Genomic DNA, 115,343 nt, shown 5'->3' on the forward strand with positions numbered 1-115,343 from the left:
GGTCAGCGGCGCGGTGATGCGCACGTTGCGCGCACCGCCCGCGTTGCCGGTGGTCTGCATGCCCAGGCGACGAGCACTGTAGGCGCTCAGCATGTAACTCTGCACCTTGCCGTCGGCAAAGTAGACATTGTCACGCGTGGCGACACCGTCGTTGTCGAAGGCGGCACTCGACATGCCACCCACCTCACGCGGCTTCTCGCCGAGGGTGAACCAGTCAGGGAACAGCGGCTGACCCAGGCTGTCGCACAGGAAGCTGGACTCACGATACAGCGAACCACCCGCGATCGCGGACAGATAGTGCCCTACCAGGCCTGCCGACATCTGCGGGTCGAACATGACCGGCATGCGCCCCGTCGCCACCTTGCGCGCGTTGAGGCGTGCCAGCGTGCGGCGTGCAGCCTCGCGCCCCACATCCTCCGGGGAGCGCAGGTCGGCCGGGTTGCGCACGCTGGTGTAGTCATAGTCACGCTGCATGCCCTGTTCATCCCTGGCGATCAACATGCAGGACATCGAGTGTCGGCTGCCGCACTGACTGGCCAGGAAACCGTGGCTGTTGCCGTAGACCTGCACACCTTCCCCACTGGAGAAGCTGGCACCTTCGGATTGCGCGATGCCTTCCACTTCCAGTCCGGCACGCTCACACGCCAGCGCCAGATCCGTCGCGTCATCGACGCTGATCGCCCAGGGGTGATGCGCCTGAAGGTCCGGGAAATCGGTGGCCATCAGTTCGGCCGGCGCCAATCCGGCAAAGCTGTCCTCGCCGGTGTAATGAGCGATGGAGACCGCTTTCTCGACCGCGGCACGAATCGAGTCGCTACCGGCGTCGGAAGAGGTCGCGCTGCCCTTGCGATTGCCCAGATACACGGTCACGCCGATCCCCTGATCACGCGACAGTTCGACGGTTTCGACTTCTCCGTCACGCACCGAGATGCTGACGCCCTGATCGACGCTGGCGCCCACCTCACAGGCATCGGCTCCCAGACTGCGGGCCAGCTCGAGCGCTTCGCTGACGCGGCGCTCCAGCAGTTGTTGCTGAGCAACGGCATCAAAGGCCTGGCTCATGTTGTTCTCCTTCTGAGGAGACGGGGCGCTGGCAGTGCTATACTGCCGCAAATTTCCCCGACTCGTTGGAATTGGCATGCGTAAAGAAAGACCTGAGGAGCTCGTCGAGCGTCCCAGCAAATCCCAGATGAAGCGTGAAATGATCGAGCTTCAGGCCCTCGGCAAGAAGATCATCGACATGCCGGCCGGTCAGCGCGCCAAGTTCCCGCTCTCCGATGACATGCTGGCCGCCATCGATGAGTGCGGACGCATTCGCAGTCATGAAGGCCTGCGCCGTCACATGCAGTACGTCGGCAAGCTGATGCGCAAGGAAGACCTCGAGGCCATCAACGCCGTCTTCCAGAGCATGGAGCAGCAGAGCATCCGTCGGGATGCCTCCTTCCAGCGCCTGGAGCGCTGGCGCGATCGCCTGATCGAGGACGACGAAGCCTTCGTGATCTTCGTCGAGGACTACCCGGAGGTGGACCGCCAGGCACTGCGTCAGCTGATCCGCAATTCACGCGCCGAGCGTGATGCCGGCAAGCAGCCCAACAGCGCCAAGAAGCTCTTCAGGCTGCTGCGTGCCGAGCTCGATCTGTAATTCTGACACCTCACGCTTCATCGACGCCGCCGCGGCCCTGCCACGGCGGCGTCGTCATATCGCTTCTCTGCTGATCAAGCGCACCGGTTCATGACTGGGTGCCACCGACCGTCAGCTCATCGAGCTTCAGCGTCGGCTGGCCGACCCCGACCGGCACCGACTGACCGTCCTTGCCACAGACCCCGACCCCGGTATCCAGCTCGAGATCATTGCCGATCATCGAGACGCGACCCATGGCTTCCGGGCCGTTGCCGATCAGGGTCGCACCCTTGACCGGTGTGGTCACCTTGCCGTCCTCGATCAGATAGGCTTCGCTTGCGGAGAACACGAAGCGCCCGGAGGTGATGTCCACCTGGCCACCGCCGAAGCTGACCGCATAGAGGCCGCGCTTGACGCTCTTGATGATCTCCTGCGGGTCACGATCGCCACCCAGCATGTAGGTGTTGGTCATGCGGGGCATCGGCAGGTGCGCAAAGGACTCGCGACGCGCATTGCCCGTCGGCGCCATGCCCATCAGGCGGGCATTCAGCTTGTCCTGCATGTAACCGGTGAGGATGCCATCCTCGATCAGCGGCGTGTACTGACCCGGCGTGCCTTCATCGTCCACCGACAGCGAGCCACGGCGGTCCGCCAGCGTCGCATCGTCGACCACGGTGACGCCGCGCGCCGCGACCTGTTCGCCCATGCGCCCCGCGAAGGCGGAGCTGCCCTTGCGGTTGAAATCCCCTTCCAGACCATGACCGACCGCTTCGTGCAGCAGCACGCCCGGCCAGCCATTGCCCAGCACCACCGGCATCTGCCCGGCGGGCGCATCGACGGCCTCGAGATTGACCAGTGCCTGACGCACGGCTTCCCGCGCGTAGCGCTCGGCGACGTTGTCGTCACGCAGACGGGTCAGCGGGAAGCGTCCGCCGCCACCGGCACTGCCACGCTCACGACGGCCATTGCGCACCGCGATCACGCTGATGTTGAAGCGCACCAGCGGACGCAGGTCCGCGGCCAGGGTGCCATCACTGGCACGCACCATCACCACCTCGTAAAGCGCCGACAGCGAGGCCGAGACCTGACTGATGGAAGGGTCAAGGCCGCGGGCGATGCGGTCCGCTTCCTTGAGCAACGCGACCTTGTCCTCGGCACTCAGGCCATTGAGCGGGTCGATGCCGGAATAGAAGGACGGTGCCTCGGTGATGATCGAACGGGCGACCGTGCCATTGCTGCCACTGCGTGAGATGCCGGCGGCAGTGCGACCGGTGTCGGCAAGCGCGGCGGCATCGATCTGATTGGAATAGGCGAAGCCTGTCTTCTCTCCCGCCAGTGAGCGCACGCCGACGCCACCATCGATGTTATAGCTGGCGTCCTTGACGACACCATCTTCCAGCACCCAGCTCTCCTGCCAGATACGCTGGAAGTAGAGGTCGGCATAGTCGGTACCCGGACCCATGGCATGTGCCAGACCGGCATCCAGATCATCCAGGCTGAGTCCGCCCGGGGTCAGCAACAGGGCCGCGGCATCGTCGAGCACGCGACCGGAACTCGCATTTTGCGTCATTCGGCACTTTCCAGAGTAATGTTCGGGTCGCCCCAGGGGCCTGATACCCGATAGTGAATTTGCGTCACCTTGTCGATGAAGCGACCGAAGATCTTGTCGGCCACGAACAGCGCACCGCCCACGGCGGGGGCGCCGGCCAGCACGGCGGCCAACGGCAGGTTCTGACTGACCGGCACCGTGATGGCCATGTGTTGATCAAGGGTACCGCGAAGCAGGTCAACCTGCCCGTTGAGCGTCACGGTGGTGGACGGCGCCTCGATACGCAAGGGGCCATCGCTTTCCAGACGTCCCGCAAAGAGAGTCGCGGCGCCCCGCACCTTGTCGAAGGCCGTGCCCTTGTCGGTCACATCCGAGAAATCCAGCGACAGACGACGCAGCAGATTGTCGACGTTGACCAATCCCAATAGCCGCGCGGACGCCGAGCCGAGATTCAGGAAACGTCCGTCGTCCAGCTTGACCTCGAGCCGCCCGTTGGAGCGCGACAGCGCAAAGTCCTGCGGCGCCCCCGGCCAGGCCAGCTTGGCCTCGGCGCGTGCGCGCTCGGCCTCGATGCCGCGTGGCTGGGACAACCGCTCCAGCAGCCCGCCCAGATCGCTGCCATCCGCGGAAAGACGAGCGCGCGTCAGACTGTTGGCACCGGCATCCTCCCAGGTGATGTTGCCCTGGGCCGTCATGTCGCCCACGGTAATGGCGAGGGGGGACACCACCAGCCGCTGTTGATCCGACTGCCACTCTGCACTGATGGGCCCCAGCTGCTGCTCGCGCCAGATGAGACGTGCCAGGCGCAGGCTGCCTGCCGGCAGCTCGGCCAGCGCCGCTGGGTAGGGAGTCGGCTCGACCCCGGTGGCCACGGCCTCGGTGAAGTTGCTTGGCGCAGGCTCGGGGATTTCCCGGGTCTGTGGCGGCCACAGCGCGTCGAGATCAAGATGATCGAGATCCAGAATCAACGGCCGCGCGGCCCCGGACTGCCAGACGAGCTCCCCACTGGCGAGCCTGCCCTCCAGAGTGGCCGCCAGCCCCAGCGCTTGCTGTTGAGAGCTCTGACGAGGCGCTGCCTCAAGCGTCATCGGGCCGGTACACCGATCCTGGATCATCAGACAATCGGTGGCAACGCGCAGCCGCGACAGCTCGCTGAGTGCATCGCCACCGCTGCCACTGGCTCCATCATCGCCACTCGCGCCGGATAGCGCCCCGCCCCATGATGACCAGAGCTCAGGTGCCAGCGTCGGCGTCCGCCAGGCGATATCCCACCCCGTACGGGACGGCCATTGCGGGTCGCTCGGCCAACGTTCCAGCCACAGCTGGCCGGTCATCGGCACCTTGCTGCCATCATCACGCGTATTGCCGCCTTGCCAGCGAGCGCGGGCACGATTGGCGAGCACGACATCGCCACCGCCCTCGGCGAGCCCGACCTCTACCGACAACGCCGCGTCTTCGTCACGCGCCTTGCCGAAGGGGGCCGGCAGATTGATGGCCGCGCCCTTGAGATCACTCGACAGCTGCAGGCTGGCTCCCTCCTCAGGCAGCATCAGACGCGCCTGATAATCGAACGTGCCGCCCAGCGCACGCGGGCTATCTCCCTGATTCAGTGCCGCACGGCTATCCTGCGCCGCATCACCGAGCAGCGTCTCGGGAGCCCCCAGCCAGCTCAGCACCGGTGCCAGCGGCGCCTGGCCACTGAAGGTCACCGCCCCCTTGCTGGCCGAATCCGCCTGACCGATAGTGAGTGCCGCCTTGACCGCGCCACCGAACAGCTGCCCTGACAGGTCGCCGGTCAATTGCTCGCGCTGTCCTTCAGGACGCGTGGGGTCATGCACGAATGTCAGCGGGCCGCGAATGCCGGCGATCTCGATGCCCGGCCCGGGGAAGGCCAGGCTTGCCGCCTGTCTCTCCCCGACCTTGCCCGTCACCTCCACCCGCGCCTGCTCGGCATCTTCAAGCGGTACGCGAATCTTCATGGCCGCCGCCACGGAGCCCTTGCCCTGCCACTCGGCCAGCAGCTCCGCGGTGTCCTCGAGCGGTGCATGCGAGAGCAGATCGAACAGCGCCTCGACACTGCCCGTGACATCCCCCTGGATATCCAGGGTGTCATCGTGCATGTCGACCTTGGCCTGATCCACCGACAGACGCTGCGCGCTACCCAGCGCGACCGGCCGTGAGTACGCCGACTCGACGCTGGCCGTGAGATCATTGTCATGCAGCTCGAGATTGCCCTTCACGCCGTCAAGCGCGGGCCAGCCCTCGACATAGCCGAGCCGCCCGTTCTCGATGGCAAGCTCGAGATCCATCGCGTCCCCGGGGCCGTAGCCATTCTCGCCATTGTCCTCATCCCAGACCTGCTCCAGATGCAGAGAACCCTCTGGCACGACACCTGCCACATCACGCGTCAGCCATTCACGCAGGGAGGGGTCCAGTACCTTGAGCGGCAGCCAGTCCGCCAGCGGGATGCTGCGAGCATCCACATCCTGCATGTCCAGATCCAGCTGGAAGCGGTCCGCATCATCCGTGGGGATCTGCAACCCGAAGCGTCCCGTCACCCTGGCGCCATGACGCGAGATATCCAGATCACGCCCGCTGATCTGGCTGCCGGCATCATCCACCTGCCAGTCCACCACCCCCTGCGCGGACTCAAGTGACCAGCTGTCACCGAAGACCTCCGGGAAATGGAATCGCATGCCGGGGGCTCCCTGGAAGGTGACACTGCCCTGCATGCCCCCTTCATCACGACTCCGCGCCGTGACCCACGCCGCCAGCGGCCCGAGCCCCGGAGCGCCCTCCCAGGGTTCCACCTCGGTATCCGTCAGGCCAAGCGCCAGCGTCATGCTCAGCGGGGCTTCAAGGCCGATATTGGCCAGTGACAGGGACAGTCCGGTGGCGGTGCCACGCGGATCGAGTGACTCAAGTATCTCGCCCAGCTCGCCCAGCTCCAGCACGTTGCGCCAGCGCGCCACCCGCGCCAGATCGAAGCGGCCGGTCACAAGCGAGACACTGCCATCGGCGAGATCCCCCGACAGGGAGATACGCTCAGGGAGGCTGGCAAGCGCGGCCTGCAATCGAGCAGGCGGCTCCTGTGAAGCGGAATCTGAATCCGATGGAGCATCTGAGCGCTGGGCCGCCTGTGCCTCACCGTCACTCACGACGGCGTCATCGAGCTGCGAAGCCCCCACCGAGAGCTGATTGAGCCACGCCTGCCAGCGATCCCCGCCCGACAGATCCCGCAGCCACTGTCCCCGCGCATGGATGTCCTTGAGGGCCAGCATGGCGCCATCGTGATCCAGCGTCAGACGATTGAGATCGAGACGCAGGCGAGCATCTTCCAGCCGTGCCTCTCGCCAGCGCGCCCACAGCGTGGCGTTGCCATCAGCGTCACGCAGCATCAGGCTGTCGCGCTCACCGATCAGGCGCCCGACACTGGCCAGTGCACCGGCATCCAGCTCCACCTGCAGCTGCGCGGAATAATCGGCGAGCCCCGCGTCGCCGGGCAGCACCTCCAGCACGGCACTCACGCCGGCCTGGGGCGACTCCCCTACGCGCAGCTGCCCCTCCAGATGAGCACGTTCACCATCACCGGCCAGCAACAACTCGGCCGCGTTCAGATTGAGCGTATCGTTGCGTCCATGCAGCACGAGACGTACATCCTCGAGCCTCACGCGCTGACGCGCCAGCAGTGCCAGGCCCTGCTCGAGCTGTTCCAGGCTCATCTGCCCCTTGGGCTCGAGGGCTTCAGGCGGGCGCGGCGGCCCCGGCCAGCCCCAGCTGCCATCGTCATGCTGATAGAGGTGAACGATGACGCCAGTGGCGGTCGCACGGTCAAACACGGGCGCCAGATGGCGCAGGGAGGACAGCACATCAAGCCGCGATTCGAGATGCTCCACGCTCAACAGCGGGGCCGCCTCCATCTCGTCGGGCCGAAAGAGGTTCAGACCGGAGAGCTTGATGGCCGGGTCGAGATAGTCCATTCGCCCGTCAAGCGATGACATCCCGACATTGGAGTGGGTCTGGGTGGCGATGAAGTCGCTGATCGCGTCACGGCGAGATTCCAGCGTCGTCAGCCACCAGCGCAGGCCACCGATCACGATCGCCAGCACCGCCAGCAGCACCGCCAGCGCCATCAAGAGCCTTCGCCCCCAGCGCCGCCGCCGTGAAGGCGAAGGGATGGGAGACGAGGCTTGATGAGATGACGGAGCATCACCGGCCGTGGCGGCCGACTCCGTCGGTCCATCCCCCGCTGTCAGCCTGTCTGACTCAGCGGGCGGCACTTGCGGCTCATCCGAGGAAGAGGTCACACGCGGATCTCCGAGCAAACATGATGACACGCTACCTCACGCCTACGCAGGAGGGAGGCACCCGACCTCGAGGGCCATGCATCGCCCTGCTGTGCCAGCAGGGGGAACGAGTGTATCAATGCACCGATGGCGAGACTCCACCGGCGGGAACACAGATGGCGGGCACCTTACATGAGAACGATGTCATATTGCTCCTGAGTATAATGCGCCTCGACCTGGAAACGGATGGTCTTGCCGATGAAACTCTCGAGGTCCGCCACCGAGGCCGACTCTTCATCCAGCAGACGGTCCACCACGTTCTGGGAGGCCAGCACCATGTAGGTATCCGGACTGTAGGCACGCTCTTCGCGCATGATCTCACGGAAGATCTCGTAGCAGACCGTCTCCGGCGTCTTGAGGGTGCCGCGCCCCTGGCAGGTCGGACAGGCTTCGCACAGCACCTGCTCCAGACTCTCGCGGGTACGCTTGCGGGTCAGCTGCACCAGCCCCAGTTCGGTCACGCCGGTCATCTTGTTCTTGGCGTGGTCCCGCTCCAGCGACTTCTCGAGCACTCTGAGCACCTGACGCTGATGCTCGGCCTCTTCCATGTCGATGAAGTCGATGATGATGATGCCACCCAGGTTGCGCAGACGCAGCTGGCGGGCTATCGCCGTGGCCGCCTCGAGATTGGTCTTGAAGATGGTCTCTTCAAGATTGCGATGCCCGACGAAGCCACCGGTATTGACGTCGATGGTGGTCATCGCCTCGGTCTGGTCGATCACCAGATAGCCGCCGCTCTTGAGCTGGACCTTGCGCCCCATCGCCTTGTGAAGCTCATCCTCGACGCTGAACAGATCGAAGATCGGCCGCTCGCCGGGGTAATATTCGATGCGCCCTTCCATGTCCGGCATGAATTCGCTGGAGAACTCCTTCAAGCGCAGATAGTTCTCGCGGGAATCGATGCGCACACGCTCGATCTCGTCTCGCATCACGTCACGCAGGGTACGCATGAACAGTGGCAGATCGTCATAGATCACGCTGGGCACGGCGGCAGTCAGACGCCGCTCGCTGACCTTGCGCCACAGCCGCAGCAGGAAATGCATGTCCTGCTTGAGCTCCGCCTCGCTGATGCCCTCGGCGGCCGTGCGCAGGATGAAGCCCCCCGGAGCGTCCGGGTCAAGCTCGGTCAGGCAGCGCTCGGTCATCTCCTTGAGCCGCTCACGCTCGACATCGCTCTCGATACGCTGCGACACCCCGGTGTGGGGAGAGTCGGGCATGTAGACCAGATAGCGGGATGGCACCGACAGATGCGTGGTCAGACGCGCGCCCTTGGTGCCGATGGGGTCCTTGGTTACCTGCACCACCAGCGGCTGACCTTCGCTGAGCAGCTCGCGGATCGACAGCTGCTCATCATGCGGGGTATGCGCGGGCATCACCTCCTGCGCATGGATGAAAGCGGCACGTTCGAGACCGATGTCCACGAAGGCCGCCTGCATGCCGGGCAACACGCGCACCACCTTGCCGCGATAGATATTGCCGACGATACCGCGCCGACCGCTGCGTTCGATGAACGCTTCCTGCAGAACACCGTTCTCGACGACCGCAACGCGGGTCTCCATCGGTGTCAGGTTGATCAATACCTCGCCACTCATAGCGCAAGTCCTTGTAAAGTCGTTGCTTGCGATTATGACATAGCAAGGCAGCCCCCGGCTGTGGTCTATCGACTAACGATGTCACCGGCGGCTGATTTTCCACAATCCCCTCGGCGGCCCCCTGCCCGCCCGCCCACCGTCACGACTGCCAGCAGGCAATGCCCCTGGCCATGAGCAAGCGGGACGTCTCGTGCAATGGCAGCCCGACCACCGCGCTGTAACTGCCTTCAAGATGGCTGACGAAGATGGCGCCCAGCCCTTGGATCGCGTAGCCGCCGGCCTTGTCCGCGGGTTCTCCCGTGGCCCAGTACCGCGCGGCCTCCTCACGATGGATGGCGCGAAATGTCACGCGGCTCTCGACCAGCTCGCTCTCGCAGCACAGGGATGGTGACGGCTCGTTCGAGGCGGACGCCTGCTGACGATGGCAGAGCGTCACCGCGCTCAGGACCTGATGACGACGACCGGAAAGCGCCATCAGCATCTCGCGGGCATCCGCTTCATCGCGAGGCTTGCCCAGAATCCGGCCATCCAGCGCCAGGGCGGTATCGGCTCCGAGCACCACCGCCTCAGCCTTCCCCTTGTCCAATCGCCTGAATCCGGCCTGTGCCTTCTCACGCGCCATGCGCATGACGTAGTGCTCCGGCGACTCATCGGGACGAGGTGTTTCATCGATGTCGACCGGGGCCACCTCACACTTGACACCGATACTGGCCAGCAGCTCACGCCGACGCGGCGAGCCGGACGCCAGGACAAGACGTGGCGAACGTCCGGAAATCTCGGGCGCTGCGGGGGTTGCGACAATGGACGACGACGCTGACATGTCTCCCTCCTGGGCAGGTTTCTTGATCATGAGACAGCAGAAAGCCGCCCGAAGGGGCGGCTCTCATACATACGACATGCCACAGGCTCACGCCGTCAGTCGACGACGCAGCATCTGCAGCAGGGTGTAGAGCCAGGGCCACAGCGCACCACCGATCACCGCCGACAGCAGGAAGGACAGACTCACTGGCCCGGCACCGAAGATACTGCGCAACCACTGGTCCACCAGCTGCGCGATGCCCAGCACCACGATCACCAGCAAGGCCTGCTGCAGCAGTGAGTAGGCGCGGATGCGCTGGTAGAGCAACACGCCCATGAAGGCGGTCAGCGAGAGCACCAGCGCATTGTGACCCAAGGGTGCCCCCTGCAGGACATCCAGCGCCAGGCCGAACAGGAAGCCATGGAAGACACCGACACTCTGCGGCGAGACGATGCACCAGTAGACCAGCATCAGGCCGAGCCACTGTGGACGCCAGATCAACCACACATCCGGCAAGGGCATGACCTGAAGACACAGGGCCAGCAGCAACGAGAACCAGCACAGCAAGGTGGTCTGGGGACGAAAGGCCATCAGTTGTTCTCCCCTGGCGCATTGGCGCTCTGCTGCGCCTCGGCATCCGCCGCGTCCTCCTCATCCGCGTCCGAAGCGGGCGCGGCGAGGTTGTCCTTGGGCAGCTCGTCAAGACTGTCATCCACGTAGAGGCTCTCCACGTCGACGGCGGGTGGCATCTGGATCAGGAAGTTGCGCGAACGCTCAAGCTGGGCAATGGGTTCGGCACTGACGCGAGCGAAGGGCTTGCCGGGGTCATGATAGACCTCGGTGACACGTGCCACCGGCAGGCCACGCGGAAAGCGCAGCGCGAGCCCTGAGGTCACCAGCAGGTCCCCGACACGGATATCCGCGGTGTCCGGCACGTGCAGCACATCCACCTGATCGATCTTGCCGCTGCCCTGGGCAATGAAGCGCAGGCCATTGCGATTGACCTCCACCGGCACGGCATGACTGGCATCACTGATCATCAGCACGCGACTGTTGTAGGCCGACGTGGAGATGACCTGACCGACCAGCCCGTAGGCATCCAGAACCGGCAGGCCGATGCGCACGCCATCCTGCTCACCGCGATCCACCACCATGCGATGGGAGAACGGATCAGCATCAAGCGTCAGCAACTGGGACGTGATGTAGGGGATATCGCTGCGCTGACCGGCATTGAGCAATTCGCGCAGACGGGAATTCTCGGCAGACAGGCTCGCCATGCGTTGCACACGGCTGGACAGATTGAGCAGCTGCTCACGCAGTGCCCGGTTTTCATCGGCGAGCTTCTGCTGGTCGGCAAACACCAGTGCGCCCCAGCTGAGGCCCTCTGTAGGCAGACTGACCACCCATTGCACAGGGGAAACCAGTGTCGCCATGCTGGCACGCACGTCGACCATCCAGCTGAAGCGATCTTCGGCAAACATCAGCGCGAAGGACAGCACCGCACACAACAGCATGCGATAGCCGGGCACGGGGCCACGCGTGAACAGGGGTTTGATAGCACTTCCTCCGACAGGCCGGGACCAGCCGTACAGCACACAGCATGCCCGGCCCCGGACGAGGTCAATCGCTCGACAGCAGCTCGAAGGTGTGCTGATCGATCATTTCCAGCGCCTTGCCACCGCCACGCGCCACGCAGGTCAGCGGGTCTTCGGCGATGATCACCGGCAGGCCCGTCTCTTCCGCGATCAGCTTGTCGATGTCACGCAATAGCGCACCACCACCGGTCAGCACCAGGCCGCGCTCGGCGATGTCGGATGCCAGCTCCGGTGGAGACTGCTCGAGCGCGCTCTTGACCACCGAGACGATGGCCGCCAGCGGCTCCTGCAGCGCATCGAGAATCTCGTGGGAGTTGAGCGTGAAGGAGCGTGGAATGCCTTCGGCCAGATTGCGACCGCGCACGTCGATCTCGCGCAGCTCGCCGCCCGGGTAGGCACAACCGATCTCTTCCTTGATGCGCTCGGCCGTCGCTTCACCGATCAGGCTGCCATAATGGCGACGCACGTAGGAGGTGATGGCTTCGTCGAAGCGGTCGCCGCCGATGCGTACCGACTCGGAGTAGACCACGCCGTTGAGCGAGATGATGGCGATCTCGGTAGTACCACCACCGATGTCGACCACCATGGAGCCCATGGCTTCCTCGACGGGAAGACCAGCACCGATCGCGGCCGCCATGGGCTCCTCGATCAGGTAGACCTCACGCGCACCGGCCCCTTCGGCCGATTCCTTGATGGCGCGGCGTTCGACCTGGGTCGACATGCACGGCACGCACACCAGAACGCGAGGACTGGGCGTCAGGAAGGTGCTCTGATGCACCTTGCGGATGAAATGCTGGAGCATCTGTTCGGTGACGGTGAAGTCGGCGATGACGCCGTCCTTCATCGGGCGGATGGCCGTGATATTGCCGGGGGTACGCCCCAGCATGCGCTTGGCATCGGCACCGACAGCCGCGACGCTGCGGGCATTCCCGGATTGGCGAATGGCAACGACGGAGGGCTCGTCGAGCACGATACCGCGACCGCGCACATAAATGAGCGTGTTGGCGGTACCCAGATCGATCGACAGATCGCTCGAGAACAGCCCACGTAAACGTTTAAACATGGAAGTTGATCACCTAGTCCAGACCGGAACCCTGTGCAGACGCGAACGGTACCATTGCCACCCCATGGCGGCAAGCTGACACGCCTGCCAGCGCGCCGCAGATGTGGTACATTTCACGCCGAATCACACTGTGACAGCGCAACGGGCGAGCAGTTGCCTCACCGCTGGCCAACGCCAGGTCACCGAGCAGACTGCACTCGCCGTTACCTCAAGCCTCACGAAGCCAAGACAGGGAAACTTCCATGGCCCTTGAACATTCAGATGTGCTGCGTGCCGCTCACCTCGCACGCCTGGGTCTTGCCTCGCAGGATGCCGAAGCCTATGTCGCGGATCTTGATCGGATTCTCGCCATGGTCGACCAGCTGCAACAGGTCGACACCGACGGCGTCGCTCCCCTGGCGCACCCGCTGGAAGCCACGCAACGCCTGCGTGCCGACGAAGTCACCGAGTCAAATCAGCGCGAGCGTTTTCAGCAGGTGGCTCCGGCCACAGAACAGGGGCTGTATCTGGTACCGCGCGTCGTCGAGTGATCACGCCTGGCCGATCCCTCACGTGAGGTGAGAGACCGCCAGACCTGATACCACGCCACGCGGCACGCCCCGTCCGCCCCCGGAATTTCCGCGTGCGATGCCCTTTGCATCGTGTGCACAGATGGAATCGAACATGTCATCGTCCATTGCACTACATGACAAGACGCTCAGTGAGCTGGCGCAAGGCCTCGAGGCCGGCGAGTACACCAGTCGCGAGCTGACGGAAGCCTTCCTGGCCCGTATCGAACGCCTCGACGGCGAGCTCAACAGCTACATCACCCTGTGCCGTGAAGAGGCGCTGCGCGAGGCCGATGCCGCGGACGCCAGGCGTGCCGCCGGCAATGCCGCACCGCTGACCGGCGTGCCGATGGCCATCAAGGACATCTTCTGCACCGAGGGTGTGCGCACCAGCTGCGGCTCGAAGATGCTCGACAACTTCATCTCCCCCTACGACGCCACCGTGATCGAGAAGCTCAAGGCGGAAGGCGTGGTGATGCTGGGCAAGACCAACCTCGATGAGTTCGCGATGGGTTCCTCGAACGAGAACAGTTACTACGGTCCGGTCAAGAACCCGTGGGACCTGTCCGCCGTCCCGGGTGGCAGCTCCGGCGGCAGCGCCGCTGCCGTCGCCGCAGGCCTCGCCCCGGCGGCACTGGGCACCGATACCGGTGGCTCCATCCGCCAGCCGGCCGCCTTCTGTGGCATCACCGGCCTCAAGCCGACCTACGGCCGCGTCTCCCGCTACGGCATGATCGCCTACGCCTCCAGTCTCGATCAGGGTGGCCCGATGGCACGCTCCGCCGAGGACTGCGCGCGCCTGATGAACGTGATCGCCGGCGCCGACCCGCGTGACTCCACCAGCGTGGTACGTGGCGTGCCGGACTACGTCGAAGGCCTGGACTATGACCTCAAGGGCCTGAAGATCGGCCTGCCGAAGGAATACTTCGGCGACGGCCTGTCAGCGGAGGTCGAAGCCTCCGTGCGTGCCGCGATCAAGGTCTTCGAGGATGCCGGTGCCAGCGTGCAGGAAATCTCCCTGCCGCATACCCACCTGGCCATCCCGACCTACTACGTGATCGCACCGGCCGAGGCCTCCTCCAACCTGTCGCGTTACGACGGCGTGCGTTTCGGCCACCGCTGCGCGGACCCGCAGGACCTGGAAGACCTCTACAAGCGCACTCGCGAGGAAGGCTTCGGCGACGAGGTGAAGCGCCGCATCCTGATCGGCACGCACACCCTGTCCGAAGGCTTCTTCGATGCCTACTACATCAAGGCCCAGAAGGTGCGTCGCCTGATCCGCCAGGACTTCCTCGATGCCTTCGACCAGGTCGATGTGCTGATGGGGCCGGCGGCACCGACCCCGGCGTTCGATCTCGGCGCGCACAAGGACCCGCTGTCCATGTACCTGCAGGATCTCTACACCATCGCCATCAACCTGGCGGGCATTCCGGGCATCAGCGTGCCGGCCGGTCTGGCTGGCAAGCGCCCGGTGGGTCTGCAGATTCTCGGCCCGCACTTCGGTGAGCAGACCCTGCTGGGCGTCGCGCACCAGTTCCAGCAAATCACCGACTGGCACCGCCAGCGCCCGGAATTCGGACAGGAGCAAGCCTGATGCAATGGGAAGTCGTAATCGGGCTTGAGGTTCACGCTCAGCTCGCCACCCAGTCAAAGATCTTCTCCGGCTCGTCCACCACCTACGGTGCCGAGCCCAACACCCAGGCCAGCGCCGTCGATCTCGGCCTGCCGGGCACCCTGCCGGTGCTCAACGAGCAGGCCGTGGCCATGGCCGTGCGCTTCGGCCTCGCCGTCAATGCCGCCGTGGCCGGCCGTTCGGTGTTCGAGCGCAAGAACTACTTCTACCCGGATCTGCCCAAGGGCTACCAGACCAGCCAGATGGATCAGCCCATCGTCGGGCCGGGTGAACTCGAGATCCTGCTCGAGGATGGCACGCGCAAGTCGATCCGCATCCACCATGCCCATCTCGAGGAAGACGCCGGCAAGTCACTGCACGAAGACTTCCAGGGCATGACCGGCATCGACCTGAACCGTGCCGGCACACCGCTGCTGGAAATCGTCTCCGAGCCGGACATGCGCTCCGCCAAGGAAGCGGTGGCCTACGTGAAGGCGATCCACGCCATCGTGACGTACCTCGGCATCTCCGACGGCAACATGGCCGAAGGTTCCCTGCGTTGCGACGTCAACGTCTCGGTGCGCCCCAAGGGGCAGGAAGCCTTCGGCACTCGCGCGGAGATCAAGAACGTCAACTCCTTCCGCTTCATCGAGCGCGCCATCCACTTCGAGGTGGAGCGTCAGATCGAGCTGATCGAGGACGGCGGCAAGGTCGTGCAGGAAACCCGCCTGTATGATCCGGATGCCGACGAGACGCGCAGCATGCGCACCAAGGAAGAAGCCAACGACTACCGCTACTTCCCGTGCCCGGACCTGCTGCCGGTGGAAGTCGACGACGCCTACATCGAACACCTGCGCCAGACTCTGCCGGAGCTGCCGGCCGAGAAGCGCGCACGCTTCGAGGGCGAACTGGGGCTGTCCGCCTATGATGCCAGCGTGCTGTCCGCCAGCCGTGAGATGGCCGACTTCTTCGAGGAAGTGAAGGATGTCTGCGGCGACGCCAAGCAAGCCGCCAACTGGGTGCAGGGCGAACTGGCCGGGCGTCTCAACAAGGAAAATCTCGACATCACCGTGAGCCCGGTCTCGGCAGCCCAGCTGGGGGGCCTGATCAAGCGTATCGTCGATGAGACCATCAACGGCAAGGCCGCCAAGCAGGTGTTCGCCGCGCTGTGGGATGGCGAAGGCGAGAGCGCCGACGAGATCATCGAGTCACGTGGCCTCAAGCAGGTCACGGACACCGGTGCCATCGAGGCAGTGGTCGACCAGGTGATCGCCGACAATCCGGCTCAGGTGACCCAGTATCAGGAAGCCGAACCGGACAAGCGTGGCAAGATGATCGGCTTCTTCGTCGGTCAGGTGATGAAGGCCTCACGCGGCACCGCCAACCCGCAACAGGTCAACAAGGTGCTCAAGGAAAAGCTGGACAGCCTCAGCTGATCCTGCGCCTCTGAGTCATCCTGTCGCTGCATGCAACGGCCAGTCACGGACATCCCGAGGCTGGCCGTTGTCGCTCAAGGACTCAAGGCATTTCCAGTCAATCGTCGCTTCGCGAAGGAAGTTCTGATGGCAGATGATGTCGGTGCGCGCCTGCGGGCGCTGCGTACGCTGCGGGGCATCTCGCAACGCGAGCTGGCCAAGCGCTGCGGCGTGACCCACTCCAGCCTGTCTCTGATCGAACAGGGCAAGGTCAGCCCGTCGGTAAGCTCACTGTCGAAGATACTCGCCGCCATTCCCATGAGCGTCGGCGACTTCTTCACCATGGAGCTCGAGAACACCGGCAAGGTCTTCTACGACGCGGATGAACTCACCAATGTCGGAAGTGGTGAGGTGATCTTCAAGCTGGTGGGCGCCAAGCGTCGTGACCGCGCCCTGTCCTTCATGATCGAGACCTACCCACCGATCAGTGATACCGGCCGCGAGATGATCACTCACCAGGGTGAAGAGGCCGGAGTGATCATCGAGGGCGAGATCGAGATCACCATCGGCGGCGACACGCGAGTATTGAAAGCAGGCGAAGCCTACTACTTCGATACCAACGTGCCGCATCGCTTCCGCAACATCGGTGATGTCGAGTGTCGTCTGGTCAGCTGCGCGACGCCAGCCCGCATGTTCTAGACCTTGTGGCAAACACTTGCGGCAGATGACAACAGAAAAGAGGCCACGCGATCGCGTGGCCTCTTTTCGTGCTGCACGGTGTTTCCGCCAACGCGTGACAGCCCGGTTCGGCCCGGTTTCAGTACAGCCCAGCCCAGCCCAGCCCAGCCCAGCCCAGTTCAGCCTAGCTCAGTCCAGCGCGATCCAGACACTCTTGAGCTGGGTGTATTCCGCCAGCGAGTGATGGGACTTGTCGCGCCCGTTGCCGGACTGTTTCACGCCGCCGAAGGGCATGCTCTGATCGCCCCCCGCCCAGTTGTTGACGAAGACCTGGCCGGATTCGAGACGATGGGTCATGCGCATGATGCGGCCGATGTCCTGGCTCCAGAGCCCCGCCGCCAGTCCGAAATCACTGTCATTGGCCAGCGCCAGCGCCTCCTCTTCGGTCTCGAAACCGAAGACCGACAGCACCGGCCCGAAGATTTCCTCACGGCCGATCACCATCTCGGGCGTGACGCCATCGAAGACCACCGGACGGATGAACAGCCCCGGCCCGGCAACGTCTTCGCCGCCGGCACGCAGCACCGCCCCCTCCTCGATCCCCTTGCGGATGTAGCCCATCACGCGCTCATGCTGGGTGCTGTCGACCATCGCCCCCATGAAGCTTGTCGGGTCCAGCGGGTCGCCCGGCTGCATGCGCTCGGCAGCCGCCACCACCTTGGCGACGAAGACGTCGCGGATCGAGTTTTCCACCAGCAGGCGGGAACCGGCGATGCAGACCTCGCCCTGGTTGTAGAAGATGGCGGCAGCGGCACTCTCCGCCACGCGATCCAGATCCGCGCAATCGGCGAACACGATGTTGGGGCTCTTGCCACCGCACTCCAGGAAGACGCGCTTCAGGTTCGACTGTCCGGCATACTGCATCAGCTGCTTGCCGACGGCGGTGGAACCGGTGAAGGCCAGACACTCGACGTCCATCGACAGGGCCAGCGCACGCCCGACGGTATGCCCGAAGCCCGGCAACACCTGGAAGACGCCACTCGGGAGACCTGCCTCACGTGCGAGTGCCGCCAGACGCAGCGCTGACAGCGGTGACTTCTCCGACGGCTTGAGGATGACACTGTTGCCCGCGGCCAGCGCCGGCGCGATCTTCCAGGCCGTCATCATCAGCGGGAAGTTCCACGGCACGATGGAGGCCACCACCCCCAGCGGCTCGCGCAGCACCAGCCCCAGCACCTGCTCGCCGGTCGGCGCGACCTCGCCGTACAGCTTGTCGATGGACTCGGCCTGATGGCGCATCGAGCCGATCGCTCCCGCCACATCATCCAGCGCGCTGGTGATCGGCTTGCCCATGTCGAGGGTATCCAGCAGCGCCAGCTCATCCTGGTGTCTCTCCATCAGGTCCGCCAGCCTGAGCAGCACGCCCTTGCGCTCGACAGGCGCCATGCGCGACCAGCCCCCCCTCTTGAAGGCGGCGCGCGCATGCCGGACGGCGATCTCGGCATCGGCGCCGTCACAGCTGGCCACCTTCGCCAATCGTTCCCCAGTGGCCGGATTGAGGCACTCGAAGGTCTCGCCGCTGACCGCCGGCACGAAGTCATCATTGATGAAGGCATTGCCTTGCAGTTGCGGCGTCAGACGGGCGGCGAGCGCCTGCCAATCGGTCAATGTCCGGGGACGGCTCATGATCAGGATTCCGAAGTCAGGTAAGAGGGGGGCAGGTCACACGAGAACGCGGGAGAGGCAGCCAGCGCCGTGTCATCCTGCAGCGTCTGCAGGCGCGCGGGACACGGCTTCGTCGTCATCTTCACGATGGCTGACGAGGTGTCTCCTGAACGGATGATGCTTGCCTGGACCTGTCCCGACAGGCTGCGGCAAATCCTTCCAGAATCGCCTGATACAGCGGATGCTGACGTGGCTTCCATTCGGGATGCCATTGCACCGCCAGCGTGAAGGCTCCCGCTGCGATGATCGAGATCGCCTCCACCAGACCATCCGGAGCGACCGCTTCGACACGCAGCCCCTCGCCCAGCCGCGCGATCCCCTGCTGATGCACGGAATTGACCCGCGCCTCAGGCGCGGCGTACAACTCGGCCAGCCGTCCGCCCGGCAGGATGCTGATGCCGTGGGAGGGGGCGAACTGCACGTCGAGATCGCCCTCGGGCTCACGATGATCCCTCAAGCCGGGCACGTTCTGCACCGCCTGATGCAAGCTGCCACCGAAGGCGACGTTCAGCTCCTGAAAGCCGCGACAGATACCCAGCAACGGCAGTTGCAACTCGAGCGCCAGCGGTACCCAGGCCATGGCTGACGCATCTCGTGCCGTGTCTTCATAGGTATTCTCCGGCGCGATGGCCTCGCCATACCGCGCCGGATGCACGTTGGAATAGCTGCCCGTCAGCAGCAAACCATCCAGTCGCGCCAGCAGCGCTCTGGCCGAGTCAGCCATGACGTCTTCCCATACCGGGATCACCAGTGGCTCCAGTCCGAATTCGCGCAGGGCACTGACGTACTTGTCAGTCACCATGTGCGCCGGATGGCCTTCAATCGTGCGACGGCAGGCGATCACACCCACCAGAGGGCGAGACGTCATGGGTTCTCCTTCAGGGGCCGCTCATGCACCCCGGTCATTTGGTATGTTTTATTCAACATCGATTGAACTGACATCCTTGCCAATCAGGCACGAAGGCAATCTCAAGCAAGGGGAAACCACGGGACAGAGATCGAAAGAAAGCGCCTCAGCTGATGATACTGCCTCGAGGGTGCAGCGGGTAAGCGCTGTGAATTATTTGACAACACGGGATGGCGTGGCGATATATGATGTGCCACCACCCGCTCACAGGACCCCCCATGAACAGCCTTTACGTCGATGAGGCCAGAGAGTTTCTGGACCGCCATCCGGAAATCGAGAGCATCGACCTGCTGATCAGTGATATCAGCGGCATCCAGCGCGGCAAGCGTATCCCGCGCGAGAATCTGGAAAAGGCCTACGAGCAGGGCATCAACCTGCCAGGCTCCGTCTTCGCGATCGATATCGCCGGCAACACCATCGAAGAGACCGGCCTGGGCCTGGAGACCGGGGATGGGGATCAGGTCTGCCGCCCGATCCCCGGCACCTTGATGCCAGCCCCCTGGCTGCGCGGCGGCAAGCAAGGCCAGCTGTTGATGAACATGCGCGATGACAGGGACGGTCCCTTCTTCGCGGACCCCCGCAATCAGCTGCAGAAACAGGTCGATATTCTGGCCGGGATGGGGCTGACCGCCGTCGTCGCGCTGGAACTGGAGTTCTATCTCGTGGATCGTGAGCGCGATGACCTGGGCATGGTGCAGCCACCCTGCTCTCCGCTCACGGGTGAGCGCGCCACGGAAAGCCAGCTCTACTCCATCGGAGAGCTGGATGAATATGCCGACTTTCTGGAAGAGATCCAGAATGCCGCACGCATCCAACAGCTGCCGCTGGATACCGCGCTCAAGGAGTGCGCCCCGGGTCAGTTCGAGATCAACCTGATTCATCTCGACGACGTCATGAAGGCCTGTGACAGCGCCGTCCTGCTCAAACGCCTGATCAAGGGTGTCGCCCTGCGTCATGGCTTCGACGCGACGTTCATGGCCAAGCCGTACGGTGATGAAGCCGGCAATGGCATGCATGCGCACCTGAGCCTGATGGACCGCGATGGACACAATGTCTTCGCAGACCCCGGCGAGAATCCTCTGGGCACCGAGACCCTGCGTCACGCCATCGGTGGCCTGCTGGAACTCATGCCCGCCTCCATGGCGCTGTTTGCCCCCAACCTGAATTCCTACCGCCGTTTCCAGCAGGGCCTGTACGTACCGATGGCGCCCACCTGGGGATTCGACAACCGCTCGGTCGCCATCCGCATTCCCTCCGGCCCCAATGAGGCGCGTCGGCTGGAGCATCGGGTCGCCGGGGCTGACGTCAATCCCTACCTGCTGCTGGCGACGCTGCTGGCCTCCATCATCCATGGCATCACCCATCGGATCTCCCCGGGTGAGCCGGTGACCGGCAATGCCTATGATCAGTTCGAGCCCAGCCTGACCAACAGCTGGCCCGAGGCCCTGACGCTGCTGGAGGAAAGCGCCCCCCTCACGGCCGCTTTCAGCGAGCGCTTCCTGAATGTCTTCATTGCCGGTCGCCGGGCGGAGCGCGAGGCCGCGATGCAGATCATCAGCCGTCTGGAATACGACTGGTACCTGCGCAGCATCTGAGGCGCCTCACCCCGGACACGCTTGCCCAGTGGGCATTCCGGCCGGAGCGCGCCCACTGGCCCTGACCTCCCGCTTCGAGTGCGTCAGAGGCCGAGCCTGTCGCGTGTCTGGTAGTACCAGGCTCCCACGGCAGACAGCGGCACTCGCAACAGTCGTCCCCCGGGGAACGGCAGATGCGGCAGGTTCGCGAAGGCATCGAAGCGACCCTCACGCCCCCTCATCACCTCGCTGATCAGTCGTCCGGCGAGGTGACTGCAGGTCACGCCATGCCCGGAATACCCCTGGGCGTAATAGACATTGTCATTGAGCACGCCGAACTGCGGCAGTCGATTGAGCGTCATCAGGAAGGTTCCGCTCCAGGCATAGTCGATCCTGACGCTGGCCAGCTGCGGGAAGACCTTGAGCAGCTTGGGCCGAATCAGGGCCTTGATATCGGCGGGGTCTTCACCGCCGTAGTTGACACCGCCCCCGAAGAGAAGACGGTTGTCGCGAGTCAGGCGGTAGTAATCCAGCAGATAGTTGCAGTCCTCCACCGCCATGCCATTGGGCAGCAGCCCGTGCGCCACGTCATCCGCCAACGGCTCGGTGGCGATGATCTGCGTGCCGCAGGGCATCGACTTGCCCTCGAGCTCCGGCAGCACGCCGTGAAGATAGGCATTGCCCGCCATCACCACACGCTCGGCCCGGATGGCGCCAGCGGCCGTCCTGAGCACGACCGGACTGCCATGCTCGAGACTCACCAACGGGCTATGTTCGAAGATCACCCCGCCGAGGGACTCGAAGGCCGCGGCCTCGCCCAGCACCAGATTGAGCGGATGAAGATGGCCGCCGGAGTGGTCGACCAGGGCGCCCGTATACCCTTCGGCGCTCACTTCACGCTGGTAGGCATCCCCTTCCAGCAATTCGAGACTGGTATTGCCATAGTGCTCCCAGAGGGCCTTGTGCTCCTTGAGCCCCTTGAGCTGACGCGCGTTGCAGGCGGCAAAGAGATTGCCGTCGCGCAGATCGCAGTCGATGGCATAGTCAGCGATGCGGTCCCGAATGATGCGATTGCCCTCAAAGGCCATGTCGCCCAATGCCTGCGCCGTCCGTGCGCCGAAGCGCGCCTCGATCACGTCCATGTCGCGACTGTAACTGTTGACGATCTGCCCGCCATTGCGACCCGAGGCCCCATATCCCACGCAGGCGGCCTCCAGCACCATCACCTTGAGCCCCTGCTCGGCCAGGTGCAGTGCCGCCGAGATTCCCGTGAAGCCAGCGCCGACCACGCAGACATCGCAGCTGACCTCACCGGACAACGGCGGGCGCTCGGGGGCGACATTGGCGGAAGCGGCATACCAGGAGGCGGCAGGCTCCAGGGGGGTAGTGGCACTCATGACAGCATCCTTGTGGTAGACCAGATCAACCTGCGAACAAGACATCTTGCAGATACACACCATGAGCGCCGGACTGACGCGTCATGCCTCTCACTGACGACAACCCTTCTTCCGCCCGCCTCTTCCCCTGAACCTCGGGAGGCCACGACGGATGTCGTGGCCTCCCGGTATCCGTTGGCGTACCGCAGGGGGTCTAGACACGCAGCAGCAGGTGCTCACGCTCCCAGGAGCTGATGACCTGGAAGTATTCCCCATGCTCGGCACGCTTGACGGCCAGATAACTCTTCACGAAGCGCTCGCCGAGGATGTTGGCCAACGGCGTACAGGCATGCAGAGCATCGAGTGCCGGGCCGATATCGTCCGGCAGGGTATTGCCGCCCTCCCAGGCCGAGCCGACCACCGGAGGGCGCGGCTCGATCCGCTCCATCATTCCCAGATAACCACACGCCAGCGAAGCCGCCATCACCAGATAGGGATTGGCATCGGCGCCCGCCAGACGATTCTCGACCCGCGTACCTGCCGCGTCCGACACCGGCACCCGCAGGCCCACGGTGCGGTTGTCCAGGCCCCACTCGACATTGATGGGTGCGGAGCCGCTGGTGTCATTGCGCATCAGACGCCGATAGGAATTGACGTTGGGGGCGAAGAACGGCATCGCGGCGGGCAGATAGGTCTGCAGGCCCCCGATGAAGTGACGGAACAGCGTGCTCGGCTGACCCGACGCATCGGCAAACAGGTTATTGCCTGACTCGACATCCACCAGGCTCTGGTGAATATGCATCGAACTGCCCGGCTGATAGGCCATCGGCTTGGCCATGAAGGTCCCGTACATGCCATGTCGCAGCGCCGTCTCCCGCAGAGTGCGCTTGAACATCACCACCTGGTCGGCGAGAGAAAGAGCATCCCCATGCTCGAAATTGACCTCCATCTGCCCCGCTCCCTCTTCATGGATCAGGGTGTCGAGATCCAGCCCCATCGCCTCGCAGTAGTCATACATCTCCTCGAACAGCGGATCGAATTCATTGACCGCATCGATGGAGAAGGACTGACGGCTGCTCTCCTGCCGACCGCTGCGGCCGATGGGCGGTTCCAGCGGATAATCGGAGTCGGTATTGGTCTTGACCAGATAGAACTCGGCCTCCGGTGCCACCACCGGCTGCCAGCCCTGTTCGGCATACAATGCCAGTATCCGTTTGAGCACATAGCGTGGCGACAGCTCGACCGGCTCACCATTCAGGTAATAGCAATCGTGGATGACCTGTGCGGTGGGGTCTTCCGCCCACGGCACCAGATAGAGCGCGTTCACGTCCGGAATCAGCTGCATGTCCTGTTCGGCCGGATTCCAGAAGCGGCTGTCTTCATCATCCGGATAGCCTCCCGTGACGGTCTGGATGAACAGCGAATCCGGCAGGCGTGGCCGCCCGCCATTGAGGTACTTGCGCGCAGGCATGATCTTGCCCTTGAGAATGCCGGTCAGATCCGTGACCAGACATTCCACCTCGGTGATACCGTGAGCGGCGAACCATTCCTGCAGGATCGCGTCATCATCTTCATGACCCGGCTGCTCGTGACCCACGTGATTGACACTCATAACACCTTCCTTGAACACCGCAGGCAGCGCCTGCGGTCAATGACGAGATGCCCGCGATCGACGAGACGCCGACTCAACGGGCCTGCACTTCCGACCATAACTGCTGGAAGATCTGCAACTGCTCACCGGAGAGACTCGGCGAGAAATCCAGACGCGCCATGTCGTCCTCGGAGGGCTGGATCGGTGGCTGGGTCAGCACCTCATCCAGATACGGCCTGGCGGCGGCATTGGGGCTGGCGTAGTAGTTGTAGTTGGACAACTGCGCACCGACCTTGGCGTCCAGAAGGAAGTTGATGAAGGCGTGTGCCAGCTCAGGGTGCGGCGCCTTGGCGGGAATCATCATCGAATCGACCCACTTCTCGGCACCTTCATCCGGAATCATGTACTTGATATCGGCGAAGGACTCCGGATTCTCGTCCAGATAGAACAGATAGTCGCCGTTGTAGGACAGCGCACCATGCGTGACCTTGCGTGCCAGCTGTTGCAGGGCCGGCGTGCCATCGGAGAAGCCGCTGAAGTTGTCGCGATGCTTGGTCTCGATCAGCAATCTGGCCGCCTCACGCCAGGCATCCATGCCGGTACAGTCATAGCCATGACCGAGATAGGCACAGGCCGCCCCCATGCTGACCTGGCCATCGCCCATCAGGCTGAACGGATATGAGGCATTGACGGCAGGATCAAACAGCAGTGACCAGCTCTTGGGGGCATCCTTGAACGTGCTGGCGTTGTAGACCAGCCCGGTGACTCCCCACTGATACGGGACGGTGTAGTTGGCTCCCGGGTCAAAGCTCGGGTCCATGAACTGCACATCGACATTGGCCAGGTTGGGCACTTTCGCCTTGTCGATCTTCTGGACCAGGCCGGTGTTGATCAGGCGCGGCACGTAGTAATTGGACGGCACGATGATGTCGTATTGGGACACCCCGCCGGCATTCAGCTTGGCCAGCATTTCCGGCAGGGAGTTGTAATAATTCTCGACCACCTCGACATCGAAAGCCTCTTCAAAGGCGGTGATGATCTCCGGGTCCATGTACTGGGTCCAGTTGAAGAGATACAGCTTCCTGTCTTCAGCCTGGGCGGCGCCTGCCAGCAGCAGACTGCCGATGGCGACCGCGAGACGCAGCGTGTGAGTTGTCATTGTGATGCTCCGTTCAGTCGATGAGAGAGGTGGTGAATGCCCGCCCCGATACCGGCATGCCTGCCTGGTCAGGGGCGGGGTACGACGAGTGACCCTCCAGCGAAATCATGAAGCGCTGCGCCGGCGTGCCAGCGCAAGACTCACGATCGCCGCCAGGGCGACCACCGCCATCATCAGGGTGGCGATGGCATTGATCTCCGGTGTCACACCCTTGCGTATCGCGCTCCAGATGTAGATGGGCAAGGTGGCGCTCTCCGGTCCGGCGGTAAAGAAGCTGATCACGAAGTCATCCAACGACAGCGTGAAGGACAGCAGGAAGCCCGAGATCAACGCCGGCTTAAGGGTCGGCAACATGAAGAACTGCACGCGCTGGCGCGGCGTGGCATAGAGGTCCTTGGCCGCCTCGAACAATGTCGGATCCAGACCGACGAAGCGTGAATAGACGATCAGCGCCACGAAGGGAATCTGGAAGGTGACATGCGCGATGATCATGGTGCCCAGCCCCGGCGACAGCAGACCGGTCAACTCATTGATCTTGACGAAGAAGGTCATTTCCGAGATCCCGAACACGATGTCCGGCAGCACGATGGGCAGATAGATCAGCACGATCAGCCAGCCCAGCTTGCGATGACGGTGGCGATACATGCCATACCCGATCAGCGTGCCGATCATCAGCGCCAGCAATGACGACACCACTGCCAGCAGCAGCGAATTGCCCAGCGCCGACAGAATCGCGTCATTGCCCAGCAGGCGCCGATACCAGCGCAGTGACACGCCGGTGAAGCTGGCGGCACTGTTGGAGGCATTGAAGGAGAACAGCATCACCACGATCAGCGGCAGATACAGAAAACCGAGCGTCAGCCACCAGAAGCCCCGCAAACCCTTGTGAAGTCCGCCGCGCGTCATATCACCACCTCTTCACCGCCACCCAGGCGCCTGCCGATGCGACGCATGGCATAGAGTCCGATGAAGGTCGCGATCAACATCAGGATCGCTCCCGCCGCCCCCAGTGGCCAGTTGGCACTGCCGGAGAACTGATTGGCGACCAGATTGCCCAGCATCATGCCCTTGCCACCGCCGAGCAGTTCCGGAATCACGTACATGCCGAACGCCGGGATCGCCACCAGCACCACCCCCGCCAGCAACCCCGGCAACGTCTGGGGGAATACCGCATGCCAGAAGGCCTTGAGCGGCGAGGCGTAGAGATCCTGCGCCGCTTCCACCAGCGAGAGATTGAGCTTCTCGAAAGCGGCATACAGCGGCAGTACCATGAAGGGCAGGAAGTTGTAGACCAGCCCCAGCGTGACCGCGAAATTGGACGGATAGAGCCCCATGTTGGGCGCGATCATGCCCATGGCCTCGGCCAGCTCCGCCAACGGCGTGCCCGGCGCCAGCAGGTTCATCCAGCCGAAGGTGCGGATGACCTGATTGGTCCAGGACGGCACGACTACCGCCAGCAGCATGATCGGCCGCCAGCGCTGGTCTGCCTGCGAGATGTGATAGGCGATCGGATACGCCACCAGCACCACCAGCACGGTGGAAAGCACGGTCTGCCACAGCGAACGCCCCAGCGTCATGAGGTTGCCCGGGCTCCAGCCGAGAAAGCCCTGACCCGCCAGCTGCGTAAACGAGGTCAGCGACAAGGGCATCTCCGGCAAGCCATAGGGGCCATTGCTCATGAAGGCCACGCTCATCAGATAGAGACTGGGCAGCACCAGGAAGATGATGATCCACAGCGCGCCGGGGGCGACCGTCAACAGCAGGTGGCGTGACTCGGCCACCACCGCGCGACTGCGTGCCGTGGGCAAGCTCCCGTGATAGGCCATCGTCATGCCTCCAGCGTGATCAGGTCTTGCGCGGCCACCACCACATCGACGTGGTCTCCCACGTCCGGCAACTGGCCGCCCCGATTGTTGACCACCACCTGCAAGGTGACACCCGCCACCTCCACGCGATATTCGGCATGGCTACCGCGGTACAGTCGCTCCTGTACTCGGCCCGGCAGATGATTTTCCAGCACGTCGTAGCGTTCGAATTCGCTGGCGGGACGCCGCCGCAGATCCAGCGTCTCGGGGCGCAGCAGCAGCAACCCGCCGCTGCCCGGTGCCTGCGCCGTTAGCATGCCCAGCGGCGTGGTCAGCCGGACGGCGTCATCGCGGCTGTCATCGCGAGCCGTGATCTCGAACAGATTGGCATGCCCCATGAAACGCGCCACGAAGGCATTGACCGGGCATTCATAGATCTCGCGCGGCGTCCCCACCTGCTGGATGCTGCCGCTGTCGAGCACCGCGATGCGGTCCGACATCACCATCGCTTCCTGCTGATCATGGGTGACGAACACGAATGTCATGCCAAGGCGCTTCTGCAGACGCAGCAGCTCGATCTGGATCTGACTGCGCAGCCCGGCATCCAGCGCCGACAGCGGTTCATCCAGCAGCAGCACATCCGGCTCGCAGACCAGCGCCCGCGCCAGCGCGATACGTTGGCGCTGACCACCTGAGAGCTGGTCGACCCGGCGATCGACCAGACTCCCCAGCTTGATGAACTCGGCCATCTCGGCGACCTTTGCCTCGCGCTCGCCACTCGGCATGCCCTGCATGCGCAGACCGAAGGCGAGGTTGTCGCGCACGCTGAGATGCGGGAACAACGCATAGGACTGGAAGACCGTATTGACGCTGCGCTGATGCGGCGGCACGTCGGTGACATCGCGCCCGCCGATCACCACCTGTCCCTCATCCAAGGCCTCCAGTCCCGCCAGAATGCGCAGAAGCGTCGTCTTGCCACACCCGGAGGGCCCCAATAGCGTGAAGAACTCGCCGGGCTGAATGGCGAGATCCACACCATCAAGCGCCGCCACCTCGTTGCCGAAGCGCTTGTGCAGCCCCTTGAGCTGAATGGATGACGCGGCACGGCACTGGAACCGGGGCTGGCCAGCCTCCGACGACTCTCTCGTGTCTCGCTCAGGCGCCATACCCTCGTTGCTGTCCACTGCGCTCATCGCGCCTCCCTTGCGATTACTCACCAGTCGTGTCCCGCTCATGGGCTGTCGGGATGATCAACGATGTCAAATGTGCAGCACCTTCATCATGGCTTCGGCCTAGAGCCGATCACGCAGCGTGTAGAAGCTGGTCGCCAGGACCAGCAGAGGAGTTCGCAACCAGTGTCCACCCGGGAAGGCGCGGTGGGGCATGGCGGCAAAGACATCGAAACGTTCCGCCTGGCCGGCAATCGTCTCGGCGATCAATTTGCCCGCCAGCCCTGCAAGCGACATGCCATGTCCCGAGTACCCCTGGGCGTAATAGACATTCGGGGCAAGACGCCCGAAGTCCGGTGCCCGATTCATGGTGATGGCCACGTCACCGCCCCAGCGGTAATCGATCCCCACCCCGTCAAGCGCCGGAAACAGACGGCGAATCTTGCCGTCCATGCGCGTCTTGAGGTGGCGCGGCTCTCGCCCGGTATAGCTCACCTCCCCCCCGTAGAGCAGGCGCCTGTCAGCAGAGAGACGGTAGTAGTCGAGCACGAAGTTGGCATCGGAAAGGGCGTCATTGCCCGGCAACACCTGCGCAACCTGTGCTTCACTGAGCGGTTCGGTGGCCACGATGTAATTGGCGACGCGCATGATGCGCTCATCCAGCCGCGGGACCAGGCCATCGAGATAGGCGTTGGTCGCCACCACCACGAACTCGGCACTCACGCTGCCCTGCGCGGTATGCACACGCGCACGCCCTGCCTGCCCACCGGAGCCATTGGCGACGATGCCACTGCCACTTCGGCCATGCTCGAGCTTGAGCACAGGACTCTGTTCACAGATCGTGACCCCTGCCCGCTGGGCAGCACGAGCAAGCCCGAGGGTGTAATTCAGCGGATGCAGATGGCCACCCTCTCCATCATGCAGCGCCCCGGGATAGGCATCGGTAACGACTCGCGCTCGCAGGGCATCCCCCTGCAACCACTGCAATGCATGGTAGTCATGATCGCGTGCCATGCGCGCCTGAAATTCCTGCAATTCGCGCACATGTCGCGGCTTGACGGCAGCATGCAGATAGCCGCGGGTATAATCACAGGGGATCCGGTGCTTCTCGATCAGTGCGGTGGTGAGACGAACCGACTCGCGACTCATCTCCCAGATGGCATGCGCCTGCTCACGGCCGAGAGCCTTCTCGACCGTGGCGATGTCGGTACCAAGCCCCGGCAGGATCTGACCGCCACTGCGTCCCGAAGCCCCGAAGCCGATGCCGCGCGCCTCCAGCAGGATGACCGAATAGCCACGCTCAGCGAGATGCAGAGCCGCTGAGCAGCCGGTGATACCGCCGCCGATCACGCAGACATCAGCGCGCCGTTCCCCGGCCAACGGTGGACAGGGTGCAAGCGTCACACGCTGACTGGCCTGGTAGTAGGAGCGGATGTCATCACGCCCACGCTGCGCTTCCTGGCGGTCTCGCCGCGGCTCGTCTGTCGCGCCTGATCTGCAGCCGACCATGCCCCTCCTTACCCGCCACTGTTGAGTTTATTCACCGACCCGGGGAATATTTGCGTTATTTACCACACGTCACCGGCAAATACTGCATATTGATTGCCCCGCGAGGTATAAATTTTCAACACGTACCGCCTTGCCCCCTTTTGACGCCCCACAATGGCGCACGCCCCTGAGGTCATCAGCGTCAGACTTTTGAGATCAGAAAAGCAAAAGCCCCGCAGCCTGAGAGGCTGCGGGGCTTGGTGACAGACCCTCCACGCATTGGCGTGAAGGGGGCTCGGGGAGTGATCCACTCATGTCATGTCGAGCGACGACATACCGGACAGGCGGGGTCACGCTTGAGCCCCATGCGTCGCCACTCACCGGTCAGGCCATCGAAGGTGGCGAGCCCTCGATGCACATGCCCGGCACCACTGATCAGCTTGAGCGCTTCCAGCGCCTGGAAGGCCCCGATGATGCCGACCAACGGCGCGATGACCCCGCTCTCGGCACAGGTCAGCTCTTCATCGCCCTGCTCTTCCGGCGAATACAGGCAGCCGTAACACGGCGCATCTGCCTCACGGCGATCAAATACCGCCAACTGACCGGAGAAACGAATCGCGGCACCCGACACCAGCGGCGTGCCTGCCGCCACGCAGGCGGCGTTGATCGGGAAGCGCGAACTGAAACGGTCAGTACAATCGAGCACCACGTCCGCGGCGGCGACCTGCTCGGCCAGCGCCTCGCCCTGAAGGCGTTCGGACAGGGCGATCACCTCGGTGTCGGGATTGATCGCCGACACCGAGCTGGCGAGCGAGCGCGCCTTGGGCTGGTCGATGTCCGCCTCTCCGTGGGCGATCTGACGTTGCAGATTGGAGAGCTCGACATGGTCATCATCGGCCAGCACCAGCGTGCCGACACCGGCTGCCGCCAGATAGAGCGCCGCCGGGCACCCCAGACCGCCAGCCCCGATCACCAGCACCCGCGCGGCCAGCAATCGTTGCTGACCCGCGATATCGACCTGAGGGAGCAATATCTGACGCGAATAGCGCAGCAGTTGCGAATCTTGCATGGAAGGTGAGCCGTCTGTCTGTGAATGAAGTGAATGCTTTGGCCGGCCGCCGGGCCTGGGCCTGAGCTCTAAACCCTGAGCCCTGCCGCTGGCATCAGGGGCTCGTCACTTGGCGTCGAGATCCTCGATGTCCGGCACATGCAGCGAGAACTGCTCCTTGACCTCTTCCATCACCACATAGCTCTTGGATTCCTTGACCCCGGGCAGCGTCAGCACCACATCCCCGAGCAACTGCCGATAGGCGGACATTTCCGGAATCCGGCACTTGAGGATGTAATCAAACTGCCCCGAGACCAGATGACACTCCTGGATCTGCGGCAGCTTGGAGACGGCACGGCGGAATTCATCGAAGACGGAGGGTGACTGGGTCTCGAGGCTGATCTCGACGAAGACCAGCAGATTGGCCTTGAGCGCCTTGGGGTCCAGCACGGCCTTGTAGCCACGGATGATGCCGGCACGCTCGAGGCGTTTGACTCGCTCCAGACAGGGAGTGGTGGAGAGTCCCACCTCGGAGGCGAGGTCGACATAGGAAATGCGCGCATTTTCTTGCAGGCAGCGCAGGATCTTGAGGTCAATGCGGTCCAGAGAACGTGATTTCGCTTTCATTATAATAGTTTTCCCAGCAGGGTGACTTGCAGCAGGATCATCCTTACTCCTGTCTTTCGTGCAGTCAGGCAACCCGAGAACGCGGGGGTAATCAGGCGACCTTTCCAGTCATGCATCGCTTATTACTACCATACCCGCCCGACAGGAGATACGCCCGCACAGGCAGGCCTGCGACGAGGATTCCACGCAGGCTCCACTGAAAGCAGGGGTTTCCTCTGGCAAGTCCGGGCCGGCCTGCATTCCCGCCCGCCGGGGAGGCGTCAGCCAATGCGCCCCAGCGTGATGCGCTCTCGCCCACCGAGGTCTTCCAGCGTTTCCACTTCCAGAAAACCACCGGCGCGCAGCGCCTCGCGCACTTCCTTGCCCTGGGCCAGGCCATGCTCGAGCATCAGATGACCGCCCGCGGCCAGATGGCGGGGCGCGGCCTCGATCAGATGCAGGAAGTCTGCCAGCCCCTGCTGGCGCGCCACCAGTGCCGAGCGCGGCTCGAAACGCACGTCACCCAGTGCCAGGTGCGGGTCATCATCGGCCAGGTAAGGCGGATTGGCGGTCACCAGCGCAAAGCCGGTCTCGGGAACGGCGGAGAACCAGTCACTGCGCCGGAATTCGACGTTGGGAATCGCGAGATGCTCGGCATTGTCACGCGCAAGCTGCACGGCCTCCTCGATGAGATCGACCCCCAGCACCTGCCACTGCGGACGATGACGAGCGAAGGCCAGCGCGATGGCGCCGGTGCCGGTGCCGAGATCCAGCAGCGTACCTTCGGACGCCTCGGCCAGCTCCAGCGCGCACTCCACCATCACTTCGGTATCCGGGCGCGGAATCAAGGTGGCAGGAGAGCAGCGCAGCATCAGGCCATAGAACTCACGGCGGCCCAGCAGGTGGGCGACGGGGTGTCCTTCGGCTCGGCGTGCCAGAAGCGCCTCGAAGCGAGCCACGCCCTCGGCGCCTGCTTCCGTCTCGAGATCGCGATCCCCCCAGGTATAGAACCAGGTGCGATCGCGCCCCATCACCTCTCCCAGCAGCAGCTCGGCATCCAGACGCGGAGACTCGCTGCCCGACTCACTCAGACGGGCAGCTGCGGCTGCCAACGTGACATCGATTCTCACCTCATTGCTCCTGCAGTGCCGTCAGCTGGTCTGCCTGATATTCGACGACCAGCGGCTCGATCACCTCGTCCAGCTGGCCGGCGATCACTTCATTGAGCTTGTAGAGCGTCAGGTTGATACGGTGATCGGTCAGACGCCCCTGGGGGAAGTTGTAGGTGCGGATGCGCTCGGAGCGATCACCGGAGCCCACCAGCTTGCGACGGGCATCGGAAGTCGCCTGTGCCTGGCTGTCCACCGCGGCCTGCTTGAGTCGCGCTGCCAGCAACGACATGGCGCGCGCACGGTTCTTGTGCTGACTGCGCTCGTCCTGGCACTCCACGACCACACCGGTGGGCAGGTGGGTGATGCGAATCGCCGAATCGGTGGTGTTGACGTGCTGCCCCCCGGCCCCGGAACTGCGGTAGGTATCCACTCGCAGGTCGGCCGGATTGATGTCGATGTCCCCGACCTCATCGGCCTCAGGCATCACCGCCACGGTACAGGCGGACGTATGGATGCGGCCCTGGGATTCCGTGGCAGGCACGCGCTGCACGCGGTGCGCACCGGATTCGAACTTGAGGCGCGAGTAGACCCCCTCGCCCTTGACGCGGGCGATGACTTCCTTGAAGCCACCATGCTCACCGTGGCTTGCGCTGACGGTCTCGACCTTCCAGCCCTTGAGCTCGGCGTAGCGGGAATACATCTTGAACAGGTCCCCCGCGAACAGCGCTGCCTCATCACCGCCGGTGCCGGCACGCACTTCAAGGAAGACGTTGGCCCCATCATCCGGGTCCCGCGGGATCAACAGCTGGGTGATCTCTGCCTCCAGCACGTCAAGCGCCGCATCGCTCTCGCGAACTTCCTCGCGCGCCATCTCGCGCATCTCGGCGTCGCTGTCATCGCACATGCCGAGGGCGGCCTCGCGATCTTCCTTCAAGGCGCGATGGCGCTGCCATGCCTCGATCAATGGCTCAAGCTCGGCATACTCCCGCGACAGGTCACGGAAGCGGGCCTGATCCCCGATCACTTCAGGCTCCGACAGCAAGGCGGAGATCTCCTCGAAGCGGTCATGGAAGGTGTCGAGCTTGGTGATGAGGCTGTCTTTCATGAAGGGTCCTGTGATGAATCAACCGGCGCGAGCAGCAGCTCCTGCGCCGTCTGAAGAATATCCTGTCGATCGTCGCCTGACGCCTGACGCAGCGCCAGGGTCGGGTGATGCATGAAGCGGTTGGCCAACTGACGGGCCAGTTGCGCCACGACTTCCTGCGGGTCACGGCCCTGATCAAGCTCGGCCAGCGCCTGTGCCTCGCACTCTGCACGCAGTTGCTCGCCGTGGCTACGATAACGCTTGATGACTTCTCCGCCACTGCGCACACGCTTGCGGTGCTGCCAGGCACTGACACCCTGCCGGATCAGCTCTTCGGCCTGGGCAGCCGCCAGCTGGCGATGACGACGGTTCTCCTCGATGACTTCCTGCAGATCATCCACGGTATAAAGGAAGACATCATCGAGATCCCCGACCTGCGGTTCGATATCGCGCGGCACGGCGATATCGACCATGAAGACCGGCTTGTAACGGCGTTTCTTGAGCGCACGCTCCACCATGCCCTTGCCGAGGATCGGCAGCTGAGCGGCGGTGGAGGCTATCACGATATCGGCATTCTCGAGGGCATGCGGAATGCCTTCCAAGCCGATGGCGGTCCCGCCCAGCTCATCGGCCAGCGACTGGGCGCGCGACACGGTACGGTTGGCGATGCACAGGTTGGCGATGCCCGCTTCCTTGAGGTGGCGCGCCACCAGCTCGATGGTGTCTCCCGCCCCGATGAGCAGCGCATTGGCTCGCGAGAAGTCATCGAAGATATGACTCGCCATGCTGACCGCGGCATAGGCCACCGAGACGGGGTTCTCACCGATTCCCGTCTCGGTACGCACCTGCTTGGCGACCTGGAAGATATGCTGGAAGAGCTGCTCCAGTTCCCCCCCGAGACCGACGGTACCGCGGGCGAACTGATAGGCATCCTTGAGCTGACCGAGAATCTGCGGCTCGCCCAGCACCATGGAGTCCAGGCCGACCGCCACGCGAATCAGGTGGCGGACCGCCTCCTCACCGAGATGTTGATAGCTGCAGCGCTCAAGCTCTTCAGCCGGCAGGCCATGGTATCGGCTCAACCATGCGAGAACCGAGCGCGCACCGTCCTCGGTCACACAGTAGAGTTCCGTGCGATTGCAGGTCGAGAGCACCGCCGCCTCGGAAACTTCCGGCAGACGCTTCAGCTCGGCCAGCGCAGCCTCGAGCTGTGTCGGCGTGAAGGCAACGCGCTCGCGGACATCGACGGCGGCGGTGCGATGATTGATGCCAAGGGCAAGAAGGGTCATGGAGTCAGTCAGTCGTCAGGGTCTGGCCGGCAGGGCTCGCATCGAGGACAGGCGGCTGTCGCTTGGAAAACCTCCGCAATGAAGGGGCCGGCACCTGGCCACCTGCTTGCAGATCTCGTTTGTCAAAGCGGCTGAAATCGTAAAATTAGCGTGCTCATTCTACCACAGCGCCTACATCACGCGAGCCTGCAGGGCGCGGCCAGCGATGAGGAATTTCCATGGGCTTGGCAGTCTGATGCTATCACCTCCCGTCCGCCATGTTGATTCAGGAAAACGCCGAGCGGACAGGCGCTGCCCTTGCCTCCATGACAGGCACCGCCGATGCTATCCCCGTCCGCCTTCAGCCGTTATGCTGGAGCGATCAATATCCCCAGGGTGTGCTGCTGAGGCCGAGCGCAGGTCGGGCCGGAATTTCCAGCAGGCACACGCTGCCAGGCCACCTTTTACGGGTTTCATGACGGCGTGGGCGCGACTCCGGCCGGAACGTGCCGACTGGCCGAGATCCTTCCACCGCTGACTGCGAGGTTGCATGCACGTATCGACTGCCGCTGAACACTCCCCTCGCGGGGCGGCCCACGCGAGCCCTTCCGAGCGCCTGACGGGCACGGCACGGCTGGCTGACAGCCGCTGGACACGCTGCCTGCTGGCCAGTGTGCTGCTGGGTCTGGCCGGCTGCCAGTCGCCGGCCACGCAGGCTCCCTTCGCCTCTCAGCCGGACCCGCTGGATACCGCCCCGCCCATCACCAGTGGTCTGGATGCCAACAGCCTCAATCAGCTGCTGGGCGCGGAGCTTGCCGGCCAGCGTGGCGACTACCCCAGCGCCGCCGATGGGTACCTGGCCGCCAGCCGCCGTTTCGATGACCCGGAACTGGCCCGACGCGCCGTGCTGGCCGCTCGCTACGCCGACAATCCTGCCCTGCTGGAGCGTGCCGCCCAGCGCTGGCAACAACTGGATGATTCCGCGACCGAGCCGGGCATCATCCGCGCCCGCCTGGCCGTGGAGCGCGGCGACTGGATGACGGCGCTCGAGCAGCGCCTCGCGGTAGAGACCGCCGGCGGCACCGGCAACGTGACCACCTTGGCGGAGCAGTCCATCGATGCCGGCGCGGATCTGGAATCACTGCTGTCACGGCTGCTGGAGCATGTCGCGCAATATCCCGCGCAACCGGGCCCGCGAATTGCCGCCGCGCTCTATGAAGCGGCGCTTGGAAATGAGTCCGACGCTCGCAGGCGCCTGATGGCGATGGAAGGCGAGTTCCCCGAACTGGCCGAAGTGTGGCTGGCACGCAGCGAGATAGAGCGCGACGCAGGCCGCCTGAGCGCCTCACGTCAGGCGGCCGAGCGTGGCCTGGCCATCGCCCCGAATGACAGTCGCTTGATCCTGAGCGCCGCCCAGACCGAGCTTGCCGGTGGTGACATCGAGGCCGCGCGCCTGCGGATTGATGACCTTGTCAGCCGCCATGCCAATGCACCGCGCCTGCGTCTGGCACTGGCCAGCCTCTATCTGGACGCCGACTCTCCCGAGGACGCTCGTCGTCTGCTGCTGCCGTTGCTTGATGACACGCCGGTCCCGGATGCCGCCTATGCCCTGCTCGGGCTGGCGGCAGAGGCCAGCGGTGAGATCGACAACGCCATCCTCTATTACCGACAGGTACCGGATGGGGAGCGCTACGTCTCAAGTCGCGCGCGCGCCGCGCAGCTGCTGGTGGAGCATGATCGCAGCGAGGAGGCACGCCAGTTCCTTGCCGTCGAGCGCCTGCGTCATCCGCGTCACGCCATGACATTGCTCAGCTTCGAGATCGACCTGCTGGATGCCCAGGAACACTACGCCGCCGCCGACGAGCTGCTCGACGGCAGCATCAAGGCTCGCCAGAAGACACTCACCAGGGCACGCAGCGAAGGTGACGGCGAAAGCGCTGCCGTGACGGAGAACGAACTGGCCAGCCTGCTGTTCCTGCGCGGCATTCGTCGTCTCGATGACGGGCGTCTCGAGGAGATGGAGCAGGACCTGCGTCAGGTCATTGCACTGGAGCCCGAGAATGCCAGCGCCTACAACGCTCTGGGCTACACCCTGCTGGTAGAGGATGCGGACCGCCGCGCCGAAGCGCTCGAACTGGTTCAGCGCGCCCATGCGCTGAAGCCGAATGACCCTGCCATCCTCGACAGCCTCGGCTGGGGGTATTTCCTCACCGGGGATGCCGCCCAGGCATTGCCCCCGCTGGAAGCGGCCTGGGCACAGCAACAGGATGCCGAGATAGGCGCACACCTCATCGAGGTGCTGTGGTCACTCGAGCAGCAGGATGAAGCACGCAGCCTGGCCATCGAGCTCAGTGAGCGTTTCGAGGAGGCCAGCGAGCTGGAAGCCCTGTTCCAGCGCATCCCGGCTCTGCGACCGGTCGTGGATGCGCCCTGACAGGACAGCCCGGCACTTTCTGTCCATCGGCGAGTCCATTATCCTGACTCGCCGATGGCGCCATCGGTTGCCCATCGACTCTCATTCCGCCATCCGGAAGGCTTTCGCGTCATGACCTCCTCTTCTTTCCCCCTATCATCATTCTCCTCTCCCCGGACACGCCACCTTTCCCTCGCCATGTTGCGCCGTCTGGTGGGGCCAGTCCTGCTGGCCATGACATTGGGCCTGAGCGGCTGTGCCAGTCAGATGGCCAGCGACAACGCCGGTGACCTGACCCGCAATGAAGGTGACTGGCAGCAGCAGAGCGACAGGATCGATTCGCTCACGCACTGGCAACTGACAGGCAAGGTCGGCATTCGCACGCCGGAGGAAGGTCACAGCGCCAATCTTGACTGGCAGCAGGAGGGCGATGACTACCACATGCTGATCACCGGCCCACTGGGTGCTGGCCGCACGACCCTGGTGCGTGATGCCGAGGGCGTGCGCCTCTCCTCGTCCGACGGCGACTTCCAGGCACCGGACGCCGAAAGCCTGATGCTCTCGCAGCTGGGCTGGTCCTTGCCGCTGGGGGCTCTGGATGACTGGGTCCGCGGAGTGGCAGCCAAGGGCGAGCACGACCTGAAGAGTGACGCCCTCGGCTTCCCCGACACCCTTTATCAGGATGGCTGGGAGGTGGACTATCAGGATTGGACCCGCGCCGAAGGACTGTGGCTGCCGCGCAAGATGAAACTCTACTACGGCGATCTGACCGCCACCCTGATCGTCAACCAGTGGCAGGCACTCTAAGCGTGCCCCCGACGCTCTCTTCTTTCTCCACGGCCAGCATTCCGGCCAGCTCATCCATGACGGACACGATGACCGCGACACTTTCTCTGCCGGCACCGGCCAAGCTCAATCGCATGCTGCATATCACCGGTCAGCGCGCCGATGGCTATCATGAACTGCAGACACTGTTCCAGTTTCTGGATCACGGTGACCGACTGGACTTCACGCTGCGTGATGACGCTGCCATTCACCTCGCCCCGGCCATCGAAGGCGTGCCCGCGGAGTCCAATCTGATCATGCGTGCTGCTCGCCTGCTGAGAGAAGCGGCCGTCGCACGCGGCCAGGTCGCGAGCCCGAATGACTTGCCCGGTGTCGATATCCGACTGAAGAAGGTGCTGCCGATGGGCGGTGGCCTGGGCGGTGGCAGCAGTGATGCGGCCACCACGCTGCTGGCGCTGGACCACCTCTGGAAACTTGAGCTCGACCTGGACACCCTGGCCGAGCTCGGACTGGCTCTGGGGGCCGATGTACCGGTCTTCGTTCGCGGCTTTTCGGCCTGGGCCGAAGGCATCGGTGAGCGACTGGAACCTGCCCCGCTGGACACCCCGTGGTTCGTGGTGATCCACCCGGGCATCGAGGTCGCGACCCCCGCCGTGTTTGGCCACCCGCAATTGACACGTTCCAGTCCCGCGATTAGTATGGCGCGCGCACTGCAGGGGGGCCGCAACGACTGCGAAGTCGTGGTGCGCACTTTGTACCCGGCAGTCGCCGACGCCCTGGACTGGCTGGACCAGTTCGGCACCGCCAGACTGACGGGCACCGGCGCCTGTGTGTTCTGTGCGTTCGATGACGCACGACAGGCCAGCAAGGTGCTGGGCCGACTCGAATCCGAGCGCCCGACGTGGCACGCCTTCATGGCACGTGGTTGCAATCTTTCCCCTCTTCATGCCGCTCTGGCTTCGGCCTGAGCACAGCAACTGGTTGAAGCGAACGTTGCTGGGGTATCGCCAAGTGGTAAGGCACCGGTTTCTGGTACCGACATTCCCAGGTTCGAATCCTGGTACCCCAGCCAATCCTGGCCGTTCCCGGTCAACCCGGAATTCTCCACTCCCGAGATCCCACAAGACTCCAAAGGTGGCTGCGCGTGTCAAAACTGATGGTATTCGCGGGGAATGCCAATCCCGCTCTCGCCCGCAAGGTAGCTGAAGCCCTCGATACCCGCCTGGGCCACGCAACCGTCGGTCAGTTCAGCGATGGCGAGATTGCGGTAGAAATCAACGAAAACGTCCGCGGCAAGGACGTCTTCATCATGCAGTCCACCTGCGCACCGACCAACGACAACCTGATGGAGCTGATCCTGATGGTGGATGCGTTGCGTCGTGCGTCAGCGGCGCGCATCACGGCGGTCGTGCCGTACTTCGGCTATGCCCGTCAGGATCGCCGCGTGCGCTCCGCTCGCGTGCCGATCTCGGCAAAGGTGGTCGCGGACATGATGGTCAAGGCTGGCGTGAATCGCGTCATGACCATGGACCTGCATGCCGACCAGATCCAGGGCTTCTTCGATGTGCCGGTGGACAACGTCTACGGCTCCCCGATCCTGCTCGACGACATCGAACGTCAGAACTATGACAACCTGATCGTCGTCTCCCCGGATGTGGGCGGCGTGGTGCGTGCCCGTGCCATCGCCAAGCAGCTCAACTGCGAGCTGGCCATCATCGACAAGCGTCGTCCCCAGGCCAACCAGGCCCAGGTGATGAACATCATCGGTGATATCAAGGACCGCACCTGCGTGCTGGTCGATGACATGATCGACACCGCCGGCACCCTGTGCAAGGCGGGCGAGGCACTCAAGGATCATGGCGCCAACCGCGTCGTGGCCTATGCATCCCACGCGATCCTGTCCGGCCCGGCGGTCGACAACATCACCAACTCCGTCCTCGACGAAGTGGTGGTGGCCGACACCATCCCGCTGTCCGACACCGCACGTCGTTCCGGCAAGATCCGCCAGCTGACAGTCGCTGGCCTGATCGCCGAGGCGATCCGTCGCGTCAGCAATGAAGAATCCGTCAGCGCCATGTTCCACTGAGTCCTGTCGGCGGGCCCTGCTCGCCGCTGCTCGGGGAAGAGGCACTGACACCGGCAGATGATCCGTCATCTGCCGACAAGCGGCCGGCCCGGAAATCTCCGGGCCGGCCTCATGGATCCGGTAGCGCTCTGGTCGCGGGGGCTGCCGGATTCTCATTAGACCCTTGAGGTATCTGCAAAATGAAACTGTTCAAACTGAATGCTGAAGTTCGTGAAGACCTGGGGAAAGGTGCGAGCCGCCGCCTGCGTCGTACGAACGACTTCGTGCCGGGAATCGTCTACGGCGCCGACAAGGCCCCGACTCCGGTCATGGTCGACAAGCCGAGCCTGTACAAGGCGGTTGACGATGAGGCGTTCTACTCCTCCATCATCACCCTGAATGTTGCTGGCAAGGCCGAGAAAGTCGTCATCCGTGACCTGCAGCGTCACCCGTTCAAGCCGCTGCTGACTCACATCGACTTCCTGCGCATCGACCCGACCCACAAACTGACCATGAACGTGCCGCTGCACATCACTGGTCAGGAAGCCTGTGTCGGCGTCAAGGATCAGGACGGCGTCCTGCACATCCTGGCAACTGACGTCGAAATCAGCTGCCTGCCGGAAGCCCTGCCGGAATACCTGGAGCTGGACGTGTCCAAGCTGGAAGTTGGCCACACCCTGCACCTGTCCGACATCGCTCTGCCGGAAGGCGCCGAGTCCGTTGCCCTGTCTCACGGTGCCGATCACGACACCGCTGTGGTCAACGTCACTCGTCCGAACATCTCTGCTGACGCAGAAGATACTGCTGAAGGCGAAGAAGCCGCTGCAGAATAACGCAGCCTTCTGATCAGGGAGCCAGACACGCATGTCACGAGTGAAAGCGATCATCGGCCTCGGTAATCCGGGGAGCGAATACGAAGACACCCGTCACAACGCCGGCGTCTGGCTCCTTGACGCTCTTGCGCGCCACGGTCACACCACGTTGCGTCCGGAACGCAAGTTCCATGGCCAGTACGCGAAGATCATCTTCGCAGGTCAGGATCTGCATCTGCTGTTCCCATCGACGTTCATGAATCGCAGCGGTCAGGCCGTGGCCGCATTGTGCAACTTCTACAAGCTCGCCCCGGATGAACTGCTCGTCGCCCACGACGAACTGGACATCGACCCCGGCACCGCCCGCTACAAGCAGGGTGGCGGCCACGGGGGGCACAACGGGCTTCGCGACATCATCAGCGCACTGGGCAACGACAAGTCGTTCCATCGTGCCCGCATCGGCATCGGCCACCCCGGCAATGCCAAGCTGGTGACCAACTTCGTGCTCGGGCGTCCCGGCAAGGCTGAACGCCTGGCCATCGATGACGCCATCGACGAAGTGGTCATGACCCTCCCGGATGCCCTCAGCGGCGAATGGGCACGGGCCATGAATCGCCTGCACTCCTTCAAGCACTGAACCTCTGCATCACCCGGCATCACTCCTCTCCGAATTTCGGTGATTCGCTCAGCGCATCACCTCGCTTGCGTGCGCGCGTCTCGCCACGCGATCAGCAGCAAAAGGCATCATTTGTCGCGCGACATGCGCCCAATGGATGACCTCGGCGGCATGAGGCCTTACACTTCCCGCCTGACTTCACACCGTGCCTGTCCCCTCGTCTCCTCGCATGGCCCGTGCCCTCGCACTCCGGGCCTGCCGGTCGAGACGGTCATCAGTGCCACGCCCCATTCGACACGTCACACCAGGATCTAGCGCCATGGGTTTCAATTGCGGCATCGTCGGCCTGCCGAACGTCGGCAAGTCCACTCTCTTCAATGCACTGACCAAGTCGGGCATTGACGCCGAGAACTTCCCCTTCTGCACCATCGAGCCGAATACCGGTATCGTGCCGATGCCTGACCCTCGCCTGAATGCGCTGGCCGAGATCGTCAAGCCGGAGAAGGTGATTCCGACCACCATGGAATTCGTCGACATCGCAGGTCTGGTCGCCGGCGCCTCCAAGGGCGAAGGCCTGGGCAACAAGTTCCTGGCCAACATCCGCGAGACCGATGCCATTGCCCACGTGGTGCGCTGCTTCGAGGATGACAACGTCATCCACGTCGCCAACCACGTTGACCCGGCCGCCGATATCGAGACCATCAACATCGAGCTGGCCCTGGCCGACCTCGACAGCGTCGAGCGCAGCATCCAGCGCCTGGCCCGTGTCGCCAAGGGCGGCGACAAGGAAGCCATCGCCACCAAGGCGGTGCTGGAGCGTATCCAGCCGCACCTGGCCGAAGGCCAGCCGCTGCGCAGCTTCGGTCTCAGCGATGACGACCTCAAGATCCTGCGTGGCTTCGGCTTCCTGACCCTCAAGCCGACCATGTACATCGCCAACGTCAGCGAGGAAGGCTTCGAGAACAACCCCTACCTCGACATCGTGCGCGACATCGCCGCCAATGAAGGTGCCAGCGTGGTGCCGGTGTGCAACAAGATCGAAGCCGAGATCGCCGAGCTGGAGGAAGAGGAGCGCGAGATGTTCCTCGACGAGCTGGGCATGGAAGAGCCGGGCCTGGATCGCGTGATCCGCGCCGGTTATGAACTGCTGGGCCTGCAGACCTACTTCACCGCTGGCGTGAAGGAAGTGCGTGCCTGGACCGTCAAGATCGGCGCTACCGCTCCGGAAGGCGCTGGCGTCATCCACACCGACTTCCAGAAGGGCTTCATCCGCGCCGAAGTCATCTCCTATGACGACTTCATCGCCTACAAGGGCGAGCAAGGCGCCAAGGATGCCGGCAAGTGGCGCCTGGAAGGCAAGGACTACATCCTCAAGGATGGCGACGTGGTGCACTACCGCTTCAATGTCTGAGGCCTCGGGCGCAGTCAGTACCTGGTGAGCCAGCCTGAAAGCGCCTGATGCTGCAGGGAACGCCCCTGATCTCCCACGAGGTCAGGGGCGTTCTGCATCATGGGTCATGCCCCATCATCAAGAGCACAGCCCTGCAGCCATTGTGCCGCCAGCGTCGCCAACTGGTCCGCCAGTGACTGCGCCAGACGCCCCCTCCCCGCCTCTCGACGCCACACGGCACTCAGCATCAGCTCGCCGGCCTGAGGCAATGTCCGCGCGTCCAGGCCACGCTCCCGACAGGCGGTATGCGCCGTCAAGGCATCGACCACGGCCAGCCCCTCCCCTGCCTGCACCAGTGCCGCTGCCAGCGGATAGGTCTGTACGCGCGTCACGATGCGAGGAGATGACGGTGCTTTCGAGTTACCTGATTCAGACGGTGACGGCATCTCGCTCGCCAGCAGGCCATCGAGACGTCGCGCCAGCGGATCATGCGCCCCCAGCGCGATCAGACGCTGACCGGCAAGCTCCGCCACCGTCATCGGTGCCTGCTGACACTCCTGTGCCCAGTACCCTGCTGGCGCCAATACCTTCAGGGGCATGCGGGCAAGTGCGCGAGTCATCAGTGCCGGATGCGTCGGCGCACTCAAGGTGAAGGCGATATCGACTTCATGCAGCAGCAGGGCATCGATGATCTCGCGGGTGTGCTGGGTGGCCAGCTCGCAATTGACTCGAGCATGTCGCCGGCGCCATTGCCCCAGCGCCTGCGGCAACAGCTTCTGGGCGATCGCCGGCGTCGCCACTACCTTGAGAGACTGCGCCTCACCTGAACGCAAGCCTTCTACCAGCCGCTTGACGTCATCCAGCTGCCCCAGCATCCCCTGGCTTGCCGCCTCCAGCTTGCGCGCCTCCTCCGTGGGCACCAGCTGTCCGGCGCTACGGGTGAACAGCGCGATCCCCCACTGCCGCTCCACCTGCTGCAACGCCTTGCTCGCGGCCGGCTGGGAAACATGCAACAGCCGAGCGGCGCCGGTCACGCTGCCGGCCTGCAACACCGCATGAAAGACCTCCAGATCCCTGAGCCGCATGCAAGATCTCCACATTCTGTCGTGTTGTCTCAACGTCCAGCCGACAGCCTACCCCATAACCGAGGGTTATGACGTGGCGAGGATCTTTCATTCGCCGCTCGGCCCCGGGACAGGCATGCTCATCTGCCTCCCCCATACCGTCAGGAGCCTGCCATGCAACGTCATGTGACCATCATCGGAGGCGGCGTGATCGGCCTGAGCAGCGCTCATGCACTGGTCCGAGCGGGACACTGCGTGACCCTGATCGATGCCCATGTCGAGGTCGCCCGCGAGACCAGCCACGCCAATGGCGGCCAGTTGAGCTACCGCTATGTGGCGCCACTGGCTGACAGCGGCGTGCCCCTCCAGGCCATCAAGTGGTTGCTGGCAGGCAATGAGGCACCGCTGCGGCTGCGCCCGCGGCTTGCCCCCTCGCAATGGCGCTGGATGACGCAGTTTCTGGCCGCCTGCAATCAGCGCACGCATCGAGCAAGCGCAGCGCAGATGCTCGCCCTGGCACTGCACAGCCAACAGATCATGACTCAGTGGCGAGTTCAGGATGCACTCGAGGAGTTCGCCTGGCAGCAACGCGGCAAGCTGGTGATCCATCGCGACTCCGCAGCGCTCGACAAGGCCGCCGCCGCACGCGTCGCACCTCAGGACCAACAGGTGCTCGATGCACGTCAATGCATCGCACTGGAGCCCTCACTTATCCACCAGCAGCCTCATCTGTCGGGCGGAATCTTCAGCGCCTCGGACGAGACGGCGGATTGCCATGCCTTCTGTCAGGCGCTGGAGCGCAAGCTGCAGGCCTCTGGTCGCTATACACGCCTCGCCAGCACCCGCGTCGCTCCACTGAGCGCGCACGACGGACGCATCGCGCACCTCGAACTCACCCGCGCCGATGGCCGCCGCGAACGCCACGCCGTCGATACGCTGATCATCGCGGCCGGCAATCACGCCACCGAACTGGTCCGCCCGCTGGGCATCTGCCTGCCTCTGCAACCGCTCAAGGGCTACAGCCTCACGCTGCCACTGCCAGCTGACACCCCAAAGACAGCTGCCCCGCGCATCAGCGTGACGGATGCCGCGCGCAAGGTGGTCTACGCCGATCTGGACACGCGCAAGTCCCGCCAGCTGCGCGTCGCGGCCATGGTGGATATCGGCCGCCGCGAATCTGACAGCTTTCATCCTGCGCTGGACGAGAAGCGCATTGCCGCCCTGCGTCAGCTGGCTAGTGAGACCTTCCCCGACGCCGGCGATTTCTCGCAAGCCACTCCGTGGGCCGGGCTGCGCCCCAGCACGCCGAAGGGCCCTCCGATCCTGGGCCGCCCCCAGCAAGCGGGCAGACCGGACAACCTGTGGCTGAACGTCGGACATGGCAGCCTGGGCTTCACGCTGGCCTGCGCCAGTGGCGACCTCATCGCACGCGCCATCTCGCACGAGACCCGTCCCGGCACGCTCCTCGATACCCTCCCCGACCACCTCGCAGAGCAGCTCGGCTGCTAGCCTGATGAATTCCCTGCCACTTTTTCAGGCTGATGCGTTGACAACATCACGGATAATCCGTAATATTCGCCTCCGTTGGACGGCTACATAGCTCAGCTGGTTAGAGCACATCACTCATAATGATGGGGTCCCCTGTTCAAATCAGGGTGTAGCCACCAACCAAGATTCGAAAGGCCTGACTGCTTGCAGTCAGGCCTTTTTTGTTGCGTCGGATTCACATTCCCTCGCATCGCCTGCGCTCATGCTCGTGACTCCCGCCGACAATCGACACCGGAACCGGAACCGAAACCGAAACCGGAGCCGAAAGAGGCAGCCCGCAGGCCGCCTCTTTCAATGTTTCAATTTTTCAATGTTTCACCGTGCTTGTCAGTTCAACTCTGCTCAGTCCAGACGCTCGCGATTGCAGAATGCCACCAGCACCTTGATCAGCATCGCCACATCGGCACTGCCGGACGTCTCACGAATCGAGTGCATGCCCCACTGCGGCAGCCCGACATCCAAGGTCGGCACCCCCACTTCACTGGCGGTGATCGGCCCGATGGTGCTGCCGCAACCCATGTCGGCACGGCTGACGAACGTCTGAACCGGCACCTCCTGCTCACGGCACAGCTCCCGGAACAGACCCGCCGTGGTGCTGTTGGTGGCATAACGCTGATTGGCGTTGACCTTGATCACCGGCCCTGCATTCAGTTTCGGGCCATGACCCGCATCATGCTTGTCCGGGAAGTTGGGGTGGACGGCATGCGCATTGTCACAGGAGATCATCAAGGAGCGCTGCACGAGGCACTGATAACCTTCTTCGTTGTCCAAGCCCACATAGTGATTGATGCGCTTGAGCACATCCGCCAGGAAAGGCCCCTGGGCACCGCAGGCGCTGGCACTGCCGACTTCCTCGTGATCCGTGGCGACGAACAGCGCGCCCTGGCTGCCATCGGCCCCCAGCAACGCTTCCAGGCCGACGAAGCAGGACAGCAGATTGTCCAGGCGTGCACTGGCGACCAGCTCGCCCTTGAGCCCGGCCTGGGCCGCCGGCTGCAGATCATGCAGCCCGAGTTCGAAGTCGATGACCTCCGCGACACGCACGCCGTGCTGCTCTTCCAGCAGCTCGATCAACAGCGCATGGAAGGCCTCAGCCGGGGTGCCAGCCTCCTCGCCCAGCTGCATGACCACGGCGGACATCTGCGTCTGGGCATTGATGGCGCGCCCATTGTTGACGTCACGATCCAGGTGAATCGCCAGGCTCGGAACACAGGCCACCGGCCGCATCACCGTCAGCAGCAGACTCTCGCGACGGCCATCCTGGTGACGCACCTGAACACGGCCTGCAAGCCCGAGATCGCGATCGAACCAGGTATTCAGCAGCACGCCACCGTAGGTTTCGATCCCCAGGGTCAACCAGCCCTGACTGAGCTGGGCTGGATTGGGCTTCAGGCGCAGGCAAGGAGAATCCGTGTGCGCGCCGATCATCCGTATTGCCTCGAGCTGCGTATTACCCCGAGGAAGCTGAAAGGCGATCAGCGAGGAATCATTGCGCGTCACGAAAGCCCGTTCACCGGGCGACAACTTCCAGCTTTCGGTCTCCTCGAGTCGGCGATAGCCTTCGCGCTCCAGACGAGCCGCCATGGTCGCCGTGGCATGCCAGGGAGTCGGAGAGACATTCAGGAATTCAAGCAGTGCTGGAACGCGGGAATCCGCAATCGCGTAAGTCATGATAGCGTCAAGTCCTCGAAGATGAATGCAAGGCACTGTATAAGAAGAAACATGATGGATAGAGCGAAACGACTCCTCCCTTGCGGTGGTGATCGACCCGCCAGCTCTCGTCAGCCGCGCAGGTCCCGCAGGACCGATCACGCCAGGCAGCGCTGACACGCCATACCGCAAGCCCCGCCGATCAACGACAGGCAACTGTCGCGGACGCGGGAGGCTGCTACAATGCCCGCTCGACCTCTCCGCGGAGAGGTCGCTCAGGGAGCAGAGTGTACATGAATCGGGAGTGCTTCATTGATGAGCCTGTTTGCAAACGTCCGGCGCACGGCATGCCTTGCCTTGTGTCTCGCCATGGCCGGCCCCGCCAGCGCCGCGGTCACCCCTACTGACGCCGATGCACAGGCTGCTCGCGAAGTTGCCGAATCATTGCGTTACGGGCATTACGAAGATGTCACGCTGGATGACCAATGGGCTACCCAGGCATTCACGCAATATCTCAAGACACTCGACCCCCAGAAAGCCTATCTGCTGGACTCGGATATCACCGAGTTCAGTGATCTTCGCCACGCCTTCGATGACGCCATGCTCGACGGTGATCTCGAGCGCCTCTATGCCCTGCATGCCCGCTACCAGCAGCGCCTCACCTCACGCCTCGAATGGCTGGTGAAGACGCTGGACGGCAAGCCGAGCTTCGATTTCACCCGCGATGATCGACTCGCACTCGATCGTGCGGAAAGCCCCTGGGCCGACAGCGAGCAGGAGCTTGATGAGCTGTGGCGCAAGCGACTCAAGAACGCCTGGCTGTCGATGTCACTGTCCGACAAGAGCGACGAGGACATCGCCAAGACGCTCAGCGAGCGCTATGCCAACCAGCTCAAGCGCATCGAGCAGACCAACGACGAAGACATCCTGACCCTGATCATGCACGCCGTCACCGGCAGCATCGATCCGCACAGCGAATACTTCTCCCCACGCCAGGGCGAATCCTTCGATATCCAGATGAAGCTGTCACTCGATGGCATCGGCGCCCTGCTTCAATCCGAAGGCGAGTACGTCAAGGTCTCAAGCCTGGTACCGGGCGGCCCGGCCGAGAAGGACGGGGAGCTCAAGCCGGCGGACCGCATCGTGGCCGTTGGTCAGGGGGATGGCGAATGGACCAACGTGGTCGGCATGCGCCTTGACGATGTCGTGGACCTGATCCGCGGCCCCAAGGGCTCCGTCGTGCGCCTTGAAGTCATCCCGGCCCAGTCCCTGGATGTCACCAAGACACGGGAAGTGGACATCACCCGCGACACCGTCAAGCTGGAAGACCAGGCTGCCAACGCCAAGGTCGTCGACGTCAAGCGCGATGATGGCGTGCACAGGATCGGCGTGATTCACGTCCCTGCCTTCTATGTCGACTTCGATGCCTGGCAGGCCGGCGAAGATGACTATCGCAGCACCACACGTGACGTGGCGCGCCTCATCGATGAGCTGAAGGCCAAGCAGGTGGAAGGCATCATTCTAGATCTGCGCAACAATGGCGGCGGCGCCCTGCAGGAGGCCAATTCGATGATCGGCCTGTTCATCGACCGCGGCCCCACCGTGCAGGTACGTGATGCCCGCGGACGCATCAGCCTGTATGGCGATACCGATGCCGGCACCCACTACGATGGTCCGCTGGCCGTCCTGGTCAACCGCCTTTCGGCCTCGGCCTCCGAGATCTTTGCCGGCGCCATCCAGGATTATGGCCGCGGCCCGGTCATCGGCAGCCAGACCTTCGGCAAGGGCACCGTGCAGACGATCTCCTCGCTGACACAAGGTGAAATCAAGCTGACCCGCGCCAAGTTCTATCGCATCTCCGGTGACTCCACCCAGAACAAGGGCGTCAAGCCGGACATCGCCTTCCCCAGCATCATCGACCCGAAGGAAATCGGCGAATCGAGCCTCGACTACGCCCTGCCATGGGACCAGGTTCGCCCGGTGAAGTATCGTCGCTATGGGGAACCGGCCCGCTACCTGGCGGCCCTGCGTGCCCGCCATGAGAGCCGTGTCGAACAGGAGCCCAACTTCGTCTACCTGCAGAGCGAAGTCGCGCTGTCAAAGGCACTGCGCGCCCAGCAGACCAGCATCAGCCTCAATCGTGAGCAGCGCAAGCGCGAGATGGATGCCCAGGAAGCCGAGCAACTGGCACTGGAAAACAAGCGCCGCCGAGCACTGGGCATGGAGCCGCTGTCGAGCTTCGCCGAACTTGATGCCGCCAGCGATCACATCGCATCGGCAGAAAGTGACCTGCAGCAGGAGATCGAGACGCAGGACAGCACCGACGATCCAGCCGAGGATCCCATCGATCAGGCTCAGCTCCAGGAAAGCGCCGAGATCCTGCTCGATTACGCCCACCTCAATGGCGATCGCTGAACTCTCACGTCGTCGCTGACGCGCCGGCACATCGCGGTTGCAAGGCCCCTGCCCTCATGTCAGATCCGAGTGCAGGGGCTTTTTCATGCCTGATGCAGGCGTCACCGACACGCACCGGCGAATCGACAGCACCGGCGCTCGGCACGCGAGGGCAAGCTGAAACGAATAGCAGAGAGATCGACCAGCAAGGAAGCGGGCGGACACAGGAAAGCAGGCAGACACAGAAAAGCGGCAGCGAAGACTGCAGGAGTGAGACATCATCAGCGCAGAATCACGTCATTCTGACGAGAGGCAGGCGGGATCTCGAACGATCGACTGGCAAGAGGGGGAGATACGGGATGTGATATTGGCTCCTCGAACAGGACTCGAACCTGTGACCCAATGATTAACAGTCATTTGCTCTACCAACTGAGCTATCGAGGAACAACGAAATATCGATCGATATCAGGGCGATATCGAAGCTGACGATGAGATGCTCATCTACCAGCGTCATTTCCGGCATTGGCAGGAAGCCTGGGATTGGCTCCTCGAACAGGACTCGAACCTGTGACCCAATGATTAACAGTCATTTGCTCTACCAACTGAGCTATCGAGGAACGACCGGAAATCCATCTGCCAGCGACATCATCATGGATGCTGTCAGACTGACATTTCAAGCATGCTGCGTGTGCTATTGGCTCCTCGAACAGGACTCGAACCTGTGACCCAATGATTAACAGTCATTTGCTCTACCAACTGAGCTATCGAGGAACAACCTTGAACACGCGACGAATTATACGGAAATACTCAATGGCGTCAACCACCTTCGGGCATTCAACCTGCCGCAGAACTCGCTCGATTCCTTCTGCCGAATCCACCTCCGAAAGCGCACATGGCGACATCCAGATGTGACAAGGCCCGCACGGATGCAGGCCTTGGAATCACTGGTGGCTACACCCTGATTTGAACAGGGGACCCCATCATTATGAGTGATGTGCTCTAACCAGCTGAGCTATGTAGCCACACGACGAGGCGTATATTGCAGGTCAGGCTGCTGAATTGCAAGCACTTTTTTGCAATTGCCCGTCAAAGTGAGTCAGCGGGATGCTCAGATGCCCAGCGAGGCCTTGACGGCAGGCAGGCCAGGTTCTCCCTGGGTGGTCTCGACACCTTCAAGCCATGCCTCCAGCACGCTGGGGTTCTGCTTGAGCCAGTCTGCTGCTGCCTCGTCCGGATCGGCACCCTCATCCATGATCTCGCCCATGATCTGATTTTCCATCTCCAGGCTGAACTCGAGATTGGCCAGCAGCGCACCGACATTGGAACACGCCTCACTATATCCCGCGCGGGTATTGGTGTAGACCGTCGCTCCGCCCAGGTTCGGCCCGAAGTAGTCATCCGCGCCTTCCAGATATCCCATCTCGAAGCGAGTGTTCATGGGGTGCGGCTCCCAGCCGAGGAAGACGACCCACTCCTTGGCCGCGATCTTCGACTTCACTTCCGCCAGCATGCCGGCTTCGGAAGAATCGATCATCTCGAAGGCGCCCAGACCGAAGGCATCGTCATCGATCATGTCGGCGATGATCATGTTGCCATCATTGCCTGCCTCGATGCCGTAGATGCGCCCATCGAACTTCTCGAGGTTGTCGGCAAGATCCGCCACCGAGGTCACGCCGGCATCCAGCACGTACTGGGGCACCGCCAGGGTGTACTTGGCCCCTTGCAGATTCGCACGCGGTCGCTCTACCTGCCCCTTGTCGATATAGGGGTCACTGATGGAAGCCATCGACGGCATCCAGTTCCCCAGGAAGACATCGAAGTCATCGTTCTTCATGCCGGCATAGGCGATTGGCACGGAGATCGTGTCGGAGGTCGTCTCGTACCCCAAACCTTCCAGGACACTGCGCGTCAGCGCCGTGGTGGCAGTGATGTCCGTCCATCCCACCTCAGCGAAGCGCACCGTACTGCACTCCTCTGATACCTCGGCGTGCGCCTGGGGTGCCAGCAGCATCCCCATGGCCAGTCCCAGCGGCAATGCGGCAAAACCTGATGATGATTTCATGCTTGTCCCTTCTCTTTGTTATATGAGCAGTACATGTCCGTCAGTCACACGTGACATTGATCCCCACCCGGCCCGGCGACAAGTGACAGCCCGCGGGAGGCGCCACTCATGACACGCTCTCATCACGACAAGCTCCCATGCTGTCGTTGAGAAGCTGCCAGTCTCTGACGAGCTGCTGGGCCAGACGTACGAGGCACCTCGTGAGCACCTTCACAGCCCTTGCAAGGACGCCTTGTGCCCTCTGGCGTTCTCTATAGTTCTACCAAGCCTGGCTTTCAATAACCACGAATTATGCAACTTGACGCATCACCTTTCTGTCTCTACACTTTTTATTAATTGAACGTTCAATAAAACTCGAGTCACGACAAGATCGAGCCGAATCCCGATTGAACGCCGGATTCAGCAATGCGGTGACAACCGCGTATCCTTGGCGTCTACCAGTACCAAGATTACGCGAGTTTCACCGATACGCCACCTGACGGGAGAGCAAGCTGATGCCGAAAGTGGGAATGGAGCCCATTCGTCGCCGCCAATTGATTCTGGCCACCATGCAAGCCATCGATGAGGCAGGACTGGCCGACGCCACCGTTGCACGGATCGCACGGCATGCGGGCGTCTCCGCCGGCATCATCAGTCACTACTTCGGCGGTAAGGATGGCCTGATGGAGGCCACGATGCGCCAGATCCTCACCGACCTGCGCAGAGCCGTCAGTGAGCGACGCGCCAAGATCGCCTCGAACGACGTCCGCAGTCACCTGCACGCCGTGATCGATGGCAACTTCGATCGCAGCCAGGTCAGTCAGAGCGTCTCCAAGACCTGGTTGGCCTTCTGGGCCTCCAGCATGCATCGCACACCGCTGGAGCGCCTGCAGAAGGTCAATGACCGTCGTCTGGTCTCCAATCTGTCGGCCATCTTCCGTCGCGTGATGCCGCTGGTGGAGGCACGCGATGCGGCGGCAGGGCTCGCCGCCTTGATCGACGGCCTGTGGTTGCGTGGCGCGCTGGACCCCGAGGGACTGGACGTCGAGCGAGCCCGGCGTCTGGCCTATGAATATGTGGAATACCAGCTGGCGCAACACGCCGCTGACGTCTCCACGCCAGCAGCAGATGCACAAGCGTCTGACATGACGCACCCGGTGCCTGCCGAGCATGCCTGAGCGCAACAGCCTCCCCCGCTCGGACGCTTGAACCCACCGGTACTCTCCGACTCTCCCCCTTTTCTGATCCCTGACAGGAGCGCAAGCATGGCCAACAGCAACGCAAGCTTCCCGACCCAGACCCTGTACATCAATGGTCGTCGCGTTGACGCGACCTCTGGCGAAACCTTCGAGACCGTCAACCCGGCCACCGGCGACGTCATCGCCCAGGTACAGCAGGCCAGCGGCGCGGACGTGGATGCCGCCGTCGAAAGCGCCCTGCAGGGCCAGAAGGTGTGGGCCGCGATGAGCGGCATGGAGCGTTCGCGCATCCTGCGTCGCGCCGTCGACCTGCTGCGCGAGCGCAATGACGAGCTGGCACTGCTCGAGACATTGGACACCGGCAAGCCGCTGTCCGAGACCGAAGTGGTCGACATCGTCACCGGTGCCGATGCACTGGAATACTATGCAGGCCTCGCGCCGGCCATCGAAGGCACCCAGGTGCCGCTGCGCCAGGAAGCCTTCGTCTACACCCGCAAGGAACCGCTGGGTGTCATCGGTGCCATCGGTGCCTGGAACTACCCGATCCAGATCGCCTGCTGGAAGTCTGCCCCGGCACTCGCCGCTGGCAACGCCATGGTCTTCAAGCCCAGCGAAGTCACGCCGCTGAGCGCACTGAAGCTTGCCGAGATCTTCACCGAAGCCGGCCTGCCGGACGGCGTGTTCAACGTCGTGCAGGGCGATGCCCGCGTCGGCGTGATGCTCACCGAGCACCCGGATATCGCCAAGATCTCCTTCACCGGCGAAGCCGGCACCGGCAAGAAGGTCATGTCCGCGTCCGCCTCTTCCAGCCTCAAGGAAGTCACCATGGAGCTGGGCGGCAAGTCCCCGCTGCTGGTGTTCGCGGATTCCGACCTCGACCGTGCTGCCGACGGCGCCATGATGGCCAACTTCTACAGCTCCGGTCAGGTGTGCACCAACGGCACCCGCGTCTTCGTCGAAGCCAGCGTCAAGGACGCCTTCGAGGCCAAGATCGTCGAGCGCGTCGCACGCATCAAGGCCGGTGACCCGCAGGATCACGCCACCACCTTCGGTCCGCTGGTCAGCTTCGAGCACCTGGAAAAGGTCGTCTCCTACCTGGAGATCGCCAAGCAGGACGGCGCACGTCTGCTGGTTGGCGGCGAGCGCATGAGCGAAGGCGACTTCGCCAAGGGCGCCTGGGTCGCGCCGACCGTCTACACCGACTGCAGCGATGACATGCGCATCGTGCAGGAAGAGATCTTCGGTCCGGTGATGTCCATCCTGTCCTTCGACAGCGAAGAGGAAGTCATCCGCCGCGCCAACGACACCACCTATGGCCTGGCGGCTGGCCTGTTCACCGAGAACCTGAACCGCGCGCACCGCGTGATCCACCAGCTCGAAGCCGGCATCTGCTGGGTCAACACCTGGGGCGAGTCCCCGTCCGAGATGCCGGTCGGCGGCTACAAGCAGTCAGGCATCGGTCGCGAGAATGGTGTCGAGACGCTGTCCCACTACACTCAGACCAAGTCCGTGCTGATCGAGATGGGGCCGTTCGAGTCCGCCTTCTGAGCCACCTGAGGCCATGAGGCCTGAATCGACGACAGCAGCATCGTCTGGCGCAGGATGCGGGATCAGGTCACTTGATCCACTGATCCGCTGCAGTGAGTTGATGCACTGAAGATAGCGCCAGATGCCCCACCCGCCGGCATGACGACCCCTCGTCGTGCCGGCCAGCACGCCACGCCACTCATGACTTCGGCGCTGGCAGTGCACGAATCCCGACGAGTCGCTGACAGTGATGGCATACCACTTGCCATGCGCTGCCCCGACGGCTCCTCACAGACACATCACCGTATCCATCCGCCCGGCAGTGGCCACCCCTCGTCGTCGACGGGGCGTCCTGCGCCCGCATGTGGCATCTGATACGAAAGGAGATTTCATGAGCCAATTCGAGCGTGAATACGACTACGTCATCATCGGTGCCGGCAGCGCCGGCAACGTGCTGGCCACTCGCCTCAGCGAAGACGCTGACGTCAGTGTCCTGCTGCTGGAAGCGGGCGGCCGTGACCATCGTTTCGATTTCCGTACCCAGATGCCTGCCGCACTGGCGTATCCCCTGCAGGGCCAGCGCTACAACTGGGACTTCAAGACCGACCCCGAGCCGCACATGAACAATCGCCGCATGGAATGTGGCCGCGGCAAGGGACTGGGAGGCTCCTCGTTGATCAATGGCATGTGCTACATCCGTGGCAATGCGCTGGATTACGACAACTGGGCCAAGGATCCCATCCTGGCTGACTGGAACTATCGTGAGTGCCTGCCCTACTTCCGCAAGTGCGAGACGCGCGATATCGGCCCCAACGACTACCACGGCGGCGATGGGCCGGTCTCGGTCACGACTCCCAAGGAAGGCAACAACGAGCTCTATCACGCCTTCATCGCGGCAGGCATCGAGGCGGGCTATCCGGCCACCGAAGACGTCAACGGCTATCAGCAGGAAGGCTTCGGCCCGATGGACCGCTTCGTGACCAAGGAAGGCCGTCGCGCCTCCACCGCCCGCGGCTATCTGGATACCGCCAAGAAGCGCGCCAACGTGACCATCGAGACGCGCGCCACCACCGATGTCATCCTGTTCGAGAGCAAGACAGCGGTCGGCGTGAAATATGAGCGCAAGGGACAGGACCACCGCGTACGCGCACGCAAGGAAGTGTTGCTGTGTGCTGGCGCCATCGCCTCGCCGCAGATCCTTCAGCGCTCCGGCGTCGGCAACCGTGAGCACCTCGAGCCGCTGGGCGTGAAGATGGTGCACCACCTGCCGGGCGTGGGGGAGAACCTGCAGGATCACCTCGAGCTCTACATCCAGTACGAGTGCACCAAGCCGATCTCGCTCTACCCGTCCCTCAAGTGGTACAACCAGCCGCCCATCGGCCTGGAGTGGATGCTCAAGGGGACCGGTGTGGGTGCCAGCAACCAGTTCGAGGCTGCCGGCTTCATTCGCAGCGATGCCAACGAGGCCTGGCCGAACCTGCAGTATCACTTCCTGCCGATCGCGATCAGCTACAACGGCAAGAGTGCGGTGCAGGGCCACGGTTTCCAGGCACACGTCGGTTCCATGCGCTCCCAGAGCAAGGGTCGTGTCCGACTGACCTCACTGGACCCCAAGGCCGCGCCCTCGATCTTCTTCAACTACATGGCCGAGGAGCGTGACTGGGAAGAGTTCCGCGCCGCCATTCGCCTGACTCGCGAGATCATCGCTCAGCCGGCACTGGACGATTACCGTGGCCGCGAACTGGCGCCGGGCGCTGACGTCCAGACGGACGAGCAGCTCGACGAGTACGTACGCAATCATGCCGAGACGGCCTACCACCCGTGCGGCAGCTGTCGCATGGGCAGTGACGAGACCTCCGTGGTCGATGGCGCCGGTCGCGTGCATGGTCTCGACAACCTGCGCGTCGTGGACGCCTCGCTGTTCCCGGTCATCCCCACCGGCAACCTGAACGCACCGACGATCATGCTGGCGGAGAAGATGGCCGACAAGATTCGGGGCCGTGCTCCGCTGCCACCGTCCGACGCCGACTACTTCGTGGTCGAGCCGGGCACACCGGCCAAGCAGCCCGCCAAGCGCCAGATCGATTCCGCGCCGATCAACGGCTGATCCCGCGCGATCAACGTAAGCCTCCGTTATGCTGACGGCAGGCATGGAAGCACCATCGATCGTTCGAGGCCCCGCACTGCGGGGCCTTTTTTATGTCTGGCATGTCTCGCTTCCTGGCCATCACTTCCGTCGTGGCAGCCCACCTCCCCGTTTCTCCCCGCCCGCATCGCTTCATCCCGCCCGCACCGCCTCATCCCGTCTCATGGCATCAGCAGCTCCGATGACGTCCCGACCGGGGCCAGTGCCTCTCCCTGTATCCAAGGCCCCTTTCGCTGCCCATACGCCTTGCACAGCCACCATTGCTTTCCCCGCGACGCCTCTTCCATCGCTTCACCTTTCATACCTTCGACCTTGGGTGGACTGGCGGAGTGAGTCGAGTTGGGATAGGCTGACAATAATTCAAACAACTGTTCTAAACGCATGGCTGCTATGCTGAAGTGGAAGGCCATTCGCTAGAGCTCCCGCAACGCAACCTGGAGATCCTGCCATGACGCAGCTCATCCTCATCCTCGTCGCCCTTGCCGGTCTGCTGACCGTCATGGCACGTGAATCCGGTGCACTGGCCGCCATCGGCGTGCTGGCGGTCACCGGCCTCATCGGCTTGGGCATCGACACCCCGGTGCTTGGTGTCCTGCTGTTGATCGGCGCGGCACTGGTCGCCGTCTGCGGCCTGCCGGCGCTGCGCACCAAGTGGCTCAGCCCGCGGCTGTTCGCGATGTTCAAGAAGGTGTCGCCCAAGGTCTCGGCGACCGAGAAGGTAGCCCTGGAAGCCGGTACCGTGTTCTGGGACGCCGAATTGTTCTCCGGCAAGCCGCAATGGGACACCCTGACCGCACAGCGCAATGAGGGCATCTCCAGCGAGGAGCAGGCCTTCATCGATACGCAGTGCTCCATCGCCTGTGGCATGACCAACAGCTGGGAAATCGCTCGCGAGCGTGCGGATCTTCCCGAGGAACTGTGGGAATTTCTCAAGCGCGAGAAGTTCTTCGGCATGATCATTCCCAAGCAGTACGGCGGCCTCGGCTTCTCGGCCAAGGCGCAGTCACTGGTACTGCAGAAGCTGGCGGTCAACGAGACGCTGATGGTCACCGTCGGCGTGCCCAACTCCCTCGGCCCGGGTGAGCTGCTGCTCAAGTACGGCAGCGAGGAACAGAAGGATTATTACCTGCCGCGCCTGGCGGATGGCCGCGAGATCCCCTGCTTCGGCCTGACCGGCCCGCGTGCCGGCAGTGACGCGACCTCCATTCCGGACACCGGTATCGTGTGTCGCGGCATGCATGACGGCGAGGAAGTCGTCGGTATCCGCCTCAACTTCGAGAAGCGCTGGATCACCCTGGCGCCGGTCGCCACCGTGGTCGGCCTGGCCTTCCGCATGTTCGACCCCGAGCACCTGCTGGGGGACGTGGAAGACATCGGCATCACCTGCGCCCTGATTCCGCGTGATACCGACGGCATGGACATCGGCCGTCGCCATCACCCGATCGGCGCGCCGTTCATGAATGGCCCGATCTTCGGCAAGGACGTCTTCATCCCGCTCAGCTATCTGATCGGTGGCGAGCAGATGGCCGGCCAGGGCTGGAAGATGCTGGTCGAGTGTCTGTCGGTGGGTCGCTGCATCACCCTGCCGTCCGGCTCCGCGGGCATCTCTCGCTACGCACTGGGCTGGAGCGCCGGTTTCGCGCGCATTCGCCGCCAGTTCAACCTGCCGGTGGCCGAGATGGAAGGCGTGCAGGAGCCGCTGGCTCGCATGGCCGCGATGAACTACATCAGCCAGGCCGCCGTACTGCATACCGCCAACATGATCGACAACGGCCACAAGCCGGCCGTGCCCTCCGCCATCCTCAAGAGTCAGCTGACCGAGATGGCCCGCACGCTGCTGACTGATGGCATGGATATCCACGGCGGACGCGGCGTGACGCTCGGCCCGCGCAACTACATCGGCGTGGCATATGCCGGCACCCCGGTCTCGATCACGGTGGAAGGCGCCAACATCATGACCCGCAACCTGATGATCTTCGGTCAGGGGGCCATCCGCTGCCATCCGTACGTGCTGGAAGAGCTGGCCGCCAAGGATGCCGATGACCTGAACGCCTTCGACAAGGCCTTCTTCCGCCATGCAGGCCTCATCTTCGGCAACGCGGCCCGCGCCTTCAGCCAGAGCTTCGGCATCGGCGGCAAGACCACCGGCTTCGACGCCGTCGCCACGCCCTATGCCAACCACATCAACCGCTTCAGCGCCGCCTTCTCGCTGTCCGCCGATGCGGCCATGGCCAGCCTCGGCTCCAGCCTCAAGGCACGCGAGATGCTGTCGGCTCGTCTGGGTGACGTGCTCTCCAACCTCTACCTGGCGTCCCTGACGCTCAAGCAGTGGCACGAATCGGACGCCTGTGAGCACGAGGAAGCGCTGTTCCACTACAGCATGCAATGGTTGCTGCATCGCACCGAGAAGGCACTCGACGAACTGCTCGCCAACCTGCCCAACCGTGCCCTGGCCACGACATTGCGCGTCGTCACGCTGCCGCGTGGTCGTCAGTTCGCCATGCCCAGGGACAGCCTGACCCGCGAGATCGCACGTGCCGTCTCCACCGACAGTGCACTGCGTACCAAGCTGACCGACAACACCTGGGACGCTCAGGACGAAGGCCAGAAGGACAATGCTCTCGCCCGCTACAACGCGCTGCTCAAGGATTACCCGCGTGCGGAGCCGATCTACAAGACGCTGGCCAAGGCCTACCACAAGGGCGAGATCCCGGCCGACGCCCTGTCACCGGAAGCGCGCATCGAAGCGGCGGTCGAGGCCGGTATCCTGTCCGCTGAGGATGGCGACTTCATGCGCGTCTTCGAAGCCGAGGTACTCGACATGCTGACCGTCGACCACTTCGATTTCGACGCCTTCGTGCGCAAGCCGATGGCGAGTGACGGCACAGCCTCCAACCCACAGCAGGACGCCGCCTGATCACCGGCCGACGCCCGCGTGAGCGATGCAAGACCTGATCGCTGATCGCAGAACCAAAAAGGCCCCGCTCAGTGAGCGGGGCCTTTTTATTGGCAGGAGGCGCCATGCTTCGCGTCATCTCGATCTCAGATATGACGCGCGAAGTGCTCGAGATCACGCACGAAGGCATTCTTGTAGGTCTCGAAGTCCTTCGGGCGCGCCTTGAAGGTGCGCTTGATACGCTCGCGATCCAGACGCAGCGGCTCGTCCAGCGCCGCGAGAGTGCCGACACGCGCCGCCGGATTCATGCCGACCAGCTCACGCGGGCGATCGCCTTCGGCCTCGGCCTCCAGCCAGTCGTTGATCCCGGCGCGACGCAGCACGCTGACCAGCGAGCCGTCGGTGAGACGCACCTGCAGACGACCGTGATCCGCCAGCTGTGACACCAGCGCGATGCCGTGGTCATGGCCACGATGGACCGGCGGCGTCGCCCACAGGGCAAGATTCAGCCCGCGCGCATTCTCGTCGAGCACCAACAGGGCGGCGGAGTGGATGCGCTCGGCATCGTCCACCAGCGCGAACAGGCGAGCGGTCTCGTTCTCGAACCAGACACCTCGGACACCGGCATAGCTCACCAGCGCATCCAGCCCCCCCTCGCGGCCATGCACTTCGGCACACAGCATCGCCAGACACGCATCGCGCCGGGCACCGGCACTCACTTCCACCACTTTCATCGCATTCTCCGCCACAGGCATTTTCAGCGCGCAAGACTAGCACACTCGCCGGATGATCGCCTGATCCACCGCGCCCCGTGCAGGGCCGACGGTAGTTACCCGCACATGAACATCCAACCGTCATAAAGTTGTAACGAAAGCCTTCTAGAGTCGTCTACGCTTTTCGGACGATCATCATAAGAACAAAAAAAATGTTCGCTTGATCGTTCGCCATCGATCGACAGCAGTCAGCCTGCGCGACTCCCACAAGGCTGACCAGGGACCCTCTCAGGAGCTCGACCATGCGCCGCCCTACCCATCACGCAATGCTCAACACCCGTGGCACCCGTCATCTTGCCAGCCTCGCGCTGGCAGTCGGTTTCGCGACCGCTTCCGCCAGTGCCCTGGCCGCCACCGAAGTCGAGTGGTGGCACGCCATGGGGGGCGGACTTGGCAAGAAGGTCGACGAGATCGCGGCCGACTTCAATGCAAGTCAGGATGAATTCGTCGTCAAGCCGGTCTTCAAGGGCAACTACTCCGAGACCATGACGTCCGCCATTGCCGCCTTCCGGGCCGGCAAGGGCCCGGACATCGTGCAGATCTTCGAGGTCGGCACCGCCACCATGATGAGCGCCAAGGGTGCCATCATGCCGGTCCATCAGCTGATGGCGGACTATGCACCGTCAGAAGGCGCGAGTTTCGATCCGAAGGCCTACCTGTCTTCCGTCACTGGCTACTACACCGACACCGAAGGCAAGATGCTGTCGATGCCGTTCAACTCCTCCACCCCGGTCACCTATTACAACAAGGACATGCTGGCCAAGGCCGGTGTCGAATCCGTGCCGGCCACCTGGCAGGAGCTGGGTGATGCCCTCAAGAAGGTCGTCGATTCCGGCGCGGGCAGCTGTGGCCTGACGACCACCTGGCCGTCCTGGGTGATGCTGGAGAACTTCTCGGCACGCAATGACGTGCCCTTCGCCAGCCAGGCCAATGGCTTCGCCGGCACCGATACCCGCCTTGAATTCAACAAGACCGCCGTGGTCGACCACATCCAGCGCCTCGATGACTGGCAGGCCGACAAGCGCTTCGTGTTCGGCGGTCGCTTCGATGACGCGGCGCCGAAGTTCTACTCCGGTGAGTGCGCGATGATGATGGGCTCCTCCGCCAGCTATGCCGGCGTCAAGGAAAGCGCCAAGGGCTTCGAGTTCGGCGTGGCACCGCTGCCCTACGACAGCGACGCGATCGAGACGCCGCAGAACTCCATCATCGGCGGCGCGTCACTGTGGGTGCTGTCCGGCCACAGCGATGAGGAATACCAGGGCGTCGCCAAGTTCTTCCAGTACCTCTCCAGGCCCGAAGTCCAGGCCGACTGGCACCAGTTCACCGGCTACCTGCCGATCACCACCGCCGCGGCAGAGCTGACACGTGAGCAGGGCTTCTACGCCGAGAATCCGGGCACTGACGTCGCCATCACCCAGATGACCTCCGTGACCCCGACCGAGAACTCCAAGGGCCTGCGTCTGGGCAACATGGTGCAGATACGTGACGTGATCAACGAAGAGCTCGAGAAGATCTTCGCTGGCAAGGAAAGCGTGCAGGACGGTCTCGATCAGGCTGTCGAGCGCGGCAACAAACTGCTGGAGAAGTTCGAGCGCGCCAACGGCTGAACACCGCCACACCATGGTGGGCCGCCTGGGCGGCCCACCATGCCTGGATGCCAGAGAGCGGAAAGCGCACCCGATACCGGTGCCCTTTCCCTTCTCTCCCGGCTTGATGGCGCATGGTCGGCCGAATCCGCGCCGACCATGCGCACACGACTGACGTGATCAGTCCCTCTTCCTTGCGAGACCTCTGCTGCATGGCCCATTTCAATCGACATCCCTTCACGCCGTGGATCCTGCTGGCCCCCCAGCTGATCATCGTCGGCGTGTTCTTCTTCTGGCCGGCCCTCCAGGCCATCGAACAGGCTTTCTATATCGAGGATGCCTTCGGGCTTTCACGTGAATTTGCCGGACTTGCCAACTTCCTCGCGGTCCTCGGCGAAGCGGAATATCTGGAGACCCTGTGGACGACGGTCTACTTCTCGTTTGCCGTCGCCTTCGGCGCCATGGCACTCGCCCTTGGGCTGGCCGTGCTGGCAGACCGCGTGCTGCGTGGCGCCAGCACCTACAAGACCTTCCTCATCTGGCCCTATGCCGTCGCGCCTGCCGTGGCCGGCGTCCTGTGGCTGTTCCTGTTCGACCCGACGCTCGGCATCCTGCCGGAACTGCTGTCCGCCATCGGCATCGACTGGAATCACAACCTCAACGGCAATCAGGCCATGCTGCTGGTGGTACTGGCCTCGATCTGGAAACAGATGAGCTACAACTTCGTGTTCTTCCTCGCAGGTCTCCAGGCCATCCCCAAGAGCCTGCTGGAAGCGGCCGCCATGGATCGCGCCGGCCCCTGGCGACGTTTCTGGACCATCACCTTCCCGCTGCTCTCCCCGACCAGTTTCTTTCTGCTGGTGATGAACGTGGTCTACGCCTTCTTCGAGACCTTCGGCACCATCGATGCCACCACCTCGGGTGGTCCGGGCGGCTCGACGCGCACCCTGGTCTACAAGGTGTATGAAGACGGTTTCGTCGGTCAGGATCTGGGGTCGAGTGCCGCCCAGTCGGTGTTGTTGATGGTCATCGTCGGCGTGCTGACGCTGATCCAGTTCAAGTATGTCGAGAAGAAGGTGCAGTACTGATGCGCTACAACCGTCCCGGGCTTGATATCGCAAGCCATGCGCTCTTGATCGTCGGCTGCGCGCTGTTCTTCCTGCCGGTGTGGATCGCCTTCAGCGCCAGCACCCACGAGATGGGCGATCTTTACTCCAACGTCGCCCCCGTCTGGATAGGCGAGGCAGGATTCGACAACTACCGCCACCTGCTGGAAGACCCCGTCAGCAGTCTCGGCGCCGACGTGATGACCTTGCTGTTCAATTCGATGCTGATGGCACTGGGCATCGCCATCGGCAAGATCATCATCTCGGTACTGGCGGCCTATGCGATCGTGTTCTTCGAGTTCCGCTTCCGCAAGCTGTGCTTCTGGCTGATCTTCATCACCCTGATGTTGCCGGTGGAGGTGCGCATCCTGCCGACCTTCAAGGTGGTGGCCGACCTCAACATGTTGGACAGCTATGCAGGCCTGATCCTGCCGCTGATCGCCAGCGCTACCGCGACCTTCCTGCTGCGCCAGTTCTATCTGACCATCCCGGCGGAACTGGTCGAGGCGGCACGCATCGATGGCGCCGGGCCGTGGCGCTTCCTCAAGGACATTCTGCTGCCGCTGTCGAAGACCAACATCGCGGCACTGTTCGTGATCATGTTCATCTACGGCTGGAATCAGTACCTGTGGCCGCTGCTGATCACCACCGATGCCGACTACCTGACCATCGTCGTCAGCCTCAAGCGCATGCTGACCACCGGTGACGGCCTGGTGCCGTGGCAGGACGTCACCGCCACCACGCTGCTGGCCATGGGGCCGCCGGTGCTGGTGATCCTGTTCATGCAGCGTTACTTCATCAAGGGGCTGGTGGACAGCGAGAAGTGACCTCCTCTCGCCCCGGCACCTCGTGATTCGCGCCCCTTTTACCTGACGCCTTGCGCCCGGCCACCTGATTCCGTTCCGCCGTGATGGGCCGCTCTCACGCCTGTCACGGCACCGCTTTGGATATTCATCTCATGGCAACACTGACACTCAAGCAGCTCAAGAAGCAGTACCCCAATGGCTACCAGGCCCTGCACGGCATCGACCTGGAGTTCGGTGAGGGCGAGCTGATCGTCATCGTCGGCCCTTCCGGGTGCGGCAAATCCACTCTGCTGCGCACCCTGGCGGGGCTCGAGGATATCTCCGAAGGCGATCTGGAGATCAACGGCAAGCGCGTCAATGACCTGGAGCCCGCCGAGCGCGATATCGCGATGGTGTTCCAGAACTATGCGCTCTACCCGCACATGAGTGTGTTCGACAACATGGCCTACGGCCTCAGGAACCGTCACACGCCCAAGGACGAGATCCAGCATCGCGTCAGCGAGGCCGCCGAACTGCTGGGCCTGACCGAGCTGCTCGACCGTCGTCCCAAGCAGCTCTCCGGCGGCCAGCGTCAGCGCGTCGCCATGGGGCGCGCCATCGTGCGCAAGCCGCAGGTCTTCCTGTTCGATGAGCCGCTCTCGAATCTCGATGCCAAGCTGCGCGTGCAGATGCGCCTCGAGATCCGCCGCCTGCAGAAGCGCCTCAAGGTCACCTCCGTCTATGTCACCCATGACCAGACCGAGGCCATGACCCTGGCAGACCGCCTGGTGGTGATGAATGGCGGCCACGTCGAACAATTCGGCACGCCGATGGCGCTCTATGACCGACCCGCCAGCCAGTTCGTCGCCGGCTTCATCGGCTCGCCAGCCATGAACTTCCTGAGCGCCACCCGTACGGAGGCAGGCCTCTCGCTGCCCTGCGGCGCGCGCCTGGCATTGCGACCGGCGGCCAGGGAACACGAGGCGACTCCCATGGACGCCGCACTGACGTTGGGCATCCGCCCGGAACATCTCGAGGTTCTGCAGCCGGACAGCCCGCTGCCACCGGGTGCCGCGGAGCTTGTGGCCCGCATCGAGCTGGTCGAGCCACTGGGCGCGGACACCCTGGCGTACTGCCGACTGGACGGCCAGGCGGAGCCGCTGGTGGTGAGACTGGACGGCGAGCATGCCGTCGCCGAGGAGCAATGCCTGCGCCTGGCCATTCCGCCTGCACGCGCGCATCTGTTCGGTGCGGATGGCAAGCGCCTGACAACTCACGAGTGATGGAGCACCTGGCCTGCGCACGAGCCGCCACAGCGAAACCTGCAGCAGGACCTGGAGCGGAACCTGTCGCGAAAGGCACATGCACACAAAAGTGATTGCCCCCGTAGCGTCATCATCGGATGGTAACAAGGACACGCCGGGTGCTCGTCCTGACGCGTCGAGCCTGACACCATCCACCAACGAGGTTCATCGATGTCATCATCTTTCTCCCACGGCACATCGCTTGCATTGCCAATGGCCATCGCTCACCGCGGGTTGTCCGCCTATGCGCCGGAAAACACGCTCAGCGCCATTCGCGCCGCCCACGAGGCCGGCCACCAATGGGTGGAGCTGGATGTCCAGCTGCTCAAGGATGGCACTCCTGTCATCTGGCACGATGCCAGCGTCAATCGTTGCTCCGATGGGCGTGGGCGGCTGAGAAACCTGGATCTGGCAGCGGCCCGGGCGCTGGATGTGGGCAGCTGGTTCAGTGCCCGCTTTGCCGGGGAACGCATGGCGACACTCGAGGAAGCCCTGGCATTGATCGACTCGCTGGGCATGGGGCTCAATCTCGAGCTCAAGCTGAGTCCGGGGCACGACACTCGAGCACTGGTCGAGAAAGTCGTGCCCATGGCGGTCGGGGCGCTGCCCGTCGGGCGGCTGATTCTCTCGTCATTCGACCCGCAAGCCCTGCGCATGAGCCGGGAACGTGACGGCAAGGTGCTGATCGGGCTGCTCTACGACGCCATTCCTGACGACTGGGAGGCATTGGCCGAGGACGTGAAGGCAGTCACCGTACATGCGGACTGGCGTGCACTGACACGTGTCGCGGCGAGTCGCGTCACGGCCACCCAGCGCAAGCTGCTCTGCTACACGCCCAACGATGCCGCGGCCTTCTCCCCTCGCTGGGCCTGGGGGGTCAGTGCCGTCATCAGCGATGACCCCGGTATCTTCTCCGAGCAGGACCTTGCGCAGTCTCCCTGTACCGAACGCACCTTGTCGTGAGATCGCCATGAGCCAGTCACTGGAGACATTGAGCCCGCGCCAGCTGCGCATTCTCGAGCGCCTGGCGCGGGACGGCCAGTTGAGCGTCGAGCCGCTGGCCGTGGACTTCGAGGTCACACCGCAGACCATACGCCGCGATCTCGGCGTGCTGTGTGATCTCGGACTGGCGCGACGGCGTCATGGCGGCATCGAACGTCCGCTGGGTGGACACAATCTGGGCCACACCCAGCGCAGCATGCTGGCGAGACCGGCCAAGCAGGCCATGGCGGCCCAGGTCGTCGCCGAGATACCCGATGGCGCCTCGCTGGCACTGGGAATCGGCACCAGCGTGGTGGCTGTCGCCGAGGCACTGATAGCCCGGCGCGGCCTGCGCGTGATCACCAACAACCTGCAGGTGGCACAAGCGCTTTCCAGCCACCCGGATGTCAGCGTGCAGCTTGCCGAGGGCCAGCTTCGCCCTCGGGATCTCGATGTGGTCGGCAGCGCCACCGTGGCCTTCTTCACCCGGCATCAGGTGGACATCGCCGTGCTGGGATGTGGCGGGCTGGATGCTGAGGGGCTGCTGGATTTCGACCCTGAAGAGGCCGCCGTCAGTCGCGCCCTGCTCAGGCATGCCAGACGCCGCATCCTGGTCACCGATGCCAGCAAGTGGGGGCGTGCCGCCATGTGCCGGATCGGCCCGCTCACCGATATCGATCTGCTGATCACCGACAGCCCCCCACACGCCAGCGAGCACCAGATGGCGTTGACCGAGGCGGAGGCTCACTCACTGCAGGTGATGTACCGCCAATGAATCACTCAGCCCCCGCCCCTGTGGCCCACTGCTCACGAGGATGATCGGAATCACCATGCAAGCCTTCGCTCACTGCCCAGCCACCACCCTATCTGGCATTCGCTACCTGCTGACCGACATCGATGACACCCTCACCCGGGAAGGGCGACTCGATGCCTCGACATTGGCGGCACTCGAGCGTCTGGAAGCAGCCGGCATCAAGGTCATTCCGGTCACGGGCGGCTGTGCCGGCTGGTGCGATCATATCGCCAGGGCCTGGCCAGTGGCCGCCGTGATCGGGGAGAACGGCGCCTTCGCCTTTCAGCGCCAGGGGCAGCGGATACTCACGACCTGGTGGGAGGACGAAGCACGTCTGCGCGCGCGTCAACGCCATGTGATGACGGTGGCGCGCCAGCTGCTGCTCAATCACCCCCAGGCCGCACTGGCCCAGGACCAGCCCTTCCGCTACGCGGATGTCGCGGTGGACCACTGTCAGGCCGTCAGCCCGCTGTCGCAGGCACAGATCCACGCCATCATCGCCGGCTTCACGGCCGCCGGCATTCAGGCGCGTGCCAGCTCCATCCATATCAATGCCTGGCAGGGTGACTTCGACAAGGCACGCATGGCCGTGCGTGTCCTGACCGAGACCTTCGGACTGGACCGCATGCAACTGGAACAGGAGGTGATGTACGTCGGCGATGCCCCCAATGACGCGCCGATGTTCGCTACCTTCCGGCATACCGTGGGCGTCGCCAATATCCTCAAGCATCGTGCAGCGCTGGGCTGGGAGCCCGCCTGGCTGACCCGCCACGGTCATGGCGCCGGGGTCGAGGAAATCGCCGATGCCCTGCTCGGGTCACATGCGACCATCGACAGCGGACACTGAGACTGCCGAGCGGCTGCACTTGTCGTACTGAGCCTGCCAGACCGAGTCCTTCGAGCTGAGCCCGTCGAACTGTGCCCGTCGGACTGAGCTCACCAAGCTTGACCTGACGACATGAAAAAGCCCGTCTCGGCATTCCGAGACGGGCTTTTGTTATCTTAAAGATAACAATATCAACAAAGAACAGACTATCTACTGTGAAAAGAACAGCCCACGCAAGCCTTCACCCGGGTCTTCGAAGCGCATGAAGGCCTCGCCCACCAGGAAGCCGTGGACACCACGGTCACGCATCTTCGCCACATCCTCACGGGTATGGATACCTGATTCGGTCACGACGCGCACTCCCGATGGCATGTCGGTCAACAGGTCCAGCGTCGTCTCCAGTGAGGTCTCGAAGCTACGCAGATCACGGTTGTTGATTCCGACCAGCTCGATCCCCAGCGCCAGCGCACGCTTGAGCTCCTCGCCATCATGCACCTCGACCAGCACATCCATGCCCAGCTCTCGCGCCTGATCATGCAGAGCACTCAGGCGTGCATCGTCCAGTGCCGCGACGATCAGCAGAATGCAGTCGGCACCGATGGCACGCGCCTCGAGCACCTGATAGGGATGAATGATGAAGTCCTTGCGGATCACCGGGATCGAGACGGCGTCGCGCGCCTCGATCATGAAGTCCTCATGCCCCTGGAAGAAGTCGGCATCGGTCAGCACCGACAGGCAGGCAGCGCCGGCCTGCTCATATGCCACGGCGATCTCGGCCGGCGCGAAGTCTTCACGGATCACGCCCTTGGAGGGAGAGGCCTTCTTCACCTCGGCGATGATGGCCGGCTCACCGCGATCGATACGAGATGTCAGCGCCTTGATGAAACCACGCGGCGCGCTCTGCTTCTCGATCAGCGTCTGAAGATCCGCCTCGCCCACCGCCGCACTGCGCTCGGCGATCTCCTCTTCCTTGCGCGCCAGAATTCTGGCCAGGATGGTCGGCAGCGCCTTGTCAGTCGTCTGTTGCTCGGTACTCATCAGCGGGTCGCTCCTTCATCATTGACCTGGGCGTAGACACGGGTGAAATCGGCAAGCTCCTTCATCTTCTCGAAGGGCAGCTTGCTGGCCTGCACGTCCTCGGCAATATTGACGCCTTCCTTGAGACTGTCCGCGATACCGGCCACGTACAGGGCCGCACCGGCATTGAGCGCCACGATATCGCTGGCCGGCCCCTCGTCTCCGCGCAGCGCCTGCTGCACCAGCTTCAAGCTGTCGGCAGACGTCGCGACTGCCAGCGAATCCAGCGACTGGCGCGCGATACCGAAGTCTTCCGGCGCGATGCGGTATTCGCGGATCTCGCCATCCTTGAGCTCATTGACCAGGGTCGGCGCCGCCAGCGAGATCTCGTCCAGACCGTCATCGCTGTGCACCACCAGCACATGCTCGGCCCCGAGACGCTTGAGCACTTCGGCCATCAGCGGCACCAGCGCGGGGTCATACACGCCGAGCACCTGACGGGTAGCGCCAGCCGGATTGGTCAGCGGCCCCAGGATGTTGAACATGGTGCGCACCCCCATCTCGCGACGCGGACCGATCACATGCTTCATGGCAGCATGATGATTGGGCGCGAACATGAAGCCGACCCCGATATCATCGATGCAGCGCGCGACCTGTTCGGCATTCAGCGCCAGATGGATGCCAGCCGATTCGAGCAGATCCGCACTGCCGGACGACGAGGAGACACTGCGGTTGCCATGCTTGGCCACATGCCCACCGGCCGCGGCCACGACGAAACTTGCGGCAGTGGAGACATTGAACAGATTGGCCCCATCTCCGCCGGTACCCACGATGTCCACCGCATCGGTGGCGCGCACCGTGACTCGCGTCATCAATTCACGCATCACCTGCGCGGCAGCGGCCAGCTCATCGACAGTCTCGCCTTTCATCGACAGGGCCATCAACAGTGCCCCTATCTGCGCCTGGGTTGCCTCGCCGGTCATGATGGCCGTCATGACCGCATGAGTGTCGTCGTAGCTCAGGTGCTGGCGGCGCATCACGGCGCCAATCGCCTCACGCATCTGCATGTTGTGTCTCCGCAGACGCCAGCCTCGGCGGCTGACGCATGAAAATGAAATATGACTCTTGCGATCTACATCCGCTCAAGCGGCTTTCTCGACCTCGCCGCGACGCAGGAAGTTAGCCAGAAGCTCATGACCCTGCAATGTGAGGATCGACTCGGGGTGGAACTGCACACCCTCGACATCAAGCTCGCGGTGACGCAGTCCCATGATCAGCTGCGGGGTGACATCGTCGTCTCCCGTCCAGCTGGTGACGACAAGACACTCAGGCAGGCTGTCGCGCTCGACGACCAGCGAGTGATAACGCGTGACTTCCAGCGGCTCGGCCAACGCGGCGAAGACGCCACTGTTGTCGTGATGGACGGCGGAGGTCTTGCCATGCATCACCTGAGGGGCACGCACCACCTTGCCACCGTAGACCTGACCGATGGCCTGATGGCCGAGACAGACCCCCAGGATCGGCAGCTTGCCGGCAAAGTGACGGATGACGTCCAGGGTAATCCCGGCCTCATTGGGCGTGCATGGCCCCGGCCCCAGCACCAGATGCGTGGCACCGAGCGCCTCGATCTGCTCGAGCGTGATGGCGTCATTGCGCACGGTCAGCACTTCGGCCCCAAGCTCGCTCAGATACTGGACGATGTTGTAGGTGAAGCTGTCAAAGTTGTCGATCATCAGCACGCGTGGCGCGCTGGCGTCCTGCGAAGTGAATGCCTGCATGGTCAGTGTCCATTCTCGGGAGCGGATCCGTGCCGTGATTCACCGGCCTGCCCGCCCTCCTTTGGTGTCGTTCCCGCCGTCCAGCAACAAAAATGCCGCCCTGGTCGGCGGCATTCTTCTGGTCGTACGTCCTCGAACTTCAGACATGCGAAAGCCGCCCCGTTGTCAGGAGCGCCACCACTGCTGGTTGAGGTCGTGCGGGTTACGTAGCGTCATGGGTCAATAGTGCGTTGAGCCGTTGGGAGTGTCAATCACATGCGACATTGCAGGGAGCGGCCCCGCAAGGCCGCCGGGCCACTCCCTGTCGTGCATGGCGCGGCAATCAGTCCAGGTTGTCCAGGCCCCGCTCCGCCATCGCCACGGCACGGAACAGTGCGCGCCCCTTGTTGAGGGTCTCGTCCCACTCGGACTGCGGGACGGAATCCGCGACCACCCCGGCACCGGCCTGGACGTGGAGCACCTGATCCTTGAGCACGGCGGTACGGATCGCGATCGCGGTATCCATGTTGCCGTGCCAGGAGAGATAGCCCACCGCACCCGAGTAGATGCCACGCTTGACCGGCTCCAGCTCGTCGATGATCTCCATGGCACGAATCTTCGGCGCGCCGGACAGCGTGCCCGCCGGGAAGGTGGCACGCAGCACGTCCATCGGCCCCAGCCCTTCCTTCAGCTTGCCGGTGACGTTGGAGACGATGTGCATGACGTGGGAGTAGCGCTCCACCACCATCTGGTCCGTCACCTTGACGCTACCGGTCTGACTGATGCGCCCGGCATCGTTGCGGCCCAGGTCGATCAGCATCAGGTGCTCGGCGATTTCCTTGGGGTCCGAGAGCAGATCCTTCTCGAGCGCCAGATCCTCCTCTTCGGTGGCACCGCGTACGCGCGTTCCGGCAATGGGACGCACCGCGACTTCACCATCCTCGAGACGCGAGAGAATCTCGGGCGACGAGCCGATGACGTGATGGTCATCCAGATTGAAGAAGAACATGTACGGCGAGGGATTCAGACTGCGCAGCGCACGATAGAGATCCAACGGCGCGGCACGGTAGGGAATCGACATGCGCTGGGACGGCACGCACTGCATGACATCACCGGCCAGCACGTATTCCTTGATCTTCTCGACCGCGCCCTTGAAGCCTTCCTCGGTGAAGCCGGAAGTGAAATCGGTCTCCTGGACCGGATCACCGCCGGTGCCGGGGCTGACGGTATTCAGCGTGGCGCTGCGCAGCTGAATCTCGAGGCGCTCGAGACGCTCGCAGGCTGCCTCGAAGGCATTGGGTGTCTCGGGGTCGGCATGGGTCAGCAACGTCAGGCGGCCAGAGAGATTGTCGAAGATCACCAGCTCGTCGGCCACCATCAACAGGATATCCGGCACGCCCAGCGGGTCCGGCTTCTCGACGCCCCGCAGGCGCGGTTCGATGTAGCGCACGGTGTCATAGCCGAAGTAGCCGACCAGCCCGCCATTGAAGCGCGGTGCGCCCTCGATGACCGGCACCCGGAAGCGCGTCTGGAACTGCTCGATCCACTCGAGCGGATCTTCCACCTCGGTCATGCCGGTCTGCTCGCCATTGACCAGATGCGCCACGACCTGCCCACGCACCTCGATGCGCTCACGGCACGGCAAGCCGATGATCGAATAGCGCCCCCACTTCTCGCCACCCTGCACGGACTCCAGCAGGAAGGTCCACGGCATGTCAGCCAGCTTGAGATAGGTGGACAGCGGTGTGTCGAGGTCCGCCAGCACGTCACGAGTAACGGGAATGCGGTTGTAGCCTGCCTCGGCCAGTTCAGCGAAGTGTTGTGGGGTCATCATGACCTGCAGTTCCTTCCACGGAGGGGGCGTTGCCGGTACGCGACCGGCTTGTCTGGCGTCAGTCTATCATCGCGTGCCGGTGGCGGCAGCGCTGTCTGGCAGGCTCAGCCTGCGACGACCAGCTCGGCAAGGGACTCGACGATGTGATCCGGATGACTGCGCGCGATCGGCTCACCGTGGTTGTAGCCGTAGGGCACCGCCAGCGTCCGGAAACCGGCGGCGCGACCTGCCGCGATATCGTGACGTGAATCCCCGACCATCAACGCCTCCCGCGGCGCGACCCCCAGGCGCTCGGCCGCGAACAGCAACGGCGCGGGGTCCGGCTTGCGCGTCGGCAGACTGTCGCCGCCCAACGCCAGCGCGAAGTGTTCCGCCAGCGAGAAATGCGAGAGCAGCGGTTCGATGAAGGTTTCCGGCTTGTTGGTGATCAGCACCACGACCACACCGGCCTGATGCAACCCCTCCAGACAGTCACGCGCACCGGGATATAGCCGTGTACGCGAGCTGGGGTCCGCGGCGTAATGCGCCAGGAAGCACTGATGCGCGCGCTCGACCCGCGTCAGATCATCCGTCGCCAGACCATGCGCCTCAAGCGCTCGCTCCACCAGCACCCGCGCGCCATTGCCGACGAAGTCGCGCACGCGCTCTTCCCCGAGTGCCGACAAGCCTTCATCGACCAGCATCCTGTCGATCGCGTTGGCAAGATCCGGCACCGAGTCGATCAGGGTGCCATCCAGATCGAAGGCCACCATCTTGATGCCCCGCAATGCCGGATGCGCCAGCCCGTGATCGAGGCTCTGTACCTGCTCGGGTCGGGGCCCGAGAGCGTCCCCGCCACGCGCGGTATCGCAGGGCGTGGAAGTGGAATGAGACGCGGTCTGGACAGACGCCTCGCCGGAAGTCTGCATTACCGTCTTTTCGCTCACCTGGCCTCCTGAGATCACTCGCTGAATCCGGCTGTCACGGGACGAGAATCGTCCGCCATTCATCCACGCAACGCATGGTTTCATCTGTTTTGTTGGAAAAATCCGTAAAAAAATTACATTCCTTCACCCTGCCACTATTAGCACGCCAGCGGTCACGTTACCATAGCGCCATTCAGTCGACCGTCCCTCCGGGTGTGGCGCCAGTGACAACGAAAAAACGCGCAACCCGACGCTCCGGCGACAGCCAGTTTCTGCTTGTCCTTTTCGATCTTGTCACTCTCAGGAGCTCTCCATGGCTATTCCCCGCATCGTGGTTGTCGGCGGTGGCGCCGGCGGTCTGGAACTTGTCACCAAGCTTGGCCACAAGCTGGGTCGCAAGAAGAAAGCCGAAATCATCCTCATCGATCGCAATTCCACGCATATCTGGAAGCCTCTGCTGCACGAAGTGGCCACCGGCGTGCTGGATTCCGGTCTTGATGAGGTGTCCTACCAGGGCCATTCCAAGGCCCACGGCTACAAGTTCCAACGCGGGACTCTCGAAAGCCTGGAGCGCGAAGAGAAGCAGCTGACACTGGCGGCCATCCACGATGCCAACGGCACCGTACTGCTGCCCTCGCGCACCCTGAGCTATGACTATCTGGTGCTGTCGCTGGGCAGCGTGTCCAACGACTTCGGTACCCAGGGCGTCGCCGAGCACTGTCACTTCCTGGACAGCCCGCAGCAGGCCGAGAAGTTCCGTCGCGACATGCTCGACACCTTCCTGCGCTTCAGCGCCAATGGCGACAAGTGTGAGCGCCAGCAGCTCAACGTCGCCATCATCGGCGCCGGCGCGACCGGGGTCGAACTGTCCGCCGAGCTGTTCGATGCCTCAAAGATGCTGCACAGCTATGGCTTCTCCTCGCTGGAGGATCGTCAGGTCAAGGTGCATCTGATCGAGGCCGCTCCCCGCATCCTGCCGGCCCTGCCGGAGCGCATCGGCAAGCCGGTCGCCAAGGAGCTGACCCGGCTCGGTGTGGACATCCACACTGACACCCGCGTGACCTGTGCCGACGAACGCGGCATCACCACGGCCGATGGCACTCTGATCGAGGCGGATCTGAGCGTATGGGCCGCCGGTATCCGAGCGCCGTCCTTCCTGTCGGAGCTGGGCCTGTCCACCGAGCGCAACCACCAGGTCAAGGTCCACCAGACCATGCAGAGCATCGACGATGACGCCATCTTCGCGCTCGGCGATTGCGCCAGCTGCCCACAGCCGGATGACAAGCGCGTGCCGCCACGCGCCCAGGCCGCTCACCAGCAGGCCAGTCTGATGGTCAAGAATCTGCGTGCGGCAATGGACAACAAGCCGCTGAAGGAATTCGTGTTCAAGGATCACGGCTCGCTGATCTCGCTGGCGCACTTCGATGCCGTCGGCTCGCTGATGCGCGGCGCCTCCGCGCGCTCGTTGTTCATCGAAGGCCGCCTAGCCAAGTTCTTCTACGCCTCGCTGTATCGCATGCACCAGATGGCGATCCACGGCGTGATCAAGACCGGCATGACCGTCATCGTGGATGGCCTGAATCGCTACCTGCGTCCGAAGATGAAGCTGCACTGATCACCCGCTCAGAACGAAAAACGCCCTCGACGGTCTCCGTCGGGGGCGTTTTCATTCAGGCACTTGTGCGTTCAGGCACTTACCCGAGCAGGCTCTCCAGCGTCAGTTCGCCGGCAATCAGGCGCCGCTTGGCGGAGACACTCAGCTGCTTGACGCGGTACTCGAGCTTGAGCGCCCGCGAGCGATCCCCGACCGCCTGTTGATAACACAACGTCAAGGGCCCCTTGCCACGCAGGGCACGCGCGCCCCGCTTGCCGCCGGCATGCTCGCTCAGGCGACGCGTCACATCGGTACTGATGCCGGTATAGAGGCGCCCCTGGGCCGTCTCGAGGACATACAGCCACCACTCGGATGACGTCTCGCCCGTCTGCGCCGCCGCGTCCGCGACACACGGTTCTCCCGGCACAGTCGCTTCCGGCACAGTCGCTTCCGGCATGGCCGGATCAGCCACGCACGCTGGCAAGCTCGGCACGCAGTTTCGCCAGCACGCTGTCATAGCGGTTGGCATCGCTGTCGCTGCGCGCATTGAAGATGGCGGAACCCGCGACGAAGGTGTCAGCCCCGGCACGCGCGATCTCGGCGATGTTGTCGACCTTCACGCCACCATCGATCTCGAGACGGATGTTGTAGCCGGAGGCATCGATGCGCCGGCGCGCTTCACGCAGCTTGTCCAGCGTTCCGGGGATGAAGGACTGCCCGCCGAAGCCCGGATTGACGCTCATCAGAAGGATCATGTCGACCTTGTCCATCACGTAATCGAGATAGGACAGCGGCGTGGCCGGATTGAACACCAGGCCGGACTTGCAGCCCGCGTCACGGATCAGTTGCAGCGAGCGATCGACGTGATCGGAGGCTTCCGGATGGAAGGTGATGAAGCTGGCGCCTGCCTCGGCGAAGTCACCGATCATGCGATCCACCGGGGTGACCATCAGGTGCGCATCGATCTCTGCCGTGATGCCATAGTCACGCAGCGCCTTGCACACCATCGGACCGATGGTGAGGTTGGGCACGTAATGATTGTCCATCACGTCGAAGTGCACGATATCCGCACCGGACGCCAGCACATCCTCGACTTCCTGCCCCAGGCGGGCGAAGTCGGCAGACAGGATCGACGGGGCAATCTTGAAATCATTCGGCAGTAGATCAGACATGTCATCAGGCGCCATCAGCAAGTGGAAGAGGCATTTTACGTCACCCTCTCACAAAAGACAGGCACTGTGTGAAGCGTCAGGCCGTTCCGGCACCAGCGCTTGCGTTCCCCTCTGCGCGACGGACGCCGTCGTCATCGAGGTTGAAATTGGTGCATTAGCATCTGATAGTAAAACGGTTCGTCTGGGTAGCCACTCCCGATGCGACTCACGACAGCACGTGGCGCGCGCGTCACCGACGCCATGCAGCAACTCCAATAACGATAAAGGGACTATCACTCATGTTCGACACCCCTTGTGCAGCACGCAAGCGTCTGAAGACCTTCGCCGCGGCGGCACTGCTGCCTCTGGCAGGTCTGCTGCCCACCGCGATGCCGGCCGCCTTCGCGGACAGCAGCGCGATTCTGGAAGGCGAGCGTTTCCATCCGGTGGAAGGCAAGCATGGCATGGTCGCCACCAGCCATTACCTGGCCTCACAGGTCGCACGTGATGTCCTGGCGGAAGGCGGCAATGCCGTCGATGCCGCCGTGGTGGCCGGCTTCGCGCTGGCCGTGACCCAACCCCGCTCCGGCAACATCGGTGGCGGCGGTTTCATGCTGGTGTCCGATGAGAAGACCGGCAAGGTGGTCGCCATCGATTACCGTGAGAAAGCTCCGGCCGCGGCCAGCGAGACGATGTTCCAGGACGAGAATGGCGAAGCCGTGGCCGAGTGGTCTCGCTTCACGCATCGCGCTGCGGGCGTGCCCGGCACCGTGGCCGGTCTTGCCAAGGCACTGGAGGACTACGGCACCCTGACGCTCGAGCAGGCACTGGCTCCGGCCATCAAGCTGGCAGAAGACGGTTTCGTCATCCCGACCCGCTTCGCCAAGGGGCTGAGCGATGCCAAGGACCGCCTCGCCAAGTGGGACAGCACCGCCAAGGTGTTCTACAAGGCAGACGGCAGCAATTACGAGGCGGGTGAGCTGTTCAAGCAACCGGAGCTGGCCGCGACGCTCAAGCGTATCGCCGCCAATGGCCCGCGCGAGTTCTACGAGGGTGAGACCGCCAAGCTGATCGTCGCCGAGATGGATCGCCATGACGGCATCATGACGATGGATGACCTGAAGGCCTACGAGCCGGAAATCCGTGAGCCGGTCCATGGCACCTATCGTGGCTACGACATCTTCTCGATGAGCCCGCCCTCCTCCGGCGGGGCGCACATCGTCCAGATTCTCAACATGCTCGAGGGTGACGACATCCAGGCGATGGGCTTCAATTCCGCCGCCACCATCCACGTGATGGCCGAGGCGATGCGCCGTGCCTACGCCGATCGCTCCGAGTATCTGGGCGACACCGACTTCGTCGATGTGCCGCTGGCCGGCATCACCTCCAAGGACTACGCCAAGGAGCTGCGCGGCCAGTTCGACATGAACCAGGCCACGCCGTCCAGCGAGATCAAGCCCGGCAAGCCGCAGCCCTATGAATCCAACCAGACCACCCACTTCTCGATCGCCGATGGCAATGGTCTGGCCGTTTCCAATACCTACACCATCAACTTCAGCTACGGCTCCGGCATCGTGGTGGATGGCGCAGGTTTCCTGCTCAACAACGAGATGGATGACTTCTCGGCCAAGCCGGGCGTGCCGAATGCCTATGGCCTGATCGGTGGCGTCGCCAACAAGATCGAGCCGGGCAAGCGCATGCTGTCCTCCATGAGCCCGACCATCGTGATGAAGGATGGCAAGAACTTCCTCGTCACCGGCAGCCCCGGCGGCTCGCGCATCATCACCACCACGCTTCAGGTGCTGATGAACGTGATCGATCACGGCATGAACATCCAGTCGGCGGTCAGCGCTCCGCGCATCCACCACCAGTGGCTGCCGGATGAGATCCGCATCGAGGCGGGCATCAGTCAGGACACCATCCGCCTGCTCGAGGCGATGGGCCACAAGGTCGTCACCAAGGACGCCATGGGGGCCATCCAGTCCGTGATGATCCAGGACGGCACCTTCTATGGCGGTGCCGACCCGCGCCGCTCCACCTCCTCGGCCATGGGGCTTTGAGCGAGGCCACTCGCGCTGCGCCTGACGCTCTGAGCGATGCGTCATCTGCCTGACTGGTCAGGACCTGCGATACGGGCGACACTCCACGGTGTCGCCCGTTTTCATGTCGCTCGCGCTCAACCAGGTGCTCTCTTGTCCTCCTCAAAGTCTGTTTCCTCGGCCGATGCCCGTTGGCGGCAACTGGCCAGCCGTTACCCCGTCGCCCTCATCGCGCTGGCTCAGCTGTTCGGCACCAGCCTGTGGTTCACGCCCAATGCCGTGCTGACGCCAATGCTGGCGAGCTGGAACTTTGCCGGCGAGAGCGCTGGCGCCCTGGGGCAACTGACCTCCTCGGTACAGGGCGGCTTCATCGTCGGCACCCTGACCCTGGGGCTGGCGGGACTGGCAGACCGCTTCGCGGCACGCCACCTGTTCATGGCTTCGTGCCTGCTGGGGGCGCTGACCAACCTGGCGCTCATCCTCGCGCCGGGGCTGTTGAGTGCCTCGGCGCTGCGCGTGCTGACCGGCCTGGCGCTGGCCGGCATCTATCCCATCGGGCTCAAGCTGATGGTACAGACGGCCCCGGACCGCGCCGGAGCTGCACTGGCCTGGCTGGTCGGCATGCTGGTGCTGGGCACCTCGCTGCCACATGGCCTGGCTGCCCTGCAACTCAGTGGCAGCTTCTCGCTTCCCTGGGGGGCGGCGATCGGCATGGCCTCGCTGCTGGCCGTGGCCGGGGCCGGACTGGTGGCCTTGCTACCCGCTGTCGCCCCGCCCGCACCAGCGCATGCCTCGACGCAGACGTCCTTGCTTGCCCGCGCGACACGAGGGCTGGCCGCCTGGCGTCATCCCGGTTTCGTGCGCGGCGCGCTGGGCTACTTCGGCCACATGTGGGAGCTCTATACGCTGTGGGCATTGGTGCCGCTATTGCTGACGACCATGGCCAGACTCAACGGCCTCTCACTCTCGGCCACGCAACTGGCACTGCACAGCTTCATGGTGATCGCGGTGGGCGGGCCCGGTTGCGTGGTCGGAGGCTGGCTGTCGCGCACCCGCGGGAGTCTGTGGGTCGCGCGCCTGGGATTGGCGGGCTCGGTGATCCTCACCCTGCTGTTCGTCGGTGCCATGCAACTTGAGGCCGGCTATGGCCTGCTGCTGGGCCTGCTGGCGCTCTGGAGTCTGATGGCCGTGATCGATTCCCCGCAATTCTCCGCGCTGGCGGCCGGCGGCACGCCCGTCGAGCTGCAGGCCAGTGCGCTGGCCTTGATGAATGCCATCGGTTTCAGCCTGTCACTGGTCTCGATCGCCCTGCTGACCCCGCTGATCGCCGCACAGGGCAGCCTGTTGCTGCTGAGCATTCTGCCCGGCCCCTTGCTGGGGCTGCTGGCATTGACGCGCCGCGTGCCGCCCGGCCAGTGAGCGTCGCCGAACGGGAACAGCCATGAGCCAGAATTTCCACTACTCACCCGGCGCGATCTGACCCTATACTCGCGCCCATCAATCCAGGAGCCTGCCATTCAGCCGGCTCTCGTGATCCTTCCACTGTTGACCGGCCACCGGCCCGGGAGCCCGAACGATGATGCGACACCTGCGTATTACCTGCATGAGCGTGGCCTTGATAGCCACGACCGCGCTACTCAGCGCCTGCGGCACCAGCCCGCAACGCCTGTACGTCAACCCGCAGGTTGGCGAGATGGGGGTGGTCGGCCATGGCCAGCAGGTGGTGGTGGAAGTGCGCGACGAGCGACCCTCTGAGCGCATTGGCACCCGTGATGGTGCCACCAACGCCTCCAGCTATCTGGTGGTCCCGACCGGCGATCTGACGCCCAAGCTGGAGGCACAGGCCATCAGCGCCCTGCGCCGCATGGGCTTCGTGCCGGTGACCGCCGAGCAGGCCAATGCCGGTGCCACCGAACTGACCCTCTCGCTGACCGAGCTGGCCTATGGCGTGAAGCGCGGCGGTCTGCTCACCGACACCGCGGCACTCAACGGAGTGATCCAGGCGGTCGCGGTCTCCGGCAAGCAGCGCTACACCGGCAGCTATACCGCCACGCGTGATCAGGGCTACGCCCTCAAGCCCAGCCAGGAGAAGAATACCGAACTGGTCTCTCTGGTGATCGGGGATGCCCTGACACGCGCCTTCCAGGACACCACCCTGATCCGCCAGCTGGACCAGTAAGTCCACTCGGGAGACGCGTCCAGCAGCCCCGCACCACCTGCTCGTCCAACGAAAACGCCACCGCCGCCCAATGGGCGGCGGTGGCGTTTCACGAGATGAGGCAGACCCGCCAGGTATCGCGGCGAGGTGGATCAGTCAATCACTCTCTGGGCCCCTTGCGCACCAGCGCCCAGACCGTCTCGCGCAGACCACGATCATCCGGCGCACGGCGCTCCAGCACCTCCAGCGTGAAATTGGCGCCCAACAGCCGCCGGATCTCCGCCTCCGAGACATGAAACGGCGGCCCTTGTTCACGCTCCGTGTCACGCTCGAGACTGATCAACAGGCCGCGAGCGCCGGGCGGCAACAGCTGAGCCAGATGGAAGGCATAACGCTGACGAGTCGACTCGGGCAGTGCAATCAGCGCCGCGCGGTCATAGAAGGCATCGAGATGATCGACATGATCGATGTGGAAGTGGAAGAAGTCTCCGCACCACAGCTCGACCGGCCCCTGACGGAAGCATTCGAAGTGATCCAGTCGATAGCGCGAGACATCCCCGACTCCCTCGGCCACGAAGGCCTCACAGGCCTGACGCGCAAGCTCGATCCCCAGCACCGGATGCCCCTGAGCCGCCAGCCAGCGCATGTCCAGACTCTTGCCACACAGCGGCACCAGCACCTTGGCCTGGGGCGCGACGTCGAGACGCGGCCACCAGCGCTCCAGCGCCGGATGAGGCGCCGGCAGATGAAACCCGATCCGGCCTTCGGCCCAACGCGCAAGCCAGGGGTCACTGGCCGGGGCATTGCCTGACATCAACGCTGACACGGGGTCATCTGCTGACATGGGAGAGCCCTCCTGGAATCTGGAGATGCCCGAGTGCGGCGACACTCGGGCGAGTGGAGACCTTCACGAATTACAGGAAACCGTGACGCTTCTTCTTGCGGCGCGGCAGGTGCGGCACGATCAGGCCGACCAGCAGTCCGGCACCGGCCACACCACCGCCATACATGAAGTAACGCATCAGCAGGTCCTGCTTCTGGGTGTCCAGCAGCGCCTGCATCTTGCGCATCTTGCTGCGGGCCTGCTCAAGCTCCGCGGACTGGCTGTTGCTGGAGGCTTCCAGCTCCTCGATGCGCGCCTGACGCGTCTCGAGGCCAGCCTTCATGTCCGAGACCCGGGTTTCCCACTCGTCATTGATGCCATCGAGCCTGGCCGTAAGCTCCTTGACCTTGCTGCTGAGGGCCGGCACACGCGCATTGACGCTGCGCGTGTCCTGAAGGTCGGCGGAAGGCAGCCAGACCACGTCACCGCTGGCGGTGCGGATCTTGCTGTAGTCATTCTGGACGTCGAGCAGCTCGACCGGCTGCCCGGCCTCCACCGTGCCCACGATACGGTAACCATCGGTGGGGCCGCTGCGCACGAAGGTGGTGAGATTGTCAGAGACCCAACGCTCGCTCGCGGCATTGGCCAGCGGTGCAGACAGTCCCAGCATCAGGCTGCCGGTGACGCCAAGCCCAAGCAAGGCACGGCGCAATGAGCGCAGGCTCACGCTGCCGAGTGAACGAGGGGAAAAGGTGCTGAGAGTGAGTGATCGCATCATGTCGCGTTCTTCATGGGTGTCTGAGGGCGGTGGTCGCCGCTGACGAGCAGGCATCGGAATCGAGGCTTCCGAACGCATCTGCCGAACACCGTCGACCGCTTGTCGGCATGCCGTGGCATGCCTTGATCTGCCCATGCGCTGTCTGACAGGTTGCGTGACGCGAGGCTTCCTGCCTGACATCACTATACCGCTGGGACGTAGTAGATATTTCGCTGTCATCAGACATCCACACTTTCTGTGGATAAGTCTTGGGACAACGTGACGATGGAAGGTCCGCGCACGGCGAAATGCCTGCCTCGCCAACAAATCGTTTATTTTTTGACCAGCACCAGTGCCGCCACTGTCGGCATGAAAACCTCAATAAATCAAGCTATTGACAGCTGCCTGTTTGCCCTGCAACACGGGCTTGAGACGGATATCACACGCGGACGTCGCCAATCTGCCCGTGAGGATACCACAGCCACCCTCAGCCTGAAGCCATGCGTGCAAGCCTCTCGCCACTCCCGTCCCGCCCCCGACATTTCCATGAGAAACCCCAGAGCTTGCAGGGGCCGCGACGGTCTGAGGGCTGGCCGCATGCCCGTCAGACTCCTATACTATGCCGTCCTGATTTCGGCTCAGGCACGCATTGAGCATCACGTCTCAAGGCTGCCACGCCCTCGATTCCCGCCAGGCTCAGGCCTCGGGGCTCATTCATCACAAGTCGCGCCCCTTCTCCTGACCGCTTCTCAAGCCCTCCGCCACCCAAGGTGTCGAGAGCCGGGAGTGAACGAAGGTTCGGCGCGCAGCTCAGAGCGTTCACACAAGGCAATGGCGAAGAAACTCTTCATCAAGACCCACGGCTGCCAGATGAACGAGTATGACTCCGCGCGCATGGCGGATCTGCTCGGCGAATCGCACCAGATGGAAGTCACCAGCGACGAATCCGAGGCAGACGTCATCCTGCTCAACACCTGCTCCATCCGCGAGAAGGCGCAGGAGAAGGTGTTCCATCAGCTGGGACGCTGGAAGAAGCTCAAGGAGAAGAATCCGGACCTGGTGATCGGTGTCGGCGGCTGCGTGGCCAGTCAGGAAGGCGACAACCTGCGCAAGCGCGCGCCACATGTGGACATGGTCTTCGGCCCGCAGACCCTGCACCGCGTGCCGAAGATGCTCAATACGCGTCGCGAGAGCCTCAAGCAGATCTCCGTGGTCGACGTGACCTTCCCGGAGATCGAGAAGTTCGACAACCTGCCCGCGCCCAAGAGCGACGGCGCCAGCGCCTTCGTCTCGGTGATGGAAGGCTGCTCCAAGTACTGCACCTTCTGCGTGGTGCCCTACACCCGTGGTGAGGAAGTCTCCCGCCCCTTCGAGAAGGTGATGGATGAAGTCATCCATCTGGCCGACCAGGGTGTGCGCGAGATCAATCTGCTGGGCCAGAACGTCAATGCCTACGCCGGCCTCAACCTGCTGGGCGAGGAGATCGACCTGGCCGAACTGATCAGCTGCGTGGCGCAGGTCGAGGGGATCGACCGCATCCGCTTCACCACCTCGCATCCGCTGGAGTTCAAGGACTCGCTGGTCGAGGCCTTCGGCGAGATCCCCGAGCTGGTCAGCCACCTGCACCTGCCGGTGCAGTCAGGCTCCAACCGCATTCTGGCGGCGATGAAGCGTGGCCACGAGCGTGATCTCTACATCGACAAGCTCGAGCGCATCCGTGCACTGCGTCCGGACATCAGCTTCTCTTCCGACTTCATCGTCGGCTTCCCGGGCGAGACGGATCAGGACTTCATGGACACCATGGACCTGATCGGCCAGATCGGCTTCGATCACTCCTTCAGCTTCATCTACTCGGCGCGCCCCGGCACCCCGGCGGCCAGCCTCGAGGATGATACGCCCGAGGAGGTGAAGAAGGAGCGCCTGATGATCCTGCAGGAGCGCATCAATCAGCAGGCGATGCAGATCGGGCGCAAGATGGTCGGCACCACCCAGCGCATTCTGGTCTCCGGGTTCTCGCCGCGTGATCCGGGCCTGCTGTCCGGGCGTACCGAGAACAATCGCGTGGTCAACTTCCGCGCCGCCAACCCGACCGAGCTGATCGGCTACCTGGTGGATGTCGAGATCACCGAGGCCTATCCCAATTCGCTGCGTGGCGAGCTCGCCTCTCCCTATCGCTATTGATCACTCGTCGCCCCGGGGATTGACGAGGCGCCATCAGCCCCCACTATCAAGCGGATAGCCACGTTGGCCGTACAGGACAATTGCCCTGTACGGCCATCGCGCATTAAGCTCTTCTCAACGACGTGGCAGCCGGGTTTCACTCAGGTGAATTCCTTGCCCACCGCGACTCACGCATTCACCTGCATCAGGACATTCGACGCCTTGAGCCACCAGCCCCAGCAAGCCAATCGCATTCTCAACATGACGCTCGAGCCGGCAGACCCACAGCGTCTGGCCAGCCTGACCGGTCAGCGCGACGAGCACCTCAAGCTGATCGAATCCCGACTCGGTGTCACCCTGCGCAACCGCGGCAACGACTTCCAGATCGCCGGCCCCTCGGCTGCCGTCAAGGCCGCAGCCAACGTGCTGGAGCACCTCTATCGCGAGACCGGTGCCGGGGAAGTCGATGCCGAGACCGTCCATCTCTTCCTGCAGGAATCCGGTGTCGAGGCACTGGTGGAAGCCGCGGAAGACCAGGACGTCAGCTACGGCGACGTGGTGATTCGTACTCCCAAGGTGCTGGTCCGCCCGCGCGGCTTCAACCAGCAGGGTTACGTCACCGAGATGCGCAACCACGACATCAACTTCGGCATCGGCCCGGCCGGTACCGGCAAGACCTATCTGGCCGTCGCCGCTGCGGTGGAAGCGCTCAACAATCAGGAAGTGCGCCGTATCCTGCTGGTGCGCCCGGCGGTCGAGGCCGGCGAGAAGCTCGGCTTCCTGCCCGGCGATCTGGCCCAGAAGATCGACCCCTACCTGCGCCCGCTCTATGACGCCCTCTACGAGATGCTCGGCTTCGAGCACGTCAACAAGATGATCGAGCGCCAGATCATCGAGATCGCCCCGCTGGCCTACATGCGTGGCCGGACGCTCAACAATGCCTACATCATTCTCGATGAGTCCCAGAACACCACGCGCGAACAGATGAAGATGTTCCTGACGCGCATCGGTTTCGGCTCCACCGCCGTCATCACCGGGGATGTCTCGCAGGTCGACCTGCCGCGTGGTACCCAGTCGGGCCTTGCGCACGTGCTGGAAGTGCTCAAGGACACCCCGGGGATCAGCATTACCCGCTTCCTCGCCAAGGACGTGGTGCGTCACCCGCTGGTGCAGCGCATCGTCGAGGCCTACGACAGCTTCGAGGCCGAGGAAGAGAAGCAGGAAGGCGAGCGTCGCGAGAAGCGCCAGGCCGAGCGCGAAGCGCGCATGGCGGCACTCAATGCCCAGGGCAGCACGCCGCCCTTCGAGAACAGCTCGTCCAGTGACAGGCCCTCCGGCAATGGGGGTGCTCAGTGAGCCAGGCACCTGCCGTGGTCGTGGACCTGCAACTCGCTGTCACCGAGAGCGAGATCGATGGCCAGCCGTTGCCGGCGAGCCATCAGCTCGAGGCCTGGGTGGCCGCGGCGCTGGCAGGGGCCATGGCCGATGACGCCCTGCAGAGCGACGGCGAGGTGGATGACACCCCCTACGAGCTGACCGTGCGCCTGGTGGAAGAGGAAGAAAGCCGCGGGCTCAACCGCGACTATCGCGGCAAGGATTCCTCCACCAATGTGCTGTCCTTCCCGCATGAGCCACTGGATCTCGACGACTTCGCCCTGCCGGCCGAACTGGCGGAGCGTTTCGCCGAGGAAGCTCCGGGATTCGATGACGGTGAAGACGCCGGCCTCGACGGCCAGCCTCAGGGCGACGCCGCTGACGACGATGTCATGCTGGAGTCAGGTGGCGTGGGGGATGCTGAGGCGCCGCGGACCCCGGAACTGATGACGGCTGAGGATGAGGCCGCGGATGAGGCGGACGACGCCTCGCGCTTTCTCGGCGACCTCGTCATCAGCGTACACGTCGTGGCGCGGGAAGCGGCCGCCCAGGGCAAGTCCCTCGAGGACCATTTTGCCCATATGCTCGTGCATGGCACCTTGCACTTGCTAGGTTATGACCATATCGAGGACGATGACGCCGAGCATATGGAAGCCCTCGAGCGTGACGTGCTGGCAGGGCTGGGCATTGCCGACCCCTACCGGGAAGAGAATCAATGATGCCGATGCCCTTTCGCATCGGCAGCACCCGCCGTCGGGTGATGCCTGGTTCGTCCAGGCGTCACCCGGCAGCCCCGATACCCCCACGACGATGGGGTATCGCCACCGAGGAAAAGAGAAACTAACGCATGAGCGAAGACCGATCGGGAAGCCATTCGAAATCCTGGCTCGATAAGCTGTTCGGCGCCTTCTCAAGCGACACCGACGAACCCAGCTCCCGCAGTGAGCTGCTTCAGTTCCTGACCGAGGTAGGCCCACGCCTCAATCTCGATCAGGACGCGATTGCCATCATCGAGGGCGCGCTGGAAATCAGTGACCAGCAAGTCCGCGAGGTGATGATCCCCCGCTCCCAGATGCAGGCCATCCAGGTCGATCAGCGTCCTGAGGAGTACCTGCCGCTGATCCTCGAATCGGCGCATTCCCGCTATCCCGTCATCGACGAGAACCTCGACGAGGTGCTCGGCATCCTGCTGGCCAAGGACCTGCTGCCGCTGATCCTGCAGAACGACAGCGAGCGCAAGCGCTTCGATCTGCGTGAAGCCATCCGTCCGGCCATGTTCATCCCGGAGTCCAAGCGCCTCAACAGCCTGCTCAAGGAATTCCGCGAGACCCGCAATCACATGGCGGTGGTCATCGATGAATACGGCGGCACCGCGGGCCTGATCACCATCGAGGACATTCTCGAGCAGATCGTCGGCGACATCGAGGATGAGCACGACACCGATGAGGATGAGGATATCCGTGAGCTGGGCGACGGCCAGTTCGCCGTCAGCGCCCTGACCACCATCGAGGACTTCAACGAGCACTTCGCCACCGACTTCCCGGATGAAGAGTTCGATACCATCGGCGGTCTGATGATCCAGCGCTTCGGCCACATGCCACGTCGCCAGGAGTCGACCGACTTCGCCGGCTGGCGCTTCACCGTGCTCAATGCCGACAACCGTCGCATTCGCCAGGTGCAGGTCTGCCGCCTGGAAGATGCCACCGGTGATGCCCCGCCCTCCGCTGAGCATCGCGCGCACATCAGCGGTGAGTGACGCATGGCGCTGATGCCAGGCTGAATCGATAGAGGACAATGCCAGACATGCCCGACGGTGTGTCTGGCATTTTACAAGGAGAGCGGCATGTCCGAATCACCTCACCCGGCGGCCTTCAGGGGCACGTCGTCGTTGAGCAATGCGCTGGGCCACCTGCTGGCTCTGATCGCTGGTGTCTTGATCACCCTGAGTTTCGCCCCCTTCGAGCAATGGTGGCTGGGCCCGGTGGGTGCGGGGCTGCTCTACGGCGCCCTGCGCATGCCGAGCGGTGGCTTCCTGCGCGCCTGGTGGTATGGCATCGGTCTGTTCGGCAGTGGCGCCAGCTGGGTCTATGTCTCGATCCATGACTACGGCTATACCGGCATGCCGCTGGCCGTGCTGCTGACGATGCTGTTCGTCGCCACCATGGCGCTGTTCCCGATGCTGTGGATGGGGCTGTGGCAACGCTTCTGCTCACGCCAGCTGGACGTGCTGTCGTTCGCTGCCGTCTTCGTCATCAGTGAGCTGTTTCGCACCTGGGCCTTCACCGGCTTCCCGTGGCTGCTGCTGGGCAACAGTGCGGTGGGGTCGCCGCTGGCCAATTGGGTGCCGATACTCGGGGTCTACGGCGTCTCGCTGATCATCGCGCTGTCCGGTGCGTTGCTGTGGAACCTGGCGCTCAGGCGGCGCTGGCTGACCCTCGTGCCATTGGTGGTGCTGTGGGGGGCGGGTCTGCTGCTGCCGACCAGCTGGACGCATCCCGGCGGAGAGCCGGCACGCGTCGCGCTGCTGCAGGGCAACCTGCCGCAGCTGATCAAGTGGAGCGCCGAGGGCCAGCGGCGCGCGGCCAATACCTATGCCGCGATGACCCGGGCCGTGCAGGACGATGCCGACCTGATCGTGTGGCCGGAAACCGCACTGCCGATGCTGCGCGATCAGGCCGAACCCTTCCTGGAACGCATCCAGGCGACGCTGCCTCCCAAGACCGGGCTGATCACCGGCATCGTCGAGCGCGACGCCGACAACCGCTTCTACAACAGCGTGATCCCCATCGATGACCCTTCGGCCCAGTACCGCAAGGAACACCTGGTGCCCTTCGGAGAATATGTGCCGCTGGAGAGCTGGTTGCGTGGCATCATCGGCTTCTTAGACCTGCCGATGTCGAGCATGCAATCAGGCGACAGTCAGCAGGAACCGCTGTTCGTGAGCGGGCTGCGTATCGGGGTCGCCATCTGCTACGAGATCGTCTATCCGGAGCTGGTTCGCCAGCGGGCGCTGAGCTCGACCGTGCTGCTGACCGTGTCCAATGACACCTGGTTCGGTCACTCCATCGGCCCGCTCCAGCACCTGCAGATGGCACAGATTCGCGCACTGGAAAACGGGCGTTTCCTGCTGCGCGCGACCAGCAACGGGGTGACGGCGATCATCTCGCCACAGGGGGAGATCATTGCCCGCGCCCCGCAGTTCGAGGAGGCGACCGTCACCGGCGACATCCGCCTGCAGCTGGGCATGACGCCCTGGATGCGCTTCGGACTGCTGCCGATATGGATTCTGGTGGGCCTGCTGCTGGCACCGAGCCTGATGCTGGGCATCGGTGAACGTCTGGCGGCACGCCGTGGCATGAAGGCGTCCAGCTGATACGCTGCTCCCCCTATCCGCTGCCGGGAGATGCCCGGCAGCGCCTCTGAACAAGCGAGACCATCATGGGCTTCACCGAGTTTCTCGGCATCATCAAGGACCTGATACTGCCACCCGGCGGCCCGCTGCTGCTGCTGATCCTGACCATGCTGATCCTCAAGCGCTGGCCGACTCTGGCGCGGGCGTTGATGGCACTGGCCATTCTTGGCATGTGGCTCCTGGCGTCACCGGTCGTCTCCACACGCCTGATGGCCGGGCTTGAGCGCATTCAGCCCAGTGCACCGGCGGAATGGATTCAGGCTCAGGCGGTGGTCGTGCTGTCCGGTGGCCGTTACTACAATGCGCCGGAGCTGCAGGGACGAGACCGGATCAACGGCGAGACGCTCAGCCGGCTGGACGAAGGCGTGCGGGTCGCGCGCAATGCCGAGCTGCCGATCCTGCTGACCGGCGGCAAGGTCTCGTCATCGGACGATGGCACCCTGGCGGAACTGATGCAGCGCTCGCTGATCGATGAATTCGATTACCCGGCGCGCTGGCTTGAGAACCGCAGCGAGAATACCCAGCAGAATGCGCGCTACACTCGCGAGATGCTCAAGGAAGACGACATCAACAAGATCGTGCTGGTCACCAGTGCCTGGCACATGCCGCGCGCGATGCGCAACTTCCAGAATCAGGGCTTCCGCACCATCATTCCGGCCCCGGTGGGATACACCACCGTCTCCGGGCTGGGAATCGATGCCTGGATTCCCAACAGCTCCGCGCTGACCCAGTCACGCTGGGCACTGCACGAGTGGATCGGCTGGCTGGTGGGTCGCTAGACGCATCGAGGCCCCCGACCAGAGACACGACGGGCTGCCCATGGGCAGCCCGTCGTGTCTCTGGTCATCAATGCCACCCTGCCACGCTCACGCTCTCAGGTGACCTCCTGCATCCAGCTGGCCTGCCTGAGCCAGGGCCCCAGCTGGCGACGCTGGAAAGCCGGGTCCCGCGTCCATTCATCGCATCCGACATGGGCATTGCCCGCGGGAAGCTCACCCAGCACATCATCGGGAAACGCCAGGCTGGCGCGCGAGTTCACCTTCAGCGAATAACAGCGGTCATGGCTCATGAGGCTGGTACGCAGATAGCGCCAGACGCGCTCCTTGAGAAACCATTGATCGATGTTCGGGGTTTCCACCTGCCGGGGACTCCAGTCCGCCAGCATCCCCTCCATCAAGGGCAGCACCCCGGCGACACCTCCCCAGAGTCCCGCCAGCACGAGATCGGTATGCGTCCACCAATCGCGCATCACATGGAAGAAGCGCCCGGAAGTCAGCCACATCTGCACGGCTCGTACCTCGCGAAGACTGATGACACTGTCGCAGTCCCGCACCAGGAAATAGCCAACGCCGGGATCATCCGCGACCGCAAATCGCCAGCACAGCCGCTGTCTGAGTGAGTCGGTCTTCGGACGTTCCACCAGCTCGGCGTCCAGCTGCCGGGCGATGTCCAGAAAATCCTCTGGCACACTGTCGTCGTGATACAGCCGCACCTGCCAGCCCGGGTAGAGCACCGGTGCCAGCAACAGGTTATGCAACATGCCATTCAGATAACGCGGCCCCTGGCCCCAGAGACCATAGGACAGCACTCGCCGCTTGCCGGCTGCCACCGCCGATGGGGCTCTGGAGGGCAATGCCCAGTCCTTGGCAAGCGGCTGGTCTCCGTACGCGACATCCTTGAGCTCCAAAGCGCGACTGCCGAAGCCACGTGCCTGAGCATGGCGCCCCAGGCGTGCACAGCAGGAGGCCAATGCATCGAACAGTACCGGATTGCGGCTTCCTCCATCGACCAGCCTCTGCCCAGCGGCGATGGCCCCTGACGCATCACCCGCCCGCGACAGGCATACCACCCGATTGAGGGAGATTTCTTCATCCTCGGGGCATTCATCACAACCCTGGCCGAGTATCTGACCGGCAGCGCGATAATCCCCCAGCAGGAACAGGTAGTAGGACACCTGCTTGAAGAGGCCCGCGGCACGCGGGCGAGCCTGTTGATTGAAATGCGCGATCATGCACTGGACGGCTCGGGCGCGATGCCCTGCCGTCCACGCCTGATGCGCTGGCAGGAACCAGTCGTGCGGTGTCGCCATCAGTCCCGGGGGTCCGCATCGGTTGATGGCGCGGGTTGCGGCGCCCCGCGTGCGAAGAAACGGTGCCCACAGGCATGGCAGGGCTCCAGTACGCTGGGGCGCGTCAAGGTCGTGATGGCCTCGCAATGCACGCAGTGCAGCAGCCCCGGCGCGATGACTTCTCCACTGGTGTAGTCGGCGCGAGCGGCCTCGAGGTCTTCCTCGAAGTGCGCGCGGTCCACCACGGTGCGATCCGCGATGGACATCAGCGCGGAACTGACGCTGCGCGACAGCACGTCGAGATCGATCCCCAGCCAGCTGGCGACCCCTTCGCCACCGGCCGCCAGGTGGCGACGGAATTCCTGCATGTCCCGCTCGACCCAGGCACGCAGCAGCGCCAGCTCGTCACGGGTGAACTCCTCGACCTCGGCCTCGAACTTCACCGCTTCATCCAGCTCGGCCTTGAGCCCTTCCCAGGACAACTCGCCGCTGCTGTCTTCCAGACGCGTCAGGATTCGCCCATAGGCATCGCCGAGACGTCCTTCCCCTTCGCCCTGCGGCTGGCGGGAGGGCATCGGGGTATCTTCAAAGCCGCTGTCATGCGAGGACGTGGTAGCACTGGCGGGATCGTGCGGATCACGGGGTTCACGTGGTTGGCTCATGGACTCTCCTTGTATCATCAGCGTCTCCCGGTCTGCGGGAGGCATGGGGCGCTCTCTCAAGCATGGTGGTGTTGGCGTTGCTTCACAAGCCACACCCACTCGTGGCCGCCTGCAGGACGTGACGCAGGTCAGGATATCGCGTCACCCTGTCAAGACCGGTCTCACGGCGGACCATGGCAGTCGCCTCCCCTACCTGAGGCCTGGCGTCTGGGGTAGACTTGACCCCATCGCTGACAGTGGCGGCCTTGCCAAGCGGACCGCCCATCTCTTCACGCCCTGCCTGCCCGCTTGGACAGGTACAGGCCAACGCCAAGGTAGCAACGGACCCGATGGACTCACAGGATACGTCTCAACAGTACGCTCCCGACCAGATCGAACAGGCTGCCCAGCAGTACTGGGAGAAAAATCAGTGCTTCAAGGCGGTGGAAGATGCCAACCGCGAGAAGTTCTACTGCCTGTCGATGTTCCCCTACCCCAGCGGCAAGCTGCACATGGGGCACGTGCGTAACTACACCATCGGTGACGTGATCTCGCGCTTCCAGCGCATGCAGGGCAAGAACGTGATGCAGCCGATGGGCTGGGATGCCTTCGGACTGCCGGCGGAAAATGCCGCGATGAAGAACAACGTCGCGCCGGGCAAGTGGACCCACGAGAACATCGCCTACATGCGCGATCAGCTCAAGGCGCTGGGCTTCGCCTACGACTGGAGCCGTGAGTTCGCGACCTGTGATCTCGAATACTACCGCTGGGAACAATGGTTCTTCGCCAAGCTGGTCGAGAAGGGAGTCGTCTACAAGAAGAGCTCCATCGTCAACTGGGACCCGGCGGACCAGACCGTGCTCGCCAATGAGCAGGTCATCGACGGCCGTGGCTGGCGCTCCGGCGCGCTGATCGAGCGCAAGGAAATCCCGCAGTGGTTCCTGCGCATCACCGACTATGCCGAAGAGCTGCTGGCCGACCTCGACAAGGTCGAGTGGCCGGAACAGGTCAAGACCATGCAGCGCAACTGGATCGGCAAGTCGCGCGGTGTCGAGCTGAGCTTCGGCCTCGATGCCAAGGCAAGCCAGGTGCAGGAATCCCTGACCGTCTTCACCACGCGTCCGGATACCCTGATGGGCGTGACCTACGTCGGTGTCGCCGCCGCTCACCCGCTGGCCAAGGCCGCGGCGGAGCACAATGCCGAGCTTGCCGAGTTCAACGCCGAATGCGCGCGTGGCGGCACCAGCGAAGCCGACATGGCGACCATGGAAAAACGCGGCATGGATACCGGCTTCAAGGCCATCCATCCGCTGACGGGCCGTGAAGTGCCGGTCTACGTCGCCAACTTCGTGCTGATGGAATACGGCACCGGTGCCGTGATGGCCGTGCCGGCCCACGACGAGCGCGACCACGAATTCGCCACCAAGTACGGCCTGCCCATCGAAGCCGTGATCGCCGATGCCGACGGCAACGCGCCTGACGTCAGCGACGCCGCCTTCACCGAGCACGGCGTGCTGATCAACTCCGGCGACTTCAATGGGCTCGACTTCGAGAGCGCCTTCGATGCCATCGCCGCACGTCTGGTCGAGCAGGGCCGTGGTGAGGTCAAGACCAACTTCCGCCTGCGCGACTGGGGCGTCTCGCGTCAGCGCTACTGGGGCGCGCCGATTCCGGTCAAGAATGGTCCGAATGGCGAATCCATCCCGCTGACCGACGACGAGCTGCCGGTCGAGCTGCCACTGGAAGTCGAGTTCGACGCCTCCGGCGGCTCGCCGATCAAGAAGATGCCGTCCTTCAGTGACCTGGGCGATGGCTGGCAGCGCGAGACCGACACCTTCGACACCTTCATGGAGTCCTCCTGGTACTACGCGCGCTTCTGCTGCGCGGACAATGCCGAGGCCATGCTGGACGAGCGCGCCAACTACTGGCTGCCGGTCGACTACTACATCGGCGGCATCGAGCACGCCATCCTGCACCTGCTCTACTCGCGCTTCTTCCACAAGCTGATGCGTGACTTCGGCCTGGTCGACAGCGATGAGCCGTTCAAGCAGCTGCTGACCCAGGGCATGGTGGTCGCGGATACCTACTACCGCATCAACGAGAAAGGCGGCCGCGACTGGTTCAACCCGCTGGACGTGGACGTCGAGACCGACGACAAGGGCCGTGCCATCAAGGCCGTGCTGAAGTCCGATGGCCTGCCGGTGGAGATCGGTGGCACCGAGAAGATGTCCAAGTCCAAGAACAACGGCGTGGACCCGCAGTCGATGATCGACCGCTTCGGCGCCGACACCGTGCGTCTGTTCATGATGTTTGCCGCACCGCCCGAGCAGTCGCTGGAGTGGTCCGATTCCGGTGTCGAGGGCGCGCATCGCTTCGTCAAGCGCGTCTGGCGCCTGGTTCACGAGCACGTCGCTGCCGGCACCCCGGCCGCGTTGGACGTGGCAGGCCTGAACGATGACCAGAAGGCGCTGCGTCGCAAGACGCACGAGACCATCGCCAAGTGCAGCGATGACATCGGCCGCCGTACCACCTTCAACACCGCCATCGCGGCCGTGATGGAGCTGGTCAACGCCATCAGCCGCTTCGAGGACGCCTCCGAGCAGGGCCTGGCCGTCAGCCGTGAAGCCGTCGAGGCCTGCGTGCTGCTGCTGTCACCGATCATCCCGCATGCTAGCCACTCGCTGTGGGCGACACTGGGCCACGAGGAAGCCGTGATCGACGCCAGCTGGCCGGTCGCGGACAGGGATGCGATGAAGAAGGACAGCATCGAGCTGGTCGTGCAGGTCAACGGCAAGCTGCGGGCGCGTCTGTCCTTCGCCGCCGATGCCGACCGTGATGCCATCGAGGCTGCTGCCCTGGCAGATGCCAACGTCACCAAGCACACCGATGGCAAGACGGTGCGCAAGGTCATCGTGGTACCGGGCAAGCTGGTCAACATCGTCGCCAACTGAGGCGATACCGGGGCACGCCCCGCACCCGGCGCCTTGGCGCGCCGGGCTCCTGCCAGCCATCCGCATCCTCTTGCGGATGGCTGGCAGCCAAATTTCGTGCGCGGCATGACTTGCGGGAATCTCCGGAGCATGCAGCGCTCTCGCAGGACATTCATGACACTCGTTCATGACAGGAGGTCACGGTGACGCAGGCGAATTCCAACAGTGCATCAGTGGACGCATCACGCAGCCCCGGCGAGACCGCAGCGTCAGCTGCCCCGCGCCGGTCGGCTCCTCGCCGCCTGATGGCGGCCATTGGCATCGGCGTCGCGCTGACGTTGAGCGGCTGTGGCTTCCAGCTGCGCGATTACGACGCCACGCCGATGGCCATCACCGAACTCGATGTCCAGGCACCGAACACCGATACCCACGACGCGCTGCGCGAAGCGCTCAAGCAGGCCGACATCCGCCTGAGCGATGACGCACCACTGCGCCTGAATCTGGGCAAGCTGAATGAAGACGTCCATCAGATCACCTTTGGTGATGCAGGCAGCATCAAGCGCGAGTTGACCTATCGTGTCGTCTACTCGCTGCAACGCAAGTCGGACGGTGCCTACCTGGCCAACCAGCAGGAGCTGGAAGCCAGCAGCGACTACTACACCAACGACGACAACCTGCTCAACACCGATGACGTGCGTGAACGTGCCGGTGAGCAGAATGATCGTGAGCTGAGTCGTCAGCTGATGGACCGCCTGCGCGCCATCACCCCCTGAACTCTCTGAACTGGCGAGACGCTCAGCAGTAGACCGCACCACCATCACGGCTCCGCGCTATCGGGCAACCGACCACCGCGGAGCCGTGTGCGTCTGCCGCCATCCAGCGTCACCGCCCTCTCCCGTGCAGGATCGAAGGACACTCATGAAGGTCTATCCCGACAAGCTGGAAGAGCAACTCAACAAGCGCCTGTCTCCGGTCTATATCGTGGCGGGCGACGAGCCTCTGATCCATCAGGAAAGCTGCGACGCCATCCGGCGCGCGGCGCGTGCGGCCGGCGTCGAGGAGCGGGAAGTCCTTCACGTCGAGAACGGTTTCCAGTGGGGTCGTCTGACCGAATCCGCCGCCAGCATGTCACTGTTCGCCTCGCGCAAGCTGATCGAGCTGCGGCTGGGCACCCAGAGCGCCGGCCAGGAAGGCAGCAAGGTGCTCAAGGCCTATGCCGAGCGCATCGAGAAGGATGGCGACATCCTGCTGATCACCGCCGCACGCCTCGACCGCAAGGTGCAGCAGACGGCGTGGTTCAAGGCGCTCGAGAAGGTGGGAGTGTTCATCGCGGTCTGGCCGGTGGATCATTCCCGTCTCGGCTTCTGGATTCGTGATCGCGCCCGCCTGCATGGCCTGGAACTGAATCAGGACGCCGCCCGGCTGCTGGCCGAGCGCATCGAGGGCAATCTGCTGGCCGCGGATCAGGAGCTGCAGAAGCTGGCGCTGCTGCACCCGCCGGGCGCACGCCTGGATGGCAATGCCATCGCCCAGGGGGTCGAGGACAATGCCCGCTATGATGTCTTCACGCTGGCGGATGCCTGCCTGAAGGGCGAGATCGAGCGCAGCGGGCGTATCGTGCTGGGTCTGCGGGGAGAAGGGGTCGAGCCGCCGGTGATCCTGTGGGCCTTGACGCGCGAGCTGCGCACCCTGCTCTCGCTGCGCCAGCACCTCGATCAAGGCCAGAGCTTCGAACATGCCTGCAAGGCGCAGAAGCCGATGATCTTCGACAAGCGGCGTCCCTTCTATCAGCAGGCGCTCAATCGTCTGCCCCACAAGCGTCTGCACAAGCTGCTGCTGTTCTCGCAGCGACTCGACATGGCGATCAAGGGCGGAATGACGCTGCCTATCTGGGACGGGATGGTGGATCTCGCCCTGACGCTCGCCGGTGGACGCGGCCCGCTGGCCGAACTGCCTCACGCCTACAAGGTGGGGTGATCCTGGCACGGTCCGACGTGCCTCTGACACGAGGGAGATCCCATGCAGATGACACCCCCGTTGCTTGGCGAAGGCGTCAGTGTCGAGACACTGCGTCGATGGCTCGCCGAAGGCAACACGCTGACCGTGGAAATCCAGACGCTGGATCAGGGGCTGTATCTGGTGCGCCTGCATCATGCCGACGGCATCAGTCGTCTGGTCGATGGAGACGGCCAGTCCCTGCGCTTCACCGGCACGCAGTGGGTCAGTCGCCTGTTGCTGCCGCTTGGGCTGACGCATGGCGTGCAGACCTGGGCGGAAGTGCAGGATGAGATGATCGGCCTCCCCACCACTCCGGTCGACAATGCCAACCTGCTGGCCCATGGCACGCGTGTGGCGTTCAAGACGCTGTAGCCATATCAGGAAGCCCCCGCCAGTTCACTGACGGGGGCTTCTGTCATTGCGGCACGCTCCTGAGACTCACGTGGGCGCTCGATCCGCGCTCAGTGCGCCTCCTCGACCTTCGACTTCACGAAGGCGGGATACCCATAGAGCTTGCGTGGATTGTCGCGGAAGATCTTCTCGCGCATCTCGCGCTCCGGCAGCCAGCGCTGCATCAATTCCGCCAGCGTGTCCTCCTCCGGCATCTCGACCCCGATATGCGGATGCGGCCAGTCACTGCCCCACACCACGCGTTCGGGATTGGCGGAAACCAGTGCCCGCGCCAGTGCCGTGACATCGGAATACGGCAGGCGTCCCCGGGTGGTGAGTCGATATGGCGCCGACAGCTTGGCCCAGGTACGTCCCTGCTTGAGCATCCGACACAGCGCGGTGAAACCGGGACATTCCGGCCCCCGTGAAGCCGCGAGGTGGCCCATGTGGTCGATCACCACCGGCACCGGCAGACTGCCGAGCCGGGCCTCCATGTCACGGAAGGTCGAGACATCGATCAGGCATTCCAGATGCCAGTCGAAGCGGGCCAGACGGTCCGCCAGCAGCACGACATCACGCCAGCGCAGCCCGCCGGAGAAGATCAGATTGAGGCGCACCCCGCAGACGCCCAGCCTGGAGAGCCGCTCAAGCTCTGCATCACTGATCTCGGGCGAGACCACGGCGATGCCACGATAATCCAGCCCGCGCTCACGACAGTTCTCGAGGCTGTCGCACAGCAGGCGATTGTCATAGCCATAGACACTTGGCTGGATCAGGACGCCATGACGGGCGCCAAGCGCGTGGTGCATTTCCAGCGCGTCCTTGAGCCCGAATTCGGCAGGGTTGTAGGTCCTGTCTTCCGCCAGCGGATAACGCACCGGATCGCCGAACACATGAAGATGGCAATCAATGCTGCCCGGAGGCAGCCGGAACGTCAGGGGATGCGGCAGGGGGCGTGGCGGTGCCGCACACGGCAGATCCTGCTCGACATGGTTCCAATCCATCGATGCGACTCCCTCGCGTAACCTCGATCATCAAGCTCTGGGCGACTTCGCGTTTCAGTGCCCTGTGTCACGATACTGCGCCCCCTCTCTCGTTTCCAGACAAAAGCACGCATATGAAAAAGCGGCATGTCCGAAGACATGCCGCTTGAAGATACTCTGCCGGTGCGTGATCGCCATCTCAGGCGAGTCGCAGTCAGTCGAGACGCTCGAAGACCGTCGCGACCCCCTGCCCCATGCCGATGCACATGGTCGCCAGCCCCAGGCGCGTGTTCTGCTGCTTCATGACGTTGAGCAAGGTGGTGCAGATACGCGAGCCGGAACAGCCCAGCGGGTGCCCCAGCGCGATGGCGCCGCCGTTGAGGTTGACCGCCGTGTCGGCGCGTTCCAGCAGGCCGAGGTCCTTGAGCACGGGAATCGACTGCGCCGCGAAGGCCTCATTGAGCTCGACGGTCTGGATATCGTCGATGGTCAGCCCCGCTGCCTTGAGTGCCTGCTTGGAGGCCGGCACCGGGCCATAGCCCATGATGGAGGCATCGCACCCGGCCACACCGGTGGACAGTACGCGGGCGATGGGCTTGAGACCCAGCGCTTCGGCGCGCTCGGCGCTCATCACCGCCATGCCCGAGGCACCCACGGAAAGTGCGGAGGAGGTGCCCGCCGTCACGGTGCCGCCCTTGGGATCGAACACCGGCTTGAGGTTGCCCATGGATTCCATGCTGGCATCGCCACGGATGACCTCATCACGGGTCACCATCACGCGACGCCCCTCGGCATCATGGCCCTCGACGCCGATGATCTCGTCATCGAAACGGCCTTCATCGGCGGCGGCCTGGGCACGCTGGTGAGAGCGCACGCCGAACTCATCCTGCTGCTCACGACTCACGCCGTGCATCTTGCCGAGCAGTTCTGCGGTCAGGCCCATCATCATCGCGGCCTTGGCCGCGTGCTTGCTGGCCGCCGGGTTGACATCGACCCCATGCGCCATCGGCACGTGCTCCATGTGCTCGACACCCCCGATGATGTAGAAGTCGCCCATGCCGGCCTTGATGTTGGCGGTGGCGATATGCAGCGCGCTCATCGAGGAGCCACACAGGCGGTTGACTGTCTGCGCCGGCACGCTGCGCGGGATGCCGGTCATGATGGCGGCATTGCGCGCGATGTTCATGGCCTGTTCCAGGGTCTGGTTGACGCAGCCCCAGATGATGTCATCGACCTCTGCCGGTACCAGGCCGGGGTTGCGGTCGAACAGCGCCTGCATCACCGCGGCGGACAGGTTCTCGGCGCGCACGTGGCGGAAGGCCCCATTCTTGGCCTTGGCCATGGCAGTGCGCACGCCATCGACGATTACCACATCTCTCGGATTCAGATTCATTGTCTGGCTCCCTCATGGCCCTCGCTGTCGCGAGAGCCGAAAATTCTGGTCGGATAGTGCTGGCCCCACTTGGGTGTGCTCAGCAATCAAAGGCTCAGGCGTAGAAGGCGTCGCCGCGCTTGGCACGCTCACGCAGTGCCTCGGTCGGGCGATACAGCGGCCCCAGCTCATCGGCCAGGCTGTCGGCCAGCGCGACGAACTCTGCCACGCCCATGGCATCGACGTAGCGCAGTGCGCCACCACGGAACGGCGGGAAACCGATGCCGTAGATCAAGGCCATGTCCGCCTCGGCCGGCGTACCGACAATGTCATCTTCCAGACACCGGATGGTTTCCATGCACAGCGGCACCATCATGCGCGCGATGATGTCGTCATCGGAGAATTCGCGCGTCTCGCTGACCACTTCACTGACCAGTGCCTGCGCCGCTTCATCAGGCAGCTTCTTCGGCTTGCCCTTGCGGTCTTCCTCATAGCGATAGAAGCCCAGGTCATTCTTCTGACCCAGTCGCTTGTTGTCGTACATCACCTGAATGGCGGTCTTGCCCTCACGCGCCATGCGATCCGGGAAGCCTTCGGCCATCACCGCATTGGCGTGGACTGCAGTGTCCATGCCGACCACATCCAGCAGGTAGGCCGGGCCCATCGGCCAGCCGAACTTCTCCATCACCTTGTCGACGCGCTGATAGTCGGCGCCCTTCTCGACCAGCAGGCTGAAGCCACCGAAGTAGGGGAACAGCACGCGATTGACCAGGAACCCCGGGCAGTCGTTGACGACGATCGGTGTCTTGCCCATCTGACGGGCGTAGGCGACGGTCGCGGCGATCGCCGCGTCGCTGGATTTCTCGCCACGGATGACTTCCACCAGCGGCATGCGATGCACCGGGTTGAAGAAGTGCATGCCGCAGAAGTTCTCGGGACGCTTGAGCGATTCGGCCAGACGCGTGATGGAAATGGTCGAGGTGTTGGACGTCAGGATGGTGGTATCCGCCACGTTGTCCTCGAGCTCGGCCAGCACCGACGCCTTGACCTTGGGGTTCTCGACCACCGCCTCGACGACCAGATCCACGTTGCCGAAATCGCCATAGGACAGCGTCGGGCGAATGTTGGACAGCCCCTGCGCCATCTTCTCGGTGGTCAGCTTGCCCCGCTCGACGCCCTTGCCGAACAGCTTGCGCGCTTCCTTCAGGCCAAGCTCGATGGCCTCGCCATTGATATCCTTCATCAGGATCGGCGTGCCCTTGCTGGCGCTTTGATAGGCGATGCCACCGCCCATGATGCCGGCACCCAGTACGGCAGCCTGCTGGATCTTGCTCGCCTGTTTTTCATATCCCTTGGCTTTCTTCTTGACCACCTGATCGCTCATGAACAGGCCGACCAGATTGAAGGCCACGTCGGTCAGCGCCATCCGGGCGAAGGTCTTGGCCTCGATGGCCTGGGCACGCTCACGCGATTCGCCCGCGCCCTTCTGGATGACCTTGATGGCCTCCACCGGCGCTGGATAGTGCGGGCCGGCCTTGCCTGCCACGAAGCCCTTGGCGGTCTCGAAGGCCATCATCTGCTCGATGGCATTGAGCTTGAGCGGCGAGGTCTTCTCGAGACGCCGTGCCATGTAGTCCAGCTCACCCGCATTGGCGCGCGCCAGAATGTCGAGTGCCGCCGCGTCCAGCTCGGCCACCGGCAGCACGGCATCGACGGCGCCGACTGCCAGGGCCTTGTCGGCGCGATTCTCGGTGCCCCCACAGATCCATTCGATGGCATTGTCCGCCCCGATCAGGCGCGGCAGACGTACGCAGCCCGCCCAGCCCGGAATGATGCCGAGCTTGGTCTCCGGCAGGCCGATCTTCGCGCTGTCCGCCATGACGCGGAAGTCGGTGGTCAGGGTGATCTCGCAGCCGCCGCCCAGCGCCAGCCCATTGATGGCGGTGACGGTGGGGAACGGCAGGTCCTCGATGGCATTGAAGATGCCATGGACGGTCATGTTCATGTCGATGAGGAAGGCTTCATCCTTCTCGAACATCTGATGGAACTCGGTGATATCGGCACCGACCACGAACGCTTCCTTGGCGGAGCGGATGACCAGCCCCTTCAGGTCGGCCGTCGCCTTGATGGCCTCCACCGCCTCCCCCAGCTCCTTGAGTACGTAGCTGGCCAGCTTGTTGACCGATTCGCCTTCAAGGTCGAGCGTCAACAGGGCGATGGCGTCCTGATTGGCCTCGACGGATAGCGTTTTGCCTGAATAGATCATCCACGGATCTCCACAAGAGAAAGGGGTGAAGGGGCTGTCAGGCGCAGGATGGTCTCTGCCATGGGTGCGCTGGCAACCGGCCTCGCCGGACTCGAAGCTTCCAGAGGCGCCGCAGGAGAGTCATCTCTCGCCACAGCGCTTCATACAAGCGTTTGAATACAGCCAGCTTGGGCCAGAGACGGGCAAAGATCAAGCCTGCGGACATTAGCGAAAGGTCGGGGGTCCGGGGCAGTCTCCATGCCGGTTCCTGTCTCTGGCGCCTGACATCGACAGCGGGTGTGGGCAAAGATCGACGCTACACCCGGAAAGGCAGTCGCGTTACTCTTGGCGCTTTCCCGTCACGCAGGCTGGCAGCGGCATATCCTTGCCCTCCAGCAGGCTCTCAAAGGCCACACCGATATCATGCTTTCATGAGCAGCACTCTCACCGCCCTGTATCTGCGCCTGACCGGCATCGTCGAACGCACCAAGCGCTGGCACTGGCTATGGCCTCCCATCGGCTTCGCTGCGGGCATCTGCAGCTTCTTCCTCGTCAATCGTCAGCAATGGCTGGGTGGCATGCTGGCGCTGGGCATGATGCTGGCCTGGTTGATCCTGATCGCCGAAGGCCTGTGGAGCCGTCTGCGCCGTCATCGCGGCCAGAATGCCCTGCCCCGCAAGCTGGCCACCTTCGTGGCACAGCTGATCCAGCAGGAGACCCTGTGCTTCACGTTGCCGTTCTTTCTGGCGACGACCGACTGGGCCAGTGGCCAGGCAGGCTTCACCTTGCTGCTGTGCGGCGCGACTCTGCTGTCGATACTCGACCCCTTCTACTACCGACTGGCCGAGCGCCATCGCTGGCTGTACTTCGGCTTCCACGCCCTGTGCGTATTCGTCGTGGTACTGGTCACCCTGCCCCTGCTGCTGGAACTGACCACCGGCGAGAGTCTGTTGGCTGCCTGTGCCGCGATGAGCCTGTTCGCGCTGCCCAGTGTCGCCAACCTGCGGATTGCCCGCGGGCTGGTCGGTGGCCTGGCGATGATCGGCATCAGCGTGATGCTGGGGGTGGGCGCATGGGGGGCACGCGCCTGGATTCCGCCTGCCACGCTCTGGATCAACGCCAGCAGCCTCTCGCCGGACTTCGACACCGCGGCGCGGACACCGCGAGGCGAGATGCATCTGACCCCAGCACAACTCTCCGCTAGAGGCCTCTACGCCTACACGGCCATTCGCGCCCCGCGCGGGTTGTCGGAGAAGGTCTATCACGTCTGGCGACATGACGGGGAAGTGGTGGATCGCATCGCCTTGAACATCAACGGCGGTCGCAAGGAAGGTTATCGGGCATGGACACACAAGACGGCCTTCCCCAAGGGCAGCGAGGGGGAATGGGAAATCGATGTCGAGACCATGAACGGGCAGCGCATCGGCAGTCTGCGCTTCCTCGTCAGTGATGATCCGCAGGTAGCCACCTTCGCGGACAGCAGCCTGGCACGGCCGGCGGGCATCCCCGGCTGGCGGATCACCAACCTGATTCCGGGCCTGTGACGCTTCGCGACGTGAGTGACCCTGAAGCGTGAACCCTCGGTTACTCGACCTTGGGCGTAAAATTCGTTCGCAGGCTTGTAATTATCCAGGCTGCCTAGCATGCTGAAGACAAGGGCGGCACCGAGGGGTGCCAGGATAAAAGCCCACTCATCCTTTGCACTCTGTGGACGACATACCCATGCATGAAGATATCGGGCTAAAGCTTTCCCGCCTGCCGCGCCTATGGCGCGCCATCCTGGACCAGCGACTGTCCCCGCTTGGGCTGACACAAACCCGCTGGATGACGCTGGTACACCTGTGGCGACTCGGAGACGGCCAGCCACAATGTGATCTGGCACGCTCCATCGGCATCGAGGCACCGTCTCTGGTACGCACGCTTGATCAGCTCAGCGAACAGGGGCTGGTGGAACGCCGCGCCTGTGAGGAAGACCGCCGCACCAAGCGCATCTTCCTGACACACAAGGCACTGCCGCTGATCGAGAAGATCGATGCCATCGCCGAGCAGACCCGCATCGAGATGCTCGAGGGGCTCACACCGGAGCAGGTCGACCAATTCTGCGAATGCCTGCGCGTCATGGAACGCAATGGCCTGGAAATCTCCGAGAAGGTGCCGGAAAGCGCCTGAGCGAGCGTGTCCGGATACGCCAGCGGGAAAGGAAAAAGCCCCCATCGAGTGACTCGACGGGGGCTTTTTTGCAAGACGTTCAAGGCAAGCTCAGGTCACGCGCCGGCCCTGCTCGCGGCCGAGGGCGGCCCGAGATATCACGCTCACCCGCCCGGCATTCTGGGCTCTGTCCCCACCAACGGACGGCGGCGATGGGCAATGGGGGCCTTGGCGATCAACAGGGCATGCAGTGCCTCGAACTCCCGGCGCCACGCCTCGCAGTCTTCCAGTGCCAGGCTCTCCCCCCACCACAGCGTCAAACCGGACAGTGAGGACTCCAGCATCAGGGCATCCTCCGGCAACACCCGCGTGAGATGTTCCAGAGCAGCCGCGAAGTCGGGGTCCTCCGCCAGGCGACTCTCTTCACGCCAACGATATCCGGGCACGGCCTCACGCAGTGCATCGCTGGCCCACTCGTCGTGGACGAGAATGAAGGGAGTGACATCGCGCTCGGTGGGCCAGGGACGACGATAGCCGACGATCCCCTTGGGGGCATCCGAAAGCGGTGCTGCCTTCAGGTCAACCCGCATGCCGTCCGCGATCACGGCCTTGCGCACCAGTGACGTGCGTGTCTCACGCTTGCTGGGGCGTAACCATGTCAGCGGCGACAACATCGCCAGCACCACGAAAATGATGATCAGAGCTGTCGTCATGAAATGTCCTGCCAGGAAGTGTCAGTAAGAAATTCGCGTCATCATCGAACGACTGCGGAAAACGCCGCCGTGCGGACAACCAGAAACGTGCCCAAAGCCCGAGCCATCCAACCGCGTACGGGGGTTGCGCCTGGCGCACTGGCAATACGTTGATGCAAGTCATTGTCTTCCGGGGGGCGGCAAGCCTAGCATGGAAGCAGGTGCACGACGCCACTCGAATGGCCCACCTCTACGGGAGGAATTCAGGATGAGCAACGAATACAAGCATGTACTGGTCGCTGTCGATCTGACCAAGGATTCCCACCTGGTACTGGAACGCGCACTGCCCATCGCCAAGCGCAATGGTGCCAAGGTGTCCATCATGCATACCCTCGAGCCACTGGGCTTTGCCTATGGCGGGGACATCCCGATGGATCTGACCAGCATTCAGGATCAGCTGGATTCCCATGCCCGTGAGCGACTGGGGGACATCGCCACGCCACACGGTATCGCGCCTGAAGATCAGCATGTCGTGGTCGGCATGCCGGACAGCGAGATTCATCGCTTTGCCGCAGAACATGACGTGGATCTGATCGTGGTCGGCTCACATGGTCGCCATGGCTTCGCCCTGCTGCTGGGCTCCACTTCCACTGGTGTCCTGCATGGTGCCCAGTGTGATGTACTGGCCGTCCGGGTGGGGGCAGATGACAGCGAAGAATGACGCCGGCGGTCAGTGAGCCGAGATGACACGAGGGCAGCCAATGGCTGCCCTCGTGTCATTCCGCACTCGGGGAGACGCGAGAAGAGACTCAGCCTTCCTGCATGGCCTCAAGCTCCATCCAGCGCTCCATCGTCTCTTCCAGCACCTGCTGCTTGTGGCTGAGCTTCTCGAGCGTCGTCTTCACGGCCTTGGCATCCCCCGTGTAGAACTCGGGCGCCGCGATCTCGGCTTCCAGCGTCGCGATCTCCGCTTCCAGCGTCTCGATGGCCGCCGGAATCAGATCCAGCTCGCGCTGGAACTTGTAGGGCAGCTTGACCTTCTTGGGGGCCTGCTGCGCCTGGGCGGCTTCACGCTTGCGACGCTCATCCTCGGCCTGCGCCTCACGACGGTGCTTTTCCTCGCGCTCACGCTCGACTTCCCACGGTGCCGGCGGCAGATGCCCGCCCTGACGTATCCAATCGCTGTAGCCCCCGACATACGGCTTGACGATCCCGTCGCCCTCAAAGGCCAGGATATTGGTGACCACGTTGTCCATGAAGGCACGGTCGTGGGAGACCAGCAGCACGGTACCGTCGAAGTCGAGCAGCAGCTCCTCGAGCAGCTCCAGCGTCTCGACATCCAGGTCGTTGGTCGGCTCATCCAGCACCAGCACGTTGGCCGGCATGGTGAACAGACGCGCCAGCAGCAGGCGATTGGACTCGCCCCCTGACAGCGAACGCACCGGCTGACGCGCGCGGTCCGGCGTGAACAGGAAGTTCTGCAGGTAGCTCATCACGTGCATGTCACGCCCGCCGACCGTGACACGGTCGCTGCCGCGCGCCACGTTGTCGTAGACGGTGGCTTCCATGTCCAGGCCCTTGCGCAGCTGATCGAAGTAGGCGATCTGCAGCTTGGTGCCTTCGATGCGCTTGCCTTCACTGGCCTCGAGCTGACCCAGCAGAATATGCAGCAGCGTCGTCTTGCCCGCGCCGTTGCGCCCCAGCAGGCCGACCTTGTCACCGCGCTGGATCTCGACGCTCAGGTCACGGATGACCCACTTGTCCTGCGCCTCGTCGTAGCGATAGCTGACATTTTCCAGCTCCACGACGCGCTTGCCGCTGCGCTCGGCAGAATCGACGGCGATACGCGCACGGCCCTGCACCTCACGACGCTGTCCACGCTCATCACGCATCTTCTCCAGCGCGCGCACGCGACCTTCGTTACGGGTGCGGCGCGCCTTGATGCCCTGGCGGATCCAGGTCTCTTCCTGGGCCAGTTTCTTGTCGAATTCGGCGTTTTCCTTGGCCTCGACATCCATCTCGTGCTGCTTCTGGGCCTGATAGGCCGCGTAATCGCCCGGATAACGGCCGAGGCGACCACGGTCAAGCTCCAGAATCTGGGTCGCCAGGCGCTTCAGGAAGGCCCTGTCGTGGGTGATGAACAGCACGGCGCCGGAGAAGGCCGCAACCTGCTCTTCCAGCCAGGCGATGGTATCGAGATCCAGATGGTTGGTCGGCTCATCGAGCAGCAGCAGGTCCGGGTCGGATACCAGCGCACGCGCCAGCGCGACACGCCGACGCCAGCCACCGGAGAGATCTTCCATCATGGTGTCTTCCGGCAGGCCCAGGCGGGTCAGCACGGTATCGATACGCTGCTGGAACTGCCAGCCATCGACGCTTTCCAGCGCGACCTGCACGTGCTCGAGACGCTTGAGGTCCGGTTCCGGATCACTGATCAGGTGATGGTATTCCGCCAGCAGCGCACCTGCCTGCGGCAGGCCTTCGGCAACGATATCGAAGATCGTGCGACCTTCCGCCGCCGGCAGGTCCTGAGAGAGCACGCCGATCTTGAGGCCCGGCGCCTTCCACAGCTCACCGGCATCGGCCTGGAACTCGCCGGTGATCAGCTTGAGCAGGGTCGACTTGCCGGTACCATTGCGGCCGACGAGCGCCAGGCGCTCGCCGCGCTCGACGACAAGATCCGCCCCATTGAGCAGAACGTGATGGCCATAGGCCAGCTGTAGATTTTCCAGTCGTAACAATGCCATGTGCAGCAGCAACTCGTGACGGGTCCGGGGCCGGGAAGGCCGCGGAGGAAGTGGGAGTCAGGCGGACAGGCCGCCGCCAGCGACGCGCGCCGGAGAATGACGCCATTCTACCCGAGGCGCAGCGTACAGGCGATGGAAGACACCGCAAGGGCTGAAAGACATCGGCGGCTTGGGTAGAATGGCCGACCACTTGAAAGCACGTCGTGCGCCTGGCATTGCCAACGAGCCGATCGCCCGGTGCCGGACTCTCGAGTGCCAGGCCAGCAGACGACCTGGTACGCCTTTCACTGCCGTGTTCCTTCTCCCTCCCCCGTGACTCAAGGGTGTTCGATGTCCGCGCTTCCTCCCCATGCTGATCCCTCAGCGCTGCCCTGCTATGACCCGGAGCAACTGAGCGAGACCTCGCTTGCCGACCTGTGCGCCGACCTGTCCCTCGATGACAGCGAGCGCCAGACGGCCCTGACTCGGCTGGTGCCGGCGCTGCGCTTCGCAAGCCCGACGCCGCTGATCGACATCGGCGTCAACCTGACCCATGAAAGCTATGCTCAGGACATCGAGGGCACCTTGCTGCGAGCTCGCGCGGCGGGCGTCAGCCAGCAGATCCTGACCGGCACCAGCCTGGACGGCTCGCGTGAGGCTCAGGCGCTGGCGGCGCGCTATCGTGGCCTTTCTGCCACCGCCGGTGTGCATCCGCATGATGCCAGCCAGTGGAACGATGGTGTCGAGCGCGGTATCCGGGAGCTGCTGGCCCAGCCGGAAGTGGTCGCGGTGGGCGAATGTGGCCTGGATTTCAATCGCAACTTTTCCACGCCCGCCGAGCAGGCTCGCGCCTTCGAGGCCCAGCTGACCCTTGCCGCCGAGACAGGATTGCCACTGTTTCTGCATGAACGTGACGCCGGCCGTCAGATGCTCGAGATGCTCAAGCATTGGCGGGACGACATCAGCCACGCGGTCGTGCACTGCTTCACCGGCGAGCGTGAGACACTGTATGGCTATCTGGATCTCGACCTGCATATCGGGCTGACCGGCTGGCTGTGCGATGAACGCCGCGGCGAGCACCTGCGCAGCCTGTGTCGCGAGATTCCGCTGGAACGCCTGATGCTGGAAACCGACTGCCCCTATCTGGTGCCACGCAATCTGCCCGCCAAGCTCAAGGGACGCCGCCACGAACCCTCGCTGCTGGTCTGGATTCTGGCCGAGGTCGCTGCCCTGCGCGGCATGGAGATGGAAGCGCTGGCGCTGGCCACCACGGCGACTGCCACCCGCTTCTTCCGCCTGCCCGCGGCCTGACACGGCACGCCTTCCCTTGCACGCCCTTCTTTGCACGCTTCCCTGCTCTGGACACGACAATGCACGAATACGAACCTGAAACAGGCGACTTCCCCGCCTTCATCGCCGTCGAGACAGGCGAGGACTCAAGCCTGCCCCTGGCCATCGCCTGGGCCTTGCCCGATGGGCAGATGAAGCATGTCTTGATTCAGCCTGACGATGAATGGCTGGATGGGGAAATGCTGGAACTGGGCGACTACAGCCTGGATGACCTGAGAAGCTTCGGCGTCAGCCCTCTCGACGTGCTCAAGGAGCTGGAGCAGGACTACTACCAGACCACGCTCTATACCACCGGCGTCATGGATGACGAACAGGCGCTGGCGCGTCTGTTCGATGCCTACAACATGGATCCCTTCATCGAGTTTGCTCCTGCCGAGGGCCTCTATCCGGAACTATCCCCCGGCGACTGGGCACGCGAGCGCAACAACATGCTGTTCGAGCAGGGGCTGCAGCCCTTCCGACCGGACAACGAGGTGATGGTGATGCTGGCCATCCACACCCGCCTGCGCGGTGACGGTGTGCGTGGCGATGAAGACATCCAGGGCACAGGCCCGGACTATGAGATCGACTGGGAAGAAGACGTCTGATTTCCTTCCGCCATCTCTGAAACGCAGAACGCCCCGACAACCGGTAGTTGTCGGGGCGTTCTGGTTCACGACTTCAGTCTGTCCCGCAAGGCTCAGCCGTTGGAGCGGCCACCACCGCCATTGCCACCGCTGGAGCGATTGCGGCCACCACGTGAACGACGACGCGGACGCTCTTCACTGGACGGTGCCTCCGGCGCGCGATTGCCGTTCACTTCCGGGCGCGGCGCGACGCGGTTGCCATCCACCTCACGCGGAGCGGGAGCACGATTACCGCGATTGTCGTCGTCGTGATTGGCACCGCCACCTTGCTGGCGCTGGCCGCCAGTACGCTGGCCGCCAGTGCGCTGGCCGCCAGTGCGCTGGCCGTCAGAGCGCTGACCGCCATTGCCACGGCCTTCACCGGCAGGCTTGCCACCAGTGCGCTGACCATCCGAACGAGCGCCACCGGTGCGCTGGCCACCATTGCCACGACCTTCACTGGCAGGCTTGCCGCCAGTGCGCTGGCCGCCAGTGCGCTGGCCGCCAGAGCGCTGGCCGCCACGCGGCTGACGCGGCTCACGTTCCGGCTCGACGTCGACTTCCGGCACGAAACCTTCCACTTCGACACGCTTGAGCTTGCCCTTGAGCAGGCGCTCGATACCGCCGAGCTCCTTGCGCTCATCGCTGGAAACCAGCGAGATGGCACGCCCGCTGGCACCGGCGCGACCGGTACGTCCGATCCGGTGAACGTAGTCTTCCGGGACATTGGGCAGTTCATAGTTCACGACCTGCGGCAGCTGCTCGATATCCAGGCCACGTGCCGCGATATCGGTGGCAACCAGCACGCGCACTTCGCCGTTCTTGAAACCGGCCAATGCCTTGGTACGGGCATTCTGGCTCTTGTTGCCATGAATCGCCGCGGCGCTGATGCCGGACTTCTCGAGCTTGGTCGCCAGACGGTTGGCCCCATGCTTGGTACGCGTGAAGACCAGCACCTGATGCCAGTTTTCCTTGAGGATCAGATGCTTGAGCAGCGAAGGCTTGTGGCTCTTCTCCACGGTATGGATATGCTGCTCGACCTTCTCGGCCGTGGTGTTGCGCGGGCTGGCTTCCACGGCGACCGGATCATTGAGCAGCTTGTTGGCCATGCCGCGAATCTCGTCCGAGAAGGTCGCGGAGAACAGCAGCGTCTGCCGCTTGGTCGGCAGCAGCTTGAGCAGGCGGCGGATGTCGTGGATGAAGCCCATGTCCAGCATGCGGTCCGCTTCGTCCAGCACCAGCGTCTCGAGATCCGAGAAATCGATGGCCTTCTGGGAGTGCAGGTCCAGCAGGCGACCCGGTGTGGCGGTCAGGATCTCGACGCCGGAAGACAGGCGGCTGATCTGCGGATTGATCTTCACGCCACCGAACACCACGGCATTGCGCAGCTTCAGGTGACGGGAGTAGGCAGTGACGTTTTCGTCGATCTGCGCGGCCAGTTCACGCGTCGGCGTGACGATCAGGGCCTTGATCTTGCGGGCGCCTGCAGGGGCGCCGTTTGAGAGGCGCTCGACCAGCGGCAAGGCAAAACCGGCAGTCTTGCCGGTACCGGTGCGCGCGGCAGCCATCACGTCACGACCTTCCAGCACGGCAGGAATCGCACCCGCCTGCACCGGGGACGGCGTGGAATAGCCCATCTCGGCAATCGCTTTCAGAACAGGAGCGGACAGCCCCAGGGCGGCAAAAGCCGGGATGGAGTTGGCAGTAGTCTCAGTCATCAATATCTCTTCGGCTGACCGGCCACGTGCTGGTCGATCATTAAGGAATGGCGCCTGGCCGGGCACGTGCCGGGAGAGAGAGCGAGGCGTATCAGGCACAGTGAAGAAGGCGTTGGTCTGGGTGACCTCGGCGGACTGCTGCCAGTCGCTCGCGTCAGGCGATGCCCCAGTCTATCACCTTCCGCCGGCGACTGCAGAAGCACGCGCCCGGTGGTGGCACCTGATGACTCAATGCCAGTGCAGCGGATAGCGACGATGACGCGCCAGGTTGTTGATCAATACCGCCAGCACCAGCATGGCCAGGCACCCCAGACCGACGGGAAGCAAGGCATACCAGTAGCCGAGCGCATGCAGGGGTTCACCGCCGATCACCGCGATCAAGGCCGTGGCACCGCCCGGCGGATGCAGGGTATGCGTCAGCTGCATCACCAGCAGTGCCACCGAGACTGCCATGGCGGCTGCCAGCCAGCCGTCGCCCAGCCAGTGATAGCAGGCCACGCCGACCAGCGCCGACAACAGGTTGCCGCCCAGTACATTGCGCGGCTGCGCCAGCGGACTATGCGGCGCACCGTAGAGCAGTACCGAGGTCGCCCCAAAGGAGCCGACCAGCAGCAAGGTGCTGACCGCCAGATAATGTGATGACATCCAGCCGATCAACGCCATGCCGAGAAAGGCCCCCAGCCAGGACCACAGGGCATCGGCAACATGCGGCTTGCCACGCTTGAGCGGGCCTCCGCGCATCTTGGTCAGATAAGGCTTGATCATCGTGCGAGTCGTCTCCGGGAGTGTCCTTGCGTCATCAAGCGCTGCACCCTAGGCGATCTCAAGGGCAGGGACAACTACCGTATGGCAATAAGCTGATGCCCGCTCGGCACCGGTCACTCCCGTCACGCACGCCGGCTCTCGTCTCTCTTGCTCGTTCACGCTTCGCTGCGTGAGGCGACGATGGTGCGCGAGATCACGATCACCGGCAGGATACCGACCAGCACGATCACCAGTGCCGGCAGCGCCGCCTGCTCGAGCATTTCATCGGAGGCGTACTGATAGACGTGAGTGGCGAGCGTATCGAAGTTGAAGGGGCGCAGCAGCAAGGTGGCCGGCAGCTCCTTCATGGCATCCACGAACACCACCAGCGCCGCGGTCAGAAGCCCCGGACGAATCAGCGGCAGATGCACACGACGCAGGGTCGAGAAGGTGTTCTCGCCCAGCGAGCGTGCCGCCATGTCCATCGAGGGCGTGACCTTGTCGAGGCTCGACTCGATGGAGCCCGCGGCAATCGCCAAGAAGCGCACCACATAGGCGATGATGATCGCGCCCATCGTCCCCGTCAGCAGCAATCCGCTGGAGATGCCGAAATTGGCCCGCAGGAAGCTGTCCAGGGCATTGTCGAAGCCGGATAGCGGTACCAGAACGCCCAACCCCAGCACGGCCCCCGGCATGGCGTAGCCCAGACTCGAAAGCTTGAGTGCCTGCTGTACGCTGGCGGTGCGATCCAGCCGCTTGGCATAGGCCAGCAGCACCCCGATGATCAGGGTCAGTACCGCAGCGCTCACCGCCAGTATCAGGCTGTTCACGGCATAGCCTGCGAAGTCCGGTGTCCAGGATTCCTCGAAATACAGGATGGCGTGCCGCGTGAGCAAGCCCACCGGCAGCAGGAAACCGAAGAACAGCGGCAGGAAACAGGCCAGTGACGCCACTGATGCCCGCCATCCCGTCAGGGTCGGACGTTGATAGCGACGGTAGCGATCGCCCTTGCCGAACTGGCGCTGACGACGCCGAGCATGCCGCTCGAGCCAGATCAGCGTGACCACGAAGATCATCAGGCACAGCGCGATCTGCGCCGCACCGCGCAGGCTGCCCATGTTGAGCCAGACATTGAAGATGCCGGCGGTCAGCGAGCGTACCGCGAAGTAGTCCACAGTTCCGAAGTCGTTGAGCGCCTCCATCATCGCCAGTGCAAGGCCGACGGCAATCGCCGGTCGGGCGCTGGGCAGTGCCACGCGCCAGAAGCTTTGCCACCCGTTGCAGCCCAGCGTTCTGCTGGCATCGCGCAGTGAGGGCGACTGATCGAGAAATGCCGAGCGTGCCAGCATGAAGACATAGGGAAACAGCACCAGGGACAGCATCAGGATGGCGCCCCCCAGGCTGCGGATCTCCGGGAAGTAGTAATCCTGGGGCGAATCCCAGCCAAACAGGGCACGCAGCGCGCCCTGGAAGGGGCCGGCATACTCAAAGACGTCGGTATAGATATAGGCGATGACGTTGGCGGGAATCGCGAACGGCAACAGCAGCGACCACTCGAAGGTACGTCGCAGCGGAAACTGATACATGGTGGTCAACCAGGCCGAGACGACCCCCATGCTGCCACTGAGGACCGCCACTCCCGCCACCAGCGCCAGACTGGTCATGACGTAATCGGGAAGCACGGTGGAGACGAGATGCGGCCAGATGCCCTCCCCGGCCTGATCACTGCCATCGTCACCGAAGACAGCCAGCCAGACGACGGCCAGCACCGGCATGACCACCAGTGCGGCCACGCCCCAGGCGCTGACGAACCAGCCCATGTGGGTTCCGAGACGCCGCTGACGACGCCGGATGGCCGCTGCATCGTAGTGCGCCATTTCCTGGGCGGCCGGCGATCGCCCGGTGCCGCTCATGGCGGCCACCGCCTCTCCTTCAAAGCTCGCACCTTGCTCAGCCAACAGCCGCTTGCCCTGGGTCATCTGACGTCCTCGTTATCCCGCAACTGCAATTGCGTCTATTTTACATGCTTTGCGCAAACGAAGAGGGGCTGTCGCATCGCGACAGCCCCTCTTCGTTCATGACAGCTCGCTCGGTAGCTTCTGGCTCCGGCGAGTGCCCTTACTGGTTGAAGCCGACTTCATTGACCATCTGCGCGGCGCGCTTGCGAAGCTTGGCGACTTCGGTCAGCGGCAGGTCATCCTGCTTGAACTCGCCCCATGAGGTCAGCAGCTCGGAGCTCTCGGCTTCCGGGTTGGCCGGATACTCGAAGTTGACCTCGGCATACATGTGCTGGGCGGTCTTCTCGGTGAGGAAGCGCATCAGCTTGAGGGCATTCTCTTCGTGCGGCGCGTACTTGGTCATCGCCATGCCGGAGATGTTCATGTGCGTGCCGACGCCGTTCTGATCCGGGAACTCGATACGTGCCTTCTCGGCCCACGGGCGCTGCTCGTCATTGTCGAGCATCTTGCCGTAGTAATAGCTGTTGCCGATGGCCACATCACAGACGTTGTCGCGGATCGCCTTGATCTGATCACGATCGCCACCCTGAGGCTTGCGCGCCAGATTGGCCTTGAAGCCTTCCAGCCACTCACGCGTGGCCTCTTCACCGTTGTGCGCGATGCGTGAGGCGATCAGCGCGACGTTGTAGGGGTGATCACCGGCGCGTGAGCAGACGCGCCCCTTCAGGCTCGGATCCGCCAGGTCGTCATAGCTTGCCACCTGACCGGCCTCGAGACGCTCGACACTGGTGTAGAGCACCCGTGCGCGCGTGGTGATGCCGAACCACTGATTGTCGGGGCCGTGGTACTGCTCGGGCAGATTGGCCTCGATGACCTCATCATTGACGCTCTTGACCAGCTCCTCGTCGACCAGCTCCTGCAGACGTCCCACATCCACGGTCAGCAGAACGTCAGCCGGAGTGTTGCGCCCTTCCCGCTTGAGACGCTCGGCCAGGCCCTGCTTGGCGAAGACCACATTGACCTTGACGCCGGTCTCCTCGGTGAACTCCTTGAGGAACGGCTCGATCAGATAGGCCTGACGATAGGAATAGACGTTGACCTCTTCCTGGGCTTGAGCCGGCAGCGCCGTGGCGGCGGTAACGCCAGCCAGTGCGCCCAGCAGCAGCTTGCGGACGGAGGATGCAGAAATCTTGGTGGAAGCTGTCATCGAATACCCCTGTTCGAAGGTCCCCGCTTCTGGCCTGCTGGTGCAGGGGAAGCAGAATGATCGTAGCAATGCGAATCATTCTAATCACAAAGGGTTTCCGATCGCAACGCTCGTGCAACGCTGACTTGCAGTTTTCGCAATCCGTGCTAGCAGTTCATGCCTGAAAACCCGGCGATTCCACGGCGGGATATCTCGAGGCGCGCGGAACAGACAATGTCCTGCGCCGGCATGGCGGGCGCATCAGGCTACGCGGCCATCCTCCCCGACGGCAGGCAATAGCATCATCGCCTCCTGGATGGCTTGCGTGTGTGAAAGCTTGCGCTGCCAGACAGCGTGCAGCGCATGTCGGAAGGCATTGGCGCGTGCTGGCAGGCCGCACCTTTCGTATTCAGCGGCCCGCTCGTCGACACGCTGTGCGAAGGCATCGCGATCCACCTCAAGCTCCAGATTATCGACGCTGACATGAAACGGCTTGGCGACTGCACGGTGGAACAATTGCTCCAGCGCCTGCGGGGCTACCTCGACACTTTCAAAGGCCTTCTGCTGGTGTGCATCACGTCCGTCCGGTGCATACCAGTAACCGTAATCCTCCTTGAGGCGTCGCTCAGGGCCCGCGATGCACCAGTGACTGACTTCGTGCAGAGCGCTGGAGAAGAAGCCGCGCGCCAGATAGAGACGATGAAAGCCGAGCTCATCGCCTGGAGAGTCGCCGCTGGCGACCCCATCCTGCACCTCATCCGTCGTCATGCCGGCGGGCAGATAGAGAGGTTCGTGGGGGGCGCGCCGCAACAAGGTGTTGTAAGACGTGGCAAACAGTCTATCGAAGAGGGAAGTCAACGCCGTCAGCTCAGGGTCCATCGACTCTTGATCCGTCAGGGCCTGCCCCCCCGCCAGGGCATGATCAGGCATGGCATCGCCGTCTGCGCTGCACGCCTCATGACGTGATGACAGGGTGCGAGGCACGCGGGAAAGTTCTGAAGAAAGCAACACAGGCAAGTCTCGACGATCGTGTGAATCAGCAGCGATATCAGTACCCGGAGATAGGGACGGTACTGCATGACGATGTCGAGCATTGTACGTGGCTCGTTCGTATCACGTCATTCCACCTGACAGGTGAGTACCAAGCGCTGATAATTCACTCTCTTGCGCCCCGCAG

93 protein-coding genes and 6 tRNA genes (1 of these 99 running past the window's edge) are annotated in these 115,343 nt (G+C 63.6%); 47 read left to right on the top strand and 52 right to left on the bottom strand.

The features are described 5' to 3' along the window. A protein-coding gene (pmbA, locus tag HXS66_RS03380) for a metalloprotease PmbA (RefSeq protein ID WP_176502834.1) crosses the window boundary here: on the bottom strand, positions 1–1,062 show its 5' portion. Its footprint begins 309 nt before the window's first position; the window shows 1,062 of its 1,371 coding nt (coding positions 1–1,062); the start codon lies at positions 1,060–1,062; the stop codon falls past the left edge of the window. A 76-nt stretch (positions 1,063–1,138) separates the two neighbouring features. Between pmbA and yjgA the strand changes: the two genes are divergently transcribed. Then, positions 1,139–1,642 (top strand): ribosome biogenesis factor YjgA, encoded by a 504-nt coding sequence (gene yjgA / locus HXS66_RS03385; protein ID WP_077371567.1) that lies wholly within the window; start codon positions 1,139–1,141, stop codon positions 1,640–1,642. An 88-nt stretch (positions 1,643–1,730) separates the two neighbouring features. Here the strand turns inward: yjgA and tldD are convergent, their stop codons facing one another. The 7 genes from tldD to HXS66_RS03420 form a co-directional block, all read right to left on the bottom strand. Then, positions 1,731–3,191 (bottom strand): metalloprotease TldD, encoded by a 1,461-nt coding sequence (tldD, locus tag HXS66_RS03390; RefSeq protein ID WP_176502835.1) that lies wholly within the window; start codon positions 3,189–3,191, stop codon positions 1,731–1,733. Then, the gene (locus HXS66_RS03395; RefSeq protein WP_176502836.1) at positions 3,188–7,303 is read right to left on the bottom strand and encodes a YhdP family protein; all 4,116 of its coding nucleotides are present in this window, start codon (positions 7,301–7,303) and stop codon (positions 3,188–3,190) included. Before HXS66_RS03395 ends, tldD begins: the two co-directional genes overlap by 4 nt. A 341-nt stretch (positions 7,304–7,644) precedes the next feature. Next, positions 7,645–9,108, bottom strand: coding sequence for a ribonuclease G (gene rng / locus HXS66_RS03400; protein WP_077371558.1), 1,464 nt, complete (start codon positions 9,106–9,108; stop codon positions 7,645–7,647). A gap of 139 nt (positions 9,109–9,247) precedes the next feature. After that, on the bottom strand, positions 9,248–9,928 hold the full coding sequence (locus HXS66_RS03405; protein WP_176502837.1) for a nucleoside triphosphate pyrophosphatase: 681 nt from the start codon (positions 9,926–9,928) through the stop codon (positions 9,248–9,250). 87 nt (positions 9,929–10,015) lie between these two features. Further along, complete coding sequence (gene mreD / locus HXS66_RS03410) at positions 10,016–10,498, bottom strand: rod shape-determining protein MreD (protein WP_077371553.1); 483 nt, start codon at positions 10,496–10,498, stop codon at positions 10,016–10,018. Next, the gene (gene mreC, locus HXS66_RS03415; protein ID WP_255303087.1) at positions 10,498–11,463 is read right to left on the bottom strand and encodes a rod shape-determining protein MreC; all 966 of its coding nucleotides are present in this window, start codon (positions 11,461–11,463) and stop codon (positions 10,498–10,500) included. The genes mreD and mreC overlap by 1 nt, the downstream gene beginning before the upstream one ends. A 64-nt stretch (positions 11,464–11,527) precedes the next feature. Next, positions 11,528–12,565: a rod shape-determining protein gene (locus tag HXS66_RS03420; protein ID WP_043332576.1), complete on the bottom strand. Its 1,038-nt coding sequence runs from the start codon at positions 12,563–12,565 to the stop codon at positions 11,528–11,530. A gap of 242 nt (positions 12,566–12,807) precedes the next feature. Here HXS66_RS03420 and gatC point away from each other — a divergent pair, with 242 nt between their 5' ends. From gatC to HXS66_RS03440, 4 genes are all read left to right on the top strand, one after another. Beyond that, positions 12,808–13,095: an Asp-tRNA(Asn)/Glu-tRNA(Gln) amidotransferase subunit GatC gene (gene gatC / locus HXS66_RS03425; RefSeq protein WP_077371550.1), complete on the top strand. Its 288-nt coding sequence runs from the start codon at positions 12,808–12,810 to the stop codon at positions 13,093–13,095. A gap of 133 nt (positions 13,096–13,228) precedes the next feature. Further along, positions 13,229–14,707: an Asp-tRNA(Asn)/Glu-tRNA(Gln) amidotransferase subunit GatA gene (gene gatA / locus HXS66_RS03430; protein ID WP_077371547.1), complete on the top strand. Its 1,479-nt coding sequence runs from the start codon at positions 13,229–13,231 to the stop codon at positions 14,705–14,707. Further along, entirely contained in the window at positions 14,707–16,161 is a 1,455-nt protein-coding gene (gene gatB, locus HXS66_RS03435) for an Asp-tRNA(Asn)/Glu-tRNA(Gln) amidotransferase subunit GatB (protein WP_077371544.1), read from the top strand. The genes gatA and gatB overlap by 1 nt, the downstream gene beginning before the upstream one ends. 126 nt (positions 16,162–16,287) lie before the next feature. Beyond that, positions 16,288–16,839, top strand: coding sequence for a cupin domain-containing protein (locus HXS66_RS03440; RefSeq protein WP_166019158.1), 552 nt, complete (start codon positions 16,288–16,290; stop codon positions 16,837–16,839). Positions 16,840–17,007: 168 nt separating this feature from the next. On the opposite strand, the gene HXS66_RS03445 is transcribed toward HXS66_RS03440, so the two are convergent. Both HXS66_RS03445 and HXS66_RS03450 read right to left on the bottom strand, forming a co-directional pair. Beyond that, positions 17,008–18,504, bottom strand: coding sequence for an aldehyde dehydrogenase (locus tag HXS66_RS03445; protein WP_176502838.1), 1,497 nt, complete (start codon positions 18,502–18,504; stop codon positions 17,008–17,010). Between the two features lie 121 nt (positions 18,505–18,625). Then, a complete protein-coding gene (locus HXS66_RS03450; RefSeq protein WP_084209234.1) occupies positions 18,626–19,411 on the bottom strand; it encodes a gamma-glutamyl-gamma-aminobutyrate hydrolase family protein in 786 nt (261 codons plus the stop codon). A gap of 257 nt (positions 19,412–19,668) precedes the next feature. Here HXS66_RS03450 and HXS66_RS03455 point away from each other — a divergent pair, with 257 nt between their 5' ends. Continuing rightward, positions 19,669–21,045 (top strand): glutamine synthetase family protein, encoded by a 1,377-nt coding sequence (locus HXS66_RS03455; RefSeq protein ID WP_176502839.1) that lies wholly within the window; start codon positions 19,669–19,671, stop codon positions 21,043–21,045. 83 nt (positions 21,046–21,128) lie between these two features. Here HXS66_RS03455 and HXS66_RS03460 read toward each other — a convergent pair whose 3' ends face one another. The 12 genes from HXS66_RS03460 to hemA form a co-directional block, all read right to left on the bottom strand. Continuing rightward, positions 21,129–22,421, bottom strand: coding sequence for an FAD-binding oxidoreductase (locus tag HXS66_RS03460; protein WP_176502840.1), 1,293 nt, complete (start codon positions 22,419–22,421; stop codon positions 21,129–21,131). 193 nt (positions 22,422–22,614) lie between these two features. Beyond that, entirely contained in the window at positions 22,615–24,012 is a 1,398-nt protein-coding gene (locus tag HXS66_RS03465) for a glutamine synthetase family protein (protein ID WP_077371526.1), read from the bottom strand. 73 nt (positions 24,013–24,085) lie between these two features. Continuing rightward, on the bottom strand, positions 24,086–25,150 hold the full coding sequence (locus tag HXS66_RS03470) for a PotD/PotF family extracellular solute-binding protein (RefSeq protein ID WP_176502841.1): 1,065 nt from the start codon (positions 25,148–25,150) through the stop codon (positions 24,086–24,088). 105 nt (positions 25,151–25,255) lie between these two features. Beyond that, on the bottom strand, positions 25,256–26,056 hold the full coding sequence (locus HXS66_RS03475; protein ID WP_176502842.1) for an ABC transporter permease: 801 nt from the start codon (positions 26,054–26,056) through the stop codon (positions 25,256–25,258). Further along, the gene (locus HXS66_RS03480; RefSeq protein WP_077371517.1) at positions 26,053–26,976 is read right to left on the bottom strand and encodes an ABC transporter permease; all 924 of its coding nucleotides are present in this window, start codon (positions 26,974–26,976) and stop codon (positions 26,053–26,055) included. Before HXS66_RS03480 ends, HXS66_RS03475 begins: the two co-directional genes overlap by 4 nt. A gap of 2 nt (positions 26,977–26,978) precedes the next feature. Continuing rightward, positions 26,979–28,148 (bottom strand): ABC transporter ATP-binding protein, encoded by a 1,170-nt coding sequence (locus HXS66_RS03485; RefSeq protein WP_240704187.1) that lies wholly within the window; start codon positions 28,146–28,148, stop codon positions 26,979–26,981. A 99-nt stretch (positions 28,149–28,247) separates the two neighbouring features. Next, on the bottom strand, positions 28,248–29,633 hold the full coding sequence (locus HXS66_RS03490) for an FAD-binding oxidoreductase (protein WP_077371511.1): 1,386 nt from the start codon (positions 29,631–29,633) through the stop codon (positions 28,248–28,250). Positions 29,634–29,928: 295 nt separating this feature from the next. After that, positions 29,929–30,681 (bottom strand): molybdopterin-synthase adenylyltransferase MoeB, encoded by a 753-nt coding sequence (locus HXS66_RS03495; protein WP_176492871.1) that lies wholly within the window; start codon positions 30,679–30,681, stop codon positions 29,929–29,931. A gap of 105 nt (positions 30,682–30,786) precedes the next feature. Continuing rightward, on the bottom strand, positions 30,787–31,287 hold the full coding sequence (locus HXS66_RS03500; protein WP_077371505.1) for an Lrp/AsnC ligand binding domain-containing protein: 501 nt from the start codon (positions 31,285–31,287) through the stop codon (positions 30,787–30,789). A gap of 260 nt (positions 31,288–31,547) precedes the next feature. Then, complete coding sequence (gene prmC, locus HXS66_RS03505; RefSeq protein ID WP_176492870.1) at positions 31,548–32,396, bottom strand: peptide chain release factor N(5)-glutamine methyltransferase; 849 nt, start codon at positions 32,394–32,396, stop codon at positions 31,548–31,550. A 1-nt stretch (position 32,397) separates the two neighbouring features. Continuing rightward, the gene (prfA, locus tag HXS66_RS03510) at positions 32,398–33,483 is read right to left on the bottom strand and encodes a peptide chain release factor 1 (protein WP_077371499.1); all 1,086 of its coding nucleotides are present in this window, start codon (positions 33,481–33,483) and stop codon (positions 32,398–32,400) included. Then, positions 33,480–34,751 (bottom strand): glutamyl-tRNA reductase, encoded by a 1,272-nt coding sequence (hemA, locus tag HXS66_RS03515; protein ID WP_084209244.1) that lies wholly within the window; start codon positions 34,749–34,751, stop codon positions 33,480–33,482. Before hemA ends, prfA begins: the two co-directional genes overlap by 4 nt. Positions 34,752–35,280: 529 nt before the next feature. Between hemA and HXS66_RS03520 the strand changes: the two genes are divergently transcribed. From HXS66_RS03520 to ychF, 8 genes are all read left to right on the top strand, one after another. Further along, the gene (locus tag HXS66_RS03520; RefSeq protein ID WP_077371493.1) at positions 35,281–37,164 is read left to right on the top strand and encodes a tetratricopeptide repeat protein; all 1,884 of its coding nucleotides are present in this window, start codon (positions 35,281–35,283) and stop codon (positions 37,162–37,164) included. Between the two features lie 111 nt (positions 37,165–37,275). Continuing rightward, positions 37,276–37,950, top strand: coding sequence for a lipoprotein insertase outer membrane protein LolB (gene lolB / locus HXS66_RS03525; RefSeq protein WP_176502843.1), 675 nt, complete (start codon positions 37,276–37,278; stop codon positions 37,948–37,950). 68 nt (positions 37,951–38,018) lie between these two features. Further along, on the top strand, positions 38,019–38,897 hold the full coding sequence (gene ispE, locus HXS66_RS03530; RefSeq protein ID WP_176502844.1) for a 4-(cytidine 5'-diphospho)-2-C-methyl-D-erythritol kinase: 879 nt from the start codon (positions 38,019–38,021) through the stop codon (positions 38,895–38,897). A 29-nt stretch (positions 38,898–38,926) separates the two neighbouring features. After that, positions 38,927–39,001: transfer RNA gene (locus HXS66_RS03535), tRNA-Gln, on the top strand. Between the two features lie 72 nt (positions 39,002–39,073). Beyond that, the gene (locus HXS66_RS03540; protein ID WP_169477176.1) at positions 39,074–40,015 is read left to right on the top strand and encodes a ribose-phosphate pyrophosphokinase; all 942 of its coding nucleotides are present in this window, start codon (positions 39,074–39,076) and stop codon (positions 40,013–40,015) included. Positions 40,016–40,194: 179 nt separating this feature from the next. Beyond that, the gene (locus HXS66_RS03545) at positions 40,195–40,827 is read left to right on the top strand and encodes a 50S ribosomal protein L25/general stress protein Ctc (RefSeq protein WP_077371484.1); all 633 of its coding nucleotides are present in this window, start codon (positions 40,195–40,197) and stop codon (positions 40,825–40,827) included. A gap of 31 nt (positions 40,828–40,858) precedes the next feature. After that, positions 40,859–41,443 (top strand): aminoacyl-tRNA hydrolase, encoded by a 585-nt coding sequence (gene pth, locus HXS66_RS03550; RefSeq protein ID WP_084209246.1) that lies wholly within the window; start codon positions 40,859–40,861, stop codon positions 41,441–41,443. Positions 41,444–41,741: 298 nt separating this feature from the next. Further along, positions 41,742–42,833, top strand: coding sequence for a redox-regulated ATPase YchF (ychF, locus tag HXS66_RS03555; RefSeq protein ID WP_176502845.1), 1,092 nt, complete (start codon positions 41,742–41,744; stop codon positions 42,831–42,833). A gap of 104 nt (positions 42,834–42,937) precedes the next feature. On the opposite strand, the gene HXS66_RS03560 is transcribed toward ychF, so the two are convergent. Next, positions 42,938–43,897: a LysR family transcriptional regulator gene (locus tag HXS66_RS03560; RefSeq protein ID WP_176502846.1), complete on the bottom strand. Its 960-nt coding sequence runs from the start codon at positions 43,895–43,897 to the stop codon at positions 42,938–42,940. 153 nt (positions 43,898–44,050) lie between these two features. Between HXS66_RS03560 and HXS66_RS03565 the strand changes: the two genes are divergently transcribed. Beyond that, a complete protein-coding gene (locus HXS66_RS03565; RefSeq protein WP_176502847.1) occupies positions 44,051–45,385 on the top strand; it encodes a D-amino acid dehydrogenase in 1,335 nt (444 codons plus the stop codon). Between the two features lie 81 nt (positions 45,386–45,466). After that, positions 45,467–45,543, top strand: a tRNA-Met gene (locus HXS66_RS03570). A gap of 223 nt (positions 45,544–45,766) precedes the next feature. Here the strand turns inward: HXS66_RS03570 and HXS66_RS03575 are convergent. Next, positions 45,767–47,095, bottom strand: a complete 1,329-nt coding sequence (locus tag HXS66_RS03575) for a M18 family aminopeptidase (RefSeq protein ID WP_077371469.1) — start codon at positions 47,093–47,095, stop codon at positions 45,767–45,769. A gap of 294 nt (positions 47,096–47,389) precedes the next feature. Here HXS66_RS03575 and HXS66_RS03580 point away from each other — a divergent pair, with 294 nt between their 5' ends. After that, positions 47,390–49,489: a carboxy terminal-processing peptidase gene (locus HXS66_RS03580; protein ID WP_176502848.1), complete on the top strand. Its 2,100-nt coding sequence runs from the start codon at positions 47,390–47,392 to the stop codon at positions 49,487–49,489. 347 nt (positions 49,490–49,836) lie between these two features. Here the strand turns inward: HXS66_RS03580 and HXS66_RS03585 are convergent. The 5 genes from HXS66_RS03585 to HXS66_RS03605 all read right to left on the bottom strand — a co-directional run bounded on the left by HXS66_RS03585 (position 49,837) and on the right by HXS66_RS03605 (position 51,530). Then, positions 49,837–49,912: transfer RNA gene (locus HXS66_RS03585), tRNA-Asn, on the bottom strand. A 97-nt stretch (positions 49,913–50,009) separates the two neighbouring features. Continuing rightward, positions 50,010–50,085, bottom strand: a tRNA-Asn gene (locus HXS66_RS03590). 78 nt (positions 50,086–50,163) lie between these two features. Next, positions 50,164–50,239, bottom strand: a tRNA-Asn gene (locus HXS66_RS03595). A gap of 174 nt (positions 50,240–50,413) precedes the next feature. Then, positions 50,414–50,490, bottom strand: a tRNA-Met gene (locus HXS66_RS03600). An 86-nt stretch (positions 50,491–50,576) separates the two neighbouring features. Further along, positions 50,577–51,530, bottom strand: coding sequence for a choline ABC transporter substrate-binding protein (locus HXS66_RS03605; protein WP_084209251.1), 954 nt, complete (start codon positions 51,528–51,530; stop codon positions 50,577–50,579). A 494-nt stretch (positions 51,531–52,024) separates the two neighbouring features. On the opposite strand from HXS66_RS03605, the gene betI reads away from it, so the two are divergent. The 3 genes from betI (at position 52,025) to betA (ending at position 56,342) form a co-directional block, all read left to right on the top strand. Beyond that, positions 52,025–52,687, top strand: a complete 663-nt coding sequence (betI, locus tag HXS66_RS03610; RefSeq protein ID WP_176502849.1) for a transcriptional regulator BetI — start codon at positions 52,025–52,027, stop codon at positions 52,685–52,687. Between the two features lie 87 nt (positions 52,688–52,774). After that, a complete protein-coding gene (gene betB, locus HXS66_RS03615; RefSeq protein WP_077371457.1) occupies positions 52,775–54,256 on the top strand; it encodes a betaine-aldehyde dehydrogenase in 1,482 nt (493 codons plus the stop codon). 370 nt (positions 54,257–54,626) lie between these two features. Further along, positions 54,627–56,342 carry a choline dehydrogenase gene (gene betA / locus HXS66_RS03620; protein ID WP_176502850.1) on the top strand — a complete coding sequence of 572 codons (1,716 nt, stop codon included), beginning with the start codon at positions 54,627–54,629 and terminating at the stop codon, positions 56,340–56,342. A gap of 200 nt (positions 56,343–56,542) precedes the next feature. Here the strand turns inward: betA and HXS66_RS03625 are convergent, their stop codons facing one another. Then, positions 56,543–56,791, bottom strand: a complete 249-nt coding sequence (locus tag HXS66_RS03625; protein ID WP_176502851.1) for a hypothetical protein — start codon at positions 56,789–56,791, stop codon at positions 56,543–56,545. Between the two features lie 38 nt (positions 56,792–56,829). Between HXS66_RS03625 and HXS66_RS03630 the strand changes: the two genes are divergently transcribed. Then, positions 56,830–59,298: an acyl-CoA dehydrogenase gene (locus HXS66_RS03630; RefSeq protein ID WP_084209254.1), complete on the top strand. Its 2,469-nt coding sequence runs from the start codon at positions 56,830–56,832 to the stop codon at positions 59,296–59,298. A gap of 125 nt (positions 59,299–59,423) precedes the next feature. Here the strand turns inward: HXS66_RS03630 and HXS66_RS03635 are convergent, their stop codons facing one another. Continuing rightward, positions 59,424–60,011 (bottom strand): hypothetical protein, encoded by a 588-nt coding sequence (locus HXS66_RS03635; protein WP_077371445.1) that lies wholly within the window; start codon positions 60,009–60,011, stop codon positions 59,424–59,426. Between the two features lie 281 nt (positions 60,012–60,292). Here HXS66_RS03635 and ugpB point away from each other — a divergent pair, with 281 nt between their 5' ends. From ugpB to HXS66_RS03670, 7 genes are all read left to right on the top strand, one after another. Next, on the top strand, positions 60,293–61,657 hold the full coding sequence (gene ugpB, locus HXS66_RS03640; RefSeq protein WP_373996113.1) for a sn-glycerol-3-phosphate ABC transporter substrate-binding protein UgpB: 1,365 nt from the start codon (positions 60,293–60,295) through the stop codon (positions 61,655–61,657). Between the two features lie 191 nt (positions 61,658–61,848). Next, positions 61,849–62,724 (top strand): sn-glycerol-3-phosphate ABC transporter permease UgpA, encoded by an 876-nt coding sequence (gene ugpA, locus HXS66_RS03645; RefSeq protein WP_077371440.1) that lies wholly within the window; start codon positions 61,849–61,851, stop codon positions 62,722–62,724. Beyond that, positions 62,724–63,569 (top strand): sn-glycerol-3-phosphate ABC transporter permease UgpE, encoded by an 846-nt coding sequence (ugpE, locus tag HXS66_RS03650; protein ID WP_084209256.1) that lies wholly within the window; start codon positions 62,724–62,726, stop codon positions 63,567–63,569. The genes ugpA and ugpE overlap by 1 nt, the downstream gene beginning before the upstream one ends. 131 nt (positions 63,570–63,700) lie before the next feature. Beyond that, positions 63,701–64,810, top strand: coding sequence for a sn-glycerol-3-phosphate import ATP-binding protein UgpC (locus HXS66_RS03655; RefSeq protein WP_176502852.1), 1,110 nt, complete (start codon positions 63,701–63,703; stop codon positions 64,808–64,810). Between the two features lie 192 nt (positions 64,811–65,002). Continuing rightward, positions 65,003–65,794 carry a glycerophosphoryl diester phosphodiesterase gene (locus HXS66_RS03660; RefSeq protein ID WP_176502853.1) on the top strand — a complete coding sequence of 264 codons (792 nt, stop codon included), beginning with the start codon at positions 65,003–65,005 and terminating at the stop codon, positions 65,792–65,794. Positions 65,795–65,801: 7 nt separating this feature from the next. Beyond that, positions 65,802–66,587 (top strand): DeoR/GlpR family DNA-binding transcription regulator, encoded by a 786-nt coding sequence (locus tag HXS66_RS03665; RefSeq protein ID WP_167593051.1) that lies wholly within the window; start codon positions 65,802–65,804, stop codon positions 66,585–66,587. 55 nt (positions 66,588–66,642) lie between these two features. After that, complete coding sequence (locus tag HXS66_RS03670) at positions 66,643–67,452, top strand: HAD-IIB family hydrolase (RefSeq protein WP_176502854.1); 810 nt, start codon at positions 66,643–66,645, stop codon at positions 67,450–67,452. A gap of 189 nt (positions 67,453–67,641) precedes the next feature. On the opposite strand, the gene trpC is transcribed toward HXS66_RS03670, so the two are convergent. The 5 genes from trpC to HXS66_RS03695 all read right to left on the bottom strand — a co-directional run bounded on the left by trpC (position 67,642) and on the right by HXS66_RS03695 (position 72,791). Next, positions 67,642–68,469: an indole-3-glycerol phosphate synthase TrpC gene (trpC, locus tag HXS66_RS03675; RefSeq protein WP_176502855.1), complete on the bottom strand. Its 828-nt coding sequence runs from the start codon at positions 68,467–68,469 to the stop codon at positions 67,642–67,644. Continuing rightward, complete coding sequence (gene trpD / locus HXS66_RS03680; protein ID WP_084209260.1) at positions 68,469–69,515, bottom strand: anthranilate phosphoribosyltransferase; 1,047 nt, start codon at positions 69,513–69,515, stop codon at positions 68,469–68,471. Before trpD ends, trpC begins: the two co-directional genes overlap by 1 nt. A 75-nt stretch (positions 69,516–69,590) precedes the next feature. After that, on the bottom strand, positions 69,591–70,226 hold the full coding sequence (locus HXS66_RS03685) for an aminodeoxychorismate/anthranilate synthase component II (RefSeq protein ID WP_077371419.1): 636 nt from the start codon (positions 70,224–70,226) through the stop codon (positions 69,591–69,593). Between the two features lie 322 nt (positions 70,227–70,548). After that, complete coding sequence (gene trpE, locus HXS66_RS03690; protein WP_077373081.1) at positions 70,549–72,036, bottom strand: anthranilate synthase component I; 1,488 nt, start codon at positions 72,034–72,036, stop codon at positions 70,549–70,551. A gap of 107 nt (positions 72,037–72,143) precedes the next feature. Next, positions 72,144–72,791 (bottom strand): phosphoglycolate phosphatase, encoded by a 648-nt coding sequence (locus tag HXS66_RS03695; RefSeq protein ID WP_176502909.1) that lies wholly within the window; start codon positions 72,789–72,791, stop codon positions 72,144–72,146. Positions 72,792–73,257: 466 nt separating this feature from the next. Between HXS66_RS03695 and HXS66_RS03700 the strand changes: the two genes are divergently transcribed. Next, a complete protein-coding gene (locus tag HXS66_RS03700; protein ID WP_077371416.1) occupies positions 73,258–74,559 on the top strand; it encodes an NAD(P)/FAD-dependent oxidoreductase in 1,302 nt (433 codons plus the stop codon). Between the two features lie 79 nt (positions 74,560–74,638). On the opposite strand, the gene HXS66_RS03705 is transcribed toward HXS66_RS03700, so the two are convergent. Both HXS66_RS03705 and rpe read right to left on the bottom strand, forming a co-directional pair. Then, entirely contained in the window at positions 74,639–74,995 is a 357-nt protein-coding gene (locus HXS66_RS03705; protein WP_176502856.1) for a GIY-YIG nuclease family protein, read from the bottom strand. Between the two features lie 7 nt (positions 74,996–75,002). Continuing rightward, the gene (gene rpe, locus HXS66_RS03710; protein WP_077373074.1) at positions 75,003–75,710 is read right to left on the bottom strand and encodes a ribulose-phosphate 3-epimerase; all 708 of its coding nucleotides are present in this window, start codon (positions 75,708–75,710) and stop codon (positions 75,003–75,005) included. Positions 75,711–76,078: 368 nt separating this feature from the next. Between rpe and ggt the strand changes: the two genes are divergently transcribed. From ggt to HXS66_RS03725, 3 genes are all read left to right on the top strand, one after another. Further along, positions 76,079–77,749 carry a gamma-glutamyltransferase gene (ggt, locus tag HXS66_RS03715; RefSeq protein WP_255303088.1) on the top strand — a complete coding sequence of 557 codons (1,671 nt, stop codon included), beginning with the start codon at positions 76,079–76,081 and terminating at the stop codon, positions 77,747–77,749. A 132-nt stretch (positions 77,750–77,881) separates the two neighbouring features. Continuing rightward, a complete protein-coding gene (locus HXS66_RS03720) occupies positions 77,882–79,147 on the top strand; it encodes an MFS transporter (protein WP_255303079.1) in 1,266 nt (421 codons plus the stop codon). A 196-nt stretch (positions 79,148–79,343) separates the two neighbouring features. Beyond that, positions 79,344–79,907 carry a YajG family lipoprotein gene (locus HXS66_RS03725; protein WP_176502859.1) on the top strand — a complete coding sequence of 188 codons (564 nt, stop codon included), beginning with the start codon at positions 79,344–79,346 and terminating at the stop codon, positions 79,905–79,907. 139 nt (positions 79,908–80,046) lie between these two features. On the opposite strand, the gene tmpT is transcribed toward HXS66_RS03725, so the two are convergent. After that, positions 80,047–80,730: a thiopurine S-methyltransferase gene (gene tmpT, locus HXS66_RS03730; RefSeq protein ID WP_255303080.1), complete on the bottom strand. Its 684-nt coding sequence runs from the start codon at positions 80,728–80,730 to the stop codon at positions 80,047–80,049. A gap of 70 nt (positions 80,731–80,800) precedes the next feature. After that, positions 80,801–81,487: a TIGR04211 family SH3 domain-containing protein gene (locus HXS66_RS03735; RefSeq protein WP_308477991.1), complete on the bottom strand. Its 687-nt coding sequence runs from the start codon at positions 81,485–81,487 to the stop codon at positions 80,801–80,803. Between the two features lie 810 nt (positions 81,488–82,297). On the opposite strand from HXS66_RS03735, the gene miaB reads away from it, so the two are divergent. From miaB to HXS66_RS03765, 6 genes are all read left to right on the top strand, one after another. Next, positions 82,298–83,647, top strand: coding sequence for a tRNA (N6-isopentenyl adenosine(37)-C2)-methylthiotransferase MiaB (gene miaB, locus HXS66_RS03740; RefSeq protein ID WP_176502912.1), 1,350 nt, complete (start codon positions 82,298–82,300; stop codon positions 83,645–83,647). Between the two features lie 201 nt (positions 83,648–83,848). Beyond that, entirely contained in the window at positions 83,849–84,982 is a 1,134-nt protein-coding gene (locus HXS66_RS03745; RefSeq protein WP_373996114.1) for a PhoH family protein, read from the top strand. 122 nt (positions 84,983–85,104) lie between these two features. Beyond that, a complete protein-coding gene (ybeY, locus tag HXS66_RS03750) occupies positions 85,105–85,719 on the top strand; it encodes an rRNA maturation RNase YbeY (RefSeq protein ID WP_176502913.1) in 615 nt (204 codons plus the stop codon). Positions 85,720–85,847: 128 nt separating this feature from the next. Continuing rightward, complete coding sequence (locus tag HXS66_RS03755) at positions 85,848–86,756, top strand: HlyC/CorC family transporter (RefSeq protein ID WP_077371396.1); 909 nt, start codon at positions 85,848–85,850, stop codon at positions 86,754–86,756. A gap of 87 nt (positions 86,757–86,843) precedes the next feature. Then, positions 86,844–88,373, top strand: a complete 1,530-nt coding sequence (lnt, locus tag HXS66_RS03760) for an apolipoprotein N-acyltransferase (protein ID WP_176502860.1) — start codon at positions 86,844–86,846, stop codon at positions 88,371–88,373. A gap of 65 nt (positions 88,374–88,438) precedes the next feature. Beyond that, complete coding sequence (locus HXS66_RS03765; protein WP_077371390.1) at positions 88,439–89,191, top strand: YdcF family protein; 753 nt, start codon at positions 88,439–88,441, stop codon at positions 89,189–89,191. Between the two features lie 95 nt (positions 89,192–89,286). Here HXS66_RS03765 and HXS66_RS03770 read toward each other — a convergent pair whose 3' ends face one another. After that, positions 89,287–90,501, bottom strand: a complete 1,215-nt coding sequence (locus HXS66_RS03770; RefSeq protein WP_176502861.1) for a M48 family metallopeptidase — start codon at positions 90,499–90,501, stop codon at positions 89,287–89,289. After that, positions 90,501–91,142, bottom strand: coding sequence for a zinc ribbon-containing protein (locus HXS66_RS03775; protein WP_308477992.1), 642 nt, complete (start codon positions 91,140–91,142; stop codon positions 90,501–90,503). The genes HXS66_RS03770 and HXS66_RS03775 overlap by 1 nt, the downstream gene beginning before the upstream one ends. Before the next feature lie 329 nt (positions 91,143–91,471). On the opposite strand from HXS66_RS03775, the gene leuS reads away from it, so the two are divergent. The 4 genes from leuS to HXS66_RS03795 all read left to right on the top strand — a co-directional run bounded on the left by leuS (position 91,472) and on the right by HXS66_RS03795 (position 96,421). Beyond that, entirely contained in the window at positions 91,472–94,072 is a 2,601-nt protein-coding gene (leuS, locus tag HXS66_RS03780; RefSeq protein ID WP_077371384.1) for a leucine--tRNA ligase, read from the top strand. Between the two features lie 182 nt (positions 94,073–94,254). Next, positions 94,255–94,824 (top strand): LPS assembly lipoprotein LptE, encoded by a 570-nt coding sequence (lptE, locus tag HXS66_RS03785; RefSeq protein ID WP_176502862.1) that lies wholly within the window; start codon positions 94,255–94,257, stop codon positions 94,822–94,824. A 145-nt stretch (positions 94,825–94,969) separates the two neighbouring features. Then, a complete protein-coding gene (gene holA, locus HXS66_RS03790; RefSeq protein WP_077371377.1) occupies positions 94,970–96,028 on the top strand; it encodes a DNA polymerase III subunit delta in 1,059 nt (352 codons plus the stop codon). Positions 96,029–96,070: 42 nt separating this feature from the next. Further along, the gene (locus tag HXS66_RS03795) at positions 96,071–96,421 is read left to right on the top strand and encodes a DUF6482 family protein (protein ID WP_176502863.1); all 351 of its coding nucleotides are present in this window, start codon (positions 96,071–96,073) and stop codon (positions 96,419–96,421) included. Positions 96,422–96,510: 89 nt separating this feature from the next. On the opposite strand, the gene HXS66_RS03800 is transcribed toward HXS66_RS03795, so the two are convergent. The 3 genes from HXS66_RS03800 to fadB form a co-directional block, all read right to left on the bottom strand. Next, positions 96,511–97,443, bottom strand: coding sequence for an amidohydrolase (locus tag HXS66_RS03800; protein ID WP_077371374.1), 933 nt, complete (start codon positions 97,441–97,443; stop codon positions 96,511–96,513). Positions 97,444–97,636: 193 nt separating this feature from the next. Further along, the gene (gene fadA / locus HXS66_RS03805; protein ID WP_176502864.1) at positions 97,637–98,815 is read right to left on the bottom strand and encodes an acetyl-CoA C-acyltransferase FadA; all 1,179 of its coding nucleotides are present in this window, start codon (positions 98,813–98,815) and stop codon (positions 97,637–97,639) included. 94 nt (positions 98,816–98,909) lie between these two features. Beyond that, positions 98,910–101,060, bottom strand: coding sequence for a fatty acid oxidation complex subunit alpha FadB (gene fadB / locus HXS66_RS03810; protein WP_176502865.1), 2,151 nt, complete (start codon positions 101,058–101,060; stop codon positions 98,910–98,912). Positions 101,061–101,470: 410 nt separating this feature from the next. On the opposite strand from fadB, the gene HXS66_RS03815 reads away from it, so the two are divergent. Beyond that, positions 101,471–102,583: a DUF5924 family protein gene (locus HXS66_RS03815; protein WP_077371366.1), complete on the top strand. Its 1,113-nt coding sequence runs from the start codon at positions 101,471–101,473 to the stop codon at positions 102,581–102,583. Positions 102,584–102,761: 178 nt separating this feature from the next. Further along, positions 102,762–103,208 carry a transcriptional regulator SlyA gene (gene slyA / locus HXS66_RS03820; RefSeq protein ID WP_077371363.1) on the top strand — a complete coding sequence of 149 codons (447 nt, stop codon included), beginning with the start codon at positions 102,762–102,764 and terminating at the stop codon, positions 103,206–103,208. A 143-nt stretch (positions 103,209–103,351) separates the two neighbouring features. Here slyA and HXS66_RS03825 read toward each other — a convergent pair whose 3' ends face one another. Then, on the bottom strand, positions 103,352–103,900 hold the full coding sequence (locus HXS66_RS03825; RefSeq protein ID WP_176502866.1) for a preprotein translocase subunit YajC: 549 nt from the start codon (positions 103,898–103,900) through the stop codon (positions 103,352–103,354). A gap of 247 nt (positions 103,901–104,147) precedes the next feature. Here HXS66_RS03825 and HXS66_RS03830 point away from each other — a divergent pair, with 247 nt between their 5' ends. Beyond that, entirely contained in the window at positions 104,148–104,600 is a 453-nt protein-coding gene (locus HXS66_RS03830; RefSeq protein WP_077371357.1) for a universal stress protein, read from the top strand. Between the two features lie 88 nt (positions 104,601–104,688). On the opposite strand, the gene HXS66_RS03835 is transcribed toward HXS66_RS03830, so the two are convergent. Further along, on the bottom strand, positions 104,689–106,626 hold the full coding sequence (locus HXS66_RS03835) for an ATP-binding cassette domain-containing protein (RefSeq protein WP_176502867.1): 1,938 nt from the start codon (positions 106,624–106,626) through the stop codon (positions 104,689–104,691). Positions 106,627–106,956: 330 nt separating this feature from the next. Between HXS66_RS03835 and HXS66_RS03840 the strand changes: the two genes are divergently transcribed. Together HXS66_RS03840 and HXS66_RS03845 are read left to right on the top strand one after the other, a co-directional pair. Beyond that, entirely contained in the window at positions 106,957–107,916 is a 960-nt protein-coding gene (locus HXS66_RS03840; protein ID WP_176502868.1) for a TatD family hydrolase, read from the top strand. A 59-nt stretch (positions 107,917–107,975) separates the two neighbouring features. Next, positions 107,976–108,542, top strand: coding sequence for a hypothetical protein (locus HXS66_RS03845; protein ID WP_240499589.1), 567 nt, complete (start codon positions 107,976–107,978; stop codon positions 108,540–108,542). Positions 108,543–108,634: 92 nt separating this feature from the next. Here the strand turns inward: HXS66_RS03845 and HXS66_RS03850 are convergent, their stop codons facing one another. The 5 genes from HXS66_RS03850 to HXS66_RS03870 all read right to left on the bottom strand — a co-directional run bounded on the left by HXS66_RS03850 (position 108,635) and on the right by HXS66_RS03870 (position 115,096). Beyond that, positions 108,635–110,278 carry a DEAD/DEAH box helicase gene (locus HXS66_RS03850; protein ID WP_176502869.1) on the bottom strand — a complete coding sequence of 548 codons (1,644 nt, stop codon included), beginning with the start codon at positions 110,276–110,278 and terminating at the stop codon, positions 108,635–108,637. Positions 110,279–110,506: 228 nt separating this feature from the next. Then, positions 110,507–111,043, bottom strand: coding sequence for an HPP family protein (locus HXS66_RS03855; RefSeq protein ID WP_169477178.1), 537 nt, complete (start codon positions 111,041–111,043; stop codon positions 110,507–110,509). Positions 111,044–111,198: 155 nt separating this feature from the next. After that, the gene (locus tag HXS66_RS03860; protein ID WP_240499590.1) at positions 111,199–113,001 is read right to left on the bottom strand and encodes an iron ABC transporter permease; all 1,803 of its coding nucleotides are present in this window, start codon (positions 112,999–113,001) and stop codon (positions 111,199–111,201) included. Between the two features lie 139 nt (positions 113,002–113,140). Then, positions 113,141–114,187, bottom strand: coding sequence for a Fe(3+) ABC transporter substrate-binding protein (locus HXS66_RS03865; RefSeq protein WP_077371346.1), 1,047 nt, complete (start codon positions 114,185–114,187; stop codon positions 113,141–113,143). A gap of 240 nt (positions 114,188–114,427) precedes the next feature. Beyond that, positions 114,428–115,096 carry an elongation factor P hydroxylase gene (locus HXS66_RS03870; RefSeq protein WP_373996115.1) on the bottom strand — a complete coding sequence of 223 codons (669 nt, stop codon included), beginning with the start codon at positions 115,094–115,096 and terminating at the stop codon, positions 114,428–114,430. Positions 115,097–115,343: the final 247 nt, after the last annotated feature.

The organism is Cobetia sp. 5-11-6-3, from assembly GCF_013374055.1.
GTDB lineage: Bacteria > Pseudomonadota > Gammaproteobacteria > Pseudomonadales > Halomonadaceae > Cobetia > Cobetia marina.

Bases quoted from the DNA above. Each gene is read 5' to 3' on its own strand.
- yjgA (WP_077371567.1), top strand. From the start codon at position 1,139: ATGCGTAAAGAAAGACCTGAGGAGCTCGTCGAGCGTCCCAGCAAATCC.
- tldD (WP_176502835.1), bottom strand. From the start codon at position 3,191: ATGACGCAAAATGCGAGTTCCGGTCGCGTGCTCGACGATGCCGCGGCC.
- HXS66_RS03395 (WP_176502836.1), bottom strand. From the start codon at position 7,303: ATGGCGCTGGCGGTGCTGCTGGCGGTGCTGGCGATCGTGATCGGTGGC.
- rng (WP_077371558.1), bottom strand. From the start codon at position 9,108: ATGAGTGGCGAGGTATTGATCAACCTGACACCGATGGAGACCCGCGTT.
- HXS66_RS03405 (WP_176502837.1), bottom strand. From the start codon at position 9,928: ATGTCAGCGTCGTCGTCCATTGTCGCAACCCCCGCAGCGCCCGAGATT.
- mreD (WP_077371553.1), bottom strand. From the start codon at position 10,498: ATGGCCTTTCGTCCCCAGACCACCTTGCTGTGCTGGTTCTCGTTGCTG.
- HXS66_RS03420 (WP_043332576.1), bottom strand. From the start codon at position 12,565: ATGTTTAAACGTTTACGTGGGCTGTTCTCGAGCGATCTGTCGATCGAT.
- gatC (WP_077371550.1), top strand. From the start codon at position 12,808: ATGGCCCTTGAACATTCAGATGTGCTGCGTGCCGCTCACCTCGCACGC.
- gatA (WP_077371547.1), top strand. From the start codon at position 13,229: ATGTCATCGTCCATTGCACTACATGACAAGACGCTCAGTGAGCTGGCG.
- gatB (WP_077371544.1), top strand. From the start codon at position 14,707: ATGCAATGGGAAGTCGTAATCGGGCTTGAGGTTCACGCTCAGCTCGCC.
- HXS66_RS03440 (WP_166019158.1), top strand. From the start codon at position 16,288: ATGGCAGATGATGTCGGTGCGCGCCTGCGGGCGCTGCGTACGCTGCGG.
- HXS66_RS03445 (WP_176502838.1), bottom strand. From the start codon at position 18,504: ATGAGCCGTCCCCGGACATTGACCGATTGGCAGGCGCTCGCCGCCCGT.
- HXS66_RS03450 (WP_084209234.1), bottom strand. From the start codon at position 19,411: ATGACGTCTCGCCCTCTGGTGGGTGTGATCGCCTGCCGTCGCACGATT.
- HXS66_RS03455 (WP_176502839.1), top strand. From the start codon at position 19,669: ATGAACAGCCTTTACGTCGATGAGGCCAGAGAGTTTCTGGACCGCCAT.
- HXS66_RS03460 (WP_176502840.1), bottom strand. From the start codon at position 22,421: ATGAGTGCCACTACCCCCCTGGAGCCTGCCGCCTCCTGGTATGCCGCT.
- HXS66_RS03465 (WP_077371526.1), bottom strand. From the start codon at position 24,012: ATGAGTGTCAATCACGTGGGTCACGAGCAGCCGGGTCATGAAGATGAT.
- HXS66_RS03470 (WP_176502841.1), bottom strand. From the start codon at position 25,150: ATGACAACTCACACGCTGCGTCTCGCGGTCGCCATCGGCAGTCTGCTG.
- HXS66_RS03475 (WP_176502842.1), bottom strand. From the start codon at position 26,056: ATGACGCGCGGCGGACTTCACAAGGGTTTGCGGGGCTTCTGGTGGCTG.
- HXS66_RS03480 (WP_077371517.1), bottom strand. From the start codon at position 26,976: ATGGCCTATCACGGGAGCTTGCCCACGGCACGCAGTCGCGCGGTGGTG.
- HXS66_RS03485 (WP_240704187.1), bottom strand. From the start codon at position 28,148: ATGAGCGCAGTGGACAGCAACGAGGGTATGGCGCCTGAGCGAGACACG.
- HXS66_RS03490 (WP_077371511.1), bottom strand. From the start codon at position 29,633: ATGGTCGGCTGCAGATCAGGCGCGACAGACGAGCCGCGGCGAGACCGC.
- HXS66_RS03495 (WP_176492871.1), bottom strand. From the start codon at position 30,681: ATGCAAGATTCGCAACTGCTGCGCTATTCGCGTCAGATATTGCTCCCT.
- HXS66_RS03500 (WP_077371505.1), bottom strand. From the start codon at position 31,287: ATGAAAGCGAAATCACGTTCTCTGGACCGCATTGACCTCAAGATCCTG.
- prfA (WP_077371499.1), bottom strand. From the start codon at position 33,483: ATGAAAGACAGCCTCATCACCAAGCTCGACACCTTCCATGACCGCTTC.
- hemA (WP_084209244.1), bottom strand. From the start codon at position 34,751: ATGACCCTTCTTGCCCTTGGCATCAATCATCGCACCGCCGCCGTCGAT.
- HXS66_RS03520 (WP_077371493.1), top strand. From the start codon at position 35,281: ATGCACGTATCGACTGCCGCTGAACACTCCCCTCGCGGGGCGGCCCAC.
- lolB (WP_176502843.1), top strand. From the start codon at position 37,276: ATGACCTCCTCTTCTTTCCCCCTATCATCATTCTCCTCTCCCCGGACA.
- ispE (WP_176502844.1), top strand. From the start codon at position 38,019: ATGACCGCGACACTTTCTCTGCCGGCACCGGCCAAGCTCAATCGCATG.
- HXS66_RS03545 (WP_077371484.1), top strand. From the start codon at position 40,195: ATGAAACTGTTCAAACTGAATGCTGAAGTTCGTGAAGACCTGGGGAAA.
- pth (WP_084209246.1), top strand. From the start codon at position 40,859: ATGTCACGAGTGAAAGCGATCATCGGCCTCGGTAATCCGGGGAGCGAA.
- ychF (WP_176502845.1), top strand. From the start codon at position 41,742: ATGGGTTTCAATTGCGGCATCGTCGGCCTGCCGAACGTCGGCAAGTCC.
- HXS66_RS03560 (WP_176502846.1), bottom strand. From the start codon at position 43,897: ATGCGGCTCAGGGATCTGGAGGTCTTTCATGCGGTGTTGCAGGCCGGC.
- HXS66_RS03565 (WP_176502847.1), top strand. From the start codon at position 44,051: ATGCAACGTCATGTGACCATCATCGGAGGCGGCGTGATCGGCCTGAGC.
- HXS66_RS03575 (WP_077371469.1), bottom strand. From the start codon at position 47,095: ATGACTTACGCGATTGCGGATTCCCGCGTTCCAGCACTGCTTGAATTC.
- HXS66_RS03580 (WP_176502848.1), top strand. From the start codon at position 47,390: ATGAGCCTGTTTGCAAACGTCCGGCGCACGGCATGCCTTGCCTTGTGT.
- HXS66_RS03605 (WP_084209251.1), bottom strand. From the start codon at position 51,530: ATGAAATCATCATCAGGTTTTGCCGCATTGCCGCTGGGACTGGCCATG.
- betI (WP_176502849.1), top strand. From the start codon at position 52,025: ATGCCGAAAGTGGGAATGGAGCCCATTCGTCGCCGCCAATTGATTCTG.
- betB (WP_077371457.1), top strand. From the start codon at position 52,775: ATGGCCAACAGCAACGCAAGCTTCCCGACCCAGACCCTGTACATCAAT.
- betA (WP_176502850.1), top strand. From the start codon at position 54,627: ATGAGCCAATTCGAGCGTGAATACGACTACGTCATCATCGGTGCCGGC.
- HXS66_RS03625 (WP_176502851.1), bottom strand. From the start codon at position 56,791: ATGGCCTTCCACTTCAGCATAGCAGCCATGCGTTTAGAACAGTTGTTT.
- HXS66_RS03630 (WP_084209254.1), top strand. From the start codon at position 56,830: ATGACGCAGCTCATCCTCATCCTCGTCGCCCTTGCCGGTCTGCTGACC.
- HXS66_RS03635 (WP_077371445.1), bottom strand. From the start codon at position 60,011: ATGAAAGTGGTGGAAGTGAGTGCCGGTGCCCGGCGCGATGCGTGTCTG.
- ugpB (WP_373996113.1), top strand. From the start codon at position 60,293: ATGCGCCGCCCTACCCATCACGCAATGCTCAACACCCGTGGCACCCGT.
- ugpA (WP_077371440.1), top strand. From the start codon at position 61,849: ATGGCCCATTTCAATCGACATCCCTTCACGCCGTGGATCCTGCTGGCC.
- ugpE (WP_084209256.1), top strand. From the start codon at position 62,724: ATGCGCTACAACCGTCCCGGGCTTGATATCGCAAGCCATGCGCTCTTG.
- HXS66_RS03655 (WP_176502852.1), top strand. From the start codon at position 63,701: ATGGCAACACTGACACTCAAGCAGCTCAAGAAGCAGTACCCCAATGGC.
- HXS66_RS03660 (WP_176502853.1), top strand. From the start codon at position 65,003: ATGTCATCATCTTTCTCCCACGGCACATCGCTTGCATTGCCAATGGCC.
- HXS66_RS03665 (WP_167593051.1), top strand. From the start codon at position 65,802: ATGAGCCAGTCACTGGAGACATTGAGCCCGCGCCAGCTGCGCATTCTC.
- HXS66_RS03670 (WP_176502854.1), top strand. From the start codon at position 66,643: ATGCAAGCCTTCGCTCACTGCCCAGCCACCACCCTATCTGGCATTCGC.
- trpC (WP_176502855.1), bottom strand. From the start codon at position 68,469: ATGAGTACCGAGCAACAGACGACTGACAAGGCGCTGCCGACCATCCTG.
- trpD (WP_084209260.1), bottom strand. From the start codon at position 69,515: ATGCAGATGCGTGAGGCGATTGGCGCCGTGATGCGCCGCCAGCACCTG.
- HXS66_RS03685 (WP_077371419.1), bottom strand. From the start codon at position 70,226: ATGCAGGCATTCACTTCGCAGGACGCCAGCGCGCCACGCGTGCTGATG.
- trpE (WP_077373081.1), bottom strand. From the start codon at position 72,036: ATGACCCCACAACACTTCGCTGAACTGGCCGAGGCAGGCTACAACCGC.
- HXS66_RS03695 (WP_176502909.1), bottom strand. From the start codon at position 72,791: ATGGTGGCCTTCGATCTGGATGGCACCCTGATCGACTCGGTGCCGGAT.
- HXS66_RS03700 (WP_077371416.1), top strand. From the start codon at position 73,258: ATGGCTATTCCCCGCATCGTGGTTGTCGGCGGTGGCGCCGGCGGTCTG.
- HXS66_RS03705 (WP_176502856.1), bottom strand. From the start codon at position 74,995: ATGCCGGAAGCGACTGTGCCGGAAGCGACTGTGCCGGGAGAACCGTGT.
- rpe (WP_077373074.1), bottom strand. From the start codon at position 75,710: ATGTCTGATCTACTGCCGAATGATTTCAAGATTGCCCCGTCGATCCTG.
- ggt (WP_255303088.1), top strand. From the start codon at position 76,079: ATGCCGGCCGCCTTCGCGGACAGCAGCGCGATTCTGGAAGGCGAGCGT.
- tmpT (WP_255303080.1), bottom strand. From the start codon at position 80,730: ATGTCAGCAGATGACCCCGTGTCAGCGTTGATGTCAGGCAATGCCCCG.
- HXS66_RS03735 (WP_308477991.1), bottom strand. From the start codon at position 81,487: ATGATGCGATCACTCACTCTCAGCACCTTTTCCCCTCGTTCACTCGGC.
- miaB (WP_176502912.1), top strand. From the start codon at position 82,298: ATGGCGAAGAAACTCTTCATCAAGACCCACGGCTGCCAGATGAACGAG.
- ybeY (WP_176502913.1), top strand. From the start codon at position 85,105: ATGGCCGATGACGCCCTGCAGAGCGACGGCGAGGTGGATGACACCCCC.
- HXS66_RS03755 (WP_077371396.1), top strand. From the start codon at position 85,848: ATGAGCGAAGACCGATCGGGAAGCCATTCGAAATCCTGGCTCGATAAG.
- lnt (WP_176502860.1), top strand. From the start codon at position 86,844: ATGTCCGAATCACCTCACCCGGCGGCCTTCAGGGGCACGTCGTCGTTG.
- HXS66_RS03765 (WP_077371390.1), top strand. From the start codon at position 88,439: ATGGGCTTCACCGAGTTTCTCGGCATCATCAAGGACCTGATACTGCCA.
- HXS66_RS03770 (WP_176502861.1), bottom strand. From the start codon at position 90,501: ATGGCGACACCGCACGACTGGTTCCTGCCAGCGCATCAGGCGTGGACG.
- HXS66_RS03775 (WP_308477992.1), bottom strand. From the start codon at position 91,142: ATGAGCCAACCACGTGAACCCCGTGATCCGCACGATCCCGCCAGTGCT.
- leuS (WP_077371384.1), top strand. From the start codon at position 91,472: ATGGACTCACAGGATACGTCTCAACAGTACGCTCCCGACCAGATCGAA.
- holA (WP_077371377.1), top strand. From the start codon at position 94,970: ATGAAGGTCTATCCCGACAAGCTGGAAGAGCAACTCAACAAGCGCCTG.
- HXS66_RS03795 (WP_176502863.1), top strand. From the start codon at position 96,071: ATGCAGATGACACCCCCGTTGCTTGGCGAAGGCGTCAGTGTCGAGACA.
- HXS66_RS03800 (WP_077371374.1), bottom strand. From the start codon at position 97,443: ATGGATTGGAACCATGTCGAGCAGGATCTGCCGTGTGCGGCACCGCCA.
- fadA (WP_176502864.1), bottom strand. From the start codon at position 98,815: ATGAATCTGAATCCGAGAGATGTGGTAATCGTCGATGGCGTGCGCACT.
- fadB (WP_176502865.1), bottom strand. From the start codon at position 101,060: ATGATCTATTCAGGCAAAACGCTATCCGTCGAGGCCAATCAGGACGCC.
- HXS66_RS03815 (WP_077371366.1), top strand. From the start codon at position 101,471: ATGAGCAGCACTCTCACCGCCCTGTATCTGCGCCTGACCGGCATCGTC.
- slyA (WP_077371363.1), top strand. From the start codon at position 102,762: ATGCATGAAGATATCGGGCTAAAGCTTTCCCGCCTGCCGCGCCTATGG.
- HXS66_RS03825 (WP_176502866.1), bottom strand. From the start codon at position 103,900: ATGACGACAGCTCTGATCATCATTTTCGTGGTGCTGGCGATGTTGTCG.
- HXS66_RS03830 (WP_077371357.1), top strand. From the start codon at position 104,148: ATGAGCAACGAATACAAGCATGTACTGGTCGCTGTCGATCTGACCAAG.
- HXS66_RS03835 (WP_176502867.1), bottom strand. From the start codon at position 106,626: ATGGCATTGTTACGACTGGAAAATCTACAGCTGGCCTATGGCCATCAC.
- HXS66_RS03840 (WP_176502868.1), top strand. From the start codon at position 106,957: ATGTCCGCGCTTCCTCCCCATGCTGATCCCTCAGCGCTGCCCTGCTAT.
- HXS66_RS03845 (WP_240499589.1), top strand. From the start codon at position 107,976: ATGCACGAATACGAACCTGAAACAGGCGACTTCCCCGCCTTCATCGCC.
- HXS66_RS03850 (WP_176502869.1), bottom strand. From the start codon at position 110,278: ATGACTGAGACTACTGCCAACTCCATCCCGGCTTTTGCCGCCCTGGGG.
- HXS66_RS03855 (WP_169477178.1), bottom strand. From the start codon at position 111,043: ATGATCAAGCCTTATCTGACCAAGATGCGCGGAGGCCCGCTCAAGCGT.
- HXS66_RS03860 (WP_240499590.1), bottom strand. From the start codon at position 113,001: ATGACCCAGGGCAAGCGGCTGTTGGCTGAGCAAGGTGCGAGCTTTGAA.
- HXS66_RS03865 (WP_077371346.1), bottom strand. From the start codon at position 114,187: ATGACAGCTTCCACCAAGATTTCTGCATCCTCCGTCCGCAAGCTGCTG.
- HXS66_RS03870 (WP_373996115.1), bottom strand. From the start codon at position 115,096: ATGCCTGATCATGCCCTGGCGGGGGGGCAGGCCCTGACGGATCAAGAG.